We start from the raw sequence: 84,010 nt of genomic DNA on the forward strand, positions 1-84,010 counted from the left end.
CTTGCAGATCTTCTTCCTTAATTCTAGATTCCGTCATATTGTAGATCTTCAAAATAGAGAAATCAATATGATCCAAGACAGAACTATCTATGAAGATGCGTATATCTTTGCGGAAAACTTGTACGATATGGGATTAATGAGCGCTAGAGACTTTGAAAATTATTCCGATATCTTTCAAAGCATAGTAAACTACATTAAACCTCCTGATCTTTTAATCTATTTACGTGCATCTGTCCCAACATTGGTCAATAATATCCAAAAAAGAGGCCGTGATTATGAATCCGGTATTCGTCTGGATTATCTTTCTAAATTGAATGAAAAATATGAAAAATGGATCAATAATTACTCAGAGGGTAAACTCTTGATCTTAGATAAGGATAACCTTGATTTTGCAAATAATCAAGAAGATTTAGGAAAAATCATTCAAAAAATAGAAGCCGAGCTCTTCGGTTTATTTTAAAAACTAAAAAGCCGATTCTCATCGGCTTTTCTTATTTTTAATCCATGAAAGTAATTGGAATAATCCCCGCTCGATACGATTCAACGAGATTCCCCGGAAAACCTTTGGTTGATATAGCGGGTATAAGCATGATTCAACGTGTATATAATCAAGTTAAACATGCCGCTTCTCTAAGTGAAGTGGTCGTTGCAACTGATGACCAACGTATTTTTGACCATGTGAAAAGCTTCGCCGGAAATGTGGTCATGACCAAAAAAGATCATCAATCTGGAACGGACCGTTGTGCTGAAGTAATCAGTAATATCAGTGGATTCGATATCGCAGTCAACATCCAAGGTGATGAACCATTTATTGATCCTCAACAAATTGATCTGCTTGTTTCTTGCTTCCAAAACCCTGAGGTTCAAATCGCAACCCTGGTCAGACCAATCACTGAAATCGAGGATCTCGAAAATATCAATAAACCAAAGGTTGTACTGAACTTAAATCAAGAAGCGCTTTACTTCTCCAGGCAACCTATCCCCTTTCTAAGAGGTAAAAACATCCAAGATTGGCTGAAAAACGAAACATATTATAATCATATCGGTATCTATGGTTTTAAAGTAGATACTCTTAAGAAGATAGCATCCCTTCCAATCTCCAAACTAGAAACTGCTGAATCCCTCGAACAATTGCGCTGGTTAGATAATGGCTATAAAATTAAAACTGCCATTTCAAACCATATTAATGACGCCATTGATACTCCTGAAGATTTAAAAGCAATTCTTAAAAAATATTTTAATCAGTAGGTTTATAATTAACCTATTACAAAAAGAAGGTCAGGATTTATCCCTGACCTTCTTTTTGAATTCTATCGACATAGCCAATTTTATACTTCATATCTTATTGTAGGCATAACTTCAATTAAATCTGCATATACACTTAGATCTATCTTCTGCATATCATCAAAAACCTCATCTAAGGAATTGATTTGTTCTCTTGTCCGAATCCCAACCACACTACAGGCAACTGGTGAATGTAGTAAAGGATATTTTAAGGCGAGAGCCAACCTATTTAAATCATACTTACTGGAGATTTCTGCTAATTTCTTCTGAATTTCCAGAACCTCATGTACTGAATAACTCAAATATTTCTGAGCTGGTTTTTTGAGTAACAAACCCTGAGCAATGGTTCCTCGAGCTAATACCGAAATCCCGCTTTCCTGTAATTGCGGAAAATATTCCTCTGGTCTTCGATCAAAAATGCTGTATTGCATCATATCAGAAACAATATTGCTGTTTTGAGCATAATTTAAGAAAACCTTGGGACGAATGGATGATATCCCATAATACCGAATCTTCCCTTGCTTTACCAACAGCTCAAACGCCTCTACAATCTCATCAAATGGATCTTCAATAGTCCCGCCATGAAGTTGATATAAATCCAGATAATCCGTATTTAACCGTTTCAAGGATTCATCAATCGATTTTAAGATATAGGCCTTATCTGGTGCCCAATCCCAACCACTTCCATCCTGACGCCATTTATTTCCAACCTTTGAAGCCAAAACCCATTTATCTCGGTCAGCCCCAATTAAACGACCAATCAATTCTTCATTCTTCCCTTTATCATAAAGATCAGAAGTATCCAGGTAATTGATCCCTAACTCTTGCGCATGTTTGATAATATAGCCATTGGTTTGATCATGACCTTGAACCAATGACATGGCACCAAGTCCAATTTCAGAAATTCGAAGATCTGATTTACCCAATAAATTATATTGCATTCTCATTTGCTGATTTGATATCTAGCAACTCTACTTCAAATATTAAAGTGCTATACGGTGGAATAGGTCCACTACCTCGTTCTCCATATCCTAATGTATATGGAATAAAAAATCTGTATTTTGCCCCTTTCTTCATCAAGGGAATCCCAATTTTCCAACCCTCTATGACAGAATTTAAATTCAAATCCAAAGGTTCGCCTCTCTCATAGGAATTATCAAAACTCTCACCCGTATAGACTTTCCCAATATAATGTACCGTAACAGTATCACTAAGCGATGGGTTTAGCCCTTTTCCTTCCTTGATAACTTCATATTGAACTCCCTCTGGAGTTACTTTGATTCCTGCTTTGGTTTTGTTCTTCGCCAAAAATTCTTCCGCAGCGTTTTTTAAATTAGCATTCTTCTCATCTTGAATCTTTTGTAAGCCATTACGAATAATGCCTTCGCGCTCTTCATCCTTGAATACTACTTCCTTTCCATCCAGCACATCTCCTATTGCCTTCAAAAGTTGATCTTTATTCAAGGGTAAATCCATCCGTTTGATATAAGACCCTAAGTCCTGGCCCAATGCATAGGATAAAGAATCCTTCGAATTGGCCAATGCCTGAGCATTAACGGTTGAATTCAGCGCTAAACAAAAAAAGATTCCTAATATATACTTCATTATGGTTTATGGTTTTTTACAATTTTATCTATTATTTCTGCAGTACAATCTTGATAGTCTACACTGACTTTAGATTTTGCATTGAGCCAGGATTCAATATCTAATTCCGACTTCTTTTTTAAACTTTTAATGACTGGAACTCCTATTTCCTCTAATGATGCAGCATTTAAATGTTGCTCATACTGATTTTTCATAGGAATAACCAACAACTTCTTCCCTAAATATAAGGCTTCTGCCGGGGTTTCAAAGCCTGCCCCACAAAGAACTCCTGAAGATTCGGCCATACTCTGTACAAAGGCATCACTATTTATCGGGTTTATGGATACATTCTTCAACCGGAATGGCTTTTTATTATGCTTCGAAAAAACTTCCCATTTCACATCCGTAAACCGGGAAAGATGCTTTAATAAATGTGAATCATCATAGGAAGGCAAATAAACAGTATAATGACCCAAATCCTTAGGCTCCAATTCTCGAACCGACTGCCGAATTACTGGGGTAAAAATATGCGAAGCATAGGATTTAAAATGAAATCCATAAGAAATATTTGCCGGCGCATAATTTTTCATGATAAATTTTCCCAACATATCCGACTCCTCAGGCTTCGGACTCGATGGGTCAAATGCCCCTATCTGATGACTTAAACCTATACAGTTCTTCTCCTTAAAATAACATCCCCATGCAGATATAGGCTCAAAATCATTAATAACCAAATCATAATCCTCTACTGGAACAGAATTCACCTCTTTGACAAACTTCCTCACCGTCGAACTCATGAAGGTTTTCCATAAATCAACACCCCCGGATTTACCAAAAATAAAACTCAATCCATGATAACGGTACTTCACCTTAAAGGGTAATTCAATATCAGCTTGGATCCCGCTGATCAAAACGTCTACCTGACCATACTCCTGTAAACAGGGAATAATGTCTATCGCGCGACATAAATGCCCATTTCCAGTCCCTTGAACAGCATATAATATTTTCATCGATTCTGAATTTGACTCTAACAAAGTAACAAATTTCAGTTAATATGTTTCCACAAAATTCTACTTATCTTAACTGAAAATTATTAATTTTCGATAAAACCCTCTATCACAAGATGAAACGATCCATTATCTTAATGTTGTCGATAATCATAATGATAACCCTCTCCGCATGGGGTTTCTATCCCCACAAAATAATAAATACTAATGCCATATTTACTCTACCACCAGCACTGAATGATTTCTATAAAAGAAATCTCACCAAAATCCGAGACTATGCTGTAAATGCCGATAAAAGAGTATATATCGACCCGAAAGAATCTCCACGCCATTTTATTGACCTCGACCAAATTCCCCATAAAGATTCCATCCAGATCCCCTGGAATAAAGCCAAAGAAAAATATAATGTAAAACTCCTCATAAGCAGAGGGATTGTCCCTTGGCAAATTGAAAAGTCATTTATTCAACTCCGAAATGCTTTCTACAAAAAAGATAGCTATAGAATTATTAAGGTTTCAGCTGACTTGGGCCATTATACTGCCGATGCGCATGTCCCTTTACATACAACCAGCAACTACAACGGTCAGCAAACAAATCAAATCGGAATTCATGCCCTCTGGGAAACAAGACTCCCCGAAAAATATTCCAAAAAATATAACCTGTATGTCGGTCCTGCAAAATACATTGATAATGTCCTCGATTATGCTTGGTCGATTATTATGGAAAGCAATGCACTCCTCGATTCAGTGCTGCAACTTGAACAATATCTTTCTCAAAAATTACCCAAGATCCTACATAAATCTTACATCTTACGCGGACAACAAATACAAACGAATTACTCCGATTACTATGTGGAAACTTATCATCAACAATTAAATGGAATGGTCCATAAAAGAATGAAAAAATCCATTCATGCAATTGGCTCTCTGTGGTTTACTGCTTGGGTAGATGCTGGCCAACCTGATTTGTCCTATCTAAAAATGAATGACCTTCCTACTGATTCCATAGACCTGTCAAAACATAAAATCCCTCAAGGTAGAGAAGAATGGCATTAGAATTTTCATCTAAATATTTATTTTAACTAATTTCGCAGAAAATTTAATTAAAATGTCATCCAAAAAATTATTAATTCTTCTTTCTGCTGTACCTAATCTTTTACTTGCTCAAAATATTACCACGGATACAACTAAGATCAATGAAGTTATTATCCAAGAGAATAGATTTCAGATTCCTTTTAACCAACATAGCCGGAACATTCAGGTTCTGACTCAAAAGGATCTTAAAAGGCTGCCTAGTACAAGTATTAATGAAGTATTAAGATATGTTTCAGGNNAGGAGTAGACATTAGACAAAGGGGACCTTTTGGCACGCAGGCTGATATTGGAATCGACGGTGGTAGTTTTGACCAAACCTTGGTATTGATTAATGGCGTTAAATTAACAGACCCTCAAACTGGGCACCACATGTTAAATATCCCTATTCCAATTGAATCAATCGAAAGAATTGAGATCCTTCGCGGACCCGCTTCTCGAATGTATGGAATAAATGCATTAACTGGTGCAGTGAATATTGTTACTAAACAAGTGGAAAACAACTCTGTATTCGCCCATCTTTTTGCAGGGTCTTCTTTTAATAAAGTGGAAGAGGAAGATAAAAATGGCACTTATTATGGCTCTGGAGTTCAACTTGGGGGTACATTCTACAAGAAAAACAACCAACATCAATTATACGCCAGTAAGGAACATAGTAATGGACAACGCTATAATACGGCTAGCGATAATGAAAAAATATTCTACCAGAATAACATTATCCTGAATGATAATAATAAGATTCAGATGATGGCGGGTTATATCAATAATCAATTTGGTGCAAATGGATATTATGCCGCTCCTGGGGATAAAAACTCCGAGGAATTGGTCCAAACTTTTATCTCAAGTATCGCTTCACATCATCAAATCAAAGAGCATTGGTATCTAAGCCCAAGAGTAAATTATCGATATAATGATGATGATTACAGATATTTTAAAGATGATTTATCTAAAGGCAGAAGTCATCATTATACACATAGCGTCTCAGGTGAATTAAATGCATACCGTCAATTTAATTTTGGAGATCTTGGGTTAGGATTCGAAACCAGACATGAATCCATTAACTCCTCAAATATTGGTGACCACAGTCGTAATAATCTGGGCTTCTTTTCTGAATTTAGATCAACTTACTTCAAAAGATTCATCTTCAATTTAGGGGCATATATCAATTACAATACCGATTACGACTGGCAAGTATTCCCAGGATTGGATGTAAGTTACCTGATCAATGAAAAATGGAAAATTTCTGCCAGCAGCGGAACTAGTCAACGAATCCCAACTTTCACAGATCTTTATCTTAACCAAAGACCAGGAAACATTGGAAATCCAAATCTAAAAAGTGAAAATGCATGGCAAAATGAAATAGGAACTTCCTATCAATTGGCTAACCTAACTGTAAAAGCTGGTTACTTCTATAGGGATATTGATAATTTTATTGATTGGATGAGAACTTCAACAAGTGAACCTTATCAGGCTCAGAATCTTGGAAATAATATAACTCACGGAATATTTTCGAACATTCTGTACAATCGACAATTAGGAAATTCTTCAAGTTTCAACTTGAACCTTTCCTACACTTACCTTAATTCTTCAATAATCAATGATTATCAGAATGCTATTATTAAATATGGCATTGAAAGTTTAAAACATCAAGCTATAGGGTCTTTAACATTTCAAACAGGAAGTTGGTCAATCAGTACGGCAAACAGATGGCTTAACAGGACCTCCAATCATTCATATTTTGTTTCTGACGCACGCATAGCCTTCCAAAAATCAAAATATACCCTATATACAGACCTTCAAAACATCTTTGATACCCAATATATAGAAGTCGGAGCCGTTCCAATGCCTAGCAGATGGGCAACTTTAGGATTTAAATATAATATCAACCTCTAACAAAACCCTAAAACGGCTAGCCCACTCATGTCTAAATACTCTATACTAAATACTAAATACTAAAACTACGGATAGCCCGCTTACGATTATGTTTAGTCCTCGCGGATAGCCCGCTCACGACAAGATACAATTCCCGCGGTTATCCCGCTTACGATTATGTTCAGTCCCGCGGGTAGCCCGCATAGGTCTAAATACTAAATACTCTCTACTTAAATACTAAAACTAAAAAAGAGCGATAATAAATCGCTCTTTTTTAGTTTTTTAAAGTTGTTTCTCTAATTTCTCAGTTAAAACTGACTTAGGCACTGCGCCGATTTGTTTATCAACGATCTCACCATTTTTAAAGAACAACAATGCCGGGATATTACGAATTCCATAACGTACAGAAATATCTGGATTGTTATCTACATTAACTTTTCCTACCACTGCTTTACCTTCGTATTCAGTTGCAATTTCATCAACCAAAGGACCAACCATACGACATGGACCACACCATTCTGCCCAAAAGTCAATAAGTACTGGTTTATCTGATTTCAATACAACTTCATCAAAGTTGCCATCTGTAATTTCTAATGCCATTTTGATTATGTTTTATGTTTTTACAATTATAATGTACACAAATATAAGCAATCGCTAATACATGCTATTTAAATACAACTATTATTTTTTTTATAACCTATCAATTTAATTTATATCTCACACTCTCCAAGGCTTCTAGTCCATCCAGAAACTCGTTTGTAATAAATATCTTCTTCCTTTTTACAGGCATTTCTATAGAATATTCATCCTGAAGATCCATGATCATAAATTTCAATTGACAATTCGCTTCTTGCCCTTCTAGCTGCGTATAACTTATCAATTCTTGTAAGGATTGCATGAATTCTTGATTCAAGACATGCAATGGAAATTGAATCGTAAAACTCTTTGCCATCTTCTCCCGTAAATCAGATAACAATTGAATACCTTTTAACTCAAATCCCCAATTTCCAACCTGTTTAAAACGCTCCTGAACTAATCCCCTGATCTGAACAAAATAACCCTCCTGCAAATATCCCTTAAATTTAACATAGTCCTCACCGAAAACCATAATCTCATAAGAATCAGAGTAGTCCTCAATAATGAATGAACCAAATGGTTTCCCTGACTTGGCAACCCTATGGTTCGCCAGAGCCACTATTCCACCTAATACAACTTCCTTATTTTTGATTCGGTTAAATTCTAGCAGTACCTCCTGCTCTACTTCTGCCGCTTTTACCTTATTGATCATTTGAAGATCAGTAACTGTATTGGGACAGAAATGTCGCATCTCAAATTTATAATTATCCAAAGGATGACTCGTTAAATAAATACCGATTACATCCTTCTCATATTTCAATTTCTCAATCAATCCCCATGCTGGACATGGACTCATCGTTGGTTCAGGCAATTCTACTGCTCCCCCTGATCCAAATAAACTCACTTGGGCCGAGTTCTCATTCTCCTTGAATTTATGCGCAAATTTTATAGCCTTTTCTATTCCTGAACTACTATCGGTATCGGAATAGAAATATTGAGCCCGATGCGTATCTCCGAAGGAATCAAACCCACCAGCATAGGCTAAACTCTCGAATGCCTTTTTATTGATCATGCGTAAATCCACACGCTTCGCCAAGTCAAAGATGGATTTATAAGGACCATCTGCACGACTATTTACAATAGTCTCAACAGCCCCTGCTCCAACACCTTTTACAGCTCCAATACCAAATCGAATCGCTCCCTCATCATTTACAGTAAACTTATAATGCGACTCATTAACGTCTGGACCTAAAACAGTTAAGCCCATTCGCCTACACTCTTCCATAAAGAAGGTAACTTGCTTGATATCGTTCATATTATTGGACAATACTGCAGCCATATATTCCGCTGGATAGTGGGCTTTTAAATACGCTGTTTGATAAGCAACCCATGCATAACAGGTGGAGTGTGACTTATTGAAGGCATAAGATGCAAAGGCTTCCCAGTCAGTCCAGATTTTCTCCAAGACTTTCGCATTATGGCCATTCGCCTCCGCTTGAGCCACAAATTTTGGCTTCATCTTATCCAAAACTGCTTTCTGCTTCTTACCCATCGCCTTCCGAAGCACGTCGGCATCACCCTTCGAAAATCCGGCTAACTTCTGGGACAGAAGCATTACCTGCTCCTGATAAACCGTAATCCCGTAGGTCTCACTTAAATATTCCTCACAGGCATCCAAGTCATAGGTAATCGGTTCAATCCCATGCTTCCGCTTAACGAAACTTGGAATATACTCCATTGGTCCCGGACGATACAAGGCATTCATCGCAATTAAATCCGCAAAAACTGTCGGCTTTAATTCCTTCATGTATTTCTGCATCCCCGGAGATTCATATTGGAAAATACCAATCGTCTCACCTCTTTGGAATAACTCATACGTCTTCTCGTCATCTATCGGAAAATTATCCGGATCCAAATCAATATCATGTCGCAACTTCACATTAATTACAGTATCCTTGATTAGGGTTAACGTTTTTAACCCCAAAAAGTCCATCTTTAGTAATCCCGCACTCTCTACAACTGAGTTGTCAAACTGCGTAACATATAAATCTGAATCCTTTGCCAAGGAAACCGGAACGAAATTCGTGATATCATCTGGCGTAATAATCACACCACAGGCGTGAATACCCGTATTACGCATTGAACCTTCCAGAACCCGAGCCTGCTTGATGGTCTCTGCCTCAATTCCAGCACCATCCGCCAAGGATTTTAATTTATTGACTGCTTCCAACTCTTCCGCTCGTAAGACCTCCTTTAAAGCCTTATCCTCTAAATTGAAAATCTTATTCAATTTTAAGTTCGGAATCAATTTCGCAATCTCATTGGCATCAGAAAGTGGCAAATCCAATACCCTGGCTGTATCCTTAATGGATGATTTGGCAGCCATGGTACCATAAGTGATAATCTGGGCAACTTGCGAAGCCCCATATTTATCAATTACATATTGCATAACCCGACCACGACCTTCATCATCAAAGTCAATATCAATATCCGGCATCGACACACGATCCGGATTTAAGAAACGCTCAAATAGTAAGTCATACAAGATAGGGTCAATATTGGTAATCCCTAAACAATAAGCTACTGCTGATCCTGCCGCGGAACCACGACCTGGACCTACTGAAACTCCCATGTCACGTGCCGCAGCAATAAAATCCTGAACAATCAAAAAGTATCCCGGATATCCCGTTTTTTCAATGGTTGCCAGCTCAAAATCCAATCGCTCTCGAATGGAATCCGTAATTTCTTCATAGCGTCGTTCTGCACCTAGATAGGTCAAATGCTTTAAATAAGCATTCTCACCTCGCTTACCACCATCCACTAAATCTTCTGGAGATTGAAACTGCTCCGGAATTTCAAACTTCGGCAACAGAACATCCCGATTTAAAGAATATTCCTCAATCTTATCTAAAACCTCTTGAATATTAATGATGGCCTCAGGGGTATCTTTGAAAACCTGCTTCATTTCTTCAGCAGATTTGAAATAATATTCTTGATTTGGTAATCCAAATCGAAATCCACGACCTCTACCCTTTGGTGTCGATAATTTCTCCCCATCTTTCACACACAATAAAATATCATGTGCATGGGCGTCTGATTTATTGACGTAATAAGTATTATTGGTACCTATCAGTTTAACCTGATGTTTCTTTGCCAATTGAACCAAAGTGTCATTTACGCGATTTTCATCCTCTTGACCATGACGCATTAATTCAATATAAAAATCATCAGCAAATTGCTCTTTCCACCATATTAAGGCCTCCTCAGCTTGGGCTTCCCCAATATTCAACACCTTACTCGGAACCTCACCATTTAAATTTCCCGATAATACAATAAGGTCCTCTTTATAGCGCTCAACGGTTTCTTTATCAATCCGAGGAACATAATAAAACCCTTCAGTATAGGCGATTGAAGCCATCTTAGCCATATTATGGTAACCATGTTTATTCTTTGCCAAGAATACTACCTGATAACCATTATCCTTACGGCTCTTATCTTTTCGATTTTCACAAACATAAAACTCACAACCAACTATCGGTTTGATGGTATTTCCTTCAAATGTTTCACCTTTCTCTGCAGCTTCCTTTATTTTTGCTTCAATCTCTTTATTATGGCTCAGGGTTTTACTTACAAAGTGAAAGGCACCCATCATATTCCCATGATCCGTCATCGCCACTGCTGGCATGTTATGTTTTGCAGCTGCCTGAATTAAGTTGTCAATGGAAATAGTAGATTGTAAAACTGAAAATTGGGTGTGATTATGTAAATGTGCAAATTCTGCGGCTTCGAATTTGGCAAGGGTTTCTGGGTCAATAACCACTTTCTTCACCCCCATGCTTTCCGCTTGACGGATCGCATCTGAAGCTGCTTTTAAATTTACATGTTTTAAGCCTACCGGCTCAACTAATGTCGGATTCTCAGTCTTAAATTCAACAAAGTAACCCGTATCAACCTGTAAGTCACTAGCTGAAAATACATCCTTACGGATAAGCTCGAAGAAACATCGTGTTGTTGCTTCAACGTCGGCAGTCGCATTATGGGCCTCCGAAAATGGAACCCCAAAAAGATAACTATGTAATTCTGTTAAGGTGGGTAATTTATAACGACCACCACGACCTCCCGGTAATTTTAATAATTCAGCGGTAACTTCAGTACAGGTATCCAAAACTGGCATCGAAGACATCGGACTATCAACCTGATACCGGTAAAATTCACAACCCATAATATTGACATCAAAGCCAACATTCTGACCAACAACAAATTTAGCTTTTGATAAGGTTTCATTGAATTTTACTAAAACCTCAGTTAATGGAATACCATCTGATTCTGCTAATTCAGTTGATATTCCGTGGATCTTCTCCGAATCATATGGAATATTGAAACCATCAGGCTTAATTAAATAATCTTGATGCTCAACCAATCTCCCCATTTCATCATGCAATTGCCAGGCAATCTGAATACACCTCGGCCAATTATCGGTATCCGTAATTGGTGCATCCCAACGCTTTGGCAAACCCGTAGTTTCCGTATCAAAAATTATGTACATCGTTCTCTTCTCCCTATAACTATATAACTAACAAAAATACTTAATATTATCTTAATTTTCGACCAATTCCAGCCAACTAAAATATCCACAGCTTTAATTAAATATAAACGAGGAAATTAACTCTTCAGCTATTTTTTGTGCAGATTTTCCACAATACAGCCAACCCATTACACAGGTATAATGGATAAAAAAAACGCAGCTCTGACAAATCAGAACTGCGCCTTTATTTATTTCTTTTAAAAAGATTATTTTAAGATCACAACCTCTACTCTTCTGTTTTTCTGTCTACCTTCCGGAGTCTTGTTATCTGCAATAGGTTTGGTCTGACCTAAACCTTTTGTTGATATCCTGGAAGCTCCAATTCCTGCTTCTACCAAAAATTTCTCCACTGAAGCAGCTCGCTTATCGGATAACCAAACATTATATTCCGGTGTTCCCGTAGCATCGGTATGTCCATCGACCCTGATTTTGGATCCAGCATTGCTCCCCTTCAAAACCTTCACTAATTTACTCAACTCTGTTTTTGCTCCATCAGTTAAATAGGAAGAATTTGTTGGAAACAATAAATCTGATGAGATAGAAACCAAAATCCCCTCATTCGTTTGCTTGGCATCTTCAAACTCTCTCTTTACATTTTTAAGTCCGTCATTGGTACCATCCTGGGTCACTACAGCTCCTGGATTCACAACCAAGGCCTGTTGCTTACAAGAAAATAAGGTAAGACCCGCTAAAAAAATTAAAGTTAAATAGTTGATTCGCTTCATGTGTTTTTTTATTGTTTTGAATGCGTAAATATAATGATATTACTATTAATTATTTCACTTCTTAAAGATTCTTTGCTCCGCTGACTGGATTTCCGGAATCGCCTGATATAACTTCCAGATTAAGCCTGTCCGGGCATTCTCCAAAAGTATGGAAAGATTTGCTTGATTACTCGCAATATACTCATCCGAAACATCATCTGTCCGTAAATCCATCCAGGCCCGAAAACCGTATTCTGTAAATAAAAATTCCCCAAATTGATTATATAAAGCATGAAGCGAACGCTTTGATCTTGCTTCATCCAAAAACATCGATGAAATCGCTATTGCCGGATTGATCCGAAATGTCCCAACACTATCCCGATATTGATAAAANNAAGTCCCTACCCCAATCTCATTATCCCTACGCTTGGCAACCTGTGTATACTTCTGCAATACGCCCTTTAAATCATACTCCCCAACCTTACTCAAATTCGGATTGATAGTATTAAAGGGTCTATACATATCCAATAAACTGCTGGTATAATTGCCAAACGGCAAGTTAATTCCATACATCAGCGTATCATGCGTCGCTAAAACTTTGTAAACAGTATCCTGGCCGGCTGCTGAAACTATTTTTTTCTCTTCACTAACTGCTGTTACAACAGAATCTGTTGCTTGACTCTCTTCGCCATTCCCAAATCTTCTTAGGTTACCCCGAACCTGAGGCCTTTCAAATTTATATTTTAAAGCATTCGCAAATGCTTCTGGCGCTAAACTTGACTTCGTAGATGCAATCGCTAACATGTATGCATTCAATCCATTATTGATCCCAACTAAAGGGTCAAATGAAAAATACTCATCCACCATGTTAATTGATGACTTCAGAACCAATGGATCCGAAGGAAGGGTTACTCCCCGCCAATCTAATCGCTCCCATAATTGAGTGATGTCACCCCTTAATTTATTCTCTTCAGCTGCATCATTATTTAAATATTGACGAATGACCAATAAGGCCTCCATCAATGAACTTGTTGCCTGTATATCATATCGAGGTTGATCATCCAAGTAAACAGGCAATCCTTTTCGTCCATCAAAGTATGCCGGAAAAAAACCTTTATTATTCTGCGCTTTCGCTAAAAAACCAACAATCCTTTTCACCCTGCTCAAGAAAAGTGATTTACTTACAAATCCTTTCTCCACCCCAACCAACATGCTTAACATGGCTCCTCCGGTCTCACGTACTGAAACCAACGCTTTATCCTTCATGCGATAAGGCATGTACATCCCAGAATTAATATCATAATTCTCGACAAAGTAATTTACACTCGCCAACTGAATCAGATCCATTAACTCACTTTCATTCAACTGCTTTGGCTCAACCTCTAATACCTCCGAAAACGGTGACTCCCTATAATTATAGTCAACCCAAGCAATTTTATAATAATACTTTTTGGCCAAAACTGGTACATAATCCAAACCTCTTAACATATAGGTCGGACGAATCGCCACGGCCTTAAATTCTTTATTGTCCTCTGAGCGATAAATCTTAACATACCGAATACTTGGGGTCAATGGTACCTGCCATTGTAAGTCAATATGCTTACCATAGGCAGATGCCTTGGATAAAACCGCATTTGAAGTGAGAGGAGCTTCGGAATATTTAGATGGTAAAAACTCCATCTGATCTAAAAATAGCTGATTGGTGACTGCACTGGAATGATGTTGCCTTAAAATTATTCCGGTTATATTTTGGTCAATATTAAGTCCTGCAAATTCCCGAAGTGGAATTTTTACACTCATCCAGCTACTGTTATTATAATCTTCAATATAATCGCCTAATGGAATGGAAATGGATTGATTTAAACCTTGTTGAATGGATATGGATGGTAAATTCTCAGGCTTCGTCCCTTCGGATCCGACAAATAGTTTTAAACTTAAGTTATCATCCAAGGACACACGATAATGAAACTTTTGTCGGCTATAACGGATTAAAACATCCCAGTCGCCAGTTTCTGAAGAAATATATTTCAACGACAAAGCATTTCCAGGTGTAAAGAATAAGCTATCTGAAACCAGTAAATTCTTTTGAACATTCTCAACCCAGCTATCGCCACTGTAATTCACAATACTACGTGCATAGGACCCTTTAACCAAACTATTATCAAATATGACCTCTGGATAGGATTCTGATTTAACAATCTGAACCAAACAACAGAAAAATAGTAAAGTAAAAAGTCTAAGTTGCATATTCCACATTTAAAACACGAAAATAGCTAAAAAATCACTGTAAATGCTATTCTTGAACCCTTTTTATAGCTTCGTGATAAAATTATTACTCACATTACAAGCACATTGCAACTTTTGTCGAAATATTATTTTTCAACTTTACTAAATCTCTCTATATTTGCAGCACGTCAAGCGAAAGTAGCTCAGTTGGTAGAGCACAACCTTGCCAAGGTTGGGGTCGCGAGTTCGAATCTCGTCTTTCGCTCAGTTGCCTAGGTGGTGGAACTGGTAGACACGCAGGACTTAAAATCCTGTTCCCGTTAAGGGAGTGCGGGTTCGATTCCCGCCCTAGGTACAAGAAAGCTCATCAGTCGATGAGCTTTTCTTGTTTATGGCAACAGATACAGTAAAAACCCATAAACCAGACTCAAAAGTATAAGCTGCAGCATTCCGATCCGATATCTAAATAAGAGGAAAATAGAAACAACCACCCAAAGAAGTGCTTTCCAATCCAAATCCACCCAACCAAACGCATTAGGAAACAAAATCCCTTTCCCTAGATAAAACGCCAAATTAACGATAACCCCCACCACTGAAGCTGTTACCAAAGAAAGTACGTATTGGATGGCCATATTTTTTTGAGAGCGTTCGATAAGCGGAGCTCCGATAAAGATCAATGCAAAATTCGGTAAAAAGGTAAAATAAGCTGTAGCTGCCAAGCCTATCGCAGCCATTGCATAAGAATGATCAAAATGATTGAATCCAGCCATAAAACCGACATAGGCCAATACAATCACCAAGGGGCCTGGTGTCGTCTCGGCCAAGGCAAAACCATCAATCATTTGCGTTTTTGTCAACCAAAGAAATTTCTCCGTAACCAAATTTGCCACATAAGGAATAACAGTATAGGACCCACCAATAGTAAAGTATGCTGATTTTGTAAATAAGAAAGAAAGTTCCTTCCAAAATGTGGCATCGGGCATAAACAGGTAAAGCGCAGTAAATGGACCTAACCACAGCAGAAAAAAAGCAAGAAATTGAACACAAATCTTACGCACAGAAACTGATGGTACTATCTCCAGGGAATTAACGTGATAAAACCGTTCCTTATCGTCATCTTCTTCACGTTCAGATTTAACCTTCGCTTCTTTGGATTTTAAGAAATAAAGTAAGAATCCTAAAATAATAACTCCAAAAATAATCCAGGGCATGGGGACTTTGACAAAATAAGAAAGTAGAAAAGCTAGTAAAGCTACTGTATAATGCCATGTACCCAATAATGACTTTTGTCCGACCTTGTAAGTTGCAAACAATATAATCGCAAGCACCGCAGGTTTTAAACCCGAGAATAACGCGGATAGAAACGCTGAATGACCGAAATAAACGTATACGAGACTGAGGCCAAATATGATACACAAAGAAGGCAAAATAAAAAATAGTCCTGCCAATATACCACCCTTTAGACCATGTAATTTCCAGCCAAGATAAATCGTCAATTGATGTGCTTCCGGACCAGGCAATAACATGCAGGCATTCAATGCCTGAAAAAATTTTTTGCCACTCACCCACCTTTTCTTGTCCACCAAGAAATCATGCATAATTGTTATATGCCCTGTCGTTCCACCAAAACTTATCCAGCCTAGTATGAACCAAAACCGAATTGCTTCCCGAAAACTAGGTTTAAGCGATTCATTTCTTTCAATAGGTGTACTTTCTTCCAAACTTATGCTAAAATTTATATTTTGACCATTCTGATTACAATATGGAGGTATGGTATTGGCTACTCCATTCATTCCTTAAAGAAGTTGGGACGCTTTCAATAAGGCATAAAAAAAGCGATATATCTATAAAATATCTCGCTTTTCATTCAGGAAAAAGGATCCTGGTAATTTTATTTTTTATCCAAGATTGTTACTTCTACTCGTCTGTTTTTTTGACGCCCCTCTGGTGTTTTATTGTCACCCACAGGGTTTGATTGCCCAAAACCTTTAGCTGTAATACGGGACTCCTGTACACCCGAATCTACCAAGAATTTCTTTACGGATGCAGCACGTTTGTCTGAAAGCCATTGATTATATTCGACAGTACCAGTAGCATCGGTATAACCATCAACTTTAATTTTATTATTATTCTCTTTCAAGATCACGGCTAACTTACTTACTTCAGTCTTTGCCTTTTCAGATAAATAGGAAGAATTTGTTGGGAACAATAGATCCGACGAAATACTGAATTTGATTCCCTCATCAGTCCTTTTCGCATCATTAAAGTCCTTCTTCACATTTTTCAAACCATCATCCGTTCCATCTTTTGTGACAACAGCTCCAGGATTTACTACGATAGCCTGTTGTTTACAAGAAAATAATAATAAACTTGCAGATACGGCTAATAGCCCCAAATTAATTTTTCTAAGCATCGTTTTTAACGTATTTATTGTCGATTTAAGCAGCGTAAATATAAGGAAAAAAGTCCAAAAAAGGTGCTTCTTTACCTTCACAGGATCGTAACAAATCTATTTCTTCAAATATACCGTATCCAATGTCTTTTTAATTTCAGGAATCTGTTCATACAATTTCCAGATCATCCCCGAATTCGCATTTTCAATCATTACCGCTATTGTCGCCTGATTTCTCGCCCGGTAACTTTCAGAAACGTCGTTGTTTTTAAGATCAATCCATGCCCTGAATCCATATTGTGTGAACAGGACATCAGCGTACTCCTCATAAAATTTACGCAAGGCTTTCAAACCTATTTCTTTCTCGAATGGATAAGAAGCTATTGATATTGCTGGATTAACAAGATACCCCTCGTAAGCATTATCGGCTTTTTCGACACCCCAGATATCGGTAAATCTGGTACCGATATTCAATTCGTTATCTCTCCTTTTATGAGCAAGGATATAATCCGATAAATACTTTTTATAATTCACAAAATTATCCACTTTTCCATCGGGATTCATGATCAAAAACGGCCTATACACAGACATTAGTGATTCAGTCAGATTGCCACCTGCAATGCTCTTAGCGAAAATCACCTTATCATCCGAATAAATGGAAACGGGTGTATTTCCCATATTACCGATCAAGGGATTGCTACTTATCACCTGCGCTAGAGAATCATTCAACTTCGTTTTTATCTCTGGCGCCAAAACACTCAATTCATCGCTAAAGTCTATTCCGTCTGTATGTTTGGTCGCAAATCCATTTGTATAAGCCGAAGTGGCTAACGGATGCGTTGGAGACGACATTGCAAGCACATAGGTACTTAGACTCTCATTAAATCCACCGAGTGAACGAGATCTTGCGGTACTATCTATAGGTGACCATTTGTTCCAAAGCACATCTGGATTATGCCAGTCTGTAAAATAGTTCCAATTTATCCTTTCCCATAATGCCGTAATTGATTTCCGTAATGATTCCTCCTGCGGATCATCCTTGGTAAAGTACTCCCGGGCAATTAATAATGACTCCATCAAATGCGAAGTTGCCCTTACATCATAAGTTGGTACAGAATCGCGATAGAAAGGCACTCCGAGTCTTCCGTCATAAAAAGCAGTAAAAACACCCTGGTGATTTTGCGCGGCACTCAGAAATTTCACCATACGTGTCATCCGGGATAACAAGGCCTGTCTGGACATCAAGTTATTTTCAGCTGCGACAAGCAAACCTAAAATGGCATAGCCTGTTTCATTTGTTGAAACGATAGCTTGACGATTGCCACGGTCAGGAAGATACATACCACTATTTACATCATAATTATCAATAAAATAATTTACGTGAGCATTCCGAATAAAACTTAGCATCTCCGTATCGGTCGCTTTTTTGGTTTGTATTTCTTTTACATCTGAAAACGGCGACTCTACATAGTTAAAATCAACCCAGGCTATTTTATAATAATAGCTTTTATTATACTCATTCACGCGATCAAGACACTTCTGCACATAGATCGGTAAGACGGCAATTGGCTGATAATTCAGTTTATCTTCTGATCGATAAATTTTCACGTAGCGGATGCTCGGGGTTAATGGGAGTTGCCACACAAGTTCAACTTGTTTGTCCACCGCACCTATTTTAGACAAAATAGCAGCTGATGATAACTTTACCTTAGGGTAGTTTCTCGGCAAAAACTCGATCTGATCAATAAAAAGCTGATGTGTAATTGCACTGGTTCCATTTTGTTCAAGCAGCAACGAGGACACCGCCTTTCCAATGGTAATCCCTTCAAATTTTGATACAGGGATAGAGACATTGAGCCAGGTATCGTACGCAAAGTCGTCAATATAATGGCTAATATCCAATGAATTGCTTCGCAAATCATGTTGTTGCAAGGCAACTTTAGGCAACTGTCCCTTTTCAGTATTACTTTGGATAAATAATTTAAAGGTTAAATGATCATCCTTGGCAATCATATACTGAAATTTCTGCTTATCATTTAATATACTGGCCTCCCATTTTCCATTGGGAGATGAAACATAACGCAAAGACAATGAGTTCCCAGGTGTAAAAAACAAACTATCTGAAACCGGGAGGCTATGGTTCACATTTTGTATCCAAGATTCTCCTGTGTAATGTGCCATACTTTTCGCGTAGCTCCCATTGATTATACTATTATCAAATAGCACCTCCGGATAGCTCTCCGACCTTGCAAGTATGGGCAAAATACACAGGAAAAGAAAGTAAAAGTATTTTTTCAGCATAAGTCAACATTTTTCATAGGCTTACAATCAAAAACTAAGCCACCACAATGATTATAACGCAAATGTAACAAAGGATTTCCAATGATATTGTATGCTCAAATTTTAATTTCGGAAAAAATGCGCTAAATTAGCCCCTTGAATATTTTCATAAAATAGATATATGAAAACCACGTTTGATTTTGAAAAGCCAATTGCAGATTTGCAATTGCAGATTGAAAAGGTAACACAAGTTGCCGAAAAAACCCAAGTGGATATGAGCGCAACCGTTCGTGAACTTGAGGAAAAACTTGCTTCTACGGAAAAAGAAATATACAGCAATTTAACGGGTTGGCAGAACGTTCAAATGTCTCGGCATCAGGATCGTCCACAGACCTATGATTATATCGAAGCCATCTGCGATGAATTTATTGAATTGCATGGTGATCGCACGGTAAAAGACGACAAGGCGATTGTAGGTGGAATGGCCTCTATCGATGGTAATGCTGTCATGATCATTGGTCATCAGAAAGGCAAAAACACCAAAGAGCGTCAATATCATAATTTTGGCATGGCCAATCCGGAAGGTTACCGTAAAGCATTACGCTTGATGAAAATGGCAGAAAAGTTCAATAAGCCAGTCATTACATTAATCGACACCATGGGAGCTTACCCAGGTTTAGAAGCTGAAGAGCGGGGACAAGGGGAAGCCATTGCACGCAACCTTATGGAGATGGCCGTACTTAAAGTTCCGATCATCTGTGTGGTTATAGGTGAAGGTGCTTCTGGTGGAGCTTTGGGTATCGGGGTAGGTAATCGTGTATATATGATGGAACATACTTGGTATTCTGTTATTTCTCCCGAATCTTGTTCATCAATCTTATGGAGAAGTTGGGATCATAAAGAGAAGGCTGCAGAAGCATTAAAACTAACTTCCACTGACATGTTGGGTAATGGCTTGATCGATGGTATTATTCCTGAACCATTAGGTGGTGCACATCAAGATCCTGCAAAAGCAGCGGCTAATCTGAAAGAGCAATTATTGAAAGATCTAGCTGAATTGACAGCAAAGGACAGCGATACATTGATCAAGGAACGCATTGACAAATTCAGTAATATGGGCGTTGTGACAGAATAATGTTGTCTCCATATTTCTCAAAATATAGAAAAGTCGGCAAGGTATGCCGACTTTTCTCATTTAATAACGTCGGATTTCCACAAAAAAAACAACATAGCTTACATGAAATCGCTCGATTTACAATCGAATTGCGCTAGTATTAAACAAAATTCTATTCTTTCTAAAAAAATAATAGCGTAATTCATACGCAGTTATAAAATATACAAATAAAAAAAACAAAAACATTTGGACACAATCAGATCTTTTTATACCTTTGCATCACTTTCAAAAACAGAAAGGATTCCGTAGCTCAGCTGGTAGAGCAATACACTTTTAATGTATGGGTCCTGGGTTCGAATCCCAGCGGGATCACAAAGAAAAGCTAATCGCAAGGTTAGCTTTTCTTGTTTAAGGTATTTAGGATTCGAACGAAGGGCCGGCCGGGTTCGATCCGACGGAGGCTCAAGGATGTGCACGGGAACTGCGGGGCTGAGCCAATCACAGCGGATCACTTTTTATCATGCCTCAGGATGAGCTCCAAGAACTTAACTGTCTCCGTCCCTACAATATTTTTTGCGTGAAGTTCTACTGCTTGCTTTCCTTTCGGCAAATCTATCTGGCCAAGCAATATCGAATTTCCACGGCCACTTGTAGGAGATGATGGGTCAATTAAGAAATTGATTTCTTTCCCCCCTATTTTTAAAATCATCTCCCCGCCCGCATTTTCCACATCCTTTACATAGCGTATTGAGACATCAAAGCGCGCAGGTTCCAATACATTGATATCCCATCCAAGATACTGCTCACTGTTTTTCCATCCGGAAACATAATAACGATCCCTTTTGCCATCCCCAAATTTCATCGGATCCCCATATTGTCTTGCATAGAAAGACAACAACCTATTTTGCGCAATATTAGGATCAACAAAAACTAGCTCATTGGTATCAGGTGCGACGGTATCCTGTTTTAATTGGACAACAATAACTTCGTCAGCCAGGTCGTCCGCTATTTGATCCAATGGGATATGAAGTCCTACAGCATCTGAAATATAGTTTTTGATCCTCCTCTTTGAAGACAACAGAGAAATAGATTTAACTCCCATGGTAAGTCCGCCTACGGTCAATTTCTCTCCTTTTGGCTTATTAAAGATATGCAAATACAAGATACTACCTCTTTTCGTAATCACTCCCCATTGTTGACGAGGCAAAGGAGATGGATCTACATTAATGACACTTTCCTTATTCTTTGCCATCCATGCCGCTATCCCTTGCAAAATAGCAACATCAGGCGAATCAATACGGCCATCGCCTTTGGGACCAATATTCATCAGGATATTCCCTCCCATTGCTGTGGCTTTTGCCAACAATTGAATAAAATGCGCTGTTGGCTTATAATTCTTATCTGTTGAGGAATAGCCATACGAATCATTCGTTGTAGGAATAGCCTCCCAATAAGCTCCTGCAGAAACCGGGTAGAACTCTTCCGGTCGATCAGCAGTATTCAAATAATCACCATAATTCTTGTCACCAGTACGAGCTAATCGTCCGTTAACAACAATAGAGGGATCAGTAGCCCTGATTGCCTTCAGAATTCTTAAATTTTCGGACAGAGGTAGCTTATGCGGTGTATCAAACCAAAGCAAGTCGGGATGATACTTATGGATCAGTTCCGTTATTTGCGGAATTGCCTTTTCATCTACATAACGTTTTGCTTTAGGCAACCACTCCGGATAATTGTCGAACCAATTTGCTCCCCCCAGCAACTTATCCCCGCCCGGGTTAGTATAATCCCAGTCATTTCCTGGCGCATCGGGGTGCTCCCAGTCAAATGCATGTGAATAGTAAAACCCAAATAATAGCCCATGCCTCCGACAAGCTCTAGCAAGTTCTGCCAGTGGATCTGCCTTTAATGCGGTACTCTTGATCGCATAAGAGCTGGCATATTGCGAAGGATACATGGCAAAACCATCGTGATGTTTAGCCGTAATGATAAAGTATTTCATACCGGCATTTTTTGCCAAGGTTACCCATTCTTCTGCATTAAATTTTTCAGGATTAAATCTCGCTGCGGAATCCAGGTATTCCTGACGGGGGATGTGCATGACGCGCATCAAATGCTCCGCATATCCACCACCTTTTTTCCCTTTCCACACATTACCATATTGCGAATAAACACCCCAATGGACAAACATGCCAAAGGTTGCCTTTTTCCATTTTTCAACACGCTGTTTTTGTCCTGTTGCAGACTGCTTCCACCAACCAGCTTCTGCAGCCGATATCGCATTTATATCCCTTGTAGTAGGGTCATTAAACATATCCGCAGCTTCGTTTCCCTTATTAACGTCTCTAACTTGCCCTTTGACCGCAATTGTGGCAACCGAAAGTATTAAAACAAGGCAATACCTGATATTTATCATAAGTTTAATATTATAATTGTCTTCCAAAGCCAAACCTTCTGCTCGGAGGAGCACAACCGTTCAACAGAAATAATGTATACCAGCTTCAAAAATACCTCAAAAAGCCAAAAATAAGGTGTAATTTTTGTTCATATTAGGGGAATAGTTACGCAAAGTCAAAAAAAATAAAACCTATTAACGCTAGCGCTGTTTATTCCATATTATAAACTTAAGAAACATGAACAATTACCGAGATCATCGGCATATTGAAATACGATCGACAGTCAATACCCGTGAAATCCTTATCGAAACCGCCAAAAACAGTCAGGATATCTTAGAGTCAGTATTTATACAATATTTGTTAAAAATTTAAAATTATGGAAAAGCTAACCGCTAAAGCAAGTATTCAGATCCAAAAACCCATACGTGAAGTTTTCGAAGCTATAGTTGATCCGAATAAAATGAATCATTATTTTATTAAATCTTCAACCGGTCGCCTGGAGTCCGGAAAAACCATAGAATGGACTTTTCCCGAATTCCCGGACAATTTCCCTGTAACCGGAAAAACAATTCACCCAGACACCTATATTTCGTTTGACTGGAGCGGAGGGATCGCCAATCAGCTAGTTGAAATCCACCTGTCTTCCTTCGTGGATGATTCTACCGTTGTCAAAATTACAGAACATGAAATGAACAACGATCAGGAAGGTATTTTGATTATGATGCGCCAAACAGAAGGCTGGGCAAATTTTTTAGCCTGTATGAAGGCTTATCTTGAATATAATATCAATCTTCGAAAAGGCGCGTTTGATTTTATGTTTTCATAAATTAAGCAAAGAAAATGATATCTATAGAAGTGACGCCATACAAGGAAAGTCAAGTCGAAACAACCGACTGAATAATTGATAAGCTAGATAAAGAGCCCGATATCACACTAAAAGAAATCATATAATCAGCAGATGTAGCTAATACCTACTTCAAATAAATTACAAGTTGAAACGATGACAACAAATAAAACATCCTATCTCGAAAAGAATGTCGATGACTTTATTCGCGAAATACCAGATATTCAAAAGAGAGCGGATAGCATCGAGCTGATACATTTGATGCAGACTGTCTCAAATGAAGACCCTAAAATGTTTGGCGAATCCATCATCGGCTTCGGACAGTACCACTATAGATACGCGAGCGGTCACCAAGGACATGCTCCTTTGATAGGATTCAGCCCCCGAAAAGCCGCTATTTCGCTATATGTATATACCGGACTCGACGAACACAGGATCTTTGTGGAACAATTGGGAAAATTCAAGCTCGGGAAAGCTTGTATTTACATTAAGAAACTAAGTGACATCAATACGGACAACCTGAGCACATTAATGCAGCAGACGATCCGATTTCTGTCAACAAAATACACAAGGATCAAGAATTAGGAATAGTAGTATGACAAGCAGCATTTCGACAATCGAAGCATATATAAACCAATTTGAGGGAGGTAAGAAAGAATATCTCATTCAGATCTACAAGCTTATTGCTGGAGCGGTTCCCCCTTCAGCCATAGAAACCATTTCCTACCAGATGCCTACCTTCCGATTGAATGGCAATCTGATTCATTTTGCCATGAATAAGCAACATCTCGGAATATACCCAGGGCCAGACGCCATTGCACATTTTGCTCCTCAGCTCAAATCTTTCAAAACAACAAAAGGAGCTATTCAGATTCCGATAGACCAGCCCATCCCCGAAAAAATCATCCGGGATATCGTTGCATTTAACACCAAAAAATTCAAGGATAAACAGGGCCCCAACTGGCATAAAAGCCGCGGAAATTGGCAGGAGGCTGAAGAACTGATGCAACAGATTATGTTGAAAACCACACTACAGAAAGAATTTAAATGGGGTAGTTATATTTATACGCACAAGGGAAAGAATGTCATCGGGTGGGGCGGCTTCAAACATTTTTTTTCCCTCTGGTTTTATAACGGAGTATTTTTAGACGATAAAGAAAACTTTCTGATCAATGCCTCAGAAGGTAAAACCAAAGCACTTCGCCAATGGCGTTTTACGGATGTGAATGAGATGGATCGTGCCAAAATTGAAGCATATATTCAAGAGTCTATTCAAACAATTGATGACGGAAAAGAAATTAAACCAGCTAAAACCGAAATTATCCCCCCGTCCGGTCTTTTACTCGAGGCACTTCGTTCAGATGAGGCATTTCATGATCATTTCAAGGCATTAACTCCGGGAAAACAAAAAGAATATATCCAATATATCGACGAGGCAAAGCAGGAAAAAACTAAATTATCCCGTCTCGAAAAAATCAGACCGATGATTATCGCCAACAAAGGACTAAATGATAAATATAAATAATGGATTTCAACTCAAAAATCGACGCTCATGGAAAATTCAATTATACCCTCCATCTGGTTTGATCAAAATGCAAAAGAGGCTTTTGACCTATACTGTCAGACCTTTCCAAACAGCCTTATTACAAGCCACTCTCCGATTGTTGTCGAGGCTCAGCTCGATGGTGTAAAATTTATCGGAATCAATGGAGGCCCGATATTTAAACCCAATCCATCCATATCATTTATGGTGATCTGCGAATCAAAAGAAGAGGTTGATCGTATCTGGAATGTATTTTCAGCAGATGGTGAGATATTAATGCCCTTAGACAACTACCCCTGGAGTCCCTACTATGGTTGGATAGCGGATAAATATGGTGTAAACTGGCAATTATACCAAGGCAAGGTGAGCGACACCAATCAGCAAGCAATCGTCCCTACCCTGATGTATTGTGGTTCCCAACAAGGTAAATGTGAAGCCGCGCTAAAGTTTTATGAGGAGCTATTTAAAGACTTCCGGAGCAACGGTATCATGCGCTACGCAGCAGGTGAATACGAGGGTTTAATCCAACATACGCAATTCCTCATCAAAGGATTCACGCTAATGGCGATGGATAGTGGTGTCAATCAGAACTTCACTTTTAATGAAGGAATTTCGCTCACCATCTTGTGCAAAGATCAGGCGGAAATTGACTATTACTGGAATTGCATTACAGCACAAGGACAAGAAAGCATGTGTGGCTGGTGTAAGGATGAATTTGGTGTAAGTTGGCAAATTGTACCTGAACAAATTGCAACATATCTTCAACATCCCAGCGCCGGAGAAGCGCTGATGAAAATGAAAAAAATCATTATAAAAGATTTAATAGGATAAGCTCGCTAGCCAATAGCAAAGCTCCTACTAAGATGCATAAAAAAGGGGATGATGGTCATCCCCTTTTTTTTATCGGCTAAGCATTGACTTGCAATGCTAATGCATATAATTTCATCTGTTTGATCATCGACAATAAGCCGTTCGCACGAGTCGGCGACAAATGTTCTTTTAAACCTATCTCATCGACGAAATACAGGTCCGCATCAACGATTTCTTTCGCCGTATGCCCAGACAGAACTTTTACCATCAGGCTAACCAAACCCTTGGTGATAATTGCATCACTATCTGCAGTGAAATACACCTTACCATCTTTAACTTCGGGATATAACCATACCTTGGACTGACAGCCCTTGATAATATATTCTTCTGTCTTATATTGCTCATTAATTAAAGGAACTTCTTTCCCAAGTTGGATGATGTACTCATATTTTTCCATCCAGTCAGTAAAAAAAGCAAAATCTTCAATTAATTCGTTTTGTATTTCATTAATCGCCATAACCATTTTTATTACACTAACATATTGACAGCACGCTGAATACCCGCCACCAAGATATCTATTTCTTCTTTTGTATTGTAGAGTGCTAACGAAGCCCGGATTGTTCCCGGGATACCAAAGCGATCCATAACAGGTTGTGCACAATGATGACCAGTCCGCACCGCTATTCCCAATTTATCTAAAATTACACCTACGTCATACGGATGGGTACCTTCGATAATGAATGAAATGACAGAGCATTTTTGGTCTGCGGTACCGATAAATTTCATCCCAGGAATCTGGGACAATTTTTCCAATGCGTACTCCAACAGCTCGTGTTCATAAGCTTCGATATTCTTTAAACCGATTGAATTGATATAGTCAATAGCCTCATTTAAACAGATTCCAGCCTCAATATTCGGTGTACCTGCTTCAAATTTAAAGGGCAACTCATTATAAGTTGTCTTTTCAAAAGTCACCTCTTTGATCATATCACCACCACCCTGATAAGGAGGCATTGCATTTAATAGTTCTTCCTTACCGTATAATACGCCAACACCAGTTGGGCCGTACATTTTATGTCCAGAAAACACTAAAAAGTCAACATCAAGATCTTGTACATCCACTTGAATATGTTGAACAGCTTGTGCCGCATCCACCAACACAACCGCCCCATGCTTATGGGCAGTCGAAATCATTTCTCTGACGGGATTGATTGTACCAAGTGCATTGGAGACATACGTCACTGAAACTAATTTTGTTTTTTCATTAAATAAATCTTCATAAGCTTTCATATCGAGCTCTCCCTTGTCATTCATCGGGATAACACGGATCTTACAGCCTCTTTCCTCGCAGAGCATTTGCCAAGGCACAATATTAGAGTGGTGCTCCATGGCAGAAATAATGATTTCATCATCCGCATGGATAAATGTCCGTCCATAACAAGTCGCCACTAAATTGATACTATCAGTCGTACCCTTGGTAATAATCACCTGCTTGTCCTCAGGAGCATTGATAAAAGATTGAAGCTTTTTACGGGTAACCTCGAAAGCATCCGTCGATATCTGGCTCAGGTAGTGAACGCCCCGGTGTACATTACTATTCATATCCGTATAATAATGAGCAATAGCATCAATTACTGTAACGGGTTTTTGTGTCGTCGCTCCATTATCCAGATAAACCAAAGGTTTGCCATTCACCTGTCTTTTTAGAATAGGAAAATCTGAACGTATTTTATCTATATTATATCTTTCCAAAGTTGTCTCAATAATTTATACAAAGTTAATAGTATTTTATCGAATACAGGACGGGCAATCTGTTTTTTATGTCATTATCAATGACCTTACCGATAGGCTTGCCAAAATATAAAGTTACTCTATCTCGTTAAAAAACTCTTTTTCTACCTTATTGACCATTTTAAACAATTATAACTTGCTTTTATAATTTATTGGAGCTATTTATTTACCTTTGTATTGATATGCAAGAATTACCTCTAAATTTACCAGAAGGCTCACGTAAAGAAGTGATGGCCTACTTGGAGCCTTTCATGTTAAATGAAATGAGCGAATACCTGAAGCCTGTAGAAGAAATGTGGCAACCCGCTGATTTCCTTCCAGATGCTTCTAGGGATACTTTTTTTGAGGAAATAAGAGATTTACAGGAAAGTGCTAAAGAGCTTTCGTATGATTTGGTAGCTGTATTAATCGGCGACACTATTACGGAAGAGGCTCTTCCGACCTACGAATCTTGGCTGACAATGGTTGAGGATGTTGATAAAAATGAACAAGGCGGATGGATGAAATGGGTCCGTGCTTGGACTGCTGAAGAAAACCGCCACGGTGATTTATTGAATAGATATCTTTACTTATCAGGTAGAATAGATATGCGTCAGTTTGAAATGTCGACACAATACCTGATACAAGACGGTTTTGACATCGGAACTGGTGCTGACCCTTACCGTAACTTTATATATACATCATTCCAGGAGCTTGCTACCAACGTATCCCATCGCCGGGTATCGGGGCTTTCCAAAAAAAGTGGCGATAAACTTTTGGCAAAAATGTGTGGTGTTATTGCATCGGATGAAGCGCGCCATGCCAAAGCATATATGTCCTTCATATCAAAAGCAATGACGGTAGATCCTAGTGAAGTGATGATCGCATTTGAAGATATGATGCGTAAGAAAATCGTTATGCCAGCGCAATTCTTAAGAGAAGCAGGTGAGCCTCAAGGCGAAGCCTTTGCACATTTTTCTGATGCTGCGCAACGACTGGGTGTGTATACAGCATTGGATTATGTTGATATCTTGAAAGAACTTAATAATGAATGGAAGATTGATCAAGTTTCAGGTCTGAATGATCAAGGTGAAAAAGCAAGAGATTATCTCTTAAGACTTCCCGATCGTCTGACGAGATTGGCAGACCGCATGAAAGTGCCAGAAAAAGAATATAAATTCAAATGGATATACGGATAACAGAAAAGCCTGATTAGAAATAATCAGGCTTTTTTGTTTATAACTAATAAAATTTATTGCATAGGAATACGATACAAATAAGTTGATATAAAAACCTATATATCAATTTTCGAAACAGAGTCCGAGTCCTATGTAGTATTCGAGTGTGCTTCGACTATCGTTCGACTGTCATTTGACTATACTTCGGGTCGTATTCGGCCCTTCTTCGCCCTTGAGAGCAGGTAAGAGTAAGATCTCACCGATGCCTTTGCGTGGTGAATCCGTGTTAGACTCGGACTCACCACGGACTCACCACGCTCTCATCACTGTAACACCTCGAAGCTGATACGACTATGTCCCGAAGCAGTTACGAAGCAGACACGAATCAATACCGTAGGAGTGGCGGATTTTAAGTGATCAGAAATTATTTCACATTTCCCATGAGTTTCCGCACAACAGGTGACAAGGCGATCAGGACTATACCGGCAATTAAAGAATACAAGCCTAATTGCTTGTAACTTCCGGTATAAGTCACTAAGTTATCCGCCAACGAATTTCCTTCCTTTGCTTCAGCCATACTCGCACCGATCAGTCCTGCGACATATTGACCATATGCACTTGCCAAAAACCACATTCCCATCATAATGCCCTGCAACCTTGCTGGAGAAAGTTTCGTCATTATTGAAAGCCCAATTGGCGAAAGGCAAAGTTCACCAACAGTGATCACCAATAGCGCAAGTGTGAAGATATCCAATGAGGTCATCCCATCATGGGCAAAAAGACGCGTCGCAAAAAGCACATAGTATCCTAGTCCCAAGAAAACAAAGCCCAAACCAAACTTGATGATGGTATTCGGCTCAAGTTTACGTTTCCCCAACCAAATCCAGAATAGGCCAAATAATGGCGCAAGAGCAATAATGAACAAAGCACCGCCAGAATTATTGACACCATTTGGATCAAGTGTCACCGCTCCAAGTAAAGAGTCGTTCAGGTGCTTAGCGGCAAATATGCTCAATGAACCACCACTTTGTTCATATATCCCCCAAAAGATAATGGAAAACAAGATAAACACTAAAGCAGCGATTAATTTGTTGCGTTCTTCTTTGGTTACTTTTGACATTTCATAGAACAGATACAAAAGCGTCAATGGCCCAATGGTGTACATAAAATAGTCGGTATATTGCGTTTTTGATACCATGATCTGAATTACAGGTATAAAGATCAATGTCAGCATATACACGGCATACTCTACCCATTTTGGTAGAGGTTTAGTCTTTACGATAGCATCTGGGTGTCCGGGTTTGAGCCCAATAGGCCCCAAATGTCTCTTAGTAAAATGAAAGTTAATCAAACTCGCCAACATCCCTACCGCAGCCAAACCAAAAGCTACATTCCAACGGTGGGCCTCAGAAATAATTGACGTTAACATATACCCTTTACCAATGGCTACACAAACATAACCACCCAAAAATGCACCTAGATTGATCCCCGCATAGAAAAGCGAGAAGCCGCCATCACGACGGTTGTCTCCATCATGATAGAGTTCTCCCACCATGGTAGAGATATTGGGTTTAAAAAAGCCGGTACCAATAATAATAAACGAAAGACCAAAAAAGAAATATTGATGTGGATCCGCCGCCAGGAAAAGACTTCCTACGATCATCAATAATCCACCCCAGAACAATGATTTCCTAAAGCCTAAAATCTTATCCGCAAAAAGTCCACCGATAAATGTAAAAGCATAGACAAATGCCTGTGTAGCTCCATACTGTAAATTAGCCTCTTTTTCCGCGAAGTTTAGTTGGGTGATCATAAAGAACACCAACATGCCCCGCATGCCATAAAAGCAAAACCGTTCCCACATTTCCGAAAAGAACAGGCTCCAGATTTGCCGTGGGTACTTGCCCTTAAAATTTTGAATCTCCTCTAACGACTCGCGTGTACTCGCCTCCATACTGTATTTATTATTAATCAAAAAAGCTTCTTTCGTAAAAGAAGCTTATGTAGTTATTATTTAATTCCGTGCATCAATCTTTTGATCAAAGGATTGAATAACATTACAAGCAATCCGGCAAACGCTGGAATCGCTGTAAATAAAAAGAAAAAGTGACTCAATGAGTATTCTTGCTGAATTGTTTCCACTTGTCCCCCCAGTACCGCTGCAACCTTTTGTGCAATAGCAATGGCTAGATACCAGATACCAAACATGAAAGCCAACATTCGGGCTGGAACCAATTTAGAAACATAGGATAAGCCCACCGGTGAAATAAATAATTCCCCCAATGTGTGGAACAGATAAGTTAAGACAAGAAATACCATTGAAATTTTCACGCCTGGCGCTATTCCCCAAGAACCTAATCCGATAATTAAGAATCCAATAGCAACTAGAATCAAACCAAATCCATATTTAAATGCTGCGGAAGGATTATATTTCGATTCCCAGATCTTAGAAACTGTAGATGCTAGCGCAATAATAAAAAAGGAGTTAAGAATTGAAAACCAGGATACTTTGATTTCTGAAGCTTCTTTGTTAAACTCCTGATAAAGCATCCAGATTGCGGCACCCCAGATCAGTCCAAAACAGATAAACAATACGATATTTGATATTGCAATCTTATCCCAGGTTACCTTTGCTAGTTTAATAAGAACCCAACTAATAATTGATAGCGGTACAATGGTTAGCAAACCATTGACGACATTAAATGTTGTCAATGCCCCACCTGTAAGCGCCCTGTCGATATTATCTCGCGCTACAATAACCAATGAGGTTGCCCCTTGTTCAAAGCTCATGAAAAAGAAGATGAGGAAAAAAGCTAACAGCACCACAGCAAACATTCTGTCCCTAACTGTTTTGTCATAACGCAAAATCCGGGAAACAATCAAATAAATAAAAAGGATCAATGCGACGATGACCATGATATACTGTCCCCTCAGAAAAGAGGTATCCAGTCCGGCGAAAACATCAACAATACCATTTTTTGACAATGGGTCATTAAAAGCGTATACAAAACCGATAATAGATACGATAGCGATCAGCACATAATCTCTTAGTGTAAACGGGTTTTTAGTATCCGTATCACTAACCGTGACTTCTTTCTTTTCACCGGCCACAGACTTGTCTAAAATACCGAGATTGCCCATAAGTGGTTTTGCGAAAACAAACTGTAACGTGCCAAGAAGCATAAAAATACCGGCCAATCCGAATCCCCAATGCCATCCATACGTTTCGGCGATATAGCCACAAAGCATCATACCGAAGAAAGCGCCCGCGTTGACACCCATATAGAATATCGTATATGCCCCGTCTTTCTTTTCAGGCAGATCTTTATACATTTCACCAAGGATTGAAGGCATATTAGGTTTGAAAAAACCGGTTCCGATCACTAGACAGATCAAACCCAGAAAAAACATGATAGCAGTATCGAAAGCCATTGCCGCATGCCCCAATGTCATAATTGATGAACCAATAATAACAGCTTTTCGAGATCCGATGTATTTATCGGCGATAATTCCACCAAGGATAGGTGTCAAATAAAGCATCATTGCATACGTTCCGTATAATGCACCTGCCTGTTGTGCTGTCCAAGCCCAGCCCGAGAAAGGGCTGCCTTGTATAACCGCAGCGGTTAAAAATTGCATCAACAAGACACGCATGCCATAGAACGAGAACCGTTCCCACATCTCCGTAAAAAAAAGTACGAACAGCCCTGAGCGCTGCCCTAATACATTTGATTTAAAAAAATCAGTAGACGGGCTAGTTGTTATATCCCCGCTTAATCTCCCCATAAGTAATCAACCTTTATTTTTATAAAATACTTACAAAGAAACAAAAACAAAATCACTTTTGGACAAAATAAAGTTGCATAAACAAAAAAAGCAATCCAAATGGATTGCCTTTTCAGTAACATTTTTAATATGCCCTATCTTTTGTGCAATTGTTCATAAAGATCAATGACCTTTTTCTGAAGTTCGATAACCTCGCCATCGCGTTGTTGCAACTTTTGCGTCAGCGCATTGACTTCATTAACATACTCTTTATCCTCTTCTGAATCAGAAGTAGATAATAGTTGAACAACTGTCAAATTAAATAATTTTGAAATTTGATTTAGGCGAGACAGATTCACGTCTGTAATACCTGTTTCAATTTTAGAAAATGCTGGGATTGAGATATCCAATCGCTTTGCAACATCCTCTTGACTCCACCCTTTTTGGTGTCTAAGTAATCTAATTTTTTTTCCTAATGCATTCATCTGGTAGATATTTTAAACAAAAATAGCAAATAAAAATTAATTTACATTAAATTATAATTTTTTCTTTAAAAATCCTTAAAAAAACGATCAGCAAGAACAGATAGGTTAACCCCGTTATAATTATTTAAACTCATAAGCAGTAAATTGTAACCTCTAGATTTAACACCGTCTAAAAAAGAATACAAGCCATCCAAACTTACAACAACCTCTAAATCAGGATCATTAAAACATTTCTTAATATTTTCAGGGACACTTTCAATATTCTTATTAAGTTCCTTACAAGAGTTGATATTCACGTAGACGACAGAGAGATCCGACTCGCGCATGGAATCAGCATATTGTAACAAAAACGATGAATCTAAACTATCATACGAGTTTAATTCAATTATTGTGACCAATTTCTGATTAGGAAATTGTTCTTTTACTGCATGAATACTTGACCTGACTTTATCGGCATTGTAAGCGTAATCTTGATAAACTACAGATCCTTCAGAACTGGCGACAAATTCCAAATAACGGATAGAGGTATTAAAGCTCTTTATCGCATCAAAAAACTCTTTCTTTTTGATACCCAACCATTCACACACCGTATAGGCTCCTGCGATATTGGACAAATTATGCTTTCCAAATACTTGTAAAGGAACATCTCCCTCTGCTGTATTAAGATATGTCACTCCTTTATTAATCGTATAGTCAGGGATTTTATAACCATGTCTGTTGATTTTACAGTCTTTGGTATCCTGCAACACTTTCTGTAGCACAGCATCCTCTTTATTATAGATTAGTGTACCTTTAGGAGGTATTGAATCAATAAAATCTTCAAATTGTTTAATATATTCCTCTTTCGATATTTTGGAATTAAATTCATTCCATACGATACCCGAGATTAAGGCTATATTAGGTTTATAATATAGAAATTTAGACTTAGGGTCAATTTTTGACGAAACATATTCATCTCCCTCGATAATAATAATCTTATTATTCTTGGTAATATCTACAAGTTTATCAAAACCTCGTAATTGTGCCCCTACCAAATAGTCAAAATCTTTACCTAAGAAACGCATCACGTGCATGACCATACTCGTGATAGTTGTTTTTCCGTAGCTCCCTGCGATCACCACACGGATCTTATCCTGCGAAAGTTCTTGTATAAATTCGGGGAAAGAATAGATCTTCAACCCCAGTTCTTGTGCCTTTTCTAATTCGGGATTATTTGCCTCTGCATGTGCTCCCAAAATAACTGCATCAATATCTTCCGTTACCTTTTCGGAAAACCATCCCAACTGATCTGGCAATAAGCCAGCTTCGATAAGATGAGAACGGGAAGGTTCCACAATCTGATCGTCAGATCCTGTAATCTGGTGCCCCTGCTTTGCCAAGGAAATGGCAAGGTTATGCATCACACTACCACCTATCGCTATAAAATGAATACGCATCGCTCTATTACCGTTTCACAAACTTGGCTGCACACCAATTATTTAAAACTTTTTTGGAGATAAATTCAAAACCTAAAGACTCAGCCGTATCACGCAACATCGTCAAATCTTCCTGTTCATAAAATCCACTTAAGTACAACTCTCCATTTTTATTGATACTTAAAGCATATTGGGGTAACTGCTCCAATAGGATATTTCGATTAATATTTGCTAATATCGTATCGAAAAGACGATCTTTTAACACCTCAAAGGAACCACATACAGCCTCGATATTGTCAACATGATTAAGCCCGCTATTTTCAGCGACACTTTCTACACAAATTTCGTCATAGTCCACTGCCAATACGGCCTTAGCTCCTTTTTTCGATGCCAGAATCGCCAAGATACCTGTACCACAGCCCATATCCAATACGTACTTGCCCTCAAAATCATTTTCCAGAATATATTGAAGCATCATTGATGTAGTCTGATGGTGCCCTGTCCCGAAAGACATTTTAGGATCAATAATGATTTCATAAGGGAAATCAGGTTTTGACTCATGAAATGTAGCCCGTACATAACACTGTCCACCGACTTCTATGGGGTTAAAGTTACTTTCCCAAAGTTTATTCCAGTTCTGGTTTTCTATTTCCTCAACCTTATAGTCCACTTCAAGTCCAGCATCCAGATTTAGCATTAATGTTTCTAATGCTTGCAAATCAAGATTTGCAGCCGGTATATAAGCTGCAAATCCAGACTCGGTATCTTCAAAAGTATCAAAGCCAATGTCTGCCAAATCAGATACCAACAGATCTTTTTGCCATTCCTCACCTGATAGCATTTGAAAGATAACCTCTATGTATTTCATTTCTAAAAATTAGCCGTTAAACACCTTGGCAATATCTATAAAATCTCTCGATTTCAAAGAAGCTCCTCCAATCAAACCACCATCAATATCCGCTTGCGCAAACAAATCTTTTGCATTGCCCGGATTACAAGATCCACCGTAAAGGATACTTGTATTGTCAGCTGTTTCCTGTCCATATTTTTCGGCCAGCACCTGACGAATAAATTGATGTACCTCCTGTGCTTGTTCCGGACTAGCAGTAAGTCCTGTACCAATTGCCCAAACTGGCTCATAGGCCAATACCACAGCGGCAAAAGCTTCATTGGACAGATGGAACAATCCATCAGTCAATTGTGTTTTAATTATTTCAAAGAAATTACCGGATTCACGTTCTTCTTTGGTTTCTCCAATACAAAATATAGGAGTCAAGCCATGTTTCAAAGCAATATCTACTTTCGCAGCTAACAACGCATCTGTTTCACCAAAATAAGCACGTCTTTCAGAGTGACCCAAGATCACATGTGAAGCGCCGACAGATTTTACCTGGCTTGCAGAAATCTCGCCTGTATATGCTCCAGATTCTGCCTGATGAATATTTTGTGCACCAATATTCACATTAGCAACATTCTTAGACAATTGCCCAAGACTTGATAAATGAATGAAAGGGCTACACACAACCAATTCTTGATTTCCAATTACTTCATCTTTGGCCATATTGATAATTTCGGAGAATAAACTTAATCCTGATTGATAGTCTAAATTCATTTTCCAATTACCAGCTACGATTTTCTTACGCATGATTTTTACGATTTAATTATATTTTTTGTTAAGTTGATTCAATTCCCTCTTTAGTCGTTCTGGCAGTTCTTCATGTTTTGACATATATAGGGTTTCCAGATACGCCATAAATTTGTCAAAGTTATAGACTTGTGTATCCCCATTAAACACCCAGGCAAACGACGGTACAAATTTAGCATAAAAACTTGTATCTGCTAGCATACTTGCAATTCCAATTACTGTTCCTGTATTTAAAGAAGAATTTATTCCTGTTCGCGTATAATCTCCCATAAAAACACCGCACTTCAATAAGCCCGTATCTCTCAAACCGCCCAACTTATAATCATAAATTGACACAGTCTTTAGATTATTTTTAAGATTCGAATTGGATGTTCCTGCTCCTAGATTACACCAATCACCAATAACCGAACATCCCAAGTAGCCGTGATGTCCTTTTGCCGAGAAATCACCAATGACTGAGTTACCCACTTCACCTCCCACCACACTCTGCCTACCGACAGATACATTCCCATAAATTGTTGCGCCCATTTTTACAACAGCCCCTTTTCCCAAGTATAAAGGTCCCCGCAGATGGGCTCCCTCCATAATGGTGACACCTTCATCGATATAAATAGGCCCGCAAGTAGAATTAAGTGTCGCACAGTCCATCTTGACCTGATCAGCGATATAAAAGTCTGTACCCAATAATTGATTAGTAGAAGAAACATTGGCTATCGAGGTTCTTTTAGCCAGAAGCTTAAAATCATTTGCTATTTCAGTCCCCGTTAATAAGAACAGGTCTTCCACCCCTTTTAATAAACAGAGATCATCATCTATCTTCTTGAGCTTAAGATGGCCCTCTTTGTGATACCGAAAAGCGATAATCGTTCCGTCTTGCGACAAGACATCTCCTATTTCCAAGTTTGAAATAGCCTGTAGCAATGCCACGGTAGGAATAACATGCTTAGTTACCCAAATAGCACCATCCTCAATCCCGTCACCTTCAGCAATCTCCAGGTCAAATGTCATTGCCAGCTGCTGCCATTTCTCCCTTAATGTCAAAATACCGACACGCAGGTCCAGACAGGATTTAATAAAAGTAAAAGGATATAAACTCTTTTTATCAAAAGAAGCCAGCGGGAAGGTAAGCTTATCCAACGATCGGACAGCATCAAAACAATCTACAAAAAAGATTTTCACAAAGTAAAAATAACAAAAAAAACCCGACAAATAATATTTATCGAGTTCTTAATATTGTAATATACAGATCTGCTACAATTATTTTTTGTTGTAACGGCTACGGAATTTATCGATACGTCCAGCAGTATCAACCAATTTCATTTTACCTGTATAGAAAGGGTGCGATGTATGAGAAATCTCTAATTTTACAACTGGATACTCATTACCATCTTCCCACTGAATAGTCTCTTTCGTGTCAACACAAGATTTAGTAATAAAAGCATAGTCGTTTGACATATCTTTAAATACAACTAATCTGTAATTTGAAGGATGCAAATCTTTTTTCATTATTATTATGATTACGTATATTCAATTATTGAGGTGCAAAGATAATTTATAAAAATGTAATTTGCAACAATTGCAAAGAATAATTCACTCATTTTTTCCACACTTTCAGTTACCGGCACTTAAACGGTTACAAATGTAACAATCTTTGTTTAACCCCAAACAATTATTTTGTTTTCCAACTTTTTTCCCTTAATTTAACTTACTACAATTAAATCATTTACACAATTATGAGCAAATTAGATGAAAAAATTGCTGCATATACTGCAGAATCAAAAAAACTAGGTCTATCACTAGATGATGCATTTATTGCAAAAGTGACCAAAGGAATGGGACCTTCCATTTATAATGCAGATTCAGAAACTATTGCTGCTTCGGATCCTGAGGAGCTTAAACGTGTCAAGCAAAATTTCCTGATCAAAAAATTAGGTCTTAAAGATGGTCCTGATTTAGATAAGGCATTAGAAGAAGTTATTACCGCTATTGGTAAATCCAATAAAAATAAATACCGTGTTTTGGTATATGCTTTATTGGCAAAAAAATTCAAAAAAGAATCTGTTTACCAATAAGCATCAACATTTTATTAATCCAACTTCTATCCAAAGATTAATTCCCCAAAGAATTGAGGCAAATGGAAATTAGGAGTTGGATTATCTATTTTATTCCATGAAACAAAATGTGGTTGTTTTAGATTGTCACCACACTTGTAAAAGTTCCCATGTATCGTTTTTCCTTTCAAATCACGTGTATCATTAAACTTAAAGACTGCCAGTGGAATGACCTGGATCATGGTCCAATGCTTGTCAGTTCCGCTATGCCGCTCAATCAATGAGAATGTCTGCACCGTTTCAATTTCAGCCGCACTAAGCCTATTTCTCGTGGCTTTATCCGGCGATCCATATCCAATCAGTCCCGTTCCTATTAAATTAAATTCGATGTTATAATAATTCTTCCGGTCATCAAACGAAATAAAAAATTCTACACAACTGTCTTCCCAAACATTCTGATTCGCCTCTGCGTAATTTCCACGTAGTTGCTCCTCTGCGACATCAAACTGTACGATAAGCTCCTTTTCCGTATATCCAATTTTAAACCGTACCTCTGGTTGATAAGGATACGACTCACTCCAATTACTATGGGGCAATGTATTCCATTCAAAGTCTCCGACAAGATCCGAAAGCTGATTAAAGTTGAGTCTGCCGGTCAAATTTGATGTTATAGGCAGAATGGTTAGTTTCTTCATATGCAATAAAGTTAAGAAAAAGAAGCTTCATCATAGGATGGAAGCTTCTCAAATATTAAAGGTATAAAATCGTTAAATACAGTCAAAAATTACCTTCCTCATAAACTCTTCATTCTTTTCCATCTCCTCCACCAATTTCAATTGCGTATTGGTACGCACCAAATTATGTTCGTCATATTTGGTTTTATAATAGTGATCCCCCTCGATGTAATCGGTCAAGAAACGTACACCTTGCATATAAGGCAATAAAAATGCACCATCCACCAAGGTTTCTTTCTCCAGTGGGGTCAGGAATTCGTTTGCCTCTTCTAAGTATCCCTCGGCATATGCCTTATACAAAGAAAGGTTCAGCACGATCTTCGATATATCTTTTTCGTCTTCGGCAACAGGATTTATAATGGTTCGTATAGCATCCCCAAAATCATAGGCTACATATCCGGGCATTACTGTATCCAAATCGATCACACATTGCATTTTGTCATGAACATCCAACAATACGTTATTAAATTTTGTATCGTTGTGCGTAATACGCAAAGGTAATGCACCTCTATTTCCCAAATCTAAAATCGTTTTCATCCGGTTTTCACGGTCAAAGATAAAATCGAGTTTATCTTTGACCAGGCTGACACGTTGACAAGCATCGTTTGCGATGGCCTTCTTAAGATTTTCGAGTCGAAATTCTATATTATGAAAATTAGGAAGTACCTCGATAATACTTGAAGCATCAAGGTCAGAAAGCTGCTTCTGAAACAGTCCAAAAGCACGTCCTCCTTCTGCGGCCTGTATTTCGGTCTCCACAATATCATAGCTCTTCGTATCCTCAATAAGGATAAACATACGCCAGTAATTTCCTTTGCTATCTCTCGTATATAATTGTCCCTCTAAAGTTGGAACAATCGTCAATACATGGTCGCTGACCCGCTTTCCTTCAGCAACCTTTACTTTTTTACTCAGATGTTTTGTTACAATTTCAATATTGTGCATCAAGCCCTCTACATTTGGAAAAACGTGATGGTTAATACGTTGCAATAAATGCGATATCCCGGTATTTATGGAAGTAATTACACGATAAGTATCATTGATATGACCAGAACCAAAAGGCTGCACTGAAATGATATCTCCCTCTAATGTGAATTGTTTTGCTGCGTTCTCTACTACTAATTGGTTAAAATCAGACATTAAACTATGTTTTTTAAATCATCAATGTGCTTGCAATATCATAAATTGAATTAATAAATGATAATTTTTATTTCAATCAAACGATTGCATGAAATTTAATAAATTTAAGCAAACGATTGCACTTTCATTTATAGCAAATGAAATAATATATTTGTTGATAAGCACCAGTCTCATAGACGGTTCTTCATTAAATATAAATAACTAATATACAAACTCCTCATATCTCAAAACAATGGATAGAAGAAATTTCATTAAATCAACTGCAATCACTACCGCTGGAATCGGTGTCCTTTCGAGCACAGACTTATTCGCCCAATCAAATGGGAAAATAAAAATCGGCTTTATCGGAGTAGGTCTCCGTGGTCGTAACCACGTTCAGATTGCCTTGAATAGAGACGATTTAGAAATAGTGGCTGTATGCGATACACAGGAAGAATCGCTTGCACAATGCCGTAAACAGTTCAATGCAAAAGGCACCAAACTTCCGAAAGAGTACACTGGCGGTGTTGATGCCTACAAAAAAATGTTGAGCAGTGAAAAACTAGATGCCGTTATCATCGCAACACCCTGGCAGTTTCACAAAGATCAGGCTATCGATGCTATGAAGGCAGGTTTATATGTAGGTTGTGAGGTTATCGCTGGCCTAACTGTACAAGATCACTGGGATATCGTAAAAGCATCTGAAGAGACTGGCAAGCCTTACATGACATTGGAAAATGTTGCTTTCCGTCGCGATGTACTAGCAGTTCTTAATATGCACAGACAGGGCTTATTCGGTGAATTGTTACACCTTGAAGGCGGTTATCAACATGATTTACGTGAAGTTCTATTCAATGATGGAAAGAGTTATTACGGACACGGTGCAGAGTATGGATCCAAGGCAATTTCTGAAGCCCAATGGCGTACACAATTCAACATTGACCAAGATGGTGATCTTTATCCAACGCATGGTTTAGGTCCAATCATGCAATTTGTTGACATCAACAAAGGCAATAGGTTCACGCACATTACATCTTACTCAAGTAAAGCACGTGGACTAGCAGCTTATGTAAACAAAGTATCGCCAGGACATCCGAATAGTAAATTAAACTATAAAAACGGAGACATTACGCAGACCATGCTGCAATGTGCAAATGGAGAAACGATGTTATTGACACACGATACCCACTTGCCAAGACCTTACTCGATTGGCTTCCGCGTACAAGGTACTGAGGGGATCTGGATGGATGTAGCCAAAGGCATTCACATCGAAGGTAAATCAAAACCACATACTTGGGACCCAGCGGACGAATGGGTAAAAAAATATGACCACCCTATCTGGAAAAAGTACGAAGAATTAGCGACAGGTTCGGGTCACGGTGGCATGGACTGGTTTGTATTCAACGCTTTTATTCAAGCTGTAAAACAAAAGGTTCAAACGCCAATTGACGTTTATGATTCGGTAACGATGAGTGCGGTATTCCCACTTTCCACGGAGTCCATCAAAAAAGGCAATAAAACCTTAGAGTTCCCAGATTTCACAAAAGGAAAATGGAAAACAAAGAAAAATACTTTTATGCTTGATGATAGCGGCATGTAATCTCAGAAAATAGTATAAAGCAAAGAAGCTGTATCTCCAAAAAGATGCAGCTTCTTTGTTTTACACTGAAGATAATCCCAATAGTTCTACCATTTAGGTTACCTTTTTCTTAAATTAGCCTTTACAAACATTTTTTCAACACGTTATGCTTACCGAAGCAATTATAATCTTAGTACTGATCATCCTAAATGGAATTCTGTCTGCTTCTGAGATTTCAATCGTATCCAGCAGAAGGGCACGTTTACAAGCAGAGAGCGACAAGGATAATCCTGCCGCAAAGATTGCACTACATCTCAAGGAATCACCCAACAGCTTCTTGTCAACAGTGCAGATTGGAATCACTTTGATTGGCATCTTAACCGGGTTCTTTTCAGGTGGCAGTATCTCTTCATACTTGATTGAAGTTTTTAATAAATCGAGTATACTCGCACCCTATAGCCAACAGCTTGCGGTTATTTTGGTCGTGCTGATCATTACCTACTTCTCATTAGTTCTGGGCGAGCTGGTACCAAAGCGCATTGGGATGGCCATTCCTGAAAAATATGCGATGCTCATTGCCTACCCCATGAACGTCCTTAGCAAGATTGTAAAACCGTTCGTATGGTTATTGAGTGCCTCAACCGAGTTTATTGTCAAAATCCTCAATATCAAAAGTACGGGAAACAGTGTCACCGAAGAAGAAATCAAGGCATTAGTGGATGAGGGAGTCGATAGTGGCGTGATCGAAGGTATTGAACATGACATTGTAGATCGTCTCCTAAGTTTAGGCGACAAAAAAGCCATTAACCTGATGACCCACCGCAAGAACATTGTATTTTTGGATCTTGCAGACAGCTTCGAAGAAAACAGACAGATTATCCTCGATAATGACCATTCAATTTATCCCGTTTGCGAGGGTGGACTGGATAATATCAAGGGCGTAGTTCATGTCAAATCCTTGCTTAGACAATGCTTTCAAAACAAACCTTTTGATCTCAGGGAGCTCCTACTTCCGATCAAATTTGTCAACGAATTCAGTTCTTCATACAGCATTATGAATACGTTGAGAACATCCCAGGTACACCAGGCAGTTGTCATCGACGAATACGGTTCGCCACAAGGTATCATCACATTAAGAGATATTGTCGGCGATTTAGTCGGCAACATTACTGAAAGCGATATCAGTGCACGTCCAACAATCCGTCAATTGGAAAGTGGGGATTATGTTGTGGACGGACAGTATCAAATCGAAGATCTCTTGGATGAATTTGAAATAGGACTTTCTGAAGAAGACGAGGATGATATCAACAACGTCACTACTGTAGGCGGCTTGGTTTTCCTACTCTTGGACCACGTTCCTGAAGAAGGCGAACGTGTACGCTTCAAAAACATGGTATTTGAAGTGCTGGATATGGATGGCAACCGAATAGATAAGCTATTATTAAAAATTGAGGAATAACAAGGAATCTATCCATTCCATTAATACATAAGGGCCAATCATACTGATCAGCCCTTATGTATTATAGCACTTTTAAGAGGCTCACCTAGTTAATACCGTGCATCATCTTTTTCAAAATAGGATTGAAAGCAATCAATAATAGTGCAGTCACTCCCGGAACAATGGCAAAGATCATAAAGAAATAAGACATCGAGTGCTCCTCCGTAATTTTATCAATATATGAACCTAAAAAACCACCAATGAAATTAGCGATGGCTGAAGCACAAAACCAGCAGCCAAAAAGTAATCCTAAAAACTTTTTTGGAGAGAGCTTACTTACATACGAAAGTCCTACTGGCGATAGACAAAGTTCTCCTGCTGAGTGGAAAAAATAAGCAATAACAAGCCAGATCATACTAACTGATGCAGTTTTCGCTCCCTGAGGAATATCACTTGCTCCGTAGGCGAGAGCTGCAAAGCCAATACCGACCAAGAGCAAGCCTAGAGCAAATTTTACGGGCCCTGAGGGATTCCATACTTTTTCCCAGAATTTACTGAAAGATGATGCTAAGGAAATAATAAAAAATGCATTCAATATCTGGAACCAGGACGCACCAACTTCAGATCCTGTTATTCCGATCTCACGAAATACTTTCCATAAGCCCAAGCACCAGATAATTCCGAAGGAGATCGCAGTGAATAAAATCGTCAATGGATATTGCTTATAAATCTTTCTAGCCAACGCTGTCAATACAATAGTAACAATAACAATGGGAACCATAGTTAGAATAGTATCAATCCATTTGAAAGCGACCGCTGAGTCTCCCGACAACAAACGCTGTGTATAATCTTTGGCAAAAATAGACATCGAACCGCCGGCTTGCTCAAAGGATAAAAAGAATACGACACTAGCAAGCATAAATATTGTAACGACGACAAGACGGTCCCTAACGACATTACCAGGAATAACCTCATCAACCTCTTCATGGTTTTTGACTTTTTCATCATGATGGGCTTGTATTGCTTTAGGAGAATCGCCAATAATTCCGAATATGTTTTGCCCAAAATAGAATTGAAGCATTCCGAAAAACATGAAAACCCCTGCTAATCCAAATCCATAATGCCAGCCAATTTTTTCACCGATATAACCACACAAAAGCATCCCCAAAAATGAACCAGCATTGATACCCATATAAAAAATCGTATAACCAGCATCTTTCTTTGCACTTTTATCTGGGTAAAGGTTCCCAACCATGGAAGAAATATTAGGTTTAAACATTCCATTTCCCAGGATCATTAAAAGCAAACCTAGGAAAAAGAAGCCTGAATTAACGCCTTCAAATGCCATGGATAAATGCCCTAATGTCATAATCAATGCACCTATTAAAATAGCTTTCTTAAATCCAGTCAATTTATCTGCAATCATACCACCGATTAACGGCGTCAAATAAACAAAACCTGTATATGCACCATATAATTTCATAGCGCGTTCGTTACTCCATTCCCAGCCGCCATCAGCGATCGTACTGATTAAAAATAAGGTCAATAAAGCACGCATGCCATAATAGCTAAAACGCTCCCACATCTCGGTAAAGAACAGCACAAATAATCCGGCAGGGTGCCCATTTACCATCTTGTCATCTATACCCTGCTTGGCCAGATGCGCTACAAGAACTTGATCTTTTTCTTGATTCATATAAATTTCAATAATTGTTTTATAACTCAGGTTTTGTTTTTAATTTGATAAAAATCGCATGAAGATACACTATTTTTCTATGAATTAATCAATTCCATGCATCATCTTTTTTATTTTCTGATTACCAAGGAGTAAAAATACAGCCGCTATCATAGGCAGAACGGTAAACACAGCAAAGAAAAACGACATCGAATGTGATTCGGTTATCCGATCAATGTAAGAACCAATAAATCCACCTATAAAATTAGCGATGGCGTTGGCGCAAAACCAAAAACCAAATAGCAATCCCAAGAATTTCTTTGGCGACAATTTACTTACATAAGACAATCCTACAGGACCAATACAAAGCTCACCAACCGTATGAAAAAAATAAGCCAATACCAACCAAATCATACTCACCGACGCTGTTTTAGCTCCAGTAGGGATTTCGGAGCTTCCTATTGCTAAGGCAGCAAACCCAACGCCAACCAGCGTTAATCCCATCGCAAACTTAATCGGGCCTGAGGGATTCCAGACACGCTCCCAGATTTTGCTAAATGACGTCGCTAGCGTTATGATAAAGAAAGAATTAAGCATTGGAAACCAAGAGACGGTCACTTCGGAATTCATGCCATGATATTCGCGGTAAATCTTCCATAAACACAAAAACCAGATAATCACAAATGAAATGCTGGAGAAAAGTATAATCAATGGATATTTACGGATTATCTTCTTTGCCAGCACAAACAATACGCCAGTAACCACTACGATGGGCACAATTGTTAACGCAAAATCCGCCCACTTAAAAATAGTAGCAGCCTCCCCGCTCAATACACGCTGCGTATAGTTTTTGGCAAATATGGTCATTGACCCTCCGGCCTGTTCAAAAGCCAAATGAAATACAATGCTTGAAAACATAAAAATGGCGATGACCAATAGGCGATCGCGTACAATATGCTTCGGGTGCTCATCTTCTTGATTCAATTCCTCTAAAACAGCACTTTCCTTTTCAGGCGTATTTCCTATTTTCCCGAATATACGTTGTGCAAAGTAAAATTGCAGCATTCCCAAAAACATAAATATACCAGCAAGTCCAAAACCGTAGTGCCACCCGATTTTCTCACCTATATAGCCACACAGCATCATCCCCAAAAAAGCTCCGCCATTGATACCCATGTAGAAAATTGTATATCCAGCATCTTTCTTGCCGCCTTTATCGGGATACAGTTTACCAACCATGGAAGAAATATTTGGTTTGAACAAGCCATTACCCAATACAATAAGCACCAATCCCCCGAGAAAAAAGTTTTTATTGAAACCCTCCATAGCCATAGAAATATGCCCTAAGGTCATGATTACTGCGCCGGCCATAATAGACTTCTTATAACCTGTCAGTCGATCGGCAATGATACCGCCAAATAAGGGCGTTAAAAACACCATTCCCGTATACAGACCATACAGCTTCATCGCTTCTGAATTCGTCCACCCCCAGCCATGTTGAGCAATTGTGGACACCAGGAAGTTTACTAATAGCGCGCGCATGCCGTAGTAACTAAAACGTTCCCACATTTCAGTAAAAAACAAGACAAATAATCCTGCGGGATGCCCTTTAACCAATACTTGTTCAGCGCCCACTTTATTTAAATGAGAAGTTAGAACAGCATCATTTTCAAAATTCATGTTTTTCTAATCGTTATTTTTCAATATCAGGTAGTGTGATTCAGTTTGTCTATTTTTAGCAGCCCAAATACTTTTCTTTTCATACGATTTAATACATATGGCCATCGATTCGGTTACAAGTTAAATATGGACAAGAGTTTGGATCTAGTTTCATAGGATTACTCCTATTAAAACAAGTCCTCGTTAAAAGCAAAGTTCTTTTCAACTCATGAAAAGAACTTTGTTTATCTGTTTTAGATCAATGGACGCAAGCGCTCCAATAGTTTTTTAGTTGCGAAGATGCCCTCCTCTTCACTCAATTTAGTTCCTTCGTATTCAATTCCCACATATCCTTTGAATTTTGCTTTTTTTACAATCTTCAGCATGCGCTCATAATCAATCTGAGTCTCATTGCCGTTGGCATCAAAATCATGTGTTTTTGCACTAACGCCGTGTGCATAAGGCATTAGATCAGTTACTCCTTGGTAACGGTCGTATTCATAGAAATTACCTAAATCAGGTAAGCTACCACAATATTTACTTCCTACAACTTTCAAAGTTTTAGCCAACCAATCACCGTGTGAAGAAATACCGCCGTGATTTTCCACAATGATGCTAATACCCGCTTTTTTTCCGATATCAGACAAGGTTGTCAGGCTCTCTACCACGCGTTTGCTGACTTCATCAGGTGTACCCTTACCTGCAGCATTTACGCGGATAGCATGACAACCCAAAAAATTCGCTGCAGAAATCCATTTATAGTGATTTTGTACGGCCTGTTTTCTTTTAGTTTCATCCTCATCACCAAGATTTCCTTCACCATCGATCATAATCAAGACGTTCCTTACACCATTATCTTTTGCACGCATGTTGAGTTCAGTCAGATAATTGTTGTCATTAGCCTTGTCTTTAAAGAACTGATTGACATACTCTACACCATAGATACCATATTTTTTTGCCGCTACGACCGGAAAGTCCAAATTGTTCAAATCACCCTTAAATAATGTTTTATGCAATGACCATTCGGCTAAGGAAATGTCAAACCAGTCTTTCTTTGCCGCAGCAAAACTCTCCAACGATGGCGCCAATACCATACCGGCAGAGGCTAATGCAAGGTTTTTAAGAAAATCTCTTCTAGAATTCATATGTTTAGATTTAAAGTGTGTTATTTATATATTTCCCCAACCAGTAGTCAGTACATCAACAAGGTGCATGGTCTGGATAGGCAACTTATGTTTATCAATATAGGCTTGCAACTGCAGCAAGCAAGACGAATCTGTCGAAATAATATAATCAGCATTCAATGCCATCGCATTCCTGACTTTCTGTTCCGCCATGGCGGCCGATATCCCCTCAAACTTAACAGCAAAACTTCCACCAAAACCGCAACAGGTTTCACTATCTTTAACCTCAAGCATTTCCAATCCCAGCACCTTGCTCAGCAACTTACGGGGTTCATCCTTGATTTTACACTCGCGCAGCGCTGAACAAGAGTCATGATATACCCCCACACCTTCCAACTCCGCCCCAAAATAATCCTTTTTCAGTACGTTGACCAAAAAATCAGAAACCTCCATGACCTGTTGTTGTATTTTATGGCATTGATGAGAATCGGCAGAATTCGCAAACAGATCACTATAGCTATTTCTGACCATACCGGTGCAAGATGCCGAGGGGGAGATAATGATATGATCGCCCGAAAAATCTTCTAAAAACTTCTTTCCTACCTGCTTCGCATCGTCCCAAAAACCAGCATTATAGGCTGGCTGTCCACAACAAGTCTGATCGGGGTTATAAAGCACCTCACAACCTACTTTTTCCAATAAACGAATCGTATTAAAAGCGGTCTCTGGATAAAGCTGATCTATAAAACAAGGAACAAAAAGTTCTACCTTCATATTTAATTCAATCAATAAAATTAAGATTTATTGGATATTAATATCCGCACCAAAAGTAACAATCCAATTACAAAAAATAAAGAAAGTATCAACGCAGAGTAGCGAATATTATGCGTAATCTGTTCGATCAGACCAAAGGAAAACAAGCCAATGACGATTGCTACTTTTTCTGTAACGTCATAAAAAGAGAAAAAAGCCGTCGTATCCTTGATATCCGTTGGAATCAATTTAGAATAAGTTGATCTCGACAAAGACTGGATTCCACCCATTACCAAACCAACCAATGCGGCAATAATGTAAAACTGCATTGGCGTGGACAGGTAAAATGCTGCAATGCAAATTGCTATCCAGATCATCACAACGACGATCAGCACCTTAATATTTCCAAAAAGCTTCGACAGGTATGACATCAAAAATGCGCCTAATATTGCGACAAGTTGGATTAAAAGAATGGTTGCTATAAGTCGCTCAGCGCCTAGATGAAGAATTTTCTCTCCAAATGACGAAGCAACGATCATCAGCGTCTGCACGCCGATCGCGTAAAAGAAAAAAGCCGGTAGAAATTGTTTGATTTCAGGTATATCTCTAATTTTTTGGATGACATGGCTAAATTCATCACGTACATTCTGAACAAAACTTTTACCAACATTATTGCCAGTAGCTTCTATCTTAGGCAAATATTTAAATGGGATCATGGAGAATCCCAACCACCATAGTCCCACCATCAGAAAAGATATGCGCGCTGGTAAAGATGGATCGGTAATACCAAACCAGTCCGGTTTTAAGACCACAATAAAACAAAGTATCTGTAAAGTCACACAACCGATATAACCAAAAGCAAATCCCTGCGCGCTTACACGGTCTTGTTGATCTACAGTCGCCAACAGCGGCAAATAGGAATTATTGAACAACACCCCCCCAATGTAGCCCATTGCAGCCAAAGCGAAACAGATAATACCGATTTCCAACGTTTCGAGCTTAAAGAAAAACAGACACATGCACGCAATTGCACCAACATAGGTAAAGAATTTCATGATTTGTTTTTTCAACCCTTTCGCATCCGCATAAGATGATATAAAAGGCAAAGAAAATGACATCAATAGATAGGCGGCAGCCAATGCAAAATTGGAAAGCGCTGTATTGACAATCTCGAAACCAAAGAAATTAACCACATCCCCATGCTCTTTTGTCGTCGTTATTGCGGTATAGTATACCGGAAAAATAGTGGAGGTAATAACAAGGTTGTAAGCGGAATTGGCCCAATCAAACATCGCCCAGGAACGAATCAGTTTTTTATTGTTTTTTGCAATTGCTTCCATTTAAATTGGCTTAATAAGTTTGACGAATATAAGTAATTATTTTAGCCATTTCTTTACGAATTGCGGCTGCTCGATCATCAATATAATTATTATTCATAAAAGAGAAAGCAAGCCGGCGCCCAGATCTTGTGATCAGATAACCACTCTGATTATACACTGACGTGATCGTTCCGGTTTTTGCGAATACAAAAGGTACACCTTGGTCTTTACTGTAGGTTCGTTTCAATGTACCATCCACTCCACCTGCGGGAAACATTCGAAAACGCAGCTGCTCATCAGGTATCTTATTCTTCAAGAGAACCAGAAGATCAATATTATTCTGTGGCGTGACTTTGTTATACGAAGATAATCCCGACCCATCGAAAATCGCTACTTCATCCGAAAAAAAGGTGTAGACCTTATTTTTCATCCAGTCCCGAACCAGATAGGTATCGAACTGGCCAAATTGTTTCCACGAGCACATCATCAAAAATTGCTCAGCAATAAAATTATCACTTGGCAACATCATTTCGCGAATAAGGTTTTTGGTCTCTCCGGAGTACACTATTTTTGTATCATTCGGCTTTTTATAAGCTATGAGATTTACTTCCCTCCCCAGTGTATCCGACAGTAATTTCACAAATAAACTATCCGAATAGATAAATGGTACCTCATTGACGTAATCATTTGGTACAGGACGTTTTGACATCCAGAAAGAATTGCCCCGAAATGAGCGTGAAAGCTGAAAATCACCAGCATTAGGCTCAGGTAAAAAATCCAGATCCTTTTGAAAACTTGTTGGAGAAGTATCTAAATGATTGTATCCCTTTTGACGAAAAGTAACCACATTTCCATAGATCGGAAAGGTACTTATTTCAGGCTGATAGTATGCCTCAAAATCTTCCATAGCCCAACCATGGGCATAGAACTTATTTTTCATCGTCCCCGGCACCACGTAGATGGTCTTATTCGTTTTTTTTAAAAAGTTAAACACCACCCGTGTATCCAGCCGATTATGCAAAAAAGTTGGATCCCCAGTACCCCAGATCAATAAAGAATCCCCGCGTTCGACATATTCCAACCCGGGTATGGAGTCTCCCAAAAGCTCCAGTGCCGCATAAGTCGTGTACATTTTCGTATTCGAAGCTGGCGTAAAATGTTTATTGCCATTGACATCCATGACAAACTTATTTGCCGTTAAATCATATAATGAAAATCCATAAAAATGATCATTCAATATTTTGGATTCCTGAAGCATCTGGTAGACGTCTTCAAAATCTTGTGACTTTACTATGCGGGTAGAAAATAGAACAAGCCAAAGCAGTAATATCGCGCGCAGAAATTTTTTCATTGGTTCAAACATACAAAAAAGAGCAGCAACTCCTTTTCTCCTATTGCCAAAATTCAGATACAAATTGCTAAAAACGGCAAAAGGAGGAATTATTTCCTCCTTTTGCATTATTTATAACAACTATTAGTAGCCTGGGTTTTGGGTGAGGCTACCATTGCTTTTATTGATTTCTTCCTGTGGAATTGGGAAATAAGCATTTTTATCCGCATATGCTTTGCTCTTAAAGACCGGAAGAATACCGCCTTCAAACTTCGCATAATTTGCGATAACGTCTTTCGCTATGCCCCAACGCACCAAATCAAAGAAACGATGGCCTTCCATGGCAAGTTCCAACCTTCTTTCAAAACGAACAGCTTTGCGCGCCTGATCTACACTTGTGAACGCCAGGTAAGGTTTTACCTCATACTTCGCAGCTGGCGCTCCCTTTTCTGTCAATTTCGCTGGTAATTTTGCGGCGCGCAGACGAATTGAATTGACATATTTTAAAGCATTGGGAAGATTACCAAGTTCAACTTCACATTCCGCAGCCATCAGAATCACATCGGCCAAACGCATAATATTCACATCCAAATCAGTAACATAGGCCGCTCCTGCCTGAGTATGTGCAGCATGTTGGCTCTTTGGAATCATTGTCTTTATACCTGTAAATGGACCTCCGTGCGGGCGACGACCTTCTTCTGGACGTAACCAGGCATCACCAGGGAATTCGCCATAATCCAGGAAGTTGACACCACGCCGACCGACCGTATAATCAAGACGTGGATCAAATCGTAAATTCAGATTTAATTGGTATTTTTTGATTGCTGCCGTATCAGTTAACAAGATATCGGATGTATAAGGGTTATCACGATATGAATCATCTAACATAGGAAGCCCATTTGCGTCCACTTTATACGCGTTAACAAGATCAATGGAAGGCTGGTAGAAACCACAACATCCTACAGGATTCGTCCCATTCAATCCGCTCAACATATCTCCCACATTGGCATTATCCCCGCCACCATCTGGATTTATAGCATGTTTAGCTACCAAAAGAGCCTCAGGGCCATTTTCCTTATTCACATCGTAGTTATCTTGGAAAGGCATTGCGGTGATATCCCTGCTACCGATAACTTCCTTGAATAAAACCAACGCCTCAGCATACTTTTTCTGATAGAGGTATAATTTTCCTAGATATGCTTTTGCGATCCGTTGGTCCATCCTTCCGCCCTCATCATTAATCTTCTTATCTGGAAGATTTGCAATGGCAATCTTGAGATCGCTTTCGATCATTGGTTGTATATCTTTGTCATTTTTGACAACCTTTGCGTCATCAATGCTGGTATTTTCATCTACATAAGGAATATTTTTAAATATACGCCACAGAAAGAAGTAATAGTGAGCTCGTAGCATTTTGGCCTCACCTTCTATTTCTTTTGCACGATCAGCTTTAACCGTTTTGCTGCCATCTTGATCTTGCTTCAATAAGCGGAGTGTTGTATTCGCCCGGAGTATCCCTTCATAATACACCTGCCACATTGTGCTTAAGTTGTCGTTAGAGGAGATCGTGGTAAAAGATTCGATCATGTTCATATTCGGCTGATCGGTGATCACCGATCCTTTGTGTGCATTGTCGGACGTTATTTCTCCAAAGATCCATTGGCTTGGTGCTGAGCCATAGTTCCCCCAAGTACCGTTTATATTACCGTTCATAATCCCATAAGCGCCGATCAAAGTCGCCTCTACACCTTTCTTACCCTCAATTTGTTCTTCGATTAATTCGCCTTGGGGATTTTTTTCCAAAAACCCTTTACTGCATCCAAATATGCCTAAAGTTGTCAGCCCTAACAGACTGTATAATAGAATAGTTCTCTTTTTCATTTTAATTCCTTTATAATTTCGTTAAAAACCTAAACTTACGCCCAACATATATTGTCTAGATTGTGGGTACACCCCGAAATCAACACCCAATGCTGGATAATCCGAAGGTGTTGCCGATACTTCAGGGTCAAGACCTTCATATTTTGTGATGGTGAATAGATTTGTTACTCCGACATAAGCCCTTAATTTTTTCACACCTGTATTCGCGCCAAAGAGTTTATCTGTAGAGAAATTATATCCAATCTGTAAGTTTTTCATTTTAAAGAAGCTGGCATCCTGCACGAAATAGCTTGAAGACGCATACTCATTGGCAGATACTTCTTCTTTTGTCTGTGATGGAATTAAACTTGATGTATTGCTGGCGCTCCACGCATCCAATACACGTACGCTCTTTTGACCATCAAACACGCCAAAATCGGTAAAGTAACGTGTTGCCTCATAATTCTCGTTTCCTTTTGAGCCGTAGAAATACATCATGATATCGAAGTTTCTGTAATTAGCATTGATGTTAAGGGAATACGTAAAATCCGGATGTGGACTTCCGATAACGGTATTATCTTTTGCATCAATGATCCCATCGCCATTCACATCTTCAAACCTAAAACCTCCAACACGGGCTTTTTCATAAGAAGGATATTGCTTCAATTCCGCTTCGTTTTGGTAGATCCCAGCAACCTTAAATCCATAAAATGCGCCAAAAGGCTGTCCTTTTCTCAAGATAGAGGTTTCCATACTTCTAAAAGCTCCATACACCACATCATTGATACCAGGTGCCAGACCAACAATCGTATTTTTGTTTCTTGAAATATTTGCGCCAATATCAAAGTTTAGTTTGTTCGGGTCGGTTTGTTTGTGGTGATAATTCAACGAGAACTCCACCCCTTTGTTTTGCATATCCCCAATATTTACATAAGGAGAGGCTGCTCGGCCAACAGCTGTTGCCGGCAATGGCAATGCAAATAACATGTCTGAAGTTTTCTTATTATACCAGTCAAAAGCACCATCAATTTTTCCTTGCAAAATCGAAAAGTCCAGTCCTAAGTTTAACGAAGCAACCTGTTCCCATTTTACATTCTCATTTTGATAATCACTGATCCATAGACCACTTACAAGATCAGTATTTATCGGATAAGAAGCAGAATTAATAGAAGTTGCATAACGTTTTAAATATTGATAAGATGGAATGCGTTGATTACCAGTAATACCATAACCTGCTCTCAATTTCAGGTCACTTAACCAGCTTACATTCTTCATAAACTCTTCTTCCGACACCCTCCAGGCGCCACTCACCCCAGGAAAAGTACCGTACTTATTTTTCGAGCCAAAATTTGAAGAACCGTCTCTACGGACTGTTCCACTTAAAATATATCGGTCTTTGTAAGAATAATCTACTTTACCAAAAATGGAGAATAATGATCCCAACGCCCCTTCACTTGAGGCCGAATTCTTGGAAGCCTGGCTCACATAAAAGAAATCTGTGGTATTTGTGATAAAGTATCCATTACCGTTTCCTTGCACCTGTCGATAAGTATTATCGATCGCTTCTGTTCCTAATAGCACATTTAAACTATGGGCATCATTAAAATTAGCCTTATAGTTCAATGTATTTGTCCAGGTCCATTCTGTATTATAACCTGAAGTCTCCGAAGAGGCACTGTTCGCACTTCCCTCTGTAAACTCGAGGTTTGGATAGGTATAACTTAAATTGTAATAATTTTCATATTTGACGCCAAAGCTTGTTCTAAATGTTAATCCCTTTAATACATCGTATTCTCCAAAAGCATTACCGAAGAAAAAATTGCTTTTGTTCATATTATCCTTAGCGCGGTAAGCGATCGCTACAGGGTTTTCTCCATTTCCCCAACCACCTCTAGAACCTGCAAAATTACCACCTTCATCATATACCGGGATAATATTTTTGATACGGTAGGCGAATCCAATCGCACTGCCCTCACCGATATAGTCGCCGGCGGTGTTTGTATTTACACCTATACCATGCCCTTTTGTCATGCTATACTGCATATTTTCACCAAAACGCAGTTTTTTATTAAAAGCTGAAAAATTTGTATTTGAACGAACATTAAACCGTTCAAAACCAGTATGAATAACCGTTCCTTTTTGGCCAAGATATCCTCCCGAAACGGCATACGAAGCATTTTCACCTCCGCCCACAGCATTTAATTGATAAGACTGTGTCGGCGCATTCTGGCTTAATTCTTTGAACCAATCCGTTCCCGCTTTATTCGCTTTCGTAATTTGATAAAATTCCTCTTTGTTGTCAGCATAATTATACTTGGACATATCCGCATCCGCAGGCGTCACCTTATTGCCAGACACAGCACCTGCAAGCAAATATTCGGGCAGCGGATCTTTATTACCATTCAAATCATAAATCTGCTGTGGACTTAACATTTTTGGAAAACGGCCACTATTTGGTACTTGAACACCATAATAAGCATCAAAATTAATTTGTGGTTTCCCAGATTTCCCAGATTTGGTTGTAATGATAACAACACCGTTATTTGCACGTGAACCATAAATAGAAGCTGCCGATGCATCTTTCAGCACCTGCATTGTTTCAATATCATTCTGATTTAGCCAGCTCAATTTACCTTCAAATGGCACCCCATCAATCACATATAGCGGTTCGTTATTATTAATGGTACTATAGCCCCGGATTTTAATCTGTGGTGTCGAACCTGGTGCACCATCTGTCACAACTTGAACCCCCGTAGCACGACCTTGTAAAGACTCCACAGCACTCGCCGCCGGCGTAGTTTTCAACTGGTCTGTATTGACGATAGCAACAGATCCTGTCAGATCCTTCTTACGTTGCGTCGAATAACCTGTCACCACGACTTCTTCCAACGCATCTTCTGAGGAATTTAACGAAATTGTCAAATCAGCCTTTCCCGTGACTGTGACTTCGGAGCTCGAGTAACCGATGTAACTCACTACCAATACATCACCGACCTTTCCCTGGATCGTAAATGCACCATCCGCGTCTGTCGATGTACCCCTGTTCGTTCCCTTGATTTTCACGGAGACACCCGTGATGGCTTGACCTGTAGTAGCATCTTTCACTACGCCTTTAATGGGTATTTCTTGCAACCCTTTAGTTTTCGTTAACGAAACGACTTCAACTCGGCCATGGGCAACAACTCCATTGGCTGACACTTGAGCGGTCATTCCTCCTGTAATGAGAAGAGAACTCATCAGCAGAAAACTCTTATTGAACTTTTGGCCCAATAGGAGATCAAAACAGCATTTTTGGTCCGTTTTTTTCATCATAATTTTATAAATAGGTGGTTTAAAAAAAATTTATGCTTATTTGCCTGTTTGTATTAGTTGATATTGGTTTTTAAGTTGTTGGTCATTCGACTCCAGTGGAAACAATATGCATCGTCACCAGCTGTGAGCTCTTTTGGTTATCATTTTTTCTCTTAGTTTGGTTATCCACAGAAATGTTAAATTCTGTTAAATAAATGTAAAGAATAATAAATGTAAAAAAAAAGAAAATTTTTATTTAAATTACAAAACACTATAAATCAAGTTATTGTAATTAATACACTAAGCAGTTTAGCTATATTTTTGTTACAAAAGAGAACCCAATAGTTTCTTCAATCAACTTCAGCTTCACTATTAAGCCTGAATGTCAAATATTCGCCAAATCCATTTAAATACGCTAAAAGGTACTTATATTTGTTTTGATGAATGTAAGTAGTTTATTAGAACGGGCGCTCCGATTTGAGTTCCTTTCCAAGGAAGAAGGTGTTTTTTTATATCAAAATGCACCTACAGCTGATTTGACTTTCGTAGCCAATGAATTGCGTAAGATACAAGTACCACATGGCAAGGTAACTTGGCAGATTGACAGGAATGTGAATACGACTAACGTCTGTGTTGCAAATTGCAAGTTTTGCAATTTCTTCCGACGTCCCGGTCACGAAGACAGTTATATCACTGATATCGAGAGCTACAAGCAAAAGATCGAAGAAACCTTTAAATATGGCGGCGATCAGCTCTTGCTACAGGGAGGACACCATCCTGATTTGGGTATTGAATTTTATAAAAATCTATACAAACAGTTGAAGGAACTCTATCCTACGCTAAAACTACATTCACTCGGACCGCCCGAAATCGCCCATATCTCCAAATTGGAGAATATGAGCCATATTGACGTATTGACTCAGCTCAAAGAGGCAGGATTAGATTCCCTACCCGGAGCTGGGGCTGAAATCCTAAATGACCGTGTCCGTCGTCTGATATCCAAAGGAAAATGTGGCGGTAAGGAATGGCTTGATGTCATGCGTGCTGCACACAAAATAAATCTGCCTACTTCGGCTACGATGATGTTTGGCCATATTGAAACCATAGAGGAACGTTTTGAGCATCTGGTTTGGATCAGAGAAGTACAAGATGAAAAACCGAAGGATTCCTATGGCTTTATCGCCTTCATTCCCTGGCCTTTCCAAGATGATGGCACATTATTGAAAAGGCTTCGCGGCATTACCAATGACGTTACCGGTGAAGAATATATCCGTATGATTGCTTTGAGTCGGATCATGCTGCCTAATATCAAAAATATTCAAGCTTCTTGGCTTACTGTTGGAAAACGTACGGCCCAATTATGCCTACATGCTGGTGCCAACGATTTTGGGTCCATTATGATTGAAGAAAATGTCGTTTCGGCAGCGGGAGCTCCTCATCGATTCACGTCTAAATCAATCCAAGAGGCAATTTTGGAAGCAGGCTTTGCTCCACAATTAAGGACACAAAAGTATGATTTCAGAGAGTTACCAGCGCACATGGTTGAACAAGTTATTAATTATTAATACCCTACATTGAAAGACGTCATTAGAAATATTGAAGCAATTATTTTTGCTTCTGCAGAAGGTATAGATCTTCCGGATATCAAACAGATCCTGCAAGAAGCTTTGGCTATTGAAGTATCTCGAGAAGAGCTGCGCGAATTGATTAAAAAGATCGAGGATAAATATCAAGATGAGGAGCATGTTTTGGAGTTACGGTACATTAATAATTCCTACCAGTTTCTGACCAAAGCAATTTATCATGAAGCGATACAGCAATTACAAAATCACAACAACAAACGTAAACTCAGTCAATCGGCACTGGAAACACTTGCCATTATCGCCTATAGACAGCCGATCACAAAGCTGGAAGTTGAACAGATCAGAGGCGTAAGCTGTGATTATTCTATCCAAAGACTTTTGGAAAAGAAACTAATCAAAATAGCTGGAAAAGCCGATACAATTGGTAAACCACTTTTGTATGCGACCAGCCAACAGTTTATGGATCATTTTGGAATCAACGGTGTTCGCGACCTTCCACAACTAAAAGATATCGTCACGGAAGACAACGCAATTGGCGAAACAAATGAGTAAATAAAATAAAATAAATTTTTATTTTCAAAAAACAATTCAACATACTGATTAACAGAAAAATAAAGGGTGATATTTTTTTTAAAAAAAGTTTTAAAAAATAGTTTTCTTCTCTAATTTTACAACATTGAATAAGGAACAATAAAGTATTATTTTATGAACACGGCAATATTAGCTACCGAAGATCTTGAAGAAGTAAAATTCGCATCTTTCAATGGACCTGATGACGATGATGATGATTTCGATAACGATGATTTCGAAATCCCTGAAATTGAAGGATTAGATGACTTCGACGATGACGATGAGTTTTAGTATTTAGTGCGATATAACACTACCTATTAAAACCAGAAAATCATTAAAAACATAAGGCGTTCAATTAAAATTGAACGCCTTATGTTTTGCCTATAGATTACTTCGCTTGATCTATCAACTTATGTAATTCCATCTTTGGGATCATCCCACTCTGGCGCCACACTTGTTGACCATTCTTAAATAATATAAATGTAGGTACACCACTTACTTTATAAATGGAAGCGATTTTTGGATTTTTGTCCACATCGATCTTTATGATGGAAAGATCCTCTTGATAAAATTCCTTTACATCCTGTAACACCGGCGCCATTGTTTGGCATGGACCGCACCACGTTGCAAAAAAATCCACTAAAACCAGTGAATTTGATTGAATAATCTGGTCAAAAGTTGCCATTATTAATTCTCCTTTATTTCATCTTTCATTGCCTTATATCCACCCTGAATATTGCACACATTTTTAAATCCTTTTGCACGCAAAATTGACACGGCAACCGCACTGCGATAACCTGATTGACAATGCACATAGAGCTGTCCATTGTCTCTTTCTAGCGTGTTACCAAAATTAGCGAAATCTACCAATGGAATGTTCATTGCATTGTCAATATGTCCTTTATCAAATTCTTTCGCTGTCCGTATGTCTACAATATGACCTAGATCTGATCTTTCTCGAAAGTCCTGCGCCGACAGGTTAACCACCGAATCCATAGGTTCTTGGTCTTTCCAACGTGCTATACCGCCATCCAATACACCTATTGCTGCCGAATACCCCAGTTGCGCTAGACGTTCGCTCAGGGTCACACGATCCTGCTCTTCAACCACAAGCAAAAGTTTCTGATTTTTATCCGGAATGACCTGCTGCAAAAAAGTATCAAATGGTCCTTTAAGACCAATGTTGATCGCCCCTGGAATAAAACCTTTTAAGAACTCATCGCCCGATCGTGTATCCAAAACTATCACATCAACCTGCTCGCGCAACTTTTTAAATTGTTTCAGAGAGAGCGATGGTAAGTCCACTACGCTACAAAAAGATGCTCTCGGTTGCAGCCCTAATCCCATATCAGCGGACAATGAATCAGTCCATATAAAGATGGTCCCTAGAAGTATGACCACTAAAATTCTATTCATCTAATTTTACTATTTAAAGGGAATAAGCAATTTTTCTAATTCCGTTATCTTACCATTATAAATATTTAAATCGACATTTCCTCGTATACCAGTCACCGAGCCCTTTTCTGAGAATTGCCAAAATGTCCAATGTTCTTTAGGGTTTTCGATCCAAAAATTATAATTCGCGATCCAGAGGATATAGTTTGCGAATTCCTTTTCTAAAAAATCACTGTAGAATTTATCTCCAGAATACAGAATTGGTTTGACTTTATAATGCCCCTCCACTTCTTCTAGCCAACGTTTCAATCCCACTTTTAAGCTGTCCATCGATTGTTGTTTTGGATGCTCTTCGATATCCAGTACGGGAGGAAGATCCCCTGGATGGAGCCGGACCTTACGGATAAAATTTTTAGCTTGCTTAACCGAATTTTCATTTGGTCGAAAATAATGGTATGCACCTCGTAAGATCGCCCGATTATGGATTTTAGACCAATTTCGGTTAAACTTATCATCCACTCCCTTTTCCCCCATCGTGGCCCGAATAAATACAAAATCAATAGGAAATTGATCGTTGATCGTGTTCACTTTTTGCCAGTCGATATCTTCCTGATAGGTCGAAACATCAATACCAAATACCTTATCATCGTGCTTACTCATGATTTCAATATTGCGGATATCGTATTTCGCTTCCCTCGTTAAGGACTTATTTTTGGAGGTTGCCACACGGAAGTAATACATTATTCCGGCCTTATAGTGCCATGCAACAAGACATAGAAAGAACGTCAACATGACCGCCACCATCCAGATCCATTTGGTCTGACTTGACTGCTGGTTCCTCCGACCGGCTTTTGCTCGTTTTGGTTGTTGTTGCGCCATACGATGATGAAGTTACGGGAATCACAATTAACTCGCAAAGTTTTCGTAACAATTTATATTTTTGTATATGATCGTATACAACCCTAAAGATTGGCTATCAGCAACTTTCAAATTACATAAGTCAGACACTTTTAAAAAGTTGTTACCTTTTCTTGTTTTCATTGCTTTCTATTCTTGGGCTATTGCCTATCTTGAATTAGAATACCTCAAGTTAAACGAAAGAAGCTGGGTGAAGAATATTACCATTGTCCATAACCTCTTGGGTTTTGTGATCTCACTATTGTTGGTATTTAGAACAAACACTGCTTACGATCGCTGGTGGGAAGCACGCAAGCAATGGGGAATGTTGACCAATGTAAGTCGCGCTTTCGCTTATAAACTCAACGCGATTCTGGATGATAGTGATAAAGTCAACCGCAGTTTCTTTCGAAAAAGTATTCCGCTTTTTGCAGAAACCTTGTATGAATTTTTGCGTTCCGACTACACCAAATTTATGCTTGATGAAAACGAACATCCTGAGCTTAAATCTTTGGACAGTAAAAAGCATGGGCCAAATCAAGTCTCCAATATGATTTTTCAAAAGATAAACCACCTTTACAAAGAAGGGATTATCAGTGGGGATCAATTGATTATACTCAACGAAGAGATTGTGTCAATGACCAATGTATGTGGTGCGTGTGAGCGTATCAAGAACACCCCAATTCCATTGGCTTATAGTGCATTTATTAAGAAGTTCGTCATCTTCTATACAATGACGCTACCAGTAGGTTATGTTTTTTCGATCGGGTATTTTGTCATCGTTGCTGTTCCGTTTATCCTTTATGTATTAGCATCGCTTGAATTGATTGGAGAATCAATCGAAGAGCCCTTTGGTGTAGATCAGGACGACCTGCCGATTGATAAAATAGCGGCCAATATTAAAAAGCACTGCCATGAGATTATTCCGGCATAGCATTTTAAAAATAATCTAGCTCATTTTCAAACCATAAGACATTGTTGCAAAAATAAGTTTTGCAAATCTATACAGAATTTCTACTTTTGTCGCGGAGAGTTGGCAGAGTGGTCGAATGCGGCGGTCTTGAAAACCGTTAACTGTCACAGGTTCGGGGGTTCGAATCCCTCACTCTCCGCAGAAAAGCCTTTCAGAAATGAAAGGCTTTTTTTATTATAATACGATTCGAAGCAGAGAGTGGCCGTGGCGCGAACTTTATCATGGACACCTGTATATCTACAGTACCGTTCGCTAACAGGTATGCCGAGAAATCTTATCGGTTCAATGATTTGGGGCGCGCGCCATCGTGATGGACTACTACTTGTAAAAGCTGATACAATAGGTATTAAGCTCATAGTAGAGTTAATGACAAACTATAAATCAAACAACGTTGGAGCCCGATCTTTCATTTCCAGATCAATAAGAATCGATTTATTTTTCAGTCCGCCCGCAAAACCAATTAATTTACCAGACTTCCCAATGATCCGATGACAAGGTACAATAATGGATATTGGATTCTTGTTCAATGCACCTCCAACTGCACGCACAGCTTTTATATCCCCTAGTTGGCGTGCCAAATCCCCATAGGTTTTTGTTTGACCATAAGGGATCGTTAACAGAGCTTCCCACACTTCAAGCTGAAAGGCTGTTCCCTGCATGTCTAAAGGCAAATCAAAAACAGTTCGCTTTCGATCAAAATACTCCGAAAGCTGTTGCCGTGCAAGCAAAAGCACCGGAGCTTGATCATCTCTGGCAGGGGTAGACAATTTCGTCCGTTTGTAATCTTCACCTTCCCACAATACCGCAGTCAAGCCACGGTCAGTAGCGACAAGCTTTATTTTTCCCACTGGCGATGTTATGTCTGTATAGACAAATTCACAATCCGTCGTCATATTTTTTATTGGCAAGTTACTAATCTTTTCATTTCCAAAAATGGACATTTGATCTTGCTAGGCATTCATATCCGTCATCAACTACAGGAATTTTATACTACCAAAGTTTTAAACAAAACATTAATTTCAGACATGATCTCACAAAATGTATAACCCCGACCCACTGCATCTAAGCTATTATAATTAAATACGTTAAAATAAATCAAGATAAAATACAATCTTCATTATAAAAAAAACTATGGAATCCGAACACCTCGCGCATCATATCCATGAACAAGAACAAGAGTTATAACCTAAAGCTACGAATCATGGCAGAATTAAACCAAAAACCACAAGAAACCGGAAAGAAAAAAATCAGAAGCCGAAAAATGGCTCCAAAAGTGGATTTGACAGCGATGGTAGATCTTGCGTTTCTTCTGATCACATTCTTCATGCTAACCACCACCCTAAACAAACCGGCAGCAATGGATATCGCCATGCCAGACAAAACGAAAGAAAATGTAGATTCTCCGGTCCTAATTGACGAAAACCGCACAGCAACGCTGATCTTAGGGGATGGAAAATTTATGTGGTATCACGGTGATTTTAAGAAACCCTTTGCTGCTTCTGAAAAACCAGCCGATATAGAGACAACATTAGCACAGGTCGTCGCTCAACTCAAAGCAAAGATCAGTACCCTGCCTAATACGAAAGATATGATCGTACTGATCAAACCAAGCAAGGAAGCACGGACGAAAGATGTCATCCGAACGATTGACGAGCTCAAACATCAGAACATTACCCGTTATGTCATCGGCAAAACTCAAGACGAAGAGGAAAAACATTTATTGGCATCCATTCAATAACAGCTCCCAGCGATCAAAAGTTTACATCCACAACAATAACCAATCTGAACAATCTTACCCTTTGAAGAAGGATTGCAGACAGATAGACAATGAAATAAAACAGGGCTATCAAAAAAAAATGGGCAGCCCTGTTCAATATAATTCCAACAATAATAAATTATCTTTTATCCAGGTTTTCCCAATAACGCTCCACATTTTCTTTCACCTCGGCAGGTAGGGAAGCATAGTTATCTGAGTAAGTTGTTTTATTATACCCATCATCTGCATCCGCACGCAAACGATAAAACTGTCCTTTATATAAAATCAGGGCAATACAGCTCAACTGTTTTTCAACATTCTCCTTCGGGTGTCTGGAATAGATAAACACCGCATCCAATTTTCCGTCTTTGTCTGCATCAAAAAAAGCTTTTCGGGATTCCCATACGGAAGTAATAATACCATCTTCCTGAATAATTTCTTCCACTATTGGCACCCACATGCCATCTATTCGTTGAAATTGCTGCGCATACAGTCTATCCGGATCTGCCCCACGTTCCTCTTTTGAAAAAATGATATAATTATCTTCCTTTGTGGTCTGAATATGCTCAACCTGCAACACCCGTTTGCCTTTAAACGGAAAGCCCGAAGATTCAAAATTCTCTTTATTGACCGTAATATCGGTGATCTGTGCCTGCGCAACGGAGCATCCCAGCAGCAGCAGGACAAAAAAAGTATATTTTCCCATTTGTTTTTCCCTAAATGTGCATTCAAATTACTGAGAATAAAAGAAAAATCCAATATTATTAACAGGCTTCTTTACATCAGCCTGATTCATTTCTCCATTATTCTACTTAAATTTAACTTATTATATACCGTGAAACAGCTACAGTAGCATCCGTTCCACAAAACATACACGTCATCCCATGAAACAGGACATTCAGACCATCGCGGACATCAAAATACTGGTTGATCAGTTTTATAACACTGTCCGTCAGGACAGTCTCTTAGGCCCTATTTTTCAAGAGCGCATCCAAGACAGGTGGGCTGTGCACTTGGAAAAGATGTATCGTTTTTGGCAGACAATTTTATTAGATGAGCATACCTATTTTGGTAGTCCATTCCCACCCCATATCCCTCTACCAATCGAGGCAAAGCATTTTGACCAATGGCTCCTTTTATTTGAATCCACCGTAGATCGCTTGTACAAAGGCGAAAAAGCAGAAGAGGCCAAATGGCGTGCACAAAAAATGGCGCAGATGTTTCAGTTTAAAAAAGAATATTTCAACGCTAACCCAAAAAAGAAACCCTTGCTATAAAACGTATTTGGAGCATCACAGATCATGGGCTGTGTTTGCAAAAAAAATATTCATACCGTTGGATATCTAAAATTATTATCGTAATATTGCAATATAATATTATCATAATGGGACTTACAAAGACAGAAATTTTTGCAGACGAACAGAATAAACTTGCTTCAGCATTTAAAGTACTTGGGCACCCTGCACGCATAGCTATTCTCCAACACATTATTAACAAGAAAGCATGCATCTGCAACGATCTTGTCGATGAATTGGGACTTGCACAGGCAACCATTTCTCAGCATCTGAAGGAACTGAAAAATACAGGAATAATACAAGGTACAATTGAAGGAAAGTCGGTTTGCTATTGTATCAATGAAGTGATTTGGAAGGAATTTCAACAGGAGCTCAATGCATTTTTCAACCAGGACGTTAATGTATCAAGTTGCTGTAGATAATTTTTTAAAATAAATCATCGTAATATTGCAATATATAGTTTTTTTTTCATCACATAAAACCAATCTGCTATGAAATTATCAGAAATCAAGCAAATTCTAACAACATTGGATAATGTTGAATTTCAACTCGAAAATGGCACATTTGTGCCTGAGCACTTCCATGTCACCGAAGTTGGTCAGATCACGAAAAACTTCATTGATTGCGGCGGTGTCATCCGCAATGAGAAAGTTGTAAACTTCCAGCTGTGGAACGCGGATGATTACGAGCACCGCCTAAAACCAGGTAAGCTACTACATATCATCAAATTATCCGAGGAAAAATTGGCTATTGAAGATGCGGAAATTGAAGTTGAATATCAAAGCGATACGATTGGCAAATACGACCTCGCATTCAACGGACAGACTTTTTTACTGAAAAGCAAAACCACAACTTGTCTTGCCCAAGACGCTTGTGGAATACCAGCCGAAAAGCAGAAAAGAAATCTGTCAACGCTAACAATCAGTGGATCTTCTTGTTGTACCCCAGGTTCAGGCTGTTGCTAACTGTTTAAAAATAGGGCAATGTTTAAGAAAATAAAGGAGACAATCAACGCGATTACCGATAAACAGAACTTGAGTATAGAACGTAGGGCTATGTTAAATCCGCTGATCCAATTTATTCAGGACAAGGTAGATAGCGGATACCCCATCAATCTCAATTTTATCTGTACACACAATTCCCGTAGAAGTCATTTATCACAACTTTGGGCACAAGTAGCAGCATCCTTCTATACTATTCCGATGGTGAACTGTTATTCAGGTGGTACGGAAGAGACTGCTTTATTCCCTAAGGTAGCTGAGACTCTGGCTTCGCAAGGATTCATAATTCTTAAGATCGCTGATACAGATAACCCAATCTATGCAATAAAGTACAGCGACAACGAGGTTCCAGTTATCGGTTTTTCAAAAAAATACGATGATCCGTTTAACCCTGTCTCTGGGTTTGCTGCAATTATGACTTGTTCTCAGGCGGATGACGGGTGCCCTTTTATTTCCGGCGCGGAAAAAAGAATACCAATCACTTTTGAAGACCCAAAGGTTTCTGATGGCACACCTGAACAAACTTCTGTTTATGCGGAACGAAGTTTGGAGATAGCGACCGAAATGTTCTATATCTTTTCAAATATTAAAACTAGCACATGCAATCGAAGTTAAAATTTCTTGACCGTTACCTCACCGTATGGATTTTCCTCGCAATGCTCGGGGGTATTTTATTGGGCAATTTCTACCCTTCTTCTGCTGCATGGATCAATAGTTATAGTAGCGGCACAACTAACATCCCGCTTGCTATTGGATTAATTCTCATGATGTATCCACCCTTGGCCAAGGTGAGGTATGAGCACATTGGAAAGGTTTTCAAGAACTTAAAAGTTCTCGGCACCTCCCTCGTCTTGAACTGGATCATAGGACCAATTTTAATGTTTGTATTGGCACTTTTATTTCTGAATGGATATCCAGAATATATGACAGGACTGATCTTGATAGGGCTTGCCCGCTGCATTGCGATGGTGGTCGTATGGAATGAACTAGCAAATGGCAATAGAGAATATGCCGCAGGCTTGATTGCGTTGAACAGTATTTTTCAGGTGTTGCTCTATAGCCTTTATGCCTACTTTTTTATTACAGTATTACCTCCATTATTTGGCGTGACCGGACTTTCATTGGACATTTCAATTGGTGAGATCGCAAAAAGCGTCGCTATATATTTAGGTATCCCCTTCCTAACTGGAGTGTTGAGTAGATATGGATTGATCGCTCTAAAAGGTGAAAGCTGGTTTCAGGACAAATTTATTCCCTTGATCTCCCCTGTAACGTTGATAGCCTTGCTCTTTACCATTGTGGTGATGTTCAGTCTCAAGGGTGAAATGATCCTGCAATTACCCATGGATGTATTGCGTATTTCAATACCTTTAATCATCTACTTTGTGCTCATGTTCATTGCTAGCTTTTTTGCTGGAAAGCGTGTAGGTGCAGATTACTCACAAAGTACCGCCATTGCGTTTACTGCAGCAGGCAATAATTTTGAATTGGCCATTGCAGTCGCTATTGCTGTGTTCGGTATCAATAGTGGGCAAGCTTTTGTCGGAGTCATCGGACCATTGGTTGAAGTTCCTGCATTGATAGCGCTTGTTAATCTTTCATTTTGGTTCAGAAAAAAATACTTTATAAAGGAACATTCAGTTTAAAGATACTTTATTTGAAGCGAGATCAAGACCCTGGCGTTATTTAGTATTTCACAAAAATGGAAGGTGAATTGAAACATGGCAGACCATAAGCAGCAGGAATAGGAGAAAAAGCAGGATCTCCTAGAATATCAACAATAATGGTATCGGTCGAAACCGCTAATTATTCAAAAAAAATAGAAACCTTTTTATTACCTTAGACTAATAATATAAACAAGTAAACCTGCTTGTTTTTCATTAACTATAGTAATACATATATGAAATCATATGCACTTGTTTTAGCGGCTGGTCTGCTTCCATTTGTAGCATTAAGTCAAAAGATAGTTGCACCTGGTAGCCCAGATATCAATACCAAGTATATAAAACCTGAGAAATCCCTCTATACCGTGTATTATGTCAAAGACACGAGCTGGAACAAGCAAGGTACAATAACTTATGATATTCTTGCCGGCGACAACCAATTGAGCTTGACAAGCTCCTATACGCCGAAAGACAAGGCCTGGGTCACTGCCCGGACCAGTGTTGTGGACGCCAAGACACTCAGATCAATCAGTTACAATAGCGATGGCAAGGAAACAAAATTAAATCTCAACTTTGGTGAGATGATCACGGGCAATTACTACTCCAAGAAAACAAAAAAAGATAAAAAGCTGAATTTAAAAGCTTCCGAGCCTTTTATCGACTTCAACTGGACGGATCATATGATTGGGACACTTCCGCTGGATGTAGGCTATAAAGCTCGTATCCCACAGTTTTATTATAATGACGAATCCAATGTTCAAGTTGAATACTATACCATTAAAGAAGTAAAGAGTTATAGTTATGGTTCGCCGAAAACTGGCAAACATGACACATGGTTGGTTACGCTATTGGAAGAAAATACAGGTGCTATTTACAATTATGTGGTGGACAAAAAAGACCGTCGTCTCTGGCAACGGGAAATGTCCATGGGCAAAGGCATGTGGGAAATTACACTCAACGAGGAGCTGGATTATCAACCAATCAAAAGCCTCTTTAATAAGGAACAAGCCATTCAACAGATCTCCAAGGGCAATAGTGTGATTATCGGCACAGCATATGCTCGGTCAAGCTCCGGGAAAAGGCTAGGTGGCCTGGTCAATACGGCAAAAAAGCAATATGCTCCTAAAGGGACGGAGATTACACTCTTTCCAAGCTCGGCTTATTATGAAGAGTGGATTCAAGTCAACAATAAAATCCGGAAACAGAAAAAAATGCCCGAAGTTCCTTTGAACCCAGATTTTGGTTATGCTGTCAAAAAAGCCAAAGTCTATGATGACGAAGGGCATTTTGAGTTTGCAGATCTGATGCCGGGCACATACATCATTATGGCAAGTTTCGATTTTTCCAACTCGTATAATTATTCCTATGTATCAGGTTATACCAATTACTATAACTATTGGGGTTATACTGGTTCTACAACCAATTATGGTACCGCACGGTCCTCCTATATCGACAAAGCTACTATCGAGAAGCGTATCACCATAGACAAGGACGGCGAGAAAAAAGAGGTGAATTTAAAGGAAATGTAACAAAATATAAAGCCGCACAACTGGGGAATTTGATGCGGCTTTAATACTTTCCTATGAAAAACATATATTTATTGAAAATAAATTTTTATTATACAGTTGACCGTCTCAGTCGTATAAAAAAACGATAAATATAAAATTATTTATTTCCTCCGATGCTTTTCCAAATATGCATCTATGCTAAAGGGGAAAGCCTTATATCCCCCCAATAAAAAACAGGCACTGGCCCCAACCCAGACCGAATAGTTAAATGTCACTTTGATTCCAAATGACAGTGTCATGGTCAGTGCAAAAGCTGCTAGCAATATACCGGATAACAGGGCCGCAAAGCGTGTCCGAAAGCCGACCAACAGCAAAAATGCCAAAAGTACTTCCAGCACCGTCGCTCCGATTGCGAGCAGCATTCCCACGGAAGCAGGCACAAAAAAATTCAGCTGATTGGAATAAGCGACGAAATTGGCCCAGTTCCCCCAAGAAGCATTGACGCTCCCGGGCGGCCCCCAAAATCCCAAACGATCAGCCACTGCAGATAAAAAGGCTGTTGCCACAGCAAAACGCACAAATAGTTGACTATACATAATCCCAAATTTAATCAGTCAAAGATAAACCAAGAATCCACATCTTAACTTAAGCTAGTTTAAGAAATCAACTTTTCAGTAACAATGATACCGCCATGGGCACACGCCATTCATCAATTAACTCCGGTTTTAACCATACAAGCCTTCATCCGTTGATAAGTGCGTTGAATATCATCATCCAAACCGATGGAGAAGCGGATCAATCCATCCGAAATTCCCATACTGATACGTTCTTCCTCCGGAATTTCGGAGGAGGTTGAACTTCCTGAACATGAAAATAAAGTTTTATAGAAACCCAAACTTACAGCAAGGTAGCCAAGATTTTCCTTTTGCATCAGTTCCATGAATTCGTTAGCCTTATCAGTTGTTCCGGCGTCCAGCGTTAATATCCCTCCAAATCCATATTCAGTATGCATCATACTTTTCATTAGTTCATGGTGTTTATGGGATCGTAATCCCGGATAACAAACTTTTAGCCCGTCCTGTTCAAAGCGCTCAGCGAGATATAGTGCATTGTAACTATGTTGCTTGATACGAATATGGAGAGTTCTGAGGTTTTTCAAGATACTGGCAGAGCGAAGACTGTCCATCGTTGGTCCAAGCAGCATGCAAACACCAGAATTGACATTTTTTGTTTCATTGATGAATTCCTGTGTTCCACAGTAGACACCGCCGACTGTATCGCTACTTCCATTAATAAATTTTGTCAGGCTATGGATAACAATATCCGCCCCCAGCACTCCGGGTGAAACAGATAAGGGCGAAAAGGTATTATCCACAACAAGTTTGAGATTGTACTTCTTGCAGATAGCCGACAGTTTTCGGATGTCAGCGATTTCCAACAAAGGATTGCTGACGGTTTCACAGTAGATTATTTTGGTCGTCGGACGTATTGCAGACTCGATTCCCTCAAAATTGCTGATGTCAACAAAACTTGTTTCAATATGAAATGGCGGTAAAAAATTTTTCAGGAAAGCATAAGTACCCCCATAGATGGTTCGGCTGGAGATAATGTGGTCACCACTCTGACAGAGCTGTAATAACACCGTAGTGATAGCCCCCATTCCCGAAGCCGTTACATTGGCCGCTGCTGTATTTTCGAGCTTTGCTAATGCTTGTGCAAGATAGAGATTCATTGGGGATGAATGGCGTGAATATAAGTAACAACCATCCGCATTTCCCTCAAACGTATCAAACATGGTTTTAGCCGACAGAAAAGTATAGGTCGAACTATCCGAAATCGAAGGATTCACACCACCGAATTCTCCAAAATATTGCAAATCCTGGATTTCATTTGCCGCATTAAAATTTTCCATAATTTTTTATTATAAAATTGGACTATTTTAAGTTTTATTACAATAATATATTGGTATATTAGACTATAAATCTAATATTACACTTAATTTCAGAAAATACATCTAAATCAGTAATCTATTGTATCTGTTCACCAAAAAATAATCTATGCAGCTTGACGAAATTGATAAAAAACTACTGATATTATTACAGGAGGATGCCAAACAAACCACTAAAGAGCTATCACACAAACTCGGTCTGTCTGTGACCGCTATATACGAACGGGTGCGTAAACTTGAAAAAACTGGAGTAATCTCTAAATATGTTGCCCTCCTCAATAAGCACAAGATTGCAAAAGATTTTATGGTGCTCTGTCATGTCAAGCTTGTCCAACATAAAAAAGAATACATTCAGCAGTTTGAACGAGAGGTTATGGATCTACAGGAGGTCACGGAATGTTTCCATGTCAGTGGGGATTACGATTATATCTTAAAGATCTGCGTACGCGACATGGAAGATTATCGTCATTTTATGTTGTCTAAACTCACCTCTTTAAAACATATCGCTAGTACACATAGCTCCTTTATGATCGCAGAGGTCAAAAACACCCTGACCATGCTGATGTAGTTTAAGCTAAACCAGTACCCCATTTTTGGAGGTTATGGGCTCAGGAAGGTTTTCCTCGCCAACCATTTGCAGGAGGTCAATCTCAATTGTGCGACAGATCGACAGCATTGGTATGTCAAACATTAGTCCGCCAAAAGGATTTTCGGTATAATCACCTACCAACTCCATCACGATATAGATCCATCCTATGACCACACAAAAAGGAATACTGGTCCAGATTCCCCAATCGCCGAGTTTGGCAAATTCATTGACAAGCCCCAAGGGCAACAATAATATCAAGATAACATTGAAAACAAATGCCGTACTGGCAAATTGCCTTGGTGAGGGAAACTTCTTTATCCGTTCTGCCTGCCCCTGAAAGTCATAAAATTGGTTCAAACAAGTTTGTAATTGCATCTGATTGAAATCAGAAATAACCTGATCATTTTTTAGGGTATTGATATCTTTGGCCTGCTGACTGTTCAAATAAGTTGCAAAATTTTTATACGTCGGTTGCAAATTAAATTCTTCAGCTGATAAGTATTTATGCAAGAAAATAGCTGTCCGGCTGTAATCCGGAAAGCCTGCTTTTATCAAACGGTGCCGTTTCACGTTCATCGCGCCAAAATAGCGCTTTAGGCTCACATGCTCCCACTCGGTCGGTATCAAAAGCTGCTCACGCAATTGATAGAGCCAAGCTATATGACGATAGGCAATTATTTTTCTTCTTTCCGTTAAATCATGCTGATCTCCTTGAGTTGTGTCAAATGCATAAAGCATGGACACAAAAGAACGACTCGAATTTACGATTCCACCCCAGATTTTACGTGCTTCCCACAACCGATCGTAGGCTTGGTTATTTTTAAAGCCTACATAGAAAGCTTCCGCTGTACCAATCAGGGCTACAGGAACCCAGGGAATAATCATCCATTGCCAATTGAAAAAGTAATAGATGACCGCCACCAATGAGCACCAACCTGTCAGCCAGATTAGGTGTACACCAGCAAGATTGAATATCTGTTTGTAATTAAAATATTTTGTGGTAATCATAAAAAATAATGCCTGTCTTATTGATAATTGAATGTACAATTTTAATTTTTACGGTCCAACACCACTCCTTTTTTTACTTCCGAAACCGATATTACAAATACATTTACACTTATCCACGAAACAATATTGCAGTTAAAACCTTCAATAAAAACACCTGCTAACTTTAAGTACTCAATATTCTTAAAATAGATCAATGAAGTGATAGCTGTACTTAATTATATCAAAAAGCCTTGCTTTTCAAATTGCATTACCAAATTTGCGGCATCTCGTTCAGCTTCGCTTTCCTCTACCTCATAATTATCCAATAAAACAGCTGTTACACTTTCGACATTAAATTCCTTTCCCTGCAGTTCCAACCAGATCTGTACGGCAGTCTCATTAAAGCTATATACCTTGGACGCATCCAATTGATCTTGTCCCGGATAGACTAGGATATGATCTTCGCCCAATTTGCGTAGTTGTAAATCTCCTCTAAGTTTCATCTGGCTATTCCTCTGTTTATTTCTATGACATGCAAACCGTATATTTGGTTTGTCTTATTACGAAAAAAATATATACTTTATACAATAGGTCCGAATAGCAAATTCATCTCCACTGTGGCTTACTATCAAAAATACAAAAGACAGTTGAAAAACACATCACTTGATTTGTTATATTATCACATCACACAAAAAAGAAAGGATACATCTATACAGAATTTAATAATAAACGACACAAAATAAACATAAACTTTACAAAACGATATTTATACAATATTTTACCACCATAGCTTATATAAACTTATGTTTAATTATGACTGCTTAAACTGGGGCGCCCAACTCTACCGTACAAGCACCTAATTGTTGTATAATGATTACTTATGCAACAAACCACACGCAATTACAATTGCAAGGTCAGCTCCCGCTGTTGCTGATTTCTAAACACAATAACTTTAGGACGATCAGTATGTCCAAGTTTTTTAATGGCTTGTTGCAAATCTGTTAACTTAGCTATTTTCTCACCCTGATAATCCAAGATCGCATCACCTACCCGCAAACCACTTTTATATAGTATACTCTTTTCATCCAGCTGAAGTACCAGTACTCCAGCGATCGAAGGTAGCCCTGCTGCGGATTGCTCACCCATCGTTTCGATCGCTTTAAATTGTCCGCCTTTCCATGTCCACTTTTGGCTATGTTCTTTGGTTCCCGATCGGATCAATTTTGGGATCTCAGGACTAGCTGCAAGACGTTTTAACCGCTCCTCCATCACACCAAAATTGAGCATATCAAAATTTTTAAAGCCCTGATCCTCCCAGGCAGTTAACCTAAAATCAGCATGAATTGGGTCAACAAAGTTCAACGGATCAATCCGTCCATGCTTTTCTAATCCCTTGGCCTGATCTTTTAGTAAATCTTCCTTTCGCAAGTAAATATTATAGTCCACTTCATCCCCCCAATACTTGACATGAATATCCTGATGGGCCTGCATCACAATATTATTACGAAAGACATCATGACTATGCTTGAACCAAACATGCGGGTGAAAACCGTTGTTCAACATCACATTATTATATACTTTGCGATAAAATCCTTCACGCAATTTCAATCCACCACTTAGACAGAGATTGTTATAAATCTCATAATTGGAAGATCCATCATCCAGATCTATGTCCCAACCGTGATCACAGTGAAAACGGTTATCGTGGATTTTGGTTGTTTTAACTGCATCAAGTAAAATTAAGTTGGGATGCTCCAATGTTAATTGATCCATTTCATTGCGGTTGGGATGCCAAAAACGGTCCCGCCCCCAAGAATTAAAGGCTCCATGATCACTGGTCTCCAATACAGTATTGAAAACATCGTTATAAGCAATCTCATGGCCGCCCCATGTACCATCTCCTATATTAATGCCTGCACGCGGTACATTGTAAATGGTATTGTGCAAGATGCGTAGAGACTCCGCCATGGACACCTGTACACCGGCAACCTGCTTTTCAATCAAACCGATCGTATGAATCAAATTGTCACTGACCTCACAATCCATAGGATAATTATTGGTTTTAGGACCTTTAACTGTATCCATTTGACTTAGCGGAACGAATTTTTCATAACGGAATGCTGGTGAACGAACAGCCTCGGGATCGCCTACGAAATTGATGGCACCCGCACCGATCTGCTCTATCCGGTTCCCACTGATCTTGATCCGGCGATTATAATCACTCAAAAAAACTGCATTCCCACCCAATTCGATAAAATCATTGGCATAAAGAAAACAATTTTCCGCTCCTTCAATCTTTACTGCACCCTGACGATAGATAGTCCAATCGCTACGCAGCAATGGCTCCGCCGTTTTCATAAAGGTAGCTGTGGTATGCATAAAACACAGACCACTGATCTCAATATCATGCACCGGTTTGGAAGCTGAGCCTGAAATAGTAATTAAGTTTTCCAACTGTGGCGCCACAAACTTCATGGTATTGGGATCTGTTCCTTTGGATGGCATGTAGTATAAAATTGCCGTCTGCTCATCCAAAAACCATTCTTGTGCCGTATCAAGTTCTTCAAATATATTTTCAACATAACGATAGGTTTCGTGCATTTTGCTTGGACGATTGTTTTGCTGCCCACCTTCGATTGTGAGTTTTGACGAACCATCTTTTCCTGTAATCCGATAATGAAAGCCCCCCCAGCGGCCGGCGTGTAAAGCATGTACAATACCACCGATGGGGTTACGCCAAGTCGCAATACGTGCTGAGTCAAGTGCATCGGCTGCATAGCCCTGAAAAGGTAATATGGACAGATCATAATTTGGATATCTTGCTCGCACCAGATGCCTTTCATTGGCATAGAGGCTTTGGAAACTCAATCCGGTAGGAACTTTAGCTGTCCAAATGTCGTTCTTTCCCTGCTCCCATTTGAGGTCAAGGGATTTAGCACCACTAAGGACAACCTGCTTTCCGTCGGCCGCTTTAATTCGTAGCGGTTGCTTGTTGGTTCCGGATAGTGCTGCTAGTAGTTTGATTGGTTTATCAAGGTAGTAAGTTCCCCGATCAAAAATGATTTCGATGCTGGGATTGGCTTTACCCTTTTTATATTTTTCTACGGCACGTAATGCCGCCTCTGCAGTAGCAAAAGGATCTCTTAACGCTCCCGAATTTCGGTCGTTGCCTGTTGTACTGATATAAAAACGCTTAACAGTATTGGGGTGTTGCGCCTGTACGGTAGAAAAAAGTAGGCAGCTTGTGCCAATAAATATTAGCCTAACAACGCTACTTATTTGTTTCTTTATCATGTTTTTTTGAAAATTTAGGTCAGTTAAAGCGCTTTTATGAAAGCTGAAAAGCATAGTGATCATAACAAGAAGTAAAATGATTTTTGCTTTCATTGTGTTTGAAATTAAGTTTATCTTGGTTGTTTGAAATTACCCTATATAAATATACATATCAAGTAATACGCCTCTATAATTTTTCATCTCACCTATTATTAGGAGAAATTCTTCCAGCTACCGTCCGACTGTTTATACCAGTATTACTGGTTATTCTAGAGACAAAATCCCTCGTGGTACTTGCTAGTAAGCACAATATATTTTATGCCAGCATCTTTGCCCAAGCCTAGCTGACTTTTATCATCCGTGAAGACACGATATTAATCTAGAAATAATAATCCATAAAGAATATCCATCCTTAATCTAAATATCGTAAATCTGTTTGGAAAGATATTTATATTTACGCTTAAAGTTTTACAAAATAATAAACCAATAATTATGAGCTTAAAAACACTAATCACCAAAAGTGTACAGTACAACAATTGGGTGATCAATAAATACCTTGATTGGTTAAGTACCAAATCGGAAGAACAACTTAACCAAGAAGTTCCATCCAGCTTTTCTACGATCCTAAAAACATTAAACCATATTTGGCAGACACAAGAATATTGGTGGAGTCATATTTCGGAATCAAATGATTTTGATTTTGAAAAAACATGCAGTAAAAAAGAGGATATTTTCAACGCCATCCGAGAGAGTTGCCAAAAGCTTCAAAATTATGTGGAAGGTCTATCGGAACAAGATTTAGAAAAAAATATAAAGGTCGAATCTCCCTGGTTTCAGTGTGATTTTTCAAAATATGAATATATTCAGCATTTGATTATCCACGGAACCTACCATCGGGGACAGATTGTCACTATAGGCCGAAATATTGGAATAACAGATGCACCGATGACAGATTACAATTTCTGGAATATTTATAAAGAGCAAAAATAAGGAATGCGGTTATTGTCTAAAAAAATAACAAGTAGCGTTTGTTTTGTAGAAACCCTTACTAAAAAAATATCCACAAGTACATGTAAACACTGTAAAGAATTGCTCGGAATAAATTAAAGAAGGCAGTTTCAAAAAGCAAAAAAGCAAACAGATCATGGGATGGCTTGTTTTTCAAATACAATCCAGAATAGGTACAATATTAGGTAAAAATAGGGCTACCAAATCTCTTTGGAAAAGCCCTATTCTTCTATATCTGGTTGCCTTGTCGTCCAGTTAATCCTTTTTCATGGTTCCTGTTTCTCTCAAGTTGATATGCCAACTGAACGCCTCCTCTAGCAAATGCGGCGTGTGTCCACCTCTTTCACAGGCGCGATTGTAATAATCCAAGAGTTGGGCTTTGTAATCTGGATGCACACAATTTTCAATAATAACCTTAGCACGTTCACGAGGCGCCAAACCACGCAAATCGGCCAAACCATAATCTGTCACCAAAATATCAACATCATGCTCCGTATGATCTACGTGGGATACCATCGGAACGATATGAGAGATCGCGTCTCCCTTAGAAGCCGCCTGCGTGACAAAAATACTTAAATAAGCATTCCTTGCAAAATCTCCCGATCCTCCTATACCGTTCATAATATTGGTACCAGAGGTATGCGTCGAGTTCACGTTACCATATATATCAAATTCTATTGCGGTATTGATTGCAATAATCCCCAAACGTTTGATCAATCCCGGTGTATTGGATATGTTTTGCGGGCGTAAGACAATCTTGTCACGATATTTGTCCAAGTGATCAAATACGCGTGAATAACACTCTTCCGATACAGTAATAGAAGAGGCTGACGCAAAATCCAATTTACCCGCATCAATTAAATCAAATGTACTATCCTGGAGTACTTCCGAAAACATGGTTAGATTGTGGAATTTACTATGGATAAAGCCTGTGAGCACGGCATTCGCTACTTTTCCAATTCCTGCCTGAAGAGGCATCAAACTCTCGGATAGATGCCCAAGCTCAACTTCATTTTCAAAAAATGCCAATATATGCTTTGCTATTGCTGTTGTTTTGGCATCAGGTTCGGCGATATCTGCTGGACTGTCAAGTTCATTCGTAAAAACAATTCCCACAATCTTGCTGGGATCCAATGGGATTGTTTTCCGGCCAATCTTATTTTCAGGTGCTACTATAGGAATAACATTACGACGTGGATAGTCTTCTGCCTGATAGATATCGTGTATTCCTTTGATTGCTGTTGGAATAGCTGTATTGACTTCCAAAATAACCTGTTTAGCTAATGCGGCAAAGGTTGCGGAGTTACCCACTGAGGTCGTTGGAATGATACTACCATCCGATTCAATCGCAGCAACCTCCAATACGGCAATATCCACCTGCGGTAGATTTTTATTGTGGAGCAGTTCAGCAGTCTCACTTAAGTGCTGATCTATAAAAAGTACATCTCCAGCATTGATCTTATTGCGGAGGATTCGATCCACTTGAAAGGGCATACGTTTGGATAGGGCACCAGCCTCGGCTAATTTACCGTCTGTACCATGGCCCAAAGAAGCCCCTGTAATCAATGTTATTTTTAAAGGATCCACTTTTGCCCTTTCTGCTAAAGCTGGTAATACGGCTTTGCTATCGCCAGCTTTGGTAAAACCACTTGAGCCAACGACCATACCGTCTTGAAATAATTTCGCAGCTTCTGTAGCTGTAATAACCTTATCGTGTAAGCTCTGAATTTTTATCCTTTCGTAAGCCATATCCTTATTATTTTATTTTTTATTCGCTATTCATGTAAACTTAAGAAATTGAAACCTATTTATATCCGCTATTATAAAGTTATTAAGCTTGGGTCTACATTTCTCAACCAAACAATTTTAGCGTTTTTTTCTACATTGAATTTATTACCATTTGACACAAAATTATTCAATGGAGACGAAATAGCTATAACTAACTGTTTATCAGAAAAATAAAACAAAATATATTTTTAAAGTATTATTATAAAAATGAAAAAAAATATTTATAACACTGATTAACAATAAATTATAAAAAATAAATTTAAATCCAGGTAAGTAAATACTAACTCGCTAAGGGTTTATTTGCAATTTTATTGTAAGCATACACTCACTTTACTTAGAACAAAGTTAGGTCTAGTAAAAAAGTCTTACCTTTGCAGGGTAGTTTTATAGAAAAAAATGAACTTAAGAGATACAACGAGTGATGGAAAATATGTCAACCGCTATTACATGACAGAGGTTGATTCATTTGAAGATAGCATTTATTGTCACCATGCCATTATAGCGGAAAATCATATCACGGAGCACTGTCATGATAAGGATCAATTTTTATATACCGAAGGTGGAGTTGTTTTTATAAAAACGGATGAAAAATCATATTTCTTGCCCGCTCGTCACTATCTGTGGATTCCCGCAGGTGTAAAGCATAGTATTCACCCAAGTACCCCAGAAGTCGTGATGCGTAATCTCTATTTTCCAAAAACGAATAGTGATACCGCATTCTACAGTAAAATGGGGATCTATCCAGTAAATGATCTGCTAATTGAACTGATTATGTTTACCAACCGTTGGAACGGCAATATATTTCCAGTGGAGGAACCTAAGTATAGTTTGGCAACTGCATTTAAACTCATCCTTCCTGAACTGTCTCTGCACGAGCTTCCATTGGCTCTTCCCTATCCCAGCCACCAAAAATTAAAAGATATCGTTACCTATCTAGAGGAGAATATGGAAGAAAACGTGAGTTTTAAAAAACTTGCGAGTCTATTTAATATCAGCGAACGTACATTGGCTAGGCTATTCCAGAAAGAATTAAACATGTCCTTTATCCAATACTATACTATCCTTAGAATGCTAACCGCGCTTAAATTGTTACTGGATGAAAAACTCAGTGTCAATGAGGTCGCATTGAAAGTCGGTTATAACAGTTTACCTACATTTAGCAATACATTCAATAAGGTCGTAGGTATTCGCCCCAGCGAGTATGTCAAACAAAAAGAATTGCTTATTTAAAAATGTTTCCCTAAATTAGGTCAATAAACCTAATTCAGGATGAAATTCAAACATATTATCTATGGTGCTGGAATTTTATTACTCAGTACTTCCGTATTTGGCAATTCTCAAGACAAAAAACCCAAACCCATTCAATTGTTCAATGGGAAAGATTTAAAAAATTGGACTCCTAAAATCCGAAACCACAAGGTTGGAGATAACTATAAAAACACATTCCGTGTCGAAGATGGTTTATTGAAAGTCAGATATGATGGCTACGATAATTTCAATTTTCAATATGGCCATCTATTCTACGATAAAGAATTTTCCGCTTATTTATTACGTGTCACTTATCGTTTTGTAGGCGAGCAGGCTCCCGGTGGTGAAGGCTGGGCCTGGCGCAATAGCGGTGCCATGCTACATGGACAAGATCCCAAGACGATGGGCGTAGACCAGGATTTTCCGATATCTATCGAAGGTCAGCTCTTGGGTGGTAATGGCAAGGACGAACGCACAACAAGCAATCTGTGTACACCGGGGACGAATGTCGTCATCGATAACAAACTCTTTACGCCGCACTGTGTCAGCTCGACATCAAAAACTTATGCTGGCGATCAATGGGTAACGGCTGATTTCCTCGTATTGGGAGATTCACTTGTACAGCATATCCTTGAAGACAAAGTGGTATTACAATATACCAAGCCTCAAATAGGAGGTGGCAGTGTAACAGACTTTGACCCTGCCGTAAAAAAAGATGGGCAGCTATTGAAAAAAGGAAGCATCTCACTTCAGAGTGAGAGCCATCCGATCGATTTCAAAAAAGTGGAACTATATGATTTGGAACCTTACATGAAAGATCCAAATAAATTGAAAAAAGTCATCGCTGAATTATTGCCCAATCTAAAATAATAGTCAGTCATAACTAATATAAAATAAAAAAGCACCTATATAGGTGCTTTTTTATTACTATTCGCTTGGAAAGAGAAATCCAAAGTATATAACATAAAGAAAAGGGATACAGCGAGCTGTACCCCTCAATATCTATACAGAAAGCTTACGCTAAACCGTTAACGAATTTAGTTAACTTAGATTTGTTGTTAGAAGCTTTTTTCTTGTGGATCACATTTTTCTTTGCCAAACGATCAAGCATAGAAATTACGCGTGGTAACAATGTTTTTGCCTCTTCTGCAGAAGTTGTATGACGTAATTTTTTGATTGCGTTACGAGTAGTTTTTGCTTGGTAACGGTTTCTTAAACGTTTAGTAGCGTTTGCTCTAATCCTTTTGATCGCTGATTTATGATTTGCCATTTTTTTTAGCTAATTTTTATTCAATTTTTTCTTGTAATTCGGACTGCAAAAATAACACCTTATTTTCAATATTCAAAATCTATTTTGTTTTTTAGGTTTACTATATTTGCAACATGCAAAAATTATCGATGGATGAACTTCAACGTACAGATGTTGAATCGTTTAAAAAACAAGAAAAAACGCCTATCGCAATTGTTTTAGACAATGTTCGCAGTATGCACAATGTGGGCTCTGCCTTCCGTACAGCCGACGGATTTGCTATTGAAAAAATATACCTATGTGGTATTACCGGAACGCCACCACACCGGGAAATTGAAAAAACTGCATTGGGAGCGACGCAATCTGTCTCTTGGGAATACCATAAAGAAACGGCAGATGTCGTAGAGAATCTAAGAGCGGAGGGGTATACAATTATTGCCATTGAACAAGCCGATGATAGTGTCATGTTACATCAATTTGAGCCAAAGTCCGATAAAAAATATGCGTTAATTTTTGGAAATGAAGTTAACGGCGTAGATGAAGAGGTCATGGAAAAAATCGATACCTGCATCGAAATCCCCCAATATGGCACCAAGCATTCCCTTAACGTATCTGTCGCAATCGGCATTATCCTTTGGGATTTTATCCAAAAATGCAAACTGAACTAAAAATTTATCAATAAAGGTCATATTCCTATCCACATTGCTTCCATTTTAGAAAGCAAAATAGTAGATTTGTGTGCAAAATTTAAAGAAGAAATGAGTGTATTAGTTAATAAAGATTCAAAAGTAATCGTTCAAGGTTTCACTGGAAACGAAGGTACTTACCATGCGACTCAAATGATTGAGTACGGAACAAATGTAGTTGGTGGTGTGACTCCTGGTAAAGGTGGTCAACAACACTTAGACCGTCCTGTATTCAACACTGTTCAAGATGCAGTAGACGCTACAGGAGCTAATGTTTCTATTATCTTTGTACCTCCAGCATTTGCTGCAGATGCAATCATGGAAGCTGCAGCTGCGGGTATCGAAGTGATTGTATGTATTACTGAGGGTATCCCTACGAAAGACATGATCCAAGTAAAATCTTACTTGAGCGACAAAAAATCCCGTTTGATCGGTCCAAACTGTCCGGGTATCATTACGGCAGGTGAAGCTAAAATTGGTATTATGCCAGGATTTATCTTCAAAAAAGGTAATGTAGGTGTTGTTTCGAAATCAGGAACTTTAACCTATGAAGCAGTAGATCAAACTGTAAAAGCGGGATTAGGAATCACGACAGCTATCGGAATCGGTGGTGACCCTATCATCGGTACAACAACTAAAGAAGCTGTTGAATTATTAATGAACGACCCAGAAACTGAAGCTATCATCATGATTGGTGAGATTGGTGGTGGAATGGAAGCTGAAGCTGCACGTTGGATCAAAGAACATGGTACTAAACCAGTTGTTGGATTTATTGCTGGTCAAACAGCGCCTCCGGGACGCCGTATGGGCCATGCTGGTGCGATCGTAGGTGGTGCTGATGATACTGCTGCTGCAAAAATGAAAATCATGCGTGAGTGTGGTATCCGTGTAGTTGAATCACCAGCTGAAATCGGAAAAGCAATTGCAGAAGAATTGGCTAAATAATTAGACAATTAAGCATATAAAAGTAAAGGGGGNNCCCCCTTTACTTTTATATGCTATTTCCATAGCGCATGGATGATAATCCAGTTTTACGTCTGGTATTTCCCATATAATATACTATTTCATTAATTGAAAACCCTTCAATACAGTAATCCCATAAGGAGATGCCACGGCCTGGTGTGCAGCTTCCCGCGCGATCTGCCCTTCAACATAAGTTACTTTGAGTGGCAAAAATGTGTTATTGATAACATTCTCTTGAAACAGCGCCTCGTACCATGTACAAGCCGCGACATAGCGTCCATAATCCAAATTAAGATGATAGCCATCGCGTGTGAATTGATCGCCCAGATAAGTCGAACGCGCATTTTGAATAGCTGTACCAGCAGGTACCAATACTTGAAAATTACCCCAGTTAAAGACTTCTTGGGAAGTGCCTACAATAGCGGTGTACATCGTATTCTGGTTACGGTTATAACGGATAAATCCCTCATGGGACGAGCCGTTCTGATATGCCCAGGTTTGATGCAATATATACTTTGTTTCAGGATACTTTACATGTTTGGTGACATAGTCATATAAAATTGGTAAATCCTTTGCATAGGAGTCATAATCTCCCGACAGTGGACTCGCTTGCTGAAAACTAATATAGTCCCAGGCTTCGTCTACCAAAGCCGTTGAAAGCCGTTCATTTACCTTTTCGGACATGTGACCGTCTATATTGATCTTCCGATAACGATAAGCAGGCTTATCCGCTCTTGCATTGCTTACGTGTAAACTTAACGGAGCGCCACCAATATAAAGGTTACCAATAACGATCTTTTTCTTCCCAGCTTTAGCCAATTCATATAAGTTCTGCTCGATCGCATCTTCGGAAAAGCTATTACCAATGGCCAATATACGCAAAACACCATCATCCAATAATTGTTCTTGCGCGTTTAATCTATTGCTACTAAGAAAAAATAGTAGTAGAATAGTGAGTAAGGATATCTGTTTTGCTTTCATCATATATACATTGCTATAATGACTAAATTAGAGAATATCTTGTAGAATTGCTAATTGTATAAAAGGAAAACTTCAGCAGATCTTTTCCATCGTTGCGACCCGGTGTCTGTTCTGAAAAGGAATCTGAAAAAGTATCCAAACGCAAGAAGC

Annotated in this window: 74 protein-coding genes and 4 tRNA genes; 34 read left to right on the forward strand and 44 right to left on the reverse strand. The window is 38.8% G+C overall.

Translation table 11 applies throughout. The features are described 5' to 3' along the window. Together B4A24_RS15140 and kdsB are read left to right on the forward strand one after the other, a co-directional pair. On the forward strand, positions 1-460 hold a 460-nt coding region (locus B4A24_RS15140), incomplete at its 5' end, for a deoxynucleoside kinase (protein ID WP_293945965.1). 44 nt (positions 461-504) lie between these two features. Then, positions 505-1,248 carry a 3-deoxy-manno-octulosonate cytidylyltransferase gene (gene kdsB, locus B4A24_RS15145; RefSeq protein ID WP_293945966.1) on the forward strand — a complete coding sequence of 248 codons (744 nt, stop codon included), beginning with the start codon at positions 505-507 and terminating at the stop codon, positions 1,246-1,248. A gap of 80 nt (positions 1,249-1,328) precedes the next feature. Here kdsB and B4A24_RS15150 read toward each other — a convergent pair whose 3' ends face one another. The 3 genes from B4A24_RS15150 to B4A24_RS15160 are packed head-to-tail and all read right to left on the reverse strand — an operon-like array spanning position 1,329 to position 3,878. After that, positions 1,329-2,225 (reverse strand): aldo/keto reductase, encoded by an 897-nt coding sequence (locus B4A24_RS15150; RefSeq protein ID WP_293945967.1) that lies wholly within the window; start codon positions 2,223-2,225, stop codon positions 1,329-1,331. Then, complete coding sequence (locus tag B4A24_RS15155) at positions 2,215-2,889, reverse strand: FKBP-type peptidyl-prolyl cis-trans isomerase (RefSeq protein WP_277712787.1); 675 nt, start codon at positions 2,887-2,889, stop codon at positions 2,215-2,217. The genes B4A24_RS15150 and B4A24_RS15155 overlap by 11 nt, the downstream gene beginning before the upstream one ends. Continuing rightward, a complete protein-coding gene (locus tag B4A24_RS15160; RefSeq protein ID WP_094256332.1) occupies positions 2,889-3,878 on the reverse strand; it encodes a glycosyltransferase family protein in 990 nt (329 codons plus the stop codon). Before B4A24_RS15160 ends, B4A24_RS15155 begins: the two co-directional genes overlap by 1 nt. A gap of 113 nt (positions 3,879-3,991) precedes the next feature. On the opposite strand from B4A24_RS15160, the gene B4A24_RS15165 reads away from it, so the two are divergent. Continuing rightward, positions 3,992-4,930, forward strand: coding sequence for a zinc dependent phospholipase C family protein (locus B4A24_RS15165; RefSeq protein ID WP_293945968.1), 939 nt, complete (start codon positions 3,992-3,994; stop codon positions 4,928-4,930). A 330-nt stretch (positions 4,931-5,260) separates the two neighbouring features. After that, positions 5,261-6,859 (forward strand): TonB-dependent receptor plug domain-containing protein, encoded by a 1,599-nt coding sequence (locus B4A24_RS15170; protein ID WP_293946019.1) that lies wholly within the window; start codon positions 5,261-5,263, stop codon positions 6,857-6,859. A gap of 261 nt (positions 6,860-7,120) precedes the next feature. On the opposite strand, the gene trxA (B4A24_RS15175) is transcribed toward B4A24_RS15170, so the two are convergent. From trxA (B4A24_RS15175) to B4A24_RS15190, 4 genes are all read right to left on the reverse strand, one after another. Continuing rightward, positions 7,121-7,438: a thioredoxin gene (trxA, locus tag B4A24_RS15175; RefSeq protein ID WP_094256329.1), complete on the reverse strand. Its 318-nt coding sequence runs from the start codon at positions 7,436-7,438 to the stop codon at positions 7,121-7,123. A gap of 100 nt (positions 7,439-7,538) precedes the next feature. Beyond that, entirely contained in the window at positions 7,539-11,960 is a 4,422-nt protein-coding gene (gene dnaE, locus B4A24_RS15180; RefSeq protein WP_293945969.1) for a DNA polymerase III subunit alpha, read from the reverse strand. 245 nt (positions 11,961-12,205) lie between these two features. Then, positions 12,206-12,724, reverse strand: a complete 519-nt coding sequence (locus B4A24_RS15185; RefSeq protein WP_094281635.1) for an OmpA family protein — start codon at positions 12,722-12,724, stop codon at positions 12,206-12,208. A gap of 54 nt (positions 12,725-12,778) precedes the next feature. Next, positions 12,779-14,959, reverse strand: coding sequence for a glucoamylase family protein (locus tag B4A24_RS15190; protein ID WP_422663680.1), 2,181 nt, complete (start codon positions 14,957-14,959; stop codon positions 12,779-12,781). 162 nt (positions 14,960-15,121) lie between these two features. On the opposite strand from B4A24_RS15190, the gene B4A24_RS15195 reads away from it, so the two are divergent. Next, positions 15,122-15,194, forward strand: a tRNA-Gly gene (locus tag B4A24_RS15195). A gap of 5 nt (positions 15,195-15,199) precedes the next feature. Beyond that, positions 15,200-15,284: transfer RNA gene (locus B4A24_RS15200), tRNA-Leu, on the forward strand. Between the two features lie 34 nt (positions 15,285-15,318). Here the strand turns inward: B4A24_RS15200 and chrA are convergent. The 3 genes from chrA to B4A24_RS15215 all read right to left on the reverse strand — a co-directional run bounded on the left by chrA (position 15,319) and on the right by B4A24_RS15215 (position 19,622). Next, positions 15,319-16,722: a chromate efflux transporter gene (gene chrA, locus B4A24_RS15205; RefSeq protein ID WP_293945971.1), complete on the reverse strand. Its 1,404-nt coding sequence runs from the start codon at positions 16,720-16,722 to the stop codon at positions 15,319-15,321. A gap of 98 nt (positions 16,723-16,820) precedes the next feature. Next, the gene (locus B4A24_RS15210; RefSeq protein ID WP_293945972.1) at positions 16,821-17,342 is read right to left on the reverse strand and encodes an OmpA family protein; all 522 of its coding nucleotides are present in this window, start codon (positions 17,340-17,342) and stop codon (positions 16,821-16,823) included. 96 nt (positions 17,343-17,438) lie between these two features. Continuing rightward, positions 17,439-19,622, reverse strand: a complete 2,184-nt coding sequence (locus B4A24_RS15215) for a glucoamylase family protein (RefSeq protein ID WP_293945973.1) — start codon at positions 19,620-19,622, stop codon at positions 17,439-17,441. Positions 19,623-19,782: 160 nt separating this feature from the next. Between B4A24_RS15215 and B4A24_RS15220 the strand changes: the two genes are divergently transcribed. Together B4A24_RS15220 and B4A24_RS15225 are read left to right on the forward strand one after the other, a co-directional pair. Then, positions 19,783-20,736: an acetyl-CoA carboxylase carboxyltransferase subunit alpha gene (locus B4A24_RS15220; RefSeq protein ID WP_172395806.1), complete on the forward strand. Its 954-nt coding sequence runs from the start codon at positions 19,783-19,785 to the stop codon at positions 20,734-20,736. A gap of 278 nt (positions 20,737-21,014) precedes the next feature. Continuing rightward, positions 21,015-21,087: transfer RNA gene (locus B4A24_RS15225), tRNA-Lys, on the forward strand. Positions 21,088-21,223: 136 nt separating this feature from the next. On the opposite strand, the gene B4A24_RS15230 is transcribed toward B4A24_RS15225, so the two are convergent. Continuing rightward, complete coding sequence (locus tag B4A24_RS15230; RefSeq protein WP_293945974.1) at positions 21,224-23,131, reverse strand: alpha-L-fucosidase; 1,908 nt, start codon at positions 23,129-23,131, stop codon at positions 21,224-21,226. Positions 23,132-23,487: 356 nt separating this feature from the next. Here B4A24_RS15230 and B4A24_RS15235 point away from each other — a divergent pair, with 356 nt between their 5' ends. The 4 genes from B4A24_RS15235 to B4A24_RS15250 all read left to right on the forward strand — a co-directional run bounded on the left by B4A24_RS15235 (position 23,488) and on the right by B4A24_RS15250 (position 26,329). Beyond that, complete coding sequence (locus B4A24_RS15235) at positions 23,488-23,937, forward strand: SRPBCC domain-containing protein (protein WP_293945975.1); 450 nt, start codon at positions 23,488-23,490, stop codon at positions 23,935-23,937. Between the two features lie 174 nt (positions 23,938-24,111). Next, positions 24,112-24,540 (forward strand): DUF1801 domain-containing protein, encoded by a 429-nt coding sequence (locus tag B4A24_RS15240; protein WP_293945976.1) that lies wholly within the window; start codon positions 24,112-24,114, stop codon positions 24,538-24,540. A 10-nt stretch (positions 24,541-24,550) separates the two neighbouring features. After that, positions 24,551-25,480, forward strand: coding sequence for a DUF1801 domain-containing protein (locus B4A24_RS15245; protein ID WP_293945977.1), 930 nt, complete (start codon positions 24,551-24,553; stop codon positions 25,478-25,480). 27 nt (positions 25,481-25,507) lie between these two features. Beyond that, on the forward strand, positions 25,508-26,329 hold the full coding sequence (locus B4A24_RS15250; RefSeq protein WP_293945978.1) for a VOC family protein: 822 nt from the start codon (positions 25,508-25,510) through the stop codon (positions 26,327-26,329). Between the two features lie 76 nt (positions 26,330-26,405). Here the strand turns inward: B4A24_RS15250 and B4A24_RS15255 are convergent, their stop codons facing one another. Next, positions 26,406-26,825: a SufE family protein gene (locus tag B4A24_RS15255; RefSeq protein ID WP_293945979.1), complete on the reverse strand. Its 420-nt coding sequence runs from the start codon at positions 26,823-26,825 to the stop codon at positions 26,406-26,408. Between the two features lie 11 nt (positions 26,826-26,836). Continuing rightward, the gene (locus B4A24_RS15260) at positions 26,837-28,060 is read right to left on the reverse strand and encodes a cysteine desulfurase (RefSeq protein WP_293945980.1); all 1,224 of its coding nucleotides are present in this window, start codon (positions 28,058-28,060) and stop codon (positions 26,837-26,839) included. Between the two features lie 221 nt (positions 28,061-28,281). Between B4A24_RS15260 and B4A24_RS15265 the strand changes: the two genes are divergently transcribed. Continuing rightward, a complete protein-coding gene (locus B4A24_RS15265; protein ID WP_293945981.1) occupies positions 28,282-29,277 on the forward strand; it encodes an acyl-ACP desaturase in 996 nt (331 codons plus the stop codon). 403 nt (positions 29,278-29,680) lie between these two features. Here the strand turns inward: B4A24_RS15265 and B4A24_RS15270 are convergent, their stop codons facing one another. The 8 genes from B4A24_RS15270 to B4A24_RS15305 form a co-directional block, all read right to left on the reverse strand. Then, on the reverse strand, positions 29,681-31,210 hold the full coding sequence (locus B4A24_RS15270; protein ID WP_293945982.1) for a peptide MFS transporter: 1,530 nt from the start codon (positions 31,208-31,210) through the stop codon (positions 29,681-29,683). Positions 31,211-31,266: 56 nt separating this feature from the next. Beyond that, positions 31,267-33,042: a peptide MFS transporter gene (locus tag B4A24_RS15275; protein WP_293945983.1), complete on the reverse strand. Its 1,776-nt coding sequence runs from the start codon at positions 33,040-33,042 to the stop codon at positions 31,267-31,269. Between the two features lie 134 nt (positions 33,043-33,176). Beyond that, positions 33,177-33,506 (reverse strand): helix-turn-helix domain-containing protein, encoded by a 330-nt coding sequence (locus tag B4A24_RS15280; protein ID WP_070566095.1) that lies wholly within the window; start codon positions 33,504-33,506, stop codon positions 33,177-33,179. A gap of 65 nt (positions 33,507-33,571) precedes the next feature. Beyond that, entirely contained in the window at positions 33,572-34,942 is a 1,371-nt protein-coding gene (locus B4A24_RS15285) for a Mur ligase family protein (protein WP_293945984.1), read from the reverse strand. A 7-nt stretch (positions 34,943-34,949) separates the two neighbouring features. Beyond that, a complete protein-coding gene (prmA, locus tag B4A24_RS15290) occupies positions 34,950-35,789 on the reverse strand; it encodes a 50S ribosomal protein L11 methyltransferase (RefSeq protein ID WP_293945985.1) in 840 nt (279 codons plus the stop codon). Between the two features lie 9 nt (positions 35,790-35,798). After that, the gene (gene tpiA / locus B4A24_RS15295) at positions 35,799-36,566 is read right to left on the reverse strand and encodes a triose-phosphate isomerase (RefSeq protein ID WP_172395786.1); all 768 of its coding nucleotides are present in this window, start codon (positions 36,564-36,566) and stop codon (positions 35,799-35,801) included. Between the two features lie 12 nt (positions 36,567-36,578). Further along, positions 36,579-37,745: a putative sugar nucleotidyl transferase gene (locus B4A24_RS15300; protein WP_293945986.1), complete on the reverse strand. Its 1,167-nt coding sequence runs from the start codon at positions 37,743-37,745 to the stop codon at positions 36,579-36,581. A gap of 78 nt (positions 37,746-37,823) precedes the next feature. After that, complete coding sequence (locus B4A24_RS15305; protein WP_077437478.1) at positions 37,824-38,072, reverse strand: type B 50S ribosomal protein L31; 249 nt, start codon at positions 38,070-38,072, stop codon at positions 37,824-37,826. 227 nt (positions 38,073-38,299) lie between these two features. Here B4A24_RS15305 and B4A24_RS15310 point away from each other — a divergent pair, with 227 nt between their 5' ends. Further along, positions 38,300-38,638 carry a DUF2853 family protein gene (locus B4A24_RS15310; RefSeq protein ID WP_104385854.1) on the forward strand — a complete coding sequence of 113 codons (339 nt, stop codon included), beginning with the start codon at positions 38,300-38,302 and terminating at the stop codon, positions 38,636-38,638. Between the two features lie 26 nt (positions 38,639-38,664). Here B4A24_RS15310 and B4A24_RS15315 read toward each other — a convergent pair whose 3' ends face one another. Both B4A24_RS15315 and B4A24_RS15320 read right to left on the reverse strand, forming a co-directional pair. Further along, complete coding sequence (locus B4A24_RS15315; RefSeq protein ID WP_293945987.1) at positions 38,665-39,312, reverse strand: carbohydrate-binding family 9-like protein; 648 nt, start codon at positions 39,310-39,312, stop codon at positions 38,665-38,667. Between the two features lie 72 nt (positions 39,313-39,384). After that, positions 39,385-40,491, reverse strand: a complete 1,107-nt coding sequence (locus B4A24_RS15320) for a phosphotransferase enzyme family protein (protein WP_293945988.1) — start codon at positions 40,489-40,491, stop codon at positions 39,385-39,387. A gap of 232 nt (positions 40,492-40,723) precedes the next feature. On the opposite strand from B4A24_RS15320, the gene B4A24_RS15325 reads away from it, so the two are divergent. Further along, positions 40,724-42,070 (forward strand): Gfo/Idh/MocA family protein, encoded by a 1,347-nt coding sequence (locus tag B4A24_RS15325; protein ID WP_293945989.1) that lies wholly within the window; start codon positions 40,724-40,726, stop codon positions 42,068-42,070. Between the two features lie 145 nt (positions 42,071-42,215). After that, the gene (locus B4A24_RS15330; protein WP_293945990.1) at positions 42,216-43,508 is read left to right on the forward strand and encodes a hemolysin family protein; all 1,293 of its coding nucleotides are present in this window, start codon (positions 42,216-42,218) and stop codon (positions 43,506-43,508) included. A gap of 85 nt (positions 43,509-43,593) precedes the next feature. Here the strand turns inward: B4A24_RS15330 and B4A24_RS15335 are convergent, their stop codons facing one another. The 8 genes from B4A24_RS15335 to B4A24_RS15370 all read right to left on the reverse strand — a co-directional run bounded on the left by B4A24_RS15335 (position 43,594) and on the right by B4A24_RS15370 (position 56,519). Continuing rightward, a complete protein-coding gene (locus tag B4A24_RS15335; RefSeq protein ID WP_293945991.1) occupies positions 43,594-45,183 on the reverse strand; it encodes a peptide MFS transporter in 1,590 nt (529 codons plus the stop codon). A gap of 84 nt (positions 45,184-45,267) precedes the next feature. Beyond that, complete coding sequence (locus tag B4A24_RS15340; RefSeq protein ID WP_293945992.1) at positions 45,268-46,842, reverse strand: peptide MFS transporter; 1,575 nt, start codon at positions 46,840-46,842, stop codon at positions 45,268-45,270. Between the two features lie 233 nt (positions 46,843-47,075). Then, a complete protein-coding gene (locus B4A24_RS15345) occupies positions 47,076-47,966 on the reverse strand; it encodes a TIM barrel protein (RefSeq protein WP_293945993.1) in 891 nt (296 codons plus the stop codon). Between the two features lie 24 nt (positions 47,967-47,990). Continuing rightward, a complete protein-coding gene (locus B4A24_RS15350; RefSeq protein ID WP_293945994.1) occupies positions 47,991-48,719 on the reverse strand; it encodes a (Fe-S)-binding protein in 729 nt (242 codons plus the stop codon). 20 nt (positions 48,720-48,739) lie between these two features. Continuing rightward, positions 48,740-50,038: an MFS transporter gene (locus B4A24_RS15355; RefSeq protein ID WP_293945995.1), complete on the reverse strand. Its 1,299-nt coding sequence runs from the start codon at positions 50,036-50,038 to the stop codon at positions 48,740-48,742. 10 nt (positions 50,039-50,048) lie between these two features. Continuing rightward, positions 50,049-51,368, reverse strand: a complete 1,320-nt coding sequence (locus B4A24_RS15360) for a D-alanyl-D-alanine carboxypeptidase (RefSeq protein WP_293945996.1) — start codon at positions 51,366-51,368, stop codon at positions 50,049-50,051. A 123-nt stretch (positions 51,369-51,491) separates the two neighbouring features. Further along, positions 51,492-53,228 carry a RagB/SusD family nutrient uptake outer membrane protein gene (locus tag B4A24_RS15365; protein ID WP_293945997.1) on the reverse strand — a complete coding sequence of 579 codons (1,737 nt, stop codon included), beginning with the start codon at positions 53,226-53,228 and terminating at the stop codon, positions 51,492-51,494. 21 nt (positions 53,229-53,249) lie between these two features. Then, complete coding sequence (locus tag B4A24_RS15370) at positions 53,250-56,519, reverse strand: SusC/RagA family TonB-linked outer membrane protein (RefSeq protein WP_293945998.1); 3,270 nt, start codon at positions 56,517-56,519, stop codon at positions 53,250-53,252. 419 nt (positions 56,520-56,938) lie between these two features. Here B4A24_RS15370 and mqnC point away from each other — a divergent pair, with 419 nt between their 5' ends. From mqnC to B4A24_RS15385, 3 genes are all read left to right on the forward strand, one after another. After that, a complete protein-coding gene (gene mqnC / locus B4A24_RS15375) occupies positions 56,939-58,063 on the forward strand; it encodes a cyclic dehypoxanthinyl futalosine synthase (RefSeq protein WP_172395762.1) in 1,125 nt (374 codons plus the stop codon). Between the two features lie 9 nt (positions 58,064-58,072). Then, entirely contained in the window at positions 58,073-58,633 is a 561-nt protein-coding gene (scpB, locus tag B4A24_RS15380; protein ID WP_293945999.1) for an SMC-Scp complex subunit ScpB, read from the forward strand. Positions 58,634-58,786: 153 nt separating this feature from the next. Then, positions 58,787-58,942 (forward strand): hypothetical protein, encoded by a 156-nt coding sequence (locus B4A24_RS15385; RefSeq protein ID WP_172395758.1) that lies wholly within the window; start codon positions 58,787-58,789, stop codon positions 58,940-58,942. A 97-nt stretch (positions 58,943-59,039) separates the two neighbouring features. On the opposite strand, the gene trxA (B4A24_RS15390) is transcribed toward B4A24_RS15385, so the two are convergent. Genes trxA (B4A24_RS15390) through B4A24_RS15400 form a run of 3 tightly spaced genes read right to left on the reverse strand, consistent with a single transcriptional unit; the run spans position 59,040 to position 60,925 of the window. After that, a complete protein-coding gene (trxA, locus tag B4A24_RS15390) occupies positions 59,040-59,336 on the reverse strand; it encodes a thioredoxin (protein WP_108636998.1) in 297 nt (98 codons plus the stop codon). Between the two features lie 2 nt (positions 59,337-59,338). Beyond that, complete coding sequence (locus B4A24_RS15395; protein WP_293946000.1) at positions 59,339-60,067, reverse strand: rhodanese-like domain-containing protein; 729 nt, start codon at positions 60,065-60,067, stop codon at positions 59,339-59,341. Between the two features lie 9 nt (positions 60,068-60,076). Next, positions 60,077-60,925, reverse strand: a complete 849-nt coding sequence (locus tag B4A24_RS15400; protein WP_293946001.1) for a glycoside hydrolase family 25 protein — start codon at positions 60,923-60,925, stop codon at positions 60,077-60,079. A gap of 67 nt (positions 60,926-60,992) precedes the next feature. On the opposite strand from B4A24_RS15400, the gene B4A24_RS15405 reads away from it, so the two are divergent. Together B4A24_RS15405 and B4A24_RS15410 are read left to right on the forward strand one after the other, a co-directional pair. Further along, positions 60,993-61,877 carry a bestrophin family protein gene (locus tag B4A24_RS15405; RefSeq protein WP_293946002.1) on the forward strand — a complete coding sequence of 295 codons (885 nt, stop codon included), beginning with the start codon at positions 60,993-60,995 and terminating at the stop codon, positions 61,875-61,877. A gap of 93 nt (positions 61,878-61,970) precedes the next feature. Continuing rightward, a tRNA-Ser gene (locus B4A24_RS15410) sits at positions 61,971-62,055 on the forward strand. Positions 62,056-62,290: 235 nt separating this feature from the next. Here B4A24_RS15410 and B4A24_RS15415 read toward each other — a convergent pair. Beyond that, positions 62,291-62,809, reverse strand: coding sequence for a methylated-DNA--[protein]-cysteine S-methyltransferase (locus tag B4A24_RS15415; RefSeq protein WP_293946003.1), 519 nt, complete (start codon positions 62,807-62,809; stop codon positions 62,291-62,293). A 308-nt stretch (positions 62,810-63,117) separates the two neighbouring features. On the opposite strand from B4A24_RS15415, the gene B4A24_RS15420 reads away from it, so the two are divergent. Beyond that, positions 63,118-63,654, forward strand: coding sequence for an ExbD/TolR family protein (locus tag B4A24_RS15420; RefSeq protein WP_288812925.1), 537 nt, complete (start codon positions 63,118-63,120; stop codon positions 63,652-63,654). A 157-nt stretch (positions 63,655-63,811) separates the two neighbouring features. Here B4A24_RS15420 and B4A24_RS15425 read toward each other — a convergent pair whose 3' ends face one another. Then, positions 63,812-64,378: a hypothetical protein gene (locus tag B4A24_RS15425; protein WP_293946004.1), complete on the reverse strand. Its 567-nt coding sequence runs from the start codon at positions 64,376-64,378 to the stop codon at positions 63,812-63,814. Positions 64,379-64,556: 178 nt separating this feature from the next. Between B4A24_RS15425 and B4A24_RS15430 the strand changes: the two genes are divergently transcribed. The 6 genes from B4A24_RS15430 (at position 64,557) to B4A24_RS15455 (ending at position 69,161) form a co-directional block, all read left to right on the forward strand. Then, positions 64,557-64,949 (forward strand): group III truncated hemoglobin, encoded by a 393-nt coding sequence (locus B4A24_RS15430; protein ID WP_288812923.1) that lies wholly within the window; start codon positions 64,557-64,559, stop codon positions 64,947-64,949. Positions 64,950-65,056: 107 nt separating this feature from the next. Beyond that, entirely contained in the window at positions 65,057-65,389 is a 333-nt protein-coding gene (locus tag B4A24_RS15435; RefSeq protein WP_293946005.1) for an ArsR/SmtB family transcription factor, read from the forward strand. 69 nt (positions 65,390-65,458) lie between these two features. Further along, positions 65,459-65,932, forward strand: a complete 474-nt coding sequence (locus B4A24_RS15440) for a DUF6428 family protein (protein WP_288812921.1) — start codon at positions 65,459-65,461, stop codon at positions 65,930-65,932. Positions 65,933-65,950: 18 nt separating this feature from the next. Next, on the forward strand, positions 65,951-66,583 hold the full coding sequence (locus B4A24_RS15445) for a low molecular weight phosphatase family protein (RefSeq protein WP_293946006.1): 633 nt from the start codon (positions 65,951-65,953) through the stop codon (positions 66,581-66,583). Beyond that, the gene (gene arsB / locus B4A24_RS15450) at positions 66,568-67,614 is read left to right on the forward strand and encodes an ACR3 family arsenite efflux transporter (RefSeq protein WP_293946007.1); all 1,047 of its coding nucleotides are present in this window, start codon (positions 66,568-66,570) and stop codon (positions 67,612-67,614) included. Before B4A24_RS15445 ends, arsB begins: the two co-directional genes overlap by 16 nt. A 254-nt stretch (positions 67,615-67,868) precedes the next feature. Continuing rightward, complete coding sequence (locus B4A24_RS15455; RefSeq protein ID WP_293946008.1) at positions 67,869-69,161, forward strand: hypothetical protein; 1,293 nt, start codon at positions 67,869-67,871, stop codon at positions 69,159-69,161. Between the two features lie 140 nt (positions 69,162-69,301). Here the strand turns inward: B4A24_RS15455 and B4A24_RS15460 are convergent, their stop codons facing one another. Both B4A24_RS15460 and B4A24_RS15465 read right to left on the reverse strand, forming a co-directional pair. After that, positions 69,302-69,736, reverse strand: coding sequence for a hypothetical protein (locus B4A24_RS15460; protein WP_293946009.1), 435 nt, complete (start codon positions 69,734-69,736; stop codon positions 69,302-69,304). 113 nt (positions 69,737-69,849) lie between these two features. Beyond that, a complete protein-coding gene (locus B4A24_RS15465; RefSeq protein ID WP_293946010.1) occupies positions 69,850-71,052 on the reverse strand; it encodes an aminotransferase class I/II-fold pyridoxal phosphate-dependent enzyme in 1,203 nt (400 codons plus the stop codon). A 145-nt stretch (positions 71,053-71,197) separates the two neighbouring features. Between B4A24_RS15465 and B4A24_RS15470 the strand changes: the two genes are divergently transcribed. Further along, a complete protein-coding gene (locus tag B4A24_RS15470) occupies positions 71,198-71,656 on the forward strand; it encodes an Lrp/AsnC family transcriptional regulator (protein ID WP_293946011.1) in 459 nt (152 codons plus the stop codon). A gap of 6 nt (positions 71,657-71,662) precedes the next feature. Here the strand turns inward: B4A24_RS15470 and B4A24_RS15475 are convergent, their stop codons facing one another. From B4A24_RS15475 to B4A24_RS15485, 3 genes are all read right to left on the reverse strand, one after another. Then, positions 71,663-72,685: a bestrophin family protein gene (locus B4A24_RS15475; RefSeq protein ID WP_293946012.1), complete on the reverse strand. Its 1,023-nt coding sequence runs from the start codon at positions 72,683-72,685 to the stop codon at positions 71,663-71,665. A 215-nt stretch (positions 72,686-72,900) separates the two neighbouring features. Beyond that, the gene (locus tag B4A24_RS15480; protein WP_172395727.1) at positions 72,901-73,167 is read right to left on the reverse strand and encodes a PqqD family protein; all 267 of its coding nucleotides are present in this window, start codon (positions 73,165-73,167) and stop codon (positions 72,901-72,903) included. A 397-nt stretch (positions 73,168-73,564) separates the two neighbouring features. Further along, complete coding sequence (locus B4A24_RS15485; protein ID WP_293946013.1) at positions 73,565-75,958, reverse strand: PDZ domain-containing protein; 2,394 nt, start codon at positions 75,956-75,958, stop codon at positions 73,565-73,567. A gap of 471 nt (positions 75,959-76,429) precedes the next feature. Here B4A24_RS15485 and B4A24_RS15490 point away from each other — a divergent pair, with 471 nt between their 5' ends. After that, positions 76,430-76,927 (forward strand): DinB family protein, encoded by a 498-nt coding sequence (locus B4A24_RS15490; protein WP_293946014.1) that lies wholly within the window; start codon positions 76,430-76,432, stop codon positions 76,925-76,927. Between the two features lie 273 nt (positions 76,928-77,200). On the opposite strand, the gene B4A24_RS15495 is transcribed toward B4A24_RS15490, so the two are convergent. Continuing rightward, a complete protein-coding gene (locus tag B4A24_RS15495) occupies positions 77,201-78,694 on the reverse strand; it encodes a succinate CoA transferase (RefSeq protein ID WP_293946015.1) in 1,494 nt (497 codons plus the stop codon). A gap of 435 nt (positions 78,695-79,129) precedes the next feature. Between B4A24_RS15495 and B4A24_RS15500 the strand changes: the two genes are divergently transcribed. Together B4A24_RS15500 and B4A24_RS15505 are read left to right on the forward strand one after the other, a co-directional pair. After that, positions 79,130-79,963 (forward strand): helix-turn-helix transcriptional regulator, encoded by an 834-nt coding sequence (locus B4A24_RS15500; protein ID WP_293946016.1) that lies wholly within the window; start codon positions 79,130-79,132, stop codon positions 79,961-79,963. A gap of 39 nt (positions 79,964-80,002) precedes the next feature. Next, entirely contained in the window at positions 80,003-80,851 is an 849-nt protein-coding gene (locus tag B4A24_RS15505; protein WP_293946017.1) for a 3-keto-disaccharide hydrolase, read from the forward strand. A gap of 145 nt (positions 80,852-80,996) precedes the next feature. On the opposite strand, the gene rpsT is transcribed toward B4A24_RS15505, so the two are convergent. Beyond that, positions 80,997-81,251: a 30S ribosomal protein S20 gene (gene rpsT, locus B4A24_RS15510; RefSeq protein WP_046671646.1), complete on the reverse strand. Its 255-nt coding sequence runs from the start codon at positions 81,249-81,251 to the stop codon at positions 80,997-80,999. A gap of 113 nt (positions 81,252-81,364) precedes the next feature. On the opposite strand from rpsT, the gene B4A24_RS15515 reads away from it, so the two are divergent. Beyond that, complete coding sequence (locus tag B4A24_RS15515; protein ID WP_172395719.1) at positions 81,365-81,898, forward strand: RNA methyltransferase; 534 nt, start codon at positions 81,365-81,367, stop codon at positions 81,896-81,898. A gap of 90 nt (positions 81,899-81,988) precedes the next feature. Beyond that, complete coding sequence (sucD, locus tag B4A24_RS15520) at positions 81,989-82,861, forward strand: succinate--CoA ligase subunit alpha (protein ID WP_077438675.1); 873 nt, start codon at positions 81,989-81,991, stop codon at positions 82,859-82,861. 114 nt (positions 82,862-82,975) lie between these two features. Here the strand turns inward: sucD and B4A24_RS15525 are convergent, their stop codons facing one another. After that, the gene (locus tag B4A24_RS15525) at positions 82,976-83,863 is read right to left on the reverse strand and encodes a DUF4886 domain-containing protein (RefSeq protein ID WP_293946018.1); all 888 of its coding nucleotides are present in this window, start codon (positions 83,861-83,863) and stop codon (positions 82,976-82,978) included. Positions 83,864-84,010: the final 147 nt, after the last annotated feature.

The sequence above is a fragment of the Sphingobacterium sp. UBA7249 genome, assembly GCF_002472835.1.
GTDB lineage: Bacteria > Bacteroidota > Bacteroidia > Sphingobacteriales > Sphingobacteriaceae > Sphingobacterium > Sphingobacterium prati.

Coding starts and splice junctions, on each gene's coding strand:
- B4A24_RS15155 (WP_277712787.1), bottom strand. CDS start 2,889: ATGAAGTATATATTAGGAATCTTTTTTTGTTTAGCGCTGAATTCAACC.
- arsB (WP_293946007.1), top strand. CDS start 66,568: ATGCAATCGAAGTTAAAATTTCTTGACCGTTACCTCACCGTATGGATT.
- B4A24_RS15475 (WP_293946012.1), bottom strand. CDS start 72,685: ATGATTACCACAAAATATTTTAATTACAAACAGATATTCAATCTTGCT.
- B4A24_RS15470 (WP_293946011.1), top strand. CDS start 71,198: ATGCAGCTTGACGAAATTGATAAAAAACTACTGATATTATTACAGGAG.
- B4A24_RS15345 (WP_293945993.1), bottom strand. CDS start 47,966: ATGAATTCTAGAAGAGATTTTCTTAAAAACCTTGCATTAGCCTCTGCC.
- B4A24_RS15485 (WP_293946013.1), bottom strand. CDS start 75,958: ATGATAAAGAAACAAATAAGTAGCGTTGTTAGGCTAATATTTATTGGC.
- mqnC (WP_172395762.1), top strand. CDS start 56,939: ATGAATGTAAGTAGTTTATTAGAACGGGCGCTCCGATTTGAGTTCCTT.
- B4A24_RS15325 (WP_293945989.1), top strand. CDS start 40,724: ATGGATAGAAGAAATTTCATTAAATCAACTGCAATCACTACCGCTGGA.
- B4A24_RS15440 (WP_288812921.1), top strand. CDS start 65,459: ATGAAATTATCAGAAATCAAGCAAATTCTAACAACATTGGATAATGTT.
- B4A24_RS15285 (WP_293945984.1), bottom strand. CDS start 34,942: ATGCGTATTCATTTTATAGCGATAGGTGGTAGTGTGATGCATAACCTT.
- B4A24_RS15280 (WP_070566095.1), bottom strand. CDS start 33,506: ATGAATGCATTAGGAAAAAAAATTAGATTACTTAGACACCAAAAAGGG.
- B4A24_RS15495 (WP_293946015.1), bottom strand. CDS start 78,694: ATGGCTTACGAAAGGATAAAAATTCAGAGCTTACACGATAAGGTTATT.
- dnaE (WP_293945969.1), bottom strand. CDS start 11,960: ATGTACATAATTTTTGATACGGAAACTACGGGTTTGCCAAAGCGTTGG.
- B4A24_RS15160 (WP_094256332.1), bottom strand. CDS start 3,878: ATGAAAATATTATATGCTGTTCAAGGGACTGGAAATGGGCATTTATGT.
- B4A24_RS15255 (WP_293945979.1), bottom strand. CDS start 26,825: ATGGCGATTAATGAAATACAAAACGAATTAATTGAAGATTTTGCTTTT.
- rpsT (WP_046671646.1), bottom strand. CDS start 81,251: ATGGCAAATCATAAATCAGCGATCAAAAGGATTAGAGCAAACGCTACT.
- B4A24_RS15340 (WP_293945992.1), bottom strand. CDS start 46,842: ATGAATTTTGAAAATGATGCTGTTCTAACTTCTCATTTAAATAAAGTG.
- B4A24_RS15515 (WP_172395719.1), top strand. CDS start 81,365: ATGCAAAAATTATCGATGGATGAACTTCAACGTACAGATGTTGAATCG.
- chrA (WP_293945971.1), bottom strand. CDS start 16,722: ATGAATGGAGTAGCCAATACCATACCTCCATATTGTAATCAGAATGGT.
- B4A24_RS15420 (WP_288812925.1), top strand. CDS start 63,118: ATGGCAGAATTAAACCAAAAACCACAAGAAACCGGAAAGAAAAAAATC.
- B4A24_RS15275 (WP_293945983.1), bottom strand. CDS start 33,042: ATGGGGAGATTAAGCGGGGATATAACAACTAGCCCGTCTACTGATTTT.
- B4A24_RS15210 (WP_293945972.1), bottom strand. CDS start 17,342: ATGCTTAGAAAAATTAATTTGGGGCTATTAGCCGTATCTGCAAGTTTA.
- B4A24_RS15320 (WP_293945988.1), bottom strand. CDS start 40,491: ATGTCTGATTTTAACCAATTAGTAGTAGAGAACGCAGCAAAACAATTC.
- B4A24_RS15235 (WP_293945975.1), top strand. CDS start 23,488: ATGGAAAAGCTAACCGCTAAAGCAAGTATTCAGATCCAAAAACCCATA.
- B4A24_RS15490 (WP_293946014.1), top strand. CDS start 76,430: ATGAGCTTAAAAACACTAATCACCAAAAGTGTACAGTACAACAATTGG.
- prmA (WP_293945985.1), bottom strand. CDS start 35,789: ATGAAATACATAGAGGTTATCTTTCAAATGCTATCAGGTGAGGAATGG.
- B4A24_RS15355 (WP_293945995.1), bottom strand. CDS start 50,038: ATGGAAGCAATTGCAAAAAACAATAAAAAACTGATTCGTTCCTGGGCG.
- B4A24_RS15335 (WP_293945991.1), bottom strand. CDS start 45,183: ATGAATCAAGAAAAAGATCAAGTTCTTGTAGCGCATCTGGCCAAGCAG.
- kdsB (WP_293945966.1), top strand. CDS start 505: ATGAAAGTAATTGGAATAATCCCCGCTCGATACGATTCAACGAGATTC.
- B4A24_RS15500 (WP_293946016.1), top strand. CDS start 79,130: ATGAACTTAAGAGATACAACGAGTGATGGAAAATATGTCAACCGCTAT.
- B4A24_RS15455 (WP_293946008.1), top strand. CDS start 67,869: ATGAAATCATATGCACTTGTTTTAGCGGCTGGTCTGCTTCCATTTGTA.
- B4A24_RS15505 (WP_293946017.1), top strand. CDS start 80,003: ATGAAATTCAAACATATTATCTATGGTGCTGGAATTTTATTACTCAGT.
- B4A24_RS15265 (WP_293945981.1), top strand. CDS start 28,282: ATGCAAGAATTACCTCTAAATTTACCAGAAGGCTCACGTAAAGAAGTG.
- B4A24_RS15250 (WP_293945978.1), top strand. CDS start 25,508: ATGGAAAATTCAATTATACCCTCCATCTGGTTTGATCAAAATGCAAAA.
- B4A24_RS15460 (WP_293946009.1), bottom strand. CDS start 69,736: ATGTATAGTCAACTATTTGTGCGTTTTGCTGTGGCAACAGCCTTTTTA.
- B4A24_RS15270 (WP_293945982.1), bottom strand. CDS start 31,210: ATGGAGGCGAGTACACGCGAGTCGTTAGAGGAGATTCAAAATTTTAAG.
- B4A24_RS15165 (WP_293945968.1), top strand. CDS start 3,992: ATGAAACGATCCATTATCTTAATGTTGTCGATAATCATAATGATAACC.
- B4A24_RS15350 (WP_293945994.1), bottom strand. CDS start 48,719: ATGAAGGTAGAACTTTTTGTTCCTTGTTTTATAGATCAGCTTTATCCA.
- B4A24_RS15240 (WP_293945976.1), top strand. CDS start 24,112: ATGACAACAAATAAAACATCCTATCTCGAAAAGAATGTCGATGACTTT.
- sucD (WP_077438675.1), top strand. CDS start 81,989: ATGAGTGTATTAGTTAATAAAGATTCAAAAGTAATCGTTCAAGGTTTC.
- B4A24_RS15415 (WP_293946003.1), bottom strand. CDS start 62,809: ATGACGACGGATTGTGAATTTGTCTATACAGACATAACATCGCCAGTG.
- B4A24_RS15360 (WP_293945996.1), bottom strand. CDS start 51,368: ATGAAAAAATTTCTGCGCGCGATATTACTGCTTTGGCTTGTTCTATTT.
- B4A24_RS15370 (WP_293945998.1), bottom strand. CDS start 56,519: ATGATGAAAAAAACGGACCAAAAATGCTGTTTTGATCTCCTATTGGGC.
- B4A24_RS15425 (WP_293946004.1), bottom strand. CDS start 64,378: ATGGGAAAATATACTTTTTTTGTCCTGCTGCTGCTGGGATGCTCCGTT.
- trxA (WP_108636998.1), bottom strand. CDS start 59,336: ATGGCAACTTTTGACCAGATTATTCAATCAAATTCACTGGTTTTAGTG.
- B4A24_RS15465 (WP_293946010.1), bottom strand. CDS start 71,052: ATGGAAAATTTTAATGCGGCAAATGAAATCCAGGATTTGCAATATTTT.
- B4A24_RS15150 (WP_293945967.1), bottom strand. CDS start 2,225: ATGCAATATAATTTATTGGGTAAATCAGATCTTCGAATTTCTGAAATT.
- B4A24_RS15315 (WP_293945987.1), bottom strand. CDS start 39,312: ATGAAGAAACTAACCATTCTGCCTATAACATCAAATTTGACCGGCAGA.
- B4A24_RS15435 (WP_293946005.1), top strand. CDS start 65,057: ATGGGACTTACAAAGACAGAAATTTTTGCAGACGAACAGAATAAACTT.
- B4A24_RS15405 (WP_293946002.1), top strand. CDS start 60,993: ATGATCGTATACAACCCTAAAGATTGGCTATCAGCAACTTTCAAATTA.
- B4A24_RS15385 (WP_172395758.1), top strand. CDS start 58,787: ATGAACACGGCAATATTAGCTACCGAAGATCTTGAAGAAGTAAAATTC.
- trxA (WP_094256329.1), bottom strand. CDS start 7,438: ATGGCATTAGAAATTACAGATGGCAACTTTGATGAAGTTGTATTGAAA.
- tpiA (WP_172395786.1), bottom strand. CDS start 36,566: ATGCGTAAGAAAATCGTAGCTGGTAATTGGAAAATGAATTTAGACTAT.
- B4A24_RS15305 (WP_077437478.1), bottom strand. CDS start 38,072: ATGAAAAAAGATTTGCATCCTTCAAATTACAGATTAGTTGTATTTAAA.
- B4A24_RS15215 (WP_293945973.1), bottom strand. CDS start 19,622: ATGCTGAAAAAATACTTTTACTTTCTTTTCCTGTGTATTTTGCCCATA.
- B4A24_RS15400 (WP_293946001.1), bottom strand. CDS start 60,925: ATGGCGCAACAACAACCAAAACGAGCAAAAGCCGGTCGGAGGAACCAG.
- B4A24_RS15365 (WP_293945997.1), bottom strand. CDS start 53,228: ATGAAAAAGAGAACTATTCTATTATACAGTCTGTTAGGGCTGACAACT.
- B4A24_RS15230 (WP_293945974.1), bottom strand. CDS start 23,131: ATGATAAATATCAGGTATTGCCTTGTTTTAATACTTTCGGTTGCCACA.
- B4A24_RS15310 (WP_104385854.1), top strand. CDS start 38,300: ATGAGCAAATTAGATGAAAAAATTGCTGCATATACTGCAGAATCAAAA.
- B4A24_RS15525 (WP_293946018.1), bottom strand. CDS start 83,863: ATGATGAAAGCAAAACAGATATCCTTACTCACTATTCTACTACTATTT.
- B4A24_RS15185 (WP_094281635.1), bottom strand. CDS start 12,724: ATGAAGCGAATCAACTATTTAACTTTAATTTTTTTAGCGGGTCTTACC.
- B4A24_RS15445 (WP_293946006.1), top strand. CDS start 65,951: ATGTTTAAGAAAATAAAGGAGACAATCAACGCGATTACCGATAAACAG.
- B4A24_RS15480 (WP_172395727.1), bottom strand. CDS start 73,167: ATGAAACTTAGAGGAGATTTACAACTACGCAAATTGGGCGAAGATCAT.
- B4A24_RS15245 (WP_293945977.1), top strand. CDS start 24,551: ATGACAAGCAGCATTTCGACAATCGAAGCATATATAAACCAATTTGAG.
- B4A24_RS15395 (WP_293946000.1), bottom strand. CDS start 60,067: ATGAATAGAATTTTAGTGGTCATACTTCTAGGGACCATCTTTATATGG.
- B4A24_RS15330 (WP_293945990.1), top strand. CDS start 42,216: ATGCTTACCGAAGCAATTATAATCTTAGTACTGATCATCCTAAATGGA.
- B4A24_RS15430 (WP_288812923.1), top strand. CDS start 64,557: ATGAAACAGGACATTCAGACCATCGCGGACATCAAAATACTGGTTGAT.
- B4A24_RS15220 (WP_172395806.1), top strand. CDS start 19,783: ATGAAAACCACGTTTGATTTTGAAAAGCCAATTGCAGATTTGCAATTG.